Genomic DNA, 101725 nt, shown 5'->3' on the forward strand with positions numbered 1-101725 from the left:
ATGAGGTGGGCGTGAGCGCGTGGGGCGCGCCACAGCATCCACATGGCGGCCAGTGCGCAGAACACGATCAGCACCAGCAGCATGAGCGAGGCTTTTTCGCCCAGTGACCAGGGGGTAGACATCGTATAGTTGTAGCCGGTCATGATCGCCCCGGTGTAGCGCACATAGTCGAATGCCCGGTAGGCTGGCGAGCTGATCTGGAACACAACCTCTAGGATGCCATTCAGGGTTAGAAAGCTGCCGAGGCACATGGCTAGGCTGCTGGCATACACCTGCCAATGGTGCAGGTGCTGCAAGATGCGGGCGCGCGGCAGCGCCGCCAGCACACTGAGCACCCCTAGCAACCCGCAGGCGGCCACGATCGTGTAGACCCCGATCTCGCTGGTCATCAGCTGGGCGATAAAGCAGCTGATACCGGCCAGCGCGCTCTGCCAGCGCCGCCGCGATGGGGGCGCATCTAGCGCCCGGATCAGCAGCGCCATGCTGAACAGCACCATAGCCTGGCGCATGTTCAGCACCCCATCCAGCAAGAAGCCCACGCAGAAGATCAGCGCCGCCCAGTGCCAGCGGATCTGCGACACGAGCATGATCGCGAGGCTGAACAGGAATACGCCGGTGATCTCGAACATGAGATAGCCGGTGCTAAAGCCGTTGATTACCGAGGAGTTCCCGCGCAGCAGCACGCCGAGCGACATGATCAGCTGCGAGAGCGGCCCATAGGTGAAATAGGTGTCGCGCCCCATGATATTGCCCTGCCGCAGCTGATTCTCAAGCTCCAGAAACCAGCTGGGGTCAAGCCCAAGATCTTGCGGTGTCAGCCTGGTGCGTATGCGTAGAAACAGCAGAAGGATTGCTACTGCGCTTAATAGGGCGAGGATGGCGAGCTTGGCGATAGCGTTATTCAAGAGAATATGGCTGATTTTGGCGCGGGCGTTGGTAACAAGTGCGCTGTCATGAGCTTGAGTGGTTTCCGTATTCAAGATATCACCTTTAGATTCGAGCACGTATGCTTGGTGCCGTAATGCGCCGCGCTATTGTATCGCATGCTGGTTTTGCCCATGCGAGGTTGCACATACGCGACAAAAAGATGATACCGCACCAACAAAAATCCCCGGAGCTGTGTTGGCTCCGGGGATCTGCGGCCTAGTGGGTGGGGGGTGGGGGTGGGCTAGTGCGATACGAGCACGGGGGTTGCGCTATAGCGGCCAACCGAATCGGTCCCATCGTTGGCCACGCCGTAGATGTAGTAGGTGCCTGCCGCTACCCCGCTGGTGTTCCAGGTGCAGGTATTGCCGCTGGGAGTCACAGGTGCGGGCACTTTGCCGATCGCAAGGGGTAGGTAGACCTTGTTATCTCCTGCGGCGGCAACCGTCGTGGTCTTGCAGGTGATGGCATTTGGCTGATTCGACCCAACAGGGCTCGCCACATAGTACCACTGGACCTGCGGCGTTGAGCCATCGGCGTCGCTCAGGGTATAGCGGATGTCATAGGAGGCGTTTGCCGTGCTATCGCCGGTGAGCATGATATAGTCGATGCCAAATGGCCGCGCCGATGAGAACTCATGGGGGTCAAAGCGGAACACCACAGGGTTACTTTGCGACCAAGCGATATTGCTGCCGTTGGTGCTTTCCGTCTTCAGTGCCCTCAGGTCGAATGAGACAGTGTGGTAGCCCTCGTAGACAACGATATCGGTGGATGTGGTGCTGTGCTCGGGGATATCGCTCCACCATATAAAGCGGGCAACCGAGCCATTGACGGTGTCGATATTGCCGGAGACCGAAAATCGGTATGTTAGGTACTTATATTTGCTTGGGTTGATTGGGCCAGCGAGGTGCAGATGCATGTGCGGGTCACCGGATGTGTTTGTCCCACTCAGCACGCCATTGTTGAATGATACGTTGGTGATATTGTCAAAGAAGCTAACATCAGCGCTGTCGTTCATGTCCCAAGGGTTGCCCAGCTCGGTTGCCGCATAGTCGGGGCCGCTGATATAGCTGGGCGCGGTGATGTTGAAGACCGGGATGTTGTTGTCGGGAGCGCTCGGGGCCTGGGTGGAGAGCCGGATATAGTCGATCTCGAAGGCCACCCCAGCGGAGGCATGCGGATCAAAGTACAGCCCCTGGACCGACCCCGTCCATTTACTGCTGGCTCCCAGGTCAAAGGTGATCACGCTTGTGCCCGCATTGAAGGTCTTGAAGCCTTGCCCCGAGGTCTCTACCCAGCCGTTGAACTCGGCGTTGGTTCCGATCTGCCAGTAGACATTCGCGTACGAGGTCGCGCTGACATTCATCTTGATAGTTAGGTAGCGGTATTTGCTGGTGTCAATCGGTCGGTAGCCGCCCTCTGGCCGCACGGGGTTGACATTGTTATGCGAGGGCACCAACAGCGTCACGCGGGCATCGCCGCCGGTTGTCCCCTTCAGTTTGCCATTTTCGAAGCGCAGGTTGCTGATCTGCCCGTTGTCGCGGGTGTACTCGTAGGCGATGTCAAGCGTGCTGTCCATGTCCCATGGGTTGCCTAGCTCGGTGGCGGCGTAGTCCTGGCCCTGGTTGGCCGAGATCGTGGCCGATGGTGTTTCCTGCTGGGCTTGGGCTGCTGCCTGGGGAAGCACAAGTACCATGGCCGCGAGCGCTGCAATGGCGAGATTGCGGTGGCTAGTTGGCAGTCTCACAGTTCATCCTTTCATGATATATGCTAGTTGGGCAGGGGCCATACTGTCTATGGCCCCTGTGTATGGCTACACTATTACTTCTTGCCGGTCAGCTCGCGCCCAAGCAGGCCAAGCAGCACGGCGTAGGGGGTGCCCTCGTTCTCGGGGTGGTACTCGAAGCGGGCGCGCTCGAAGTGCTGGGTCAGGTAGGTCTGCCCATCGGTGGGGCTCTGCTCCATCACCGCCTCGGAGAGCGGCATGCCGAACAGGGCCAGGCTCTCGTTGAAGCTTTTGCCGCCGCGCCCGTCGAACTCCAGCCCGTGGCTAGACCAGTAGGCCCAGAACTGCGGCGCGATGGCGTGGCCGGTGTCGGCGAAGTAGTGCGCGGCGCTCGGGTCGGCCTTGCCGAATTGCGTCCAGTCGCGGCCCTCGGCCCCAAGTTTGGCCGCGCCCAGCCGCCCCAGCAGCACATCGTAGGGGCGGGCGTTCTCGGGGTGCAGCTCCAGCCGGTTGCGCTCGAACCACTGCACCTGGGTGGCCTTGCCCTCAACGCTCTCCTCGTACTGGCCGGTGATCGGGTAGCCGAACACGGGCAGGCCGCCGTTCTGCTGCCAGTACTCTAGGATGCGCCCGCAGACGTTGAAGCCAGTCTCAGGGAAGCTGCGGCAGTTTTGGTTGGCGGGCTGCTGGGGCGCGGCGGTGGGCGCGGGGGCCTGGCCCACCTGGGAGCGGAACTTATCGCTCAGCTCTTTGGTGAGCCGTAGGTAGAGGTCGCCGTACTGCTCGGATGGCTCGATGTGCGATCCCTCGAAGAACTCGTTGAAGCTGGTCAGCACCACGGCGGCGGCGTTTTTGTCGATGGCGGTCTGCCAGGTGCCGCGGTAGTAGCTGCCGTTCTCACGGTCGCGCTGGTGGCCGTTACGCACCTTGATGTCGTTGTAGCCCGGCATCACAGTGGCGATGAACGGGCGGCTCTGGCCGTGGCTGCTGTTGTAGCTGGCCAGCCTGCCGCCGTACGAGTTCATGGCCGCGCCCGGCGAGCGCTCCCAGGTGATGTCGAAGTAGTAGACGGCGTCGAACGCATCGAGGTAGCTGAAGTTGTCGCTGCCGCCAAACCAGTACTGGCCGCGCCCGCTGTCGGCGCGGTCGCGCAGGGTCTTCCAGGTATCTGGCCCGCCCAGCGAGTTGAGCCCGAAGAAGAACAGCGCTGGCTTGCCCTGGAAGCTGAAGTAGCTCGGGCGGCTCATGAAGTCGCGCTGGACCACGCCGATGGCGCTGGTGAGCGCATCCACCGAGTTGAGCGAGGCCCACGCCGCCTGTTCGGGCATGATGATGACCTTGATGTCGCGCCCGCTCTCCTCGATCAGGTCCATCAGGCGGCGGCAGCGTTTGTTGATACGGTCTTCATCTGGCCCGAACCACGCGCAGATCAGCGCGTCGATCCCGGCGTCATCGGCCTGCTGGATGTGGCGGCGGATGGTCGCGTCGTCGCCGCCGCTGTACTTGGGCGCGGCCACGTCGCTCATGCGGTCGTAGCTCCAGTCGCTTGGCTCATACCATGGGTAGTAGAAGGCCATCACCGGCCGATCGGATGCGGCCTGGGCCTGGGGCACCTGCGCGGGCGCGGCGGCCCCGATCAGAAGTATCAGGGCGCTGATCGACATCAGCCAGCGGCGTAGCGTTGCTGCTTGCATATGGGTCAGTCCTTTAGTTTATTCCAAAACGGGAGTGCGTGGTTTCGGGCAGAAGCGGGCGATCTGCGGTTGTTCATATCATAGGGGATGGTATCAGCCCGATCTGCTTTCAACAATAGCTCTGCGGTACCACCATATGCTAGGTGTTGAGCGGCGTGGTAGGTGGACGGGCCGGATGGAGGGGGATGCGGGGAGAAACATGCTATACTCTTCGGCACCGTCGGTATTGTACACGAAAAAGTACGGATGTGCGGATCGATCTTTTTTCAATTGGCCACTCAAATGGCGATCTGGGGCAGCTTGTGGCCCTGCTCGATATGCACCAGATCGCGACGGTATGCGACGTGCGCAGCGTGCCCTATAGCAAGTACACCCCGCAGTTCAACCGCGAGGCGCTGGCCGAGGCGCTGCCCGCGCTGGGTATCTCGTACCACTGGCTGGGGGCGGCGCTGGGCGGCATGCCGCAGGACGCTGGGCTTCGCCTGCCCGATGGCAGCGCCGACTACGAGAAGATCCTGGCGTTGCCTGGGTTTGATCGTGCGCTGGGGCAGCTGATGGCCTTCGGTCGGCGCGCGCCGACCGCGTTCATGTGTGGCGAGGCCGACTACCGCGGCTGCCACCGCCACAAGCTGCTGACGCCCGCGCTTATCCGCCAGGGCTGCGCGGTCGCGCATATCATGGCCGATGGCCGCCTGGAGCCTGGCCAGATCATGCCGCAGCAGATGAGCATGTTCTGATCACTGCTGGGCTTTTTGAACCACTGGTGAGGCTTCGATGAGGTTTTCGCTCTATCGTCTGTGCTGCCTGCTGGCGCTGTGTGCGCTGCTGGGATCGTGCGCCGCCGCGCCCGAGGAGAATACCCACACCTTCGGCGGCGGCGTGAACCCTGAGGGGGTGACGGAGAATTTTTTTGAGGATTTTGACAAGACTCTGAAAGATCCCGATATCCAGAATAAAGAGGTTCGCTCGCGCTGGGTGGCCATCCTATCTGACTACTTCGCGCCAGCAGAGCGTGAGGATCAGCGGATCGCGCTTTCCACCATGCTGGCCACCTATGCCCGCCAGATGCAGGAGGAGGTCGGGCCAGGCGAGGAGTTCAAGATCGAGATCCGCTATGGCGCGTTTCGCCAACTGTCGAACACCGGCGACTACGCGCTGGTGCAGGTGGAGAAGGGCAGCATCTACTGGCAGGTGCTGCGCAACGGCTACCTGATCGATGAGCAGGAGACCCCGCTCAGCAGGATTATCGGGCGGGATGATAATACGGTCCCCACCATCCGCGTGGGCGACAACTGGTTTCTGACCGAGAACTACGAGCCGCCATCGTAACGCGGCGCACGCATGTTCGGTATAACGCCCAGATACGAGCGTGAGCCGAGGGACGAGTATGACATCATCGCCTGACCCCCTGACCGCCATCCCCAATCATGTCCTAGCGCAGATCACCGGCGCGCGGCGCAAGGCCCTGATCGAGCATCTGGTGCGCTGGGATGCGCCCCAGGCCGCGCTGGCTGCGGTGGACTACTGGCGCACCACCCAGCCCGATCTGGCCACGCTGCGCGAGCTGCGGGCCGCGCTGCTGACCCAGCTGGGCCGTGCGGCGGATGCGCTGCCGCTGCTGGAAGCGCTGGACGCCGAGCGCGGCCCCACCCAGAGCCGCCGCGCCGCCCGTGTGCGCGCGCTGGCCGCGCTGGGCGAGTACGCCCAGGCCCACGCGCTGCTGCCCGAGGGCGCAGATGACCCGCAGGTCTGGCGGCAGCGCGCCGAGCTGCACTGGGCCGAGGGCCGCTTCGCCGAGGCCGAGGCGGCCCTGGGCCGCATGGCCGCGCTGCTGCCCGAGGGCGTGCTGCCCACCCGCTCGCTGGCCGAGCTGGCCCTGGCGCGCGGCGATGCCGCCGAGGCGCGGCGGCTGCTGGCCGCCCGCGTGGCTCGCCTGGCCGATGAGCCGCCCGCCGTGCGCGACCTGCAGCTGCTGCGGCAGGCCGCCCATGCGCTGGGCGATGCCCATGCTACCGCCGAGCTGGACGCCCAGCTGGCGCGGCGGCGCGAGGCCGAGGAGCGCAAGCTGCGCGCCGAGCTGGGCCTGGATGCGCCGCCCGCCGAGCAGCCAGCGCCCCAGGTGGAGCTGCTGGCCCACCACGCCGAGGCCAGCGTGGACGAGGCCGCGCTGGCCTCGCTGCGCGAGCACTTTGGCTTCGGTTCGCTGCGCCCCGGCCAGTCCACGGTTATCCGGCGGGTGCTGGCGGGCGAGCACGTGCTGGGCATCCTGCCCACCGGCGCGGGCAAGTCGCTCACCTACCAGCTGCCCGCGCTGATGATGGACGGCGCGACCCTGGTGATCTCGCCGCTGATCGCGCTGATGAAGGACCAGATCGACAATCTGCCGCCCGCCCTGGCCGAGCACGCCACCACGATCAACAGCTCGCTTGAGGGCGGCGAGGTGGCCGCGCGGCTGCGCGGCATCGCCGAGGGCCGCTACAAGCTGATCTTTGTCGCGCCCGAGCGGCTGCGCCAGCAGACCTTTGTCGAGGCGCTGCGCCGCGTGGGGCTGGCCCGTGTGGTGGTGGATGAGGCCCACTGCGTGTCGCTGTGGGGCATGAGCTTCCGGCCAGACTACCTGTTTATCCGCCGCGCGCTGGTGGCGCTGGGCGGCCCGCCGGTGCTGGCCCTGACGGCCACGGCCACCCCCGAGACCGAGGACGAGATCAAGGGCCAGCTAGGCGACCTGGCCACCGTGCGCACCTCGGTGTTTCGCCCGAACCTGCGCTTCGAGGTGGTGCAGGTGGCCAACAAGAGCGAGAAGCTGGCGGCTACGCTCGACCTGTGCCGCGCCATCGCGGGGCCGGTGGTGGTGTACGTGCGCTCGCGCGAGGGCTGCGAGGAGGTGGCACACTACCTGCGGCAGAAGGGCGAGTCGGCGGCACACTACCACGCGCAGATCGCCGACCGCTCCGCCGTGCAGGATCAGTTCATGAGCGGCGAGGTGCGCATCCTGGTGGCCACGGTGGCCTTCGGCATGGGCGTGGACAAGGCCGACGTGCGGGCGATTATCCACTACAACCTGCCGCAGAGCATCGAGGCCTACTACCAAGAGGCTGGCCGCGCCGGTCGCGATGGCCAGCCCGCGCGCTGCGTGCTGCTCTACGCCCCCACCGACAAGGGCCAGCTGACCGGCTGGCTGCGCGAGGATGCGCTGACCAAGGAGTACCTGCGCGAGATCTACCGCTGGCTGCGCCGCGCGGTCGGCGGGCTGTGGGGCGTGGTCTCGCTCGATGAGCTGCGCCGCGACCTGCGCGAGCAAGACGAGACGCGCATGCGCGTGGCCCTGGGTATGCTGGAGCGCGTGGGCCTGCTGGTGCGCCACTTCGACCTGCCGCGCTCGGTCACGATCACGCTGCGCGATCAGCTGCTGGATGATGCCCAGCTGCGCGATTTTGCCGATGTGGCTGGATTGGACTATCTCGCCCAGACGGGCGTGGACCTGATCGGCTGCGCCGAGGCCATGGGACTGGCCCCCGACGCGCTGGAGCGCATGGTGATCGGCTGGCACAGCCAGGGGCTGCTGCGCTACGCCGCATCCGCCCGCGATGTGCTGCTGGAGATGCGCCGCGCTGGGCCGGATGTGGGCGCGGATCTGGATGCGCTGCTCCAGGAGTACGCGGCCCGACAGAACGAGCGGATCGAGGCGATCGCCAGCTACGCCCGCTCGGCGCGCTGCCGCCATCGGCTGCTGGCCGAGCACTTCGGCGAGCAGCTCGATGCCTGTGGCTCCTCGTGCGACATGTGCGCGCCCGATGGTGCGGCCCGCCCGGCCTCGGCAGCGCCGCGCCGCGCCCCAGCGCTGTCGCTGGCCCCGGCGACCATGGCCCAGGCGCTGCTTGCGGCGGTGGCCGAGCTGCCCGGCCAGCTGGGCGAGAAGGAGCTGGTGTGCGTGGCGCTGGGCGTGCCGGGCTACCCGCCCTGCGCGGCCTACGGCCAGCTGGCCGGGGCCGACTTCGCCGCCGTGCGCGGGGCGGTGGCGGCGCTGCTGGCATCGGGGCGGCTGGCCTACCGCAGCCGCACCCTAGTGGTGGCCGATGGCCCGCCCCGGCCCGCCGGGCCAGATTTTGCCCAAAATACGATCATCCGCTGTCTGAGCCATATGCCCTTCGCGGTGGGGAAATCGGGCCTGGCCAAGGTGCTGAAGGGCGCGGCGGGCAGCCCGATCGGCCCCGAGCGCTGCGCCGAGTATGCGGCGCTGGGCCACATGACCGGGGCCGCGATCGAGGCCGAGATCGAGCGCATGATCGGGGCTGGCCTGCTGCTGCGCAGCGAGGGGCCGCGCCCGCTGCTGCGCCTGGCCGATCACGCCGAGCTGGTGGATTGATCCAGCGGCGCTGCCGAGCGGGCTGCTGCGCACCGGCGCGGCGGCCCGCTTTTTTCATGGCGCGGCGTACGGCTGTGCTATACTGGCGGCGCGATACCAAACCTTCTCATGGAACGAACCTTGGACCACTCACCCCGAAAACGCTACCACGCCCGCCGCCGGGCCGTCGAGGCGCGCCGCCGCTCGTTTGCCATCCTGCTCTCTGTGGTCGTCGGCGTGCCCCTGTTGGGCTGGCTGCTCTGGCCTAGGCCCAGCGCCCAGCAGCCGCTGGCCGCCGATCTGCCGCAGGCGGTCGACCAGGCCGGCACGCCCATCGCGGTGGTGCAGGCGGCCCCCATCCACGGCCCCGCGCGCTACTTTCACGACCAGCGGCTCACCTACGAGCCGGGCTTCTACGCGCCGCAGATCCAGGCCTTTTTGGACAGCCAGCCCGGCACCCTGGCCTCGTTTGAGGCCCCGGTGGGCGGGCGCGATCACACATTTGCCGAGATCGTGCTAGGCCAGAGCCTATACTACAGCGTGAACCCCAAGGTGGTGCTGGCGCTGCTGGAGAGCCAGGGCCAGCTGCTGACCCGGCCCAAGCCCAGCGCCGAGCAGCTGGCCTGGGCCATGGGCTACCGCACCCCCGACACCAAGCCCAACGAGGATAAGCTGCGCGGCCTGCAGGCTCAGATCCGCTACGCCGTGCGCCAGCTGCTCTACGCGCGGCGCGACTACGCCGACCCGCCGTCGCTGACCTTCGCCGACAAGAAGACCGCGCCCGCCGACCCCGGCTGGGAGCTGGGCGAGTACGCGCTGGCCCGCGCGCTGGCTCCCGCCACCACCAGCGCGAAGCTGGCCGAGCGCATGCAGGCCTTCGAGTCGACCTACACCGCTCTGTTCGGCGACCCGCGCCCCGCCCCCGAGGGCTGGCCCGGGCCTGCCGAGCCGTTCCTGGCCTGGCCGCTACAGGGGCCGGAGCGCGTGACCTCGTTTTTCGACCACGATGGCCCCTTCCTGAGCACAAACGGCGGCACCTTCAGCTACTGGGGCGAGAACGAGCCGACGCTCTCCTACGACGGCCACGACGGCTGGGACTACGCCGCCCGCCCGCCCGACCCCGCGCTGGCCGCCGCCGATGGCACCGTGGTGTTCGCGGGCAATGCCGACGACAACTGCGCCACCACGGCGGCAGTGATCGACCACGGCAATGGCTACCGCACGCTCTACTGGCACCTCAGCGAGGTGGATGTGGCTATCGGCCAAGCGGTGAAGGCTGGCCAGCCCATCGGCGTGATCGGCGCGAGCGGCTGCGCGCAGGGGCCGCATCTGCACTTCGGCGTGCAGTACCTGGGCCGCAACACCGACCCCTACGGCTACTGCGGCAAGCTGGCCGACCCATGGTCCATCAATGTTGGCGGAATCCTCAGCACGTGGCTGTGGAAGGATTTCCCCTCGCCGTGCGGCCCTCCGCCCGCTGGCGCGCTGGTGGTGGACACCGACTCGGCGGGCTTCGCCAAGAGCGGGGCCTGGGCGTCGGTGCCGATCGGCTACGGCGGCTCGGCGCTATATGCCCGCTCGCTCGGCCCGCCGCCCACCAGCCCGGCCCTGCCCAGCGCCGCCCCCGAGGCCACGCAGGCCATCACCGCCACGCGCGTGCTCACCGCCACCGCCACGGCGCTGCCCAGCGCCACCGCAAGCTACCGCCCCGAGATCCCCGCCGCCGGGCGCTACCGCGTGCTGGCCTACATCCCCTATGCGCTCAACGGGCTGGATGACGGCGTGGGCGTCACCTACCGCATCCGCTCAAGCGCGGGCGAGGCGCAGGTGGCGGTGGACATGGGCCTTGAGGCCAACGCCTGGGTGGATCTGGGCACCTACGCCTTCGCTCCTGGCGCTGCCGAGGTGGTGCTGGAGAACCGCTCGGCGGCGGGCGGGCAGAGCGTGTGGGCCGATGCCGTGATCTGGCTGCCCCAGCCCTAGCAGAAGCTCAGCAGGGCAGATGGTATAATTCCTTCTATAGCGAACGACGACCGTTCTGAAATGCTGATGGGGCGCTATGTTTAAAGCCCAGACAACGATATTGACCATGCTGATCGAGGAGCTGCGCAACTCCTCGCCCGAGCTTGGCGAGCTGATCGATCAGGTGGTGCAGTCGCACCCTATCGAGTACCGGCGCGCGCGCCTGCGCACGATCGGCGCGTACTGGTATCGGCAGGGTGGCGAGCCAGAGGTGCTGGCCGAGCTCGGATTGGCGCTGGCCGAGCGATCCAGCATCGAGCCAGGCATCGTGCTGGCCGAGCTGCTGATGGCCTACGGCGCGGCCCGCGACGAGCAGCACACCCGCCAGTGGGAAAACGACCTGATGCGGCGCATGGCCGAGCTGCGCGGCCTGCACCGCGTGATCTCGGCGGCCAACTCGACCCTGGACCTCGACACATCGATGCAGACCGTGGTGGAGACGGTGGCCGAGGTGATGGGCGTAGAGATCTGTTCGGTCTACCTGTTCGACAAGAACAGCTACGACCTCACCCTGCGTGCCACCAAGGGCCTCAGCAACGCCGCCATCGGCCACATCCGCGTGTCCATGGGCGAGGGCATCACCGGCTGGGCCGCCAAGGAGGGCCGCCCGGTCTCGGTGGCCGACGTGCGCCGCGAGCTGCGCTTCCAGCAGGAGCCAGCCCTGGGCGACCACGAGTACCGCGCCATGCTGGCCGTGCCCATCGTGCTGTTCTCCGCCGAGCGCTTCCATATCGACTCCGACAAGCTCCAGGGCGTGATCAGCATCCAGACCCACGGCCCCCGCGAGTTCACCGCCGAGGAGATCAACTTTGTCGAGACGGTGGCGGGCGAGCTGGCCTTCTTCATCGTGAACGCCCAGCTCTACCAGCAGACTGGCGACCAGCTGACCCAGAAGCTGCGCGAGCTGACCACGCTCCAGCAGGTCTCCAAGCGCATCGCCGAGCAGCTCAACCTCGAAGAGGTGCTGAAGCTGATCGTGGCCAAGGCCGTGGATCTGGCCCACGTCGATCGCGCCGACATCTTCCGCACCGGCGACCAGGATGGCAAGCTGGAGCTGGCCGCGACCTACGGCGGCAACAAGCGCGACGGCGTGCTGCAGTTCATCGTCCACGCCGTGCGCGAGGGCAGGCCGCTGGCGGTGCTGAATGCCTATAGCGACTCGCGCTTCCCCGACCTGGCCCACGTGGCGGCGGAGGAGGGCTTCTACTCGCTGTTCTGCATGCCGCTGCACACGCGCGGCCACACCATCGGCGCGATCTGCCTCTACACCCGCGAGGCCCGCCACTTCGACTACGAGCAGGTTCGGCTGCTGGCCACCTTCGCCGACGAGGCCGCCATCGCCATCGAGAACGCCCGCCTCTACGATGAGAGCCAGCGCGCCCTGGCCGTGAAGTCGGCCATGCTTCAGGAGATGCACCACCGCGTGCGCAACAACCTGCAGACCATCTCGGCGCTGCTGATGATGCAGCTGCGGCGCATCGGCTCGGACGAGAAGTCGGCGGCGGCGCTGCGCGACAGCATCGCCCGCATCCAGGCCATCGCCGCCGTGCACAACCTGCTGTGCCGCGAGGACGTGGGCATCACCACCGTCGAGGCGGTGGCCTGGCAGATCGTCGAGAGCGCCCAGGCCAGCCTGGTCAGCCCCGAGCGCCCCATCCGCTTCGACGTGCAGGGCAAGGGCGTCTCCATCGGCTCGCGCGACGCCACGGTGCTGGCGATCGTGATCAACGAGCTGATGGGCAACGCGCTCTCGCACGGCCTCTCGGTCGAGGGCGGGCAGGTGATCATCGTTACCGACGAGAGCCTAGCCACCACCACGGTGGAGGTGCGCGACGACGGCCCCTCGCACGCCGAGCCGACCGAGTCGAGCAGCGGCAGCGGCTTTGGGCTTCAGATCATCCGCACCCTGGTGATCGACGACCTGGAGGGCCACTTCGAGCTGCGCGAGGTCGATGGCTGGATGCACGCCATCGTGACCTTCCCGAAGCGCATGTGGCAAGAGTAGGTGTCCCCAAGGGGCGGCCCAGCCGCCCCTGAATCTATACAGAAAGAATCCCCTATGAGCACGCGATTGGAAACGCTCGGCGCGGCGCTTGGCCGCTCTGGGCTGGATGCGGTGGCGGTGGTGGCGGGCGGCAACCTGCGCTACCTGACAGGGCTTGATCTGCACGGCGGCATGCGCGTGATGGTGGCCTTCTTCCCGGCCAAGGGCGAGCCTGCCTTTGTGCTGCCCGCGCTGGAGGCCCCGCGCGCCAAGGCGATCGTGCCCTTCCCGATGCGCTACTACACCTGGACAGATGACGAGGGCCCGGCCCGCGCCCTGGCCGAGTGCGCCCGCGACCTCGGCCTGCCCGGCGCGCGGCTGGGCGTCGAGTACGTGGGCATGCGCGTGTTCGAGCTGCGCGGCATCGAGCAGGCCGCGCCCGGCGTGCAGATCGAGGATGCCACCGCCCTGTTCGCCTCCCTGCGCATGACCAAGTCGGCGGAGGAGCTGACGGCCATGCGCACGGCGGTCGAGATCATCGAGACCTCGCTGCGCACGGCCATCGGCCAGATCCGTGTGGGCATGACCGAGATCGAGCTGGCCGAGATCTGGGAGGCGGCGATGCGCCAACAGGGCAGCGCGCCCTCGTTCGAGACGATCATCGCCAGCGGCCCCAACGCGGCCAACCCCCACCACACCAACAGCCACCGCCAGTTTCAGCAGGGCGACCTGATCATCATGGACGGCGGCGCGCTGTTCGGCGGCTATGCGTCCGACATCACCCGCACCGTGGCCCTGGGCGAGCCAGCCCCCGAGCTGCGCCGGATCTACGATCTGGTGCTGGGTGCCAACACCGCAGGCCGCGAGGCGGTGGCCCCCGGCGCGGCCCCGCAGGATGTCGACCGCGCCGCACGCGGCGTGATCACGGCGGGCGGCTATGGCCCGCAGTTCCTGCACCGCACTGGCCACGGCCTGGGGCTGGAGGTGCACGAGCCGCCCTACATCCTGGAGGGCAACGCCGACCCGCTGCCGGTGGGTGCGACCTTCACGATCGAGCCGGGCATCTATGTTCAGGGCCTGGGCGGCGTGCGGATCGAGGATGATGTGGTGGTGACGGAGGACGGCGGCGAGAGCCTGACCACCTTCGAGCGCGAGCTGATTGTGCTGTAGCGCGTATGGAAGAGCACCAGCCACAGCTGATCGACATGCCCGCCCCGCCCAAGCCCACCGTGGCCCAGCTGGTGGAGGCCCTGCTGTTCGTGTCCGGCGAGCCGCTGACGGTGGCCCAGCTGGCCAAGGCCGTCGAGGCCACACCCGACGCGGTCGAGGCCGCCCTGGCCGAGCTGGCCAGCCAGCCCGGGCGCGGTATCCGCGTCCAGCGCATGGACGACAGGCTCCAGCTGGTCTCGGCCCCCGAGGCCGGGCAGGCCATCGAGCGCCTGCTGGGCGTGCAGACCAGCGCGCGGCTCTCGGCGGCGGCGCTGGAGACGCTGGCGATTATCGCGTACCGCCAGCCGATCACGCGCGCCCAGGTTGACGAGGTGCGCGGTGTGGACAGCAGCGGCGTGGTGCGCGCCCTACTGGCCCGCGACCTGATCGCCGAGTCGGGCCGCCTAGAGACGGTGGGCCGCCCCATCCTCTACGCCGTCACCGAGCTGTTCCTGCGCCAGTTTGGCCTGAGCAGCCTAGGCGACCTGCCGCCGCTCGACATACCCCAGCCCACCCGCGAGGCCTAGCCCCGATCTGCCTTGCCGAGCCGCCTGCGCCGCTGTGCGTGGGCGGCTTTGTTGTCTGGCACGGGCGGCGTTTGGTCGCGCCAGAACATGACCAGAACATTGCAAAAAAATTTATAGTGCGTGCCAATCTGCACGATCTCGCCTATGTGGGATTGTCCACATGCTTACCCTGTTATCCACAGTGCTGTGGATAATTCTTGACAGACATACACCTCAATTTTATAGCATCTGTATGCTGTAAAATTGAGATGTATGTATAGGAAAAAGAAGGTTATCCACATGTTAAGAGGCTCTGGATTGACATATGTCGGGCGAAAATCCCCAGTTTCCCCCATCACTACCCGTATACGAATGCCTAGGAGTATAAGGAATTGTAATAGAGATGCTGGGGTTTTCAGCTTGAAAAGGATAGCTCCATACGGTATGATCTAGCCCATTGACGCAGAAATAGTTCTTCACCGTCTACCCCTGTATACCTGCTCCTGTCAGCGATTGACGTAACGCAGGCTCCGCCCCAAAGGGCTGAGCAGATCTAGACGTGTGTCTCTTTTTTGGGAGGTTGACAGTGAATCTGGCCAAGATCTGGTCCACGGCCCTTGGCACGATGCAGGTTCAGACATCGCGGCAAGAATTTAACACATGGCTGCGTGTAGCCTCCCTGCTCTCCATCGAAAATGGAACGGCCACCATCGGTGTGCCGAGCACATTCTATAAAGAGGGTTTGGAGAATCGCTACATGGGGCCGCTGCGCGAGCTGCTGAGCGATCTGGTCGGCTTCCCCGTGCAGCTGCGTGTGGTGATCGCCCCGACCCAGATCGCCCGGCCTGACGCGCGGGTGCCTGCGCGTGAGCAAGGGCAGGATCGCGATGCCATGGAATCGCCCGACGAACCCAGCCCCACATGGCAGCCGCCGCAGCAGGCGGGCTACCACGCCGGGGGCGGCAGCTGGTACGGCGGCCCGAATGGCGGCGTAAACCCTGGCGCGATGCCGCCCCAGCCCCCCGCCGAGCGCGGCGGCTATGGCGGCGGCCAGCTCTACGGCAGCGACGGCGGCTACGCCCAGCCGCCCACGGCCTCCAACTCCTACGATCGGCGCACGCCGGTGCAGCAGCTCGACCTGACCACCGCGATGCGCTCGGGGATGCTGAACGCCCGCTATACCTTCGACCGCTTCATCGTGGGGCCGTCGAACCGGCTGGCCTCGGCGGCCTGCATGGCGGTGTCCGAGCACCCGGCGCAGGCCTACAACCCGCTGTTCCTCTACGGCGGCGTGGGCCTGGGCAAGACCCACCTGCTGCATGCCATCGGCAACTATGCGCTGGACCGCGACCCCGAGATCAACGTGCTGTACGTCTCGTCCGAGAAGTTCACCAACGATCTGATCAACGCCATCCGCCGCCAGCAGACTGAGGAGTTCCGCATCCGCTATCGGAACATCGACGTGCTGCTGATCGACGACATCCAGTTCATCGCTGGCAAGGAGTCGACGCAGGAGGAGTTCTTCCACACGTTCAACACCCTGCACTCGGCTGGCAAGCAGATCGTGATCTCGTCCGACCGCCCGCCCAAGGCCATCCTCACGCTGGAGGAGCGGCTGCGCTCGCGCTTCGAGTGGGGCCTGATCGTGGATGTGCAGACCCCCGACCTGGAGACGCGCACGGCCATCCTGCGCACCAAGGCCGAGACGATGTCGACCCACATCCCCGCCGAGGTGATCGACTTTCTGGCCCACCGCATCCAGTCGAACATCCGCGAGCTTGAGGGCTGCCTGAACCGCGTGGTGGCCTACGCGCAGATGACCAACAGCACGATCTCGATCGAGTCGGCCACCTCGGCGCTCACCGAGCTGCTCGACACCTCGCGTCGTAAGCGCATCACATCCGACGCCATTCTCAAAGAGGTTGCCGATTTCTACGGCGTGGATGTGCGGGCGCTCCAGGGCCGTGGTCGCAGCCGCAATATCGTGGTGCCGCGCCAGGTGGTGATGTACCTGCTGCGCGAGGAGACCGAGTCCAGCCTGATGGACATTGGCCGATTCCTCGGCGGGCGCGACCACACCACCGTGATCTATGGCTGCGAGAAGATCTCGACCGAGATCACCACGGATTCGCGGCTGCGCCAGGAGATCATGACCATCCGCGATCGGCTCTACCAGGGCAGCCCAGCCTAGCCGCGGCCCCGCCGCAAGGCCCACACAGACGCTTTACACCAAGCGTCTGTGTGGGCCTTTTTGCGTGCGTTGGAAATGGCTGAAATTCAGAGATGCAAAAAGTTAAAATCTGGTATAATCTCCCACATTGTTATTCCCCAATGGGTGTAAAGAAAATAACAGGGTTCTAGAAGGTTCAGCATGTTGCCAATGCTTAACCTGCATACTATCAGTTGTTGATAGAATCTTTAACGATATTTCAACAATTGCCACTATGCTTGCGGCAGTTCGCTACGCGATCCTGTATACGCGTGGGAAATAGAGCTGAGGAAACCCATGAAGGCGCGGACGACTGCTTTCCTGTTGGTGATCATCGGGCTGCTGTTCGGCACGGGCACCCCCGCCCAGGCTTCCACCACCGCATCCAACCAGATGCTGCTTGGCAACCCTAGCGGCGCGACGACAAGCACGGCGAACTACGCCAACTACCTCATCCAGCGCGGCGAGTACGCGCTCTCGTACAATCGCGACGCGGGCATCCCCAACTGGGTGAGCTGGCACCTAGACAGCACCGACATCGGCAGCGCCGATCGCTGCGACTGCTTCTCGCCCGATACCAGCCTGCCCAGCGGCTGGTACCGCGTGACCACCAGCAACTACACCGGCAGCGGCTACGACCGTGGCCACATGGCCCCCTCGGGCGACCGCACCTCGTCCGATGCCCATAACCAGGCGACCTTTGTGATGACCAATATCATCCCGCAGCACGCCGATAACAACCAAGGCCCGTGGGCCAGCCTAGAGAACTATGCCCGCAGCCTGGCCACGGCGGGCAACGAGCTGTACATCATCAGCGGCGGCACTGGCTCGAAGGGCACCATCGCCAGCGGCAAGGTGAAGATCCCCGCGTACACCTGGAAGGTGATAGTGGTGCTGACCAAGGGCAGCAACGATCTGTCGCGCGTCACCACCTCCACCCGCGTGATCGCGGTGCTGATGCCGAACAGCTCGGGCATTCGCTCGAACACATGGCAGAGCTACCGCACCACCGTGGACAAGATCGAGTCGATGACGGGCTACGATTTCCTCTCGAATGTCTCGACCAGCATCCAGAGCGTGATCGAGGCCAAGACCGACGCGCTGTAGCTTCTGGCGCATACAAAAGCCCCGCTCTGGTGTCATTGCCAGAGCGGGACTTTTGTGTGCCCTTGTTAGGTCTGCACCACCTGGGTCTGCAAGCCCACAAGCGCAGCATCATCGGCCTTGCCGAGGATAAAGATGTCGATTGTGCCGCTCTCGCCCACGCGGTAGACGGTGGCGTCGGGCAGGGTGGCCCGGATGGTCTCCAGCAGGTGCTGGAACTGCCGCAGTGTGCGCCGCTCCTCTGGCCCGTGCCAATCGCGCGGGGTGACGGCGGGCCGAAAGAAGGCGTCGAGCGCCTGGGTGGTCTGCGGCTCGCCAGGGTGGCCAGCGGCCTGGGCTAGGGCGCTGGGGATGTCGGCCCCAGGCGGCAGCGCGAACGGCGCGAATGGCGCGTCGGTCTCGCTGGGGAAGAGCAGCCCAGCGCTGGCCTCGGCTAGCTGGGCGAGGATGGCATCCTTCTGCATAGGTGGCCTTTTCTGCTGTGCTTGCCATCTTCATAGCACAGCGGCCCGCGTGGGGTGTCGCACCCATGCGCGGGCCGCTGCTGGGGCTGTGCGCCCTACTGCCCCTGGTTGACGACCACGGGCCACTGGGCGGTGCCAAACGGCTGGTTCTTCAGCGTGATCAGCAGGGTGGCGCTGTTGGCGCTCAGCGGGCGGTCGATCACCGCCACGCCCTTGGCCTGCATGTTCGGCTCGGCGCGGATCTCGGCGGGCTTGGAGAGCGCGTCGTTGATGGTGTAGACCGTGCCGTCCTCGTCGCTGATCGTGATGTTGTCGGACGTGAGCGGCAGGCTGGCCGACTCGCTGGCCATGTTATTCTGCAGGCTCCATGTGATCGCGATCTTGCCGTCGCAGAACGAGACATCCTCCAGCGTCACCACCACATCCGGCGAGAGCGCCGGGGCCGCGCCCACCACGCCCACGTTCTGCCAGCTGTCGTTGCTGCGGTCGCGCTTGCGCCCGATCCACTCGAATACCGAGCTGGTGCAGCTGTTCTGCCCCGCCGCACCGGTGAACTGGTCGAGCGTGCCGCCGATCGGGCCGGATGTGCCCACCAGCAGCGTGCTGGGCTGGTCGGCGCGGGGCGCAGCTAGGGGCGGGCGGAACACATAGCCGCTGGCTAGGGCCAGGGCCAGCACGGCGAACCCCGCCGCCGCCTTGCCCGTCCATGTGCCCAGCGCGGCGCGCGCCAGCTGGGGCAGGCTGGGCCGCGCTGCGGGCGCGGCTGGGGCATCGGTGGCTGGCGCTGGCTCGGCTGCCTTGGTCGGCATCTCGTCGCCCACCTCCTCCCAGCGCGGGATGACGCCCTCGATCAGGGTGTTCACCTCGCCCCAGCGGGTCAGGTGCAGCAGCTCGGGGATGGCCTGCATCTCCTCGGGGCTCAGGTCGATCTCCGACGAGCGCTCGGTGACAAGGTAGGTCGGCAGTTCGTCCAGGCCCTTCATATCGACCTTCCAGTCGATGTCGACGTGGGAGCCTTCCTGGACGGTGGGCGCGATCACGATCAGGCGCTTGCAGGTGCGGAAGTCGATCGAGGAGGACTTGTTGGGCGAGAGGAACTCGCCGCGCTTCTCATTGAGGAAGTTGATCAGGCTGTAGTAGTACGAGATAACCTGATTGTAGGGGTTTTTGCGCCCTGGGTTGAGCCGCTTGCGCACGCCATTGCTGCTTTCGGCGAACCAGGGGCCGTTCACATCGCCAAAAACCTTGCCATCGCACTGCTTCAGCTCGATGATAAAGATGGCGTCCTGCTTTATGATCACTAGGTCGACGGCGCGGCCGCCGACACTGAAGTTGGCCAGGATAAGGTACAGACCTTCGAGGCGCTCAAGGCCGTTGGCCAGCGCCACAATCGCCCGCCGCTCATTTGGGTGCTCGGGCTTTTCGCCTATCCATACTTGAACTGCCACTGCGGACCTCCCCTCCGCAGCTCAACATCCCTGGGTGAGCTTTGCCAGAACCATTGGTCATAACGTCTTTCTGCCCCCTTCATACTGGAGACAACGGCCGCGTGGCCGATCGCTCGCCAGCGTTCGTGGGTGGCGGCACAACGTGCAGCAGGAAACGGCCCTGCTGCCTGTATTATGCACTACGAGGTGGGGTTGTGCAACAGCCGTTATGAATGAGAAGTTGATGAATGGCGGCAACCCGATGGTATGTCGTGGGGAGATCGCGCCAGGGAGCCATCGCGGCCCCCTGGCGCGGCGGGCCGCTAGGCGGTAGCGTCTTCCAGCGCCAGCGTGCGGCGCAGCTCGATCACCTGGTCGCGCAGGGCGGCGGCCTTCTCGAACTCCAGATCTTTGGCGGCCTGCTTCATCTGCTTCTCCAGATCCTTGATCAGCTTGACCAGCTCGTCCTTGGGGATGGGCAGCTCGTCGGATGGCGTGCCGGTGCTGTAGGTCTCGCGCTGCTCGGCGGCCTTGCGCACGCGCTCGGTCAGGTCGCGCACAGCCTTGGAGATACCCACCGGCGTGATGCCGTGCTCGCGGTTGTACTGCTCCTGGATGGCTCGGCGGCGGTAGGTCTCCTTGATCGCGGCGTCCATCGACTTGGTGACAGTGTCGGCGTACATGATCACGGTGCCCTCCACATGGCGGGCGGCGCGGCCAATGATCTGGATGAGCGAGGAGGCGCTGCGCAGGTAGCCCTCTTTGTCGGCATCCAGGATGGCCACCAGCGACACCTCGGGCAGGTCGAGGCCCTCGCGCAGCAGGTTGATGCCCACCACCACATCGTACACGCCCAGCCGCAGGTCGCGCAGGATCTCCACGCGCTCCATCACCTCGATGTCGGCGTGCAGGTACTGGGTGCGCACGCCCATCTCCTTCAGGTAGTCGGTCAGCTCCTCGGCCAGCCGCTTGGTGAGCGTGGTCACGAGGGCGCGCTGGCCCTTGCCCACGCGGGCCTTGATCTCGCCCAGCAGGTTGTCGATCTGGCCCTTGGAAGAGCGCACATCGATGTTGGGGTCGAGCAGGCCGGTGGGGCGGATGATCTGCTCGGCGATCTGCTGCGAGTGCTCAAGCTCGTATGGCCCCGGTGTGGCCGAGACGTAGATGGCCTGGTGGATGTGCTGCTCGAACTCCTCGAAGCGCAGCGGGCGGTTGTCGAGCGCGGAGGGCAGCCGGAAGCCGTAGTCGACCAGGGTGTCCTTGCGCGAGCGGTCGCCGTTGTACATGCCGCGGATCTGCGGCAGCGAGATGTGCGACTCGTCGACGAACAGGATGAAATCGTCGGGGAAGTAGTCGAGCAGTGTCCATGGCGTCTGCCCGGCCTGGCGGCGGTCCATATGGCGCGAGTAGTTCTCGATGCCCGAGCAGTAGCCCATCTCGGACAGCATCTCCAGATCCTGCAGGGTGCGCTGCTGGATGCGGGCCGACTCGAGCACCTTGCCCTGGGCGTCCAGCACCTTCACGCGCTCGGCCAGCTCGTCCTGGATGTCGGTGATAGCCAGCTTGAGCTTGTCGGCGGTGGTGACAAAGTGCTTGGCCGGGTAGATGTCCACGGCGGTGCGGTTGATCAGCACCTCGCCGGTGAGCGGGTCGAACTCGGTGATCTTCTCGATCTCGTCGCCCCAGAACTCCACGCGCTCGGCCACCTCGGCGTTGGCCGGGAAGATGTCGAGCGTGTCGCCGCGCACGCGGAAGGTGCCGCGGTGGAAGTCCATGTCGTTGCGCTCGAACTGCAGGTCGATCAGCTGGCGCATGAGCTTGTCGCGGTTGCGCACCTCGCCCACGCGGATGGGGATAACCACCTGCCCGTAGTCCTGCGGCGAGCCGAGGCCGTAGATCGCCGAGACCGAGGCGACGATCAGCACGTCGCGCCGCGTCAGCAGGGCCTGGGTGGCGGCGTGGCGCAGGCGGTCGATCTCCTCGTTGATCTGGGCCTCCTTCTCGATGTACAGATCCTTGCTAGGCACATAGGCCTCGGGGGTGTAGACATCGTAGTAGGAGATGAACAGCTCGACGGCAGCGTCGGGCAGCAGCTCGCGGAACTCGGCGTAGAGCTGGCTCACCAGGGTCTTGTTATGCGCCATCACTAGCGCCGGGCGCTCCAGGCGGCTGAAGATCTGCGACATCACGAAGGTCTTGCCGGTGCCAGTTGCGCCCAGCAGCGTCTGATGCTTGTAGCCCTTGCCCACGCCCTCGGCCAGCTGCTCGATGGCGCGCGGCTGGTCGCCAGAGGGCTGGTAGGGTGACTCAATGCGAAACGACATGCGCTCTTCCCTCGATTGGATGCGGTTTTGCGGCAGACCTATATTATACAGCAGCACAAGTGTTTTGGGCTGGGTCTTTTGGGGGAGAAGAGCCGATTCACCACCAAGACACCAAGGGGTCAAAGAGACCGTTTTCACCACGAAGACGCGAAGGCACGAAGGGAACAAGGAAAACCGATTTACCACCAAGACACCAAGGCACCAAGGGGGATGGATGGGGGAAATTGCGGCCTGCTTTGCTCATCTAGCGAAGGTGTGCGCGTGAGCCGCTGGCCATGATCCTCACCGTAGCGACGAGGCTGGCATGGGCGAGGATGACTGATTTCTCCCTTTGTGATGCCTTCTATTGCCTCTAGCGCGATAGTTTGTGTGTAGGACAATGGGTACTTGACAAGCCGGGATAGTTCCATTATCATCTCACTCAACAATTTCATACGCGCAAACTCTTATCCAGAGAGGCGGAGGGACCGGCCCTACGAAGCCTCGGCAACCTCCCCTATGTGAACCACAGCAGCAGTGCGGTGCGGAACGTAGCGGGAACGGTGCCAAATCCGGCAGCGCAAGACTGGAAGATGGGAGGCGTACGTGAGACGTAGGCCCCTTCTGCTATCGGCAGCAAGGGGTTTTGTGTCCAACAGTACCGTAGGCTCTCATCATCACGATGAGGGCTTTTTTGATGCCTTCCAGCGCGGCACGTTGCTACCGAGCAGCTCGCTCGGTATGAAGAAGAGGAAAGTTGAGGCGACTTCCATGGCAGAAGACGTGACGTTCACTGGCTTTGAGACGCTGGCCCTGCACGCGGGCCAGGTGGCCGACCCTACCACTGGCGCGCGGGCGGTGCCGATCTACCAGACCACCTCGTACCAGTTCCAAGATACCGAGCACGCCGCGCGGCTGTTTGGCCTGCAGGAGTTCGGCAACATCTACACCCGCATCATGAACCCGACCAACGACGTGCTTGAGCAACGCATCGCCGCGCTTGAGGGCGGCGTGGGCGCGCTGAGCGTCGGCTCGGGGCAGGCGGCATCCACCTTCGCCATCCTGAATATCGCCGAGGCGGGCGACAATGTCATCTCGTCCTCGGATCTCTACGGCGGCACCTACAACCTGTTCCGCCATACCCTGCCCAAGCTGGGCATCAACACGCGCTTTGTCGACGCGCGCGACTTCGAGGGCTTCCGCAGCGCGATCGACGACAAGACCAAGGCGATCTATCTGGAGCTAGTGGGCAACCCCAAGCTGGATATTGTAGATCTGGAGCAGATCGCAGCGATCGCGCACGAGAAGGGCGTGCCGGTGATCGTCGACTCGACCACGGCCACGCCGTACCTGTGCCGCCCGTTCGAGTGGGGCGCGGACATCGTGGTGCACTCGGCCACCAAGTACCTGGGCGGGCACGGCACCTCGATCGGCGGCCTGATCGTGGACAGCGGCAAGTTCGACTGGTCGAATGGCCGCTTCCCCGGCCTGGACACGCCCGACCCCTCGTACCACGGGCTGGTCTACACCCAGGCGTTTGGCAACCTGGCCTACATCCTGAAGGCCCGCGTGCAGCTGCTGCGCGACATCGGCGCGGCGCTCAGCCCGTTCAACGCCTTCCTGCTGCTGCAGGGCATCGAGACGCTGCCGCTGCGCATCGAGCGCCATAGCCAGAACGCCCTGGCGGTGGCCAGCTACCTCAAGGAGCACAGCAAGGTGGCCTGGGTGAACTACCCCGGCCTGCCCGAGCACCCCAGCTACGAGCTGGCGCAGAAGTACTTCCCCAAGGGCCAGTCGGGCATCCTCGGCTTCGGCATCAAGGGCGGGCGCGAGGCGGGCAAGAAGTTCATCGAGAACCTCAAGCTGTTCTCGCACCTGGCGAACATCGGCGACGCCAAGAGCCTAGCCATCCACCCGGCCACCACCACCCACAGCCAGCTGACCCCCGAGGAGCAGGGCCTGACCGGCGTGACCGACGACTACGTGCGCCTGTCGATCGGCCTGGAGACCATCGGCGACATCCTGGCCGATCTGGATCAGGCGCTGGCGGCGGTGTAGGGCGGCGACGCTGGGCGAAGGAACCAAACGATTAGCCGGGCGAGCGAGCCGCGCATGGGCGATGGCTCGCTTTCCCACGTGATGCATATGACCGCAACTGCAGCCGCCCAGCGCCACGAGGGCGTCGGGCTTGTCGAGCGAAAATACGCCACCTGGACCGAGCCGCTGGCCCTAGAGTGCGGGGCCGAGCTTAGCCCGCTGACGCTGGCCTACGAGACCTACGGCACGCTCAGCCCGCAGCGCGACAACGCCATCCTGCTGCTGCACGCGCTCTCGGGCGATGCGCACGCGGCGGGGCGGCACAGCGCCGCCGACCGCAAGCCGGGCTGGTGGGACAGCATGGTGGGGCCGGGGCGCCCATTCGATACCGACAAGTACTATGTGATCTGCTCGAATGTGCTGGGCGGCTGCCAGGGCAGCACCGGGCCATCCAGCATCAACCCGGCCACAGGGCGGCCCTACGGCGCGGCCTTCCCGGTCATTACCATCGGCGACATGGTGCGCGCGCAGGAGCGCCTGGTGGATCTGCTGGGCGTTGAGCGGCTGCTGGCGGTGGCCGGTGGCTCCATGGGCGGCTTCCAGGCGCTGGAGTGGGCCACGGCGCTGCCGCACCGCGTGCGCAGCGTGATCGCGATCGCCACCACCGCGCGCTCGTCGCCGCAGGCCATCGCCTGGAACAGCATCGGGCGGCGGGCGATCATGAGCGACCTGCGCTGGCGGAATGGCAGCTACTATGGGCACGAGGGGCCGGTGGATGGTCTGGCGGTGGCGCGCATGCTGGGGCATGTGACCTACCTCTCCGACCAGGCGTTCGAGGCGAAGTTTGGGCGCGAGTATCAGGATGGCTTTGGGCCGCGCTTCTCGCTCGAGTCGGAGTTTGCGGTGGAGAGCTACCTGGAGTACCAGGGGGCGATGTTCAACACGCGGTTCGATGCGAACTCGTATCTCTACATAACGAAGGCGATCGACTACTGGGATCTGCCCGAGCGGCACGGCTCGCTGGAACACGCGCTGCGGCTGGGGGATGCGCCGCTGCTGCTGATCTCGTTCACGAGCGACTGGCTCTACCCGCCGAGCGACTCGCACGCGATCGCGCACGCCGCCCGCGCTGCTGGTAGGGCGGTCGAGCACCACGTGATTGAGTCGCGCGCGGGGCATGATTCGTTTCTGATCGATGAGGAAGAGCAGCGCCCGCTGATCACGCGGTTTCTGGCGCGGGCGGCGGCAAAAGAATAGCGCGTGCCCTGGCGCAGGTACCACTCTGCGCCCCAGGCACGCGCCCCGGATAAGAGCCCCCAGCGTTGTTCGTCTTGTCCACGCATCCGCAGCAAGGCTACATCTAGGCTTCCTGCGTGGAGGCCCGGCTTCCAGCGCTGATGTTGCCGCCGTGCCAGCTTTTCCACCCAGGCATCGCTCGCAGAAGCACCGAGGCGCAATATGATGCATGCCGTGACGGTGGGAGCTTTGCCTAGCATGCTCATGTTCAGACAGCACAGCATCCAGCTGGTCCCGCACCAGCCCGGCGCTTGCGTATCGGTCTCCTCGCGGCGGGGCCGCCCCGCGACGTTTCACCCGATTTATGGTCGGCTTCTTCTCCTCTAAGATACGCCGCCACTCACCTACTTGTGAGCTATTGCCTTGTTGTGTATGTGCTTCCCAAGATCGGTTGCTTGGGGGCTATGCGCTGATAATAGCACTGCAGCTTGGCGGTATCAACCTCTCTATCGATATTTAACGATTGAAGAGCGATTCTGCGGCGCTGGTTAGAGATCGCGCAGCACGCGGCTGGCCACCGCACGCCCTGAGAGCAGCACCAGCGGGATGCCGCCGCCTGGGTGGGTGCCGCCGCCCACGAAGTAGAGGCCGCCCAGGCCCCTGGCGCGCAGCGGCGGGCGCAGGAACGCGCTAAACGGCGAGTTGGATGCCAGGCCGTAGATGCTGCCGCCCGGCGCATTGTAGCGCGCGGCGAAGTCGTCGGGGGTGAGGATCTGCTCGTAGGCGATGTGCGCACCCAGATCATCCAGCCCCATGCGCTCCAGCTTGGCGATGATGGTATCGCGGTAGCCCTGGGCCTCGCGCAGCCAGCGGGTGCGGCCCGAGGATGGGGCATTGACCAGCACGAACATGTTGGTGTGGCCAGCGGGCGCGTGGGATGGGTCGGCCAGGGCGGTGGCGCAGATGTAGATGGTGGGGTCGGGCGCGGGGACGCGGTGGCGGAACAGCGCCTGGAACTCGGCGGGGTAGTCGGCGGAGAAGAAGATGTTGTGGTGGCGCAGCTGGGGGTAGCGGCGGTCGACGCCCAGCAGCAGCACGAAGCCGCTGGTGGCCAGTTCGTGGCGGGCCAGCCGGGCCGCTGTGCCCGCGCCACCGGGGATGAGCCGCTCGTAGGCGTAGCGCGGGTCGGCGTTCACCACCACCGCGCGCGCGGGGATGCGCTGGCCCATGGCCCGCACGCCCACGGCGCGTCCACCGCGCAGCAGCACCTCATCCACTGGCGCACTGGTGTGGATCTCCACCCCCAGCTCGCGGGCCAGCGCGGCGATGGCCTGCACCAGGGCGTACATGCCGCCGCGCACATACCAGCCGCCCTCGGCTAGCTCGATGTAGGCGATCAGGTTGAAGGTGGCCGGGGCCAGGTAGGGCGAGGATCCGTTGTAGGTGGCGTAGCGGTTGAAGACCTGGCGCAGGTGGGGGCTGGCGAAGAACGAGCGCACCGCCTGATCGACGGTGCGCATGGGGTCGATCTTCCACGTATCGCGCAGCAGCTCGGGGCGCACGAGGTCGCGCAGGCCGTCGAAGGGGTTGAGCAGGAATGGCTCGGCCACGGCGCTATAGATCCGCTCGCCGTAGCGCATGAAGCGCAGCAGCGCCGCGACGTCGCGCGGCTCTAGTCGGCGGATCTCGTCTAGCAGCAGCGGCAGCGACTGGTGCGCGTCAAACTGCGTGCCGTCGGGCCAGCGGTAGCGGCAGGTGATCTCCAGCGGCTCAAGGGTGATATAATCGTCCAGCCGCCTGCCCGCCGCCGCGAAGAGCTGGCGCGCAACCCATGGCATGGTCATCAGCGAGGGGCCGATATCGAAGGTGTAGCCCTCGGCCTGCACCGCGCTGGCCTTGCCGCCGAGCGTGGCATTTTTCTCGAACAGGCGCACATGCCGCCCCGCCAGGGCTAGGTGGATGGCCGCCGCGAGGCCGCCCAGCCCCCCGCCCACAATAATCGTTGGCTCGCTCATCGTGTTCTTTCTTTTTTCAAGCACAGGCTGGTACGAACTATGCACCTTCTTCGACAGCGCGACTTCCAGCTGCGATTGCTGATTGGCATTTTGGTGCTCGCTGGGGCGCTCTACTGCACAAGCTTTTTTCCCTACACGGATGCCATGCAGGACTACGCTGCCGCGTGGGGGCATTGGCACGGCTACTCCTCTAACGATAGCACACCCAAGCTGATGGCACTGTGTTGCTCTGACTTCTATCCCCCCGACCGTATCCCGCAGACCGCCCATCCTCCGCTGGCGACAGTGCTTTTTCTGCCGCTCGCATTGCTTTCGTGGAAGCAGGCCCAGCTGGTATGGCTGCTGCTGAGTTGGCTGATCATGATCTGGGGCTGGCAGGCACTGAAGATACCTCCGCTGTCATGCCTGCTGACCGCGACCTTCTGGCTGGTGGTACTCATCCTTGGCGGGCTTGAGGCGGCGATGTTCGGCCTGGTCGCCTTGTCTCTGCTGTGGAAGGATCGCTCTGAGCTTGGATCAGGGGTGGCAATTGGGCTGGCGGCGGCGCTCAAGCTCTACCCTGTGCTGTTCATCTTTGGGATGTGGGTAGCGGGGCGGCGCAGGGCGGCGGTGGCCGCTGCCGCAGCTGGGGCGCTGGCCACCATGCTCTCCGAGCTGGTGTTGGGTTTGGGCACCACCGCAGGCTGGCTGGCCTACACCCCGCAGAACACGCTGGTGCAGGTGCGCGACATCCGTAACCTCTCGGTGGTGCGCATCCTGTGGACTGTGCTGCCGAGCCTCTCGCCGATGCTTACCTCGCTGGCGGTGATCACGATCTTTATTGCGCTGACGTATGGGGCGATCCGGCGCAGCGAGGGGGTGAGGCCGCTGATCCCCACGATGCTGGCGGGCGCGTCGATCTGCTGGGAGCAGTATCTAGTGCTGCTGGCGCTGAATCCGATAGGGAAAATCGAGCAGATCTGCCTGGCTATCTCGAGCATCATTATCTCACTTGTATGGCTACAGGTCATTCCCAGCGACAATCTTGCCCCAATCGGCTACGGGCCGCTCTTCCTTGTGCTGCTGCTCTCGTGGTATCGTCAGCGCCAGGCCAGCATGGCGGGCGCTGTTGTTGCATCAAAGCTATGATTACTACGCTCTTGCGCCAACCCAGGCGGCTGAATCTGCTGTGCTGCCTGCTTGCTGCGCTGTGGCTCGCCCTGCTCGCGTCGGTCCTGACGTATGATGTCGATGACTTTAAGCAACTGCGCCGAGGCGCGGTTGACCTGATTGAGCAAGGCAACCCCTACGCCAACCGTGAGCTGCTGGTGGAGACCTCGAAGCCTGGGCAGTCGGATGATGGCAATGAGCAGGGCTTCAAGTATACGCCGGTCTTTGCCTACCTGTTCCGCCCGTTTGGCATGGTGAGCCACGCGCTGGGCCAGCGGATCTGGTTTGGGGTGAACCTGCTGGCGCTGGCCGGGCTGATCGCGGCGTGCCTGCAGCTGGCCCCCGCGCAGCTGGCGCGGCGCTACTGGGGCGTGCTGGCGCTGCTGGTGGCGCTGGCCCCGCCCACGCGGCTGAGCCTGCAGCTTGGGCAGACCAGCATCGTGATGGCGCTGCTGCTGGTGGCGGCCTATCTGTTCTGGAATACGCGCTCAGCCTTGAGCGGGATCTTTCTCGCATTGGCTACCATCGTGAAGCTCTACCCCGGGCTGATGGGCGTGTACGCGCTGGTGCGCGGGCCGCGCCGCGTGGCCTGGTGGGCTGTGGCGGCGGGACTGCTGCTGCTGGCGATCTTCCTGCCATTCTACGGCATCGATCACTACCGGATCTTTGCGTCCACGGTGATTACCAGCAGTAATCACCCCTATGGTGCCGAGTTCAACCTCTCGTTTCATGGCTTCTGGACGCGCCTGCTGGTGGCGAACCCCTACTCGCGGCCGCTTTTCGACGCACCTCTGCTGGCTCGCGCGCTGACGATCGTGTGCTCGGGCGGGCTGCTGGCGCTGTGCGCCGATGCCGTGCGCCGCGTGGATGACGAGCGTAAGCGGCTGCCGGAGTACTGCTTGTGGCTGTGTGCCATGCTGCTGCTCTCACCGATCAACGGGTCGTATAACTCGGTGCTGCTGCTGCTGCCGGGGTTGGTGCTGCTGCGCTATGTGGAGCAGACGCGCGACCGCAGCATCCGAGCGTGGCTGGTACTGGGCAGCGCGCTGGCGGTATGGCCTGCGGGTTGGACTGATGGCATGCCACTGCTGTATAACGGGCTGCATATCGGCCTAGGCGTACTGCTGCTCACACCTGGGATCTATGGTATTGTGATCTACTGCGGTGTGCTCTACGCTGTGATCCGCAGGCCGTGGCCAGCTGCCCCCGCCGCCTAGGCATCGGCTGGCTCGAAGGCCAGGTAGACCCGGCTCTCGGTGCTGCCGCGCAGCTTGGCGAATACGTCGAAGAGGCGCTTCTGCCAGCCGTATTTTTTGTCCAGCGCCTGGCTGGCCTGCGCGGCCTCGGCGGCACCCAGGATGCGGCCCTGGGCGGGCACCGGCTGGCCCAGCGGCTCGCCTCGGCGGGTGGCCGGGGCCAGCTGCGCCATGGGGTTGGCCCGCAGCCGCTTGACCTTGCCCGAGCCATCCTGGGTGACGACATAGAGCGTGGCGCCGACCTGGGCGAACCAGACCGGCGTGACCACCGCCGCGCCGCTTTTGCGGTAGGTGGTGAGGTTTACAAACTCGTGGCCCTGAAGGGTGGGGAAAGCCTCGGCCCTGGCTGTCATGGTCGTATCCTCCGACAAACGCAGAAAGCGGCGGCTGGCACACTGCGCAGCCGCCGCTTTCTGTACGCTGTGGGGCGCTATTCGGTTTGCAGCATGTAGCCCATGCTGCGGATGCTCACCAGCATCACGCCGGTGGCCCCGGTGGACTCCAGCTTGTGGCGCAGCCGGGCGATGTGGGGGCGCAGCAGGGCGCGGGCCTCGTCCTCGGGCTGGGCGCGGCCATAGACCGCCTCGGAGAGCACCGAGTAGCTGAGGGCGGTGTCGGGCTGCTGCGAGAGCGCGGTGAGCAGCGAGAACTCGGTGCGGGTGAGCGAGAGGCTATGCCCGCCCAGCGTCACGCCGTGGCGGCGCAGGTCGAGCACCAGCGGCCCCACCTCGATCCGATCCGAGCTGCCGCCAGCGGGCTGCAGATCCAGGCCGCCGCCGCTCTCGATGATCCCGAGCGCGCGGGCGCTCTCGCTGATGCGCTGCAGCAGGTCGGTGCGCTGGATGGATGCGCGGCGGCGGGTCAGGCCGCGCTCAACCCGCTCGCGGATGTCGTGTACCTGGGCGGGCTTGAGCAGGTAGTCGTAGGCACCGTGGCGTAGCGCGGCGATGGCGCTGTTGATCGAGCCGTGGGCGGTGAGCAGGATGACCTCGGTGGCGGGCCAGCGCTGCTTGATCTCTTGCAGCAGCTCGATGCCATCGATGTCGCCGAGCCGCAGGTCGAGCAGCACCATGTCGAACTCCACATCGATAATGTGCTCGCGCGCCTCGGCCCCCGACCCGACCGACTGCACACGGTACCCGCTGGAACGCAACGCGGCCTCTAGCATCATTCGCACTGAGGGTTCATCATCGACTATCAGAATACGAACCGGCTGAGTCATAGACGTACGCTCCTTATGCTTCTACAGGCAGAGTGATCGTGAAGGTGGTTCCCTCTCCCACAGTGCTGGTGACTGAGATCCGCCCCATATGACGCTCGATAATTGCCTTGCTGGTGTAGAGGCCAAGTCCCATCCCGCGCTCTTTGGTGGTGTTGAGCCCATCGAACAGGTGCGGGAGCTGATCGGCGGCGATGCCCACGCCGGTGTCGGCCACGACGATATCGATCACGCTGCCAAGGTTGGCCTCGTCGCGCGTGCGCGTGCTGACCCGCAGCTCGCCGCCGCCCTTCATGGCGTCGATGGCGTTGAGCACCAGGTTGAGCAGCACCTGCTTGATCTGGTCGGCTACGCAGGCGACCTGGGGCAGCGACGGGTCGAGGCTGCGCGCTGCCCGCACGTGGTAGCGCTCCATCTGCTTGCCGGTGAGGAGGAGTACGTTTTCGATCAGTTCGTTGATGTCGACCGGGGCAACCACATCGGCGCGCGGGCGGTAGAGGTCGCGCAGGCGGGCGATCACCTGCACGATCCGCTCGATCTCATCCTCGGCGAGCTGCAGGAACTGGAGGTTGGGCAGGCTTTCGTCGCACTGCTCGAGGAAGAGCGAGAGGAAGCCCTGGATGGCCTGCAGCGGGTTGCCGACCTCGTGGGCGATGCTGGCGGCCAGCTGGCCGATGGCGGCTAGGCGCTCGGCGCGCACCAGCTGGGTCTGCAGCGACACGCGCTCGGTGATGTCCTCCCAGACCTCGACCGCCTGCACGGGGCGCTCGTCGGCGTCGAAGAGCGGGAATCCGCTGACCTCAAGCAGGGTCTGCCCGCCGTCGGCGCGCTGCACCATGCGCCGCGTGTGGGCGGCCTGGCCGCTGAATAGTGTCTTGCTGGCGGGCGAGTCGGGCCAGGCCCCGATGGCGGCGCTGTAGTGCATGCCCACCAGCGCGGCGGGGTCTAGCCCCACCCGATCCGAGATCGCGCGGTTGGCGGCCAGCACGGTGCCGTCGGCATCCAGCAGCACCAGGCCCATGGGGATGCTGTCGATCACGCCCCGTATCAGGTTGCGGCTCACCTGGATCTCGCGCACCCTGGCGCGCTCGGCGATCTCCTCGGCCTGCAGCTGGGCGGCGGCCAGCCGCCGCGCGGCATCCAGCGCCTCGGCGGCCAGCTGGGCGGCGGCCAGCACCTGCTGCGGATCGAATGGGGACTCGGCGGCGAACACGAGGATGGCCGAGCCGAGGTGGCGGCTGCCGTTCATCAGTGGGATGGCCAGGGCGGGCAGGCCATCGACCTGCACCTGCACCGGCTCGGCGCTCGCCCGCGTGCGGCGCAGCAGCGGCGAGATGTCCTTCGAGCGGGCTGGCGGCAGATCGCTCGCGCCGACGGCCAGCAGCAGGCGCGGGCTGCGCCCGGCATTGCCCACCAGCGATATATAGCATGCCTGCCCCCCAACTGCGCGCACAAGCCGCGAGGCTATTTGCTCGGCGCTTGTGTAAAGCGATGTTGTTTCTGGGAGCGGGATGGCGGATTGAGGCGATGTACGCTGTCTCACGGTGATACCTAATAATGCACATCCACTACAGCAGCGTGGTATGATGCCGGTGTTTTTATTGTTGCATTTTGTATACATCTTGTCAAGAGATTGTGCCCGATGTTTGGTCGTACCTATGCAGAAACTATGATCGCGTCTCGGCAATCTTCTTTGCGCTACGAACTATTGGGATTCAGCTGCTCGCCTCCCACCTCACTGGGGTGCGGCGATTTTTATACCGTGTGTAAGGTATATCTGCTCGCTGGCCAAACGGCGTTTGGTGCGTCAAACTATTTGCAGGAGAAAAGACCATGACAGAGGCTACGATTGGGGTGATTGGCGGCAGCGGGCTGTACGCTATGCCGGGGCTGGCCGATGTGGAGCAGGTGGCGCTGCAGACGCCCTTCGGGTCGCCGAGCGACACCTATGTGGTGGGCACGCTGGGCGGGCAGCGCGTGGCCTTCCTGCCGCGCCACGGCTTGGGCCACCGCCTCACGCCCAGCGAGGTGCCCAGCCGCGCCAACATTTTTGGGTTCAAGCAGCTGGGAGTAAAGGCGCTGATCGCGGTGAGCGCGGTGGGCAGCCTGCGCGAGGACTACGCCCCAGGGCAGCTGGTGGTGCCCACCCAGCTCTTCGACCGCACCAAGGGCATCCGCCCGGCCAGCTTCTTTGGCGAGGGCATCGTGGCCCACGTGCCCTTCGACAAGCCCTTCGACCCCGCGCTCTCGGCCATCCTGTTCGAGGCGGCGCAGCGGGCCGGGGCGGCGGTGCACTTCGGCGGCACCTACACCTGCATGGAAGGGCCGCAGTTCTCGACCTTGGCCGAGAGCGAGGAGAACCGCCGCGCTGGGTTCGACCTGGTGGGCATGACGGCCCTGCCCGAGGCCAAGCTGGCCCGCGAGGCCGAGATTCCCTACGCCATGTTTGCCATGGTCACCGACTACGACTGCTGGCACCCCTCGCACGACGCGGTGACGGTGGAGATGGTGGTGGCGACCATGCACAAGAACACCGCCGCCGCCCAGCAGAGCATCGCCCAGGCCATCCCCGCCATTGCGGCTGGCTTCGACAGCCCGGCCTACCACGCCCTGGCCGGGGCGATCATGACTGCGCCCGAGGCCATTCCGGCGGAGCGCAGGCAGGCGCTGGCGCTGCTGGTGGGCAAGTACCTGGGCTAGGCCGCCCTGGCCAGCAGCGTCCGCCGTGGTGCTGCTGGCCTACGCCTCGGGCCGCTCGGCCTGGGGCTGCAGCGGCTCGGGCGCGGTGAACACAGTGGCGTAGTGCAGCAGCCAGTAGATCGCGGCGGGCAGCACCCCGCCCAGCAGTGCGGCCAGCATCCACCAGCGCGGCCCGACCATGTGCGTGGCCAGGCCGCGCTGCTCGCGGGCCGATGCGTCGCGCGACACGCCTGCGGCGAAGGCGATATGCAGCAGGATGGTGGCCACTCCCCAGATGAGTATGATCAGCAGCGTGATGCTATTTGACATGATGGTCCTCGCTCAATCCAGAATCCATAGTAAGGTACGATGTACGAATCGCTCGGTTTCACCCCTGCCCGTCCCAATGCGCCGCGCGCCTGCAATCAGCTGCCAGCGCCCGCCATGAATGATGGTATAATGCCCGCCAGATATGGATAGATGGAGAGCGGCGAATGCCCACGCTGGCAATAGTCATCGTTAACTACAACACCCGCGATCTGCTGCGCGACTGCCTGCGCTCGCTGGATGCCCACCCCATGGCCACGCAGGTGACCACCTGGGTGGTGGATAACGCATCCGCCGATGGCAGCCCCGCCATGGTGGCCTCCGAGTTCCCGCACGTGCGCCTGATCGCCAGCCCCACCAACGGCGGCTACGCCTACGCCAACAACTTGGCCCTGAGCGAGGCCCTGGCCGACCAGGCCAGCCAGCCTGACTATGTGATGCTGCTGAACAGCGACACCGTGGTGCCCGAGGGCGCGGTCGACGCGCTGGTGGGCTATATGCAGCAGCACCCCGCCGTGGGCGCGTGCGGCCCCAAGCTGCTGCTGGCCAGCGGCAAGCTTGATCTGGCCTGCCGCCGCTCGTTCCCATCGCCAGCGGCCTTCGTGTACCACGCGGTTGGCCTCTCGAAGCTCTTCCCCTCCAGCCCGCGCTTTGGGGCCTACAACATGACCTACGCCGACATCGACCAGGAGCTAGAGGTGGATGCGGTGGTGGGCGCGTGCATGCTGGTGCGCACCGCCGCTGTGCGCGATGCCGGGCTGCTGGATGAGGCGTTCTTCATGTACGGTGAGGATCTGGACTGGGCCTACCGCATCAAGCAGTACGGCTGGAAGATCATGTATGTGCCTGCGGCGGTGGTGCACCACTACAAGCGGGCGTCGAGCAGCCAACGCCCCATCCCATCCATCCGCGCCTTCTACGATGCGATGCGTATTTTTCACCGCAAGCACTATGCGGCCACCACGCCCGCGCCGGTCAACTGGATTATTGAAGCTGGCATCACACTGAAGGAGGCGTGGAGCCTTGGCAGTAACCTCCTCCGCCCCGCCGCAGCCCGCCGTGTCGGCTAGGCGGGTGCCGCTCTGGGTGCGGCGTATGGCGCTGCTGGCTGCGGCTGTGGGCTGCGACACGCTGGCGGTAAATGCGGCCCTGATCGGTGCCTACAGCTGGCGCTACAGTGTGGGCGATCTGAACGATCTCACCTTCCCAGATGACCCGCTGACCATCCCGCTGTTCCTGGTGCTGATCAATGTGGTGTTCATGGCCACCTTCATCGGCACCGGGCTGTATGTGCTGCGGCGCGGCGTCTCGCGCGTGGATGAGATGTTTAAGGTGGTGGTGGCGCTGTCGCTGGGCATGTTTGGCGCGCTGGTGGTCAACTCGTTCCTCACCGCGCCAGTGCCGCTCACCCCGGCGCTGATCGCGATCTGCTGGGGCAGCGCGGTGCTGGCCACGGTGCTGCTGCGGCTGTTCTACCGCACCCTGCTCTACGCCCTGCGGCGGCGCGGCTTCGACTCGCGGCGCGTGGTGATCGTGGGCGCGCGCGAGCCTGGCCAGGTGATCGCCGAGACGATCGCCCGCTCGCCCGAGCTGGGCTACCACGTGCAGGGCTTTGTCTCCAACAGCGCCGAGGTCGGCTCGCTGGTGCACGGCATCCCCGTGCTGGGCCGCCCCGATGTGCTGGGCGAGGTCATCCGCGACGCCCAGGCTGACGAAGTGATTATCGCGCTGTCGGGCCGCTCATCCGCCGAGGTGATGGATATTGTGGCGCTAGCCGAGGACGAGGCGGTGGAGATCAAGATCTACCCCGACGCCTTCCAGCTGATCATCAACCCCGAGGTGACGGTGGGCGACCTGAGCGGCCTGCCGCTGCTGCCGGTGAAGAACGTGGCGCTCGACAACCCGATCAACCGGGCTATGAAGCGCGCGCTCGACATCGTGTTCTCCAGCGTGGTGCTGCTGCTGCTCTCGCCGGTGATGGTGCTGATCGCGCTGCTGGTGCGGCTGGAGTCGCGCGGGCCGGTGTTTTTCATCCAGGAGCGCGTGGGGCTGGATGGCAAACCCTTCCCGACCATCAAGTTCCGCACCATGCGCTCCGATGCGCCGCAGATCAGCAACTGGACGGTGGAGAACGACCCGCGCATCACCACCATCGGGCGCTTCCTGCGCCGCTACTCGCTGGATGAGCTGCCGCAGTTCATCAACGTGCTGCGCGGCGAGATGAGCGTGGTGGGGCCGCGCCCCGAGCAGCCGCGCTGGGTCGAGGAGTTCAGCCGCAGCATCCCGCGCTATGTGCGCCGCCACCGCCAGAAGGCCGGCATCACCGGCTGGGCCCAGGTGAACGGCCTGCGCGGCGACACCAGCATCGAGGAGCGCACGCGCTACGACCTCTACTATGTGGAGAACTGGTCGCTGCTGTTTGACATCAAGATTATCATAAAGACGGCGGTGGGCGTCTTTACCGGAAAAGTCAGCGGGTACTGATCGCTTCCCAATGCGGGTTTGAATAGAGTGCGAGGAGCACGCATGGCAGAACTATATCATCTGACGATCGCCGAGGCGCGAACGCTGCTGGATACGGGCAAGGTCTCCTCCGAGGAGCTGACGACGGCATTTCTGTCGCGCATCGAGGCGGTGGAGCCGAGCATCCGCGCCTTCCTCCAGGTCACAGGCGATCAGGCGCTGGCCCAGGCCAAAGCCGCCGACGCCGAGCGCATGGCGGGCGCGGCGGTCGCGCCGCTGCACGGCATCCCCCTGGGCATCAAGGATGTGATCTCGACCAAGGGCGTCACCACCACCTGCGGCTCGAAGATCCTGGAGAACTATGTGCCGCCCTTCAACGCCACCGTGATGGAGCGGCTGAATGCGGCGGGCGCGGTGATGCTGGGCAAGCTGAACTGCGACGAGTTCGCGATGGGCTCCTCGACCGAGAACAGCGCCTTCGGCGTGACGCGCAACCCCTGGGACACCGAGCGCGTGCCCGGCGGCTCGTCGGGCGGCTCGGCGGCGGCGCTGGCGGCGGGCGAGGCCATGGGCACCCTGGGCACCGACACCGGCGGCAGCGTGCGCCAGCCCGCCGCGCTGTGCGGCATCACCGGCCTGAAGCCCACCTATGGCCGCGTCTCGCGCTTCGGCCTGGTGGCCTACGGCTCCTCGCTCGATCAGATCGGCCCTATGGCCCAGACCGCCCGCGACTGCGCCATCCTGCTGCAGGCCACGGCGGGCCACGACGAGCGCGACGCCACCACCGCCCAGGTGGCCGTGCCCGACTACCTGGCGGGCCTGACAGGTGATGTGCGGGGCCTGCGCATCGGTGTGCCCAAGGAGTACTTTGTCGAGGGCATGCAGCCGGGGGTGGAGTCCACCGTGCGCGCCGCGATCGAGGCGCTGCGCGAGCGCGGTGCCGAGGTGGTGGAGGTCTCGCTGCCGCACACATCCTACGCGTTGCCGGTCTACTACATCATCGCGCCAGCCGAGGCCAGCGCCAACCTGGCCCGCTTCGATGCCGTGCGCTACGGCCTGCACGAGGAGGGCGCGGACTACTGGCAGACCCTGGCGCAGTCGCGCGGCGCGGGCTTCGGGCCCGAGGTGCGGCGGCGCATCATGCTGGGTACCTACGCGCTCTCGGCGGGCTATTACGATGCCTACTACAAGCGTGCCCAGCAGGTGCGCACGCTCATCCGCCGCGATTTCATGCAGGCCTTCGAGCAGGTGGATGTGATCGCCACGCCCACCTCGCCCTCGGTGGCTTTCAAGATCGGCGAGAACACCGACGACCCGCTGGCGATGTACCTGGAGGATGTCTGCACGCTGCCGGTGAGCCTGGCTGGCCTGCCCGGCCTGGCGGTGCCCTGCGGCTTCTCCGACGGGCTGCCGGTGGGCATCCAGCTGGTCGGCAAGCCCTTCGACGAGGCCACGCTGTTCCGCGTGGGCGACGCCTACCAGCAGATCACCGACTGGCACACCCGCCGCCCGCAGCTCTAAGGTGCGGCGCGCGGCCCAGACAAGCGGCGCGGGGAGCGAATCCCCCGCGCCGCTTGTTGCGCCTACCCTTCGGCGGCGAGCTGCTGCACGATCGCCAGCGCCTCATCCACGTGCTTGCCGAAGTTGAACATCGAGTTGAAGATGTGCCGCACCACGCCCCGGCGGTCGATCACATACGTCACCCGCCCCGGCATCACCCCGAACAGCGCGGGCACACCGTAGAGCCTGCGCACCGCGCCGCCTGCATCGCTCAGCAGCACAAAGGGCAGCCGGTGCTTGTCGGCAAAGGCCTGGTGCGAGTCGCTGGTGTCGGTGCTGATGCCCACCACCTCGGCCCCGGCATCCTGGAACACCGCGTAGCTGTCGCGGAAGGCGCAGGCCTCGGCGGTGCAGCCCGAGGTGTTGTCCTTCGGGTAGAAGTACAGCACCACCACGCGCTGCCCCAGCAGCGCGCTCAGCGCCACCGGCTCGCCCGACTGATTGGGCAGCGTAAAATCTGGTGCGCGGTCGCCAACCTTCACTGGCCCCTCGGCCACCTTCCCGATGATCTCGTTCGCAGACATAGCTCCCCCAGCCGATTTCAAAGGGTTCTCTACGCTCGTTGCGCTTTAAGCTCACCATTATACTCCGCTTTGCGGCGGCGCTTTTTTACCACGGGGCTTCTTTACCACGAAGACGCGAAGGTGCGAAGATTTTTTACCACCAAGACACCAAGACACCAAGATTCGGCAGAATGGTTTTGCAATAAAACCATGCTAGCTACGAGCTAGCGAGGGGTTCACCGAGGAAAGAGGGGGCCGTGCTCCGCCCGGAGCACGGCCCTGCCGCCAGCTAGCCTAGCCGCGCGCGCAGCCAGCCCACCACCGCATCCAGGCTGGCCGCGCTCACCTCGTGGCCCATGGGGAACTCGTGGTAGGCCAGGTCGACCGGCAGCGCCGCGAACACCTCGCGGCTCTGGCGACCGTGGCGGATGGGCAGCACATCGTCGTACACACCGTGCACGATCAGCACCGGCCTGTGGGCCAGCGCCGCCGGGTCGGCGGGGGCCATGTCGGGGGTGGCGCTGCCGCTCATCAGCGCCGCCCCGGCTAGCATGTCGGGGCGGGCCAGCAGCGTGGCCGCGCTCATGATCGCGCCCTGGCTGAAGCCCAGCAGGTACACCGGCCCGCCCTGGGGCTGGTAGGCGGCCTGGGCCTCGGCCACCAGCTGGATGACCCGCTGGCGCGCGGCCTGCACATCCTCGGCGCTGAAGCGCACGCCGTCCTCGCGCCAGTCGAGCGGGAACCAGGCGTAGGCACCCTGCCCCAGCGCGATCGGGGCGCGCACCGATACCACGGTGTAGCGCGGGTCGATGTAGGGCGCGAGGCCGAACAGGTCGCGCTCGTTGGAGCCGTAGCCGTGCAGCAGGATGAGCAGCGGCGCGGCCTGGCTGGGCTGGGCCGCGCGGGCGAGGTGAAAGAGCGAGAGCTGTGGCTGTGTCATGGGTTCTCTTCTATTGCTAGGGTTACTCCAGCGGCAGCCGCAGCGCCACGGCGTAGTCGCCGTAGCCGCAGCGGCGGTAGAGCGCCTGGGCGTCGTCGTTGTCGTCGCCGGTGAGGATCACCACCTCGGCTGCGCCGCGCTGGCGGGCCAGGGCGTGGGCGGCCCGCAGCAGCGCCGTGCCCACGCCCCGGCGGCGCTGGCTCGGTTCCACAAACAGGTCGCTCACCTCGGCGTAGGGCGTATCGTCGGACATAAACGGCACCACGCGCAGGCACACGAAGCCCGCAGGCTGGCCGTCGTGCTCGGCCAGCAGCGTGGTCTCCACGCCCGCGCAGGCCCGCAGCCGCGCCGCCATCTGCTCGGGCGCGATGGTGATGGCGCGGTAGTCGGCGTTGAACACCTCGAACATGCGGGCCAGCGTGGCGCTGTCGGCCTCGGTGGCCTCGCGTATCGCGATCTCGCTCATTGTGTGCGCTCCTCTCGCAGCACCGCGCCCTCGCGGGCGGGCAGATCGAGCCGCACCAGCGTGCCCGCCACCTCCGCGCTCGCCGCGCCGTAGAGCGGCGCGAGCGCCGCGCCCTCGGCCAGCAGCCCGAGGGTGGGGATGGCCACGTTGCGTGGCTCCTCGGCGGCGTTCACCGCCACCAGCACGCGCTCTGCGCCATCCTCGCGCAGGAAGGCGTAGACCGCATCGTCGGCGTAGAGCTGGTGGTAGCGGCCCGTGCGCAGCGCCGGGTGGGCGTGGCGCATGGCGATCAGGTGCTGGTGGAAGGCCAGCATGTCGCCATCCCAGGCATCAGGTTCATCCCAGGGCATGGTGCGGCGCGAGTCGGGGTCGAGATCGCCAGCTAGGCCGATCTCGTCGCCGTAGAAGATCGAGGGCGCGCCGGGGTAGGTCAGCAGCAGCAGCGTGGCCAGGCGCACCGTGGCCCTGTCGCCCCCGGCGATGTTCAGCAGGCGCGCGGTGTCGTGGCTGTCCAGCAGGTTCAGCTGGGTCTGCTGGATCTCCCAGTCGTAGAGGCCGAGCAGCCAGGCGATATGCTCGGCGTATTGCGCGGCAGATTTGGGCGGCATGGTCTCGTAGCTCCGGCCCTCCACATTGGCGGGCACCACGCGCGGCCCAGCGGTGTAGGCGATAGTCGCGCCGGTGAACAGGTAGTTCATCACGCCGTCGAACTGGTCGCCCTGGAGCCACTGGCGCGAGACGCCCCAGACCTCGCCCACGATGTAGGCCTCGGGGTTCAGCCGCTTCACGCGCTGGCGGAACTCCTGCCAGAAGCCCGGTGTGCTGATCTCGAAGGGCACATCCAGCCGCCAGCCGTCGATGCCGAACGCGATCCAGTACTCGGCCACCTGCATGATGAACTCGCGCACCTGGGGGTTGTCGGTGTTGAACTTGGGCAGGGCGCGGTTGCCCACCCAGCCCACATAGTTGGCTGGCTGCGCCCCATCGTAGGCGCTCAGCGGCCAGCCCTCGACAAAGAACCAGTCGAGGTAGGGCGAGTGCGGGCCGTGCTCTAGGATGTCGTTAAACTGAAAGAAGCCCCGGCTGGCGTGGTTGAACACCCCATCCAGCACCACGCGGATGCCGCGCTGGTGGCATTCATCCAGCAGGATGCGCAGGGCCTCGTTCCCGCCCAGCAGCGGGTCGATCTTGTAGTAGTCGTGGGTGTGGTAGCGGTGGTTGGATGCCGACTGGAACACCGGCGTGAAGTAGATGGCGTCGCAGCCCAGGGCCTGGATGTGATCGAGGTGCTCGACTACGCCCAGCAGGTCGCCGCCCTTGTAGCCCTCGTTGGTGGGCAGGCTCTCCCAGGGCTGCAGGTTGTTCGGCTTGGGCACCCGCTCGCTCATCGCAAAGCGGTCGGGGAAGATCTGGTAGAACACGGCGTGCTTCACCCAGTCGGGGGTGTGAATGTTCTGCTCGCTGCTCATCTGGCTGCCTCGCTCCTCTGTGTCTCGCGCGAATGCTGCCCCAGGCCTAGCAAGAACAGCGCCAGCTAGCGCCCGCCCAGCCAGGCCTGCTCAAAATCGTTGCCCACCAGCAGTACGATGTCCACGCCCTCGGCCTCGGGCGGGTCGCCGGGGCCGGGGGTGTCGACCACGGCGCTGGCAGGCAGCCCCAGCGCGGCGGCCAGCCGCTGGGCCACCTCGGGCCGCCCGGCGAAGTCGATCAGGCGCGAGGTGTCGCTGGTGGTGATGGCGTTGTCGGGGTTCAGCATCTGGAAGCCCTGGGCGCGCAGGCTCTCGGTGATCTTGGTGGCCACGCCGTCGGTGTTGCTGGCGTTCAGCACCTGGATGCGGGCCGCCGCGCCGCCCGCCGCGCCCGCCGCGCCCTGCCAGCGGGCCACCAGCGCCTCGACATCGGCCTGGTTCCAGTAGAGATCCGAGCCGTCCATGGTCAGCTGGGCGTCGTCGGGGTTCAGGCTGAGCTGCACGATGTGGTCGGGGCTGATCTCGCGGGCCAGCGCGGCCAGCGACGTGAGCGTGGCCGGGTCGCTCAGGGGCAGGGTGGTGCGCACGTTGGCGCTCAGCACATCCAGCCACTTGCTGATCGCGCTGGCGTTCTCGACCAGGCCGCGCGCCTTGATCTGCTGGAGGATGGCGCGCAGCACCATCTGCTGGCGCTTGGCGCGGCCAAAGTCGTCGCTGGAGTGGCGCGAGCGGGCGAAGGTCAGCGCGGTCGCGCCATCCATCACCTGCAGACCGGCGGGCATATAGATGCGCTGCACGCCGTAGTCGTCGGTGGGGTACTCGGCATCCAGCAGGGGCTGCTGAAGGTCGATCGGCACGCCGCCGATCGCATCCACCAGCTGCGCGAACCCGCTGAAGTCGACCTGGGCCACATAGTCGATCTTCACGCCCAGGAACTGCTCCACCGTCTCGGCGGCCAGTGCGCCGCCGCCAGCGTCGGGCGCGGTGCCGCGCCCGTAGATCTGCTCGGCGTTGTTGTAGCCGGTGGCGAAGGCCGTGTTGATCTTGGCCTGGCCCACGTTGGGCACCTGCACAATCGTGTCGCGCGGGATGGAGAGCATGGCGGCGGTCTTCTGCTGCGGGTCCACGTGCACCGCGATCAGCGTGTCGCTGCGCACGCCCTCCTCGGGGTTGGTGCGCCGATCGACGCCCACCAGCAGGATGTTGAAGGGCGCGCCGAGCGAGCCTGCGGCGGGGGCGGCAGCGCCGGGCACGGCGGGCACCGCGCTCAGGCCGGATGGGGCCACGGTGGCGCGGCGCGGGTCATCCTGCTGGATGCGGCCCATGGCGGCGTTGATGCCCGCGATGATGCTGACCATCAGCACGATGGCCACGATCCCCACCACGCCCACCGCAAGCCCGATGGGAAAGACCCGCTTTTTGGCTGCGCGTTTGGCGGCGATCCGCGCGCGGGCGGTGTCCTCGCGCGGCTGGGGCTGGCGGCGGCGTGGTGCTGTTGGCAAGGCGGGCCTCTCACTCTGCTTGAACGGCGGCTGGGCTAGGGGCGATTATACCAGCGGCGGCCATGCCTATCAAGGCTACGCCCGGCCTGAGCTTTCCTGAACCATCCTGAGCAAAATACGACTTTCGGCGTAGCCAAGGGGGTTGACATAGAGCCGGGTACCATGATAGAGTAACCAGCGGATAGAAAGCCGATTGGAGTGAGCAGAACGATGATCTACGCGATATGCAGCACAGCACAAGATTGGGCGCGGGCCGGCAGCCACAGCTTGCCGCAGCTCAGCCTCGGCCTGCCTGCATACGCGAAGCCAACATGACTCGGACCGCACTGCGATGCGTTTTGCCGCTGCGCCGAGCTGGGGTTGCCCCGATCGACGCAGCGGTTTTTTGTTGCCGCGCGCCCAGCCCCAGCCCCTGGCACCTGAAAAGCTCTGAGGGGTGACATCGTGACAGAAGTCCTCGTGCTCAACGCCAGCTACGAGCCGCTGCGGCTCATTCCGGTTCGCCGCGCTATCCTGCTGCTGCTGCAGCAAAAGGCCGAGCTGATCGAGGCCGCCGAGCAGCGCCTGCGATCGCAGGGGGCCAGCTTCGCGCTGCCGGTGGTGGTGCGCCTGCTGCGCTACATCGCGCTGCCCCGCATCCAGAAGCTGGCCTGCACCCGCCGCGCTGTGCTGGCCCGCGACCGCGAGACCTGCCAGTACTGCGGCGCGCAGCCGGGCCGCGCCCAGCTGACCATCGACCACGTGGTGCCGCGCGCGCAGGGCGGGGCCACCACATGGGAGAACGTGGTGACGGCCTGCTCGGCCTGCAACCACCGCAAGGCCAACCGCACGCCCGATCAGGCCAGCATGGCCCTGCGCAGCCTGCCGCGCGAGCCGCGCTACGCCGCCTTTGCCCTGCTGGGCACGATCGAGCAGCACAGCACCTGGCGGAAGTACACCTATGGCCTGTAGCCCCATGCGCTAGCCCCTCTTCTGGCCGGTGGCGCAATGGTGAGCGCAGGTGTCTTATACACACCCGGCTGCGGGTTCGAGTCCCGCCCGGCCAACTACCCACCCTGTCGGTACAACCTACGGCGGCAGCCTGGGGTCACGCGCCCCTGGCTGGCCGCGCTATGCCAAACGCTACCTGGGCGTCGTGCAGCGGTAGTACGCCGCGCCTTGCCGCGCGGGGCTGGTTCAAGCCCAGCCGCCCAGACCAATAGATAGCTCACTACCAGCGCAGAGCGCCACCGAGCCATTGGGTGTCGGTGCCCGCATGCCACAGTGCCCTTTTGCTTTCTCCATCACGCCTGGAAAGGAGGCCGACCTTGGATATGCTCACCCGTATCAGAGCGAACACCGATCTCGTGATCGCGCAGCTTGGGCCGCAGAGCGGAATCCCAGGGTTTGGCCGCAACCGCGAGTCGCTTGCGTTCGTCGAGCAGTTCATCGAGCGCACGCGCTCGTGTGGGCTGGGCAGCGTGGCCCGCGAGAACATGGCTGCGGTGTTCGGCTGCTTCCTCGGCGAGTGCGTGATCGCGGCCTACGGCGGCGAGTGGGAGGAGTACGAGGGCACGTGGTGTGTGCGGTTCGCCAATGGCACCATGGCCTTCCCGTTCGCCAAGGTCTGCAAGCTGGTTGAAAATGGCCTAGAGGGAGGCGATAGCATTGTCTCGTTCTACCGTGTCGTGCCGTTCATCCTCACCCGGTAGCCCTGCTGGAGCGCGCCCGGCGGCCCATGGTCGCCGGGCGCATCGTGCAAAAAGCCTGCCTTCTTCCCTTCGTGCCTTCGCGTCTTCGCGGTATTCGTTCGCTTTTGTCCGCTTGGGGTTTGGTGGGAAAAGAAGCTCCTGGCAAGATCCGCACAAACTTGCGGGATGCCGCGCTCCGTGGTATCATCCCACACGCCCTACGCTGAACGTGGGCGGGCTGTTGTTTCGAGCCAACAGTGTTTCGAAGGGAGCTCTGCTCCAATACAGGATATGCGGCGGGCCGCAGATGCCTGTGGGCGGGCACCCACCTGCTTCTGCAGGTTCGAAACAAACCCGTTCACGGCAGTGTTAGGGTATTTCTTTTTCTTCTACCCGTAGCGCCGCCTATGATCACGCTTCTCCATGGCCCCGACGAGCTGAGCCGCAGCGAGGCGCTCGCCGCCATCAAGGCGCAGTTCCCCGCCGACCTAGCCGACCTCAACACCACCACGCTCGAAGGCAAGAAGCTGAAGAGCGAGTCGCTGATCGCCGCCTGCGAGGCCTACCCCTTCCTGGCCGAGAAACGCCTGGTGATCGTGAACGACCTGCTGAAGAATCAGAAGGCAGGTTCGGAGCGCGATCAGACCAAGGCGTTCTTTGAGCGCTTCCCCGCCACCTGCGACCTGGTGCTGGTGGAGAGCGACGATGTGGACAAGCGCAACGCGCTGTTCACCTGGCTGAAGAAGCAGGCCGAGAAGCGCGCCGCCCACGTGCGCGAGTTCCCGCTGCGCGAGGGTGCCGAGCTGCAGCGCTGGGTGGCCGAGCGCGCCCAGGCGCTGGGCGTGCAGATCGAGCCGCGCGCGGTGGCCAAGCTGATCGAGTACATCGGCGGCGAGAGCAGGCCGCTGGCCAACGAGCTGGCCAAGCTGGCCGCCTATGTGGGCGGCGGCGGCAGGATCGGCGCTGCCGAGGTGGAGCGCATGGTGGCCGATGGGCAGGAGCAGAACCTGTTCGCCTTTGTGGACGAGCTGAGCTTCCGCCGCCGCAGCGCCCTGGCCAGCCTGCGCCACCTGCTGAACGACGGGCAGGCCGCGCAGTACATCCTGTTCATGGTGGCGCGGCAGGTGCGCATCCTGGTGAACGTGAAGGACGCCGCCAACCGCCGCATGCGCCCCGACGAGGTCGCCTCGCAGCTGAAGATGCAGCCCTTTGTGGTGCGCAAGGCTATGGACCAGGTGCGTGGCTTCACCGACGCCGAGCTGCGCGCCCTGCACGACCGCGTGCTGGAGCTGGACCAGGCCACTAAGACCGGGCGCATGGAGGCCGAGACTGGGCTAGAGCTGCTGGTGGCCGAGATCTGCCGCTAGGTTTTTGGGCAAACAAAAAAGGCCGCTTGACGGCCTTCTTGTCCATCGTATAGGGCTGGGCCTACGCCGCGTTGGCGGTGTTGGCCTTCACCTGCTTGGCGACCAGCCGCGACTTGCGGCGGGCGGCGTTGTTGCGGTGGATGATACCCTTCGTCGCGGCCTTGTCCAGCAGGCTGATGGCGGCGCGGACCGCGTCATCGTTGGCCTTGCCAGAGAAGATCAGGGTCTCGGCCTTCTTGATAGCCGTCTTGACCTGCGAGCGATAGGCCAGGTTGCGAACGCGCTTGCGCTCATCCGAGCGAATGCGCTTCTGGGCTGATTTGGTGTTCGCCAAAGTGACGATCCTCCCCTATAATGAGCGCCATTACAAATAGTTTTCTAAAACCAAAGAGCGGCGCTATGCGCCGATGTGTGATTATAGCAGAAAGCATATAGCTGCGCAAATGGCCCCTTCACCTTCCTCCTCGGCGGCATCCGCCGCAGCCCGCGCAACCATGCTGAACACGCTGATTGTTGCTGCTGGCTACTTTCTCAGCCGTGTGCTCGGCATTATCCGCGATATTATTATCAACGCGCAGTTTGGCACGATCTGGCAGATGGACGCCTACCAGGCCGCCTTTCAGATCCCCGATCTGCTCTATATTGTGATCATGGGCGGCGCGCTCGGCTCGTCGTTCATCCCGGTGTTTAGCGGCTTCTTGGGCGGCGAGCGCAGCGACGACGCCTGGCGGCTGGCCAACGGCGTGCTGAATGTGGCGCTGGTGGTGATGGTGGGCATCGCCGCGCTGGTGGCCTGGCAGTCCGAATGGTGCATCCGCCTGATCTACCACGGCTTCTCGCCCGAGAAGTACGCGCTGGCCGCGTCGCTGCTGCGCCTGCTGCTCATCCAGCCGGTGCTGCTAGGCATCGGCGGGCTGGCCAAGGCCACGCTGGAGTCCTTCGACCGCTTCTCGGTGCCCGCGCTCGGCTCGAACCTGTACAACGTGGGCATCATCCTGGGGGCGCTGCTGTTCGCGCCATTCTGGGGCGTCTACGGCCTGGCGGCGGGCGTGATCGTGGGCGCGGTGCTGTTTCTGGCCGTGCAGGTGCCCTCGCTGGTGCGGCTGGGCTACCGCTACGCGCCCAACTTCGATCTGCGCACCCCCGGCCTGCTGCGGATCGGCGCGCTGATGGGGCCTCGGCTGTTCGGCCAGTCGGCGTGGCAGGTGGGCCTGATCATCTCGTCGGGCATTGCCGGGTCGCTGGGTGATGGGGCGGTGCGCGCCAACGCCATCGCGCTGCAGCTGATGATGCTGCCCCACGGCCTGCTGGCGCTGAGCCTGGGCACTGTGATCTTCCCGCGCATGGCCCGCGCCCACTCGGCGGGCGACAGCGCCGCGCTGCGCCGCGAGTCGGTGGGGGCTATGCGCAGCGTGCTCTTCCCGGTGCTGCCCACGGCGATCATCTTGGGTGTGCTGGCGGTGCCGGTTATCCGCCTGCTGTTCGAGCGGCTGCGCTTCGACGCCGCATCCACCGCGCTGACCGCGCAGGCGCTGCAGTGCTACGCGGTGGGGCTGGCCGCCTTCGCCGTGGCCGAGATCGTGGTGCGCACCTACTACGCCATGCAGGACACGCTGACGCCGGTGCTGGTGGGCATCGCCACCGTGGCGCTGAATGTGGCGCTGGCCTGGCTGCTTGTGGGGCGAGGCATGGGCATCGCGGGCGTAGGGCTGGCCTTTAGCATCGCGTCGATCGCCGAGGCGCTGCTGCTGCTGGTCATCCTCTGGCGGCGCTGGGGCACGCTGGATGGCCTCTGGCAGGCCCTAGGAGCGATGCTGCTGCTCAGCGCGGTGTTTGGGGCGGTGCTGCTGGGGCTGCGCTGGCTGTCGGCCCCGCTGCTGCCCTCCATACTGTTGGGCGGCGCGTACCAGTGGCCCTGGGGCTTTGTGCCGCTGGCTGCGTGGTCGGCGCTGGCGGCGGTGCTGGCGGGCGCGTGCTACATGGGGCTGGCGCTGCTGCTGCGGCTGCCCGAGGCGGGCGCGCTGCTGGCCCGCGTGCGGCGGCTGGTGCGCCGCTAGTCCGGGCGAAAAGCAAGGCCGCCGCATCCCAGCGATGCGGCGGCCTTTATGTTGCCGCTAGGCGATCCGCGCGATGGCCTCGGCCACCACCACACAGTCGCGGCCCTGCGCCTTGGCGGTGTACAGCGCGTCGTCGGTGGCCTGCAGCAGCTGCTCCACCGCGCTGGCGTGCTCGGGGTAGGCCGCGATGCCGATCGAGACGGTGACCTTGCCCAGCGGGTAGCCGCCGTGCGACACATGCAGATCGTGCATGCCTCGGCGGATGTCCTCGGCGCGGCGGCGCAGGTCGTCGGCGCTGGCGTTGGGGATGATCAGCAGGAACTCCTCGCCGCCGTAGCGGCAGGCGATATCCTCGGCGCGGATGCTGTGCAGGATGTACTCGCCCACCTCGCGCAGCAGCGTGTCGCCTGCGGCGTGGCCGAAGGTGTCGTTGACGCGCTTGAAGTAGTCGATATCGACCATCATCAGGCCCAGCATACCGCGGGTGCGCTCGGCCCTGCGCAGCTCGCGCTCAAGCGACTCGACCATATGGCGACGGTTGAACAGGCCGGTGAGCGAGTCGCGCACGGCGTCGGCGCGCAGCTCCTCGTTCAGCATCTGGTTGGCGATCGCCAGGGCCAGGTGCTCGCCCACGGTGATGGCCAGCTGCTGCTGGGGGGCAGAGAGCGCGGCGTGCCCGCCGTCGCGCGTGCTGGGCGCGCTCAGCTCCAGCAGGCCGATGACATGCCCCTGGTTGAGCAGCGGCACGCAGATGGTGCTGTTGGGCGTGTGGGTGGCGCAGCTAGCGCAGGCCAGATCGGCGCTGTAGACCTGCGGGCGCTTGCGCTCGATGGCCTTGCAGCCGCTGCAGGGCTGGCGCTGCGCGGGCGTGCTGCCGCCCCATAGCATCATCAGGCCGAGCGAGGAAGATTGGCCATGGCAGAGGTAGAGGGCCCCCGAGGAGCCAGGGAACAGCTGCTCGGCGAAGCGCGCCGCCACGTGGCACGACTCCACCACATTCTGGCTCGACTGGAGCATCTCGCTCATCTGGCTGAGCGTGGTCAGCTCGCCGGTGCGCTGCTCCAGATCGCGCACCGAGCGGGCCAGCTTGGCGTTGGCGGTGTAGAGCGCCTGCTCGATGTGCTTCTGGTGGGTCACATCGGTGATTACGCCGTCGTACCAGCAGATCTGGCCGCTGGCGTCGAAGGCGGGGCGATTCTGATCGCAGATCCAGCGGATGGAGCCGTCGGCGTGGAAGATGCGGTACTCCAGCGAGAGCGGCAGCGCGCCGCTGCGCTGGGCCGAGAGCGCCGCGCTGACAAAGGCGCGGTCCTCGGGGTGGATGAGGTCGAAGAGCTCGCGGCCCTCTTTCACGAACTCCTGCGCCGAGTAGCCGGTGATCCCCTCCACCGCCGCGCTGATGAACATCTCCGACCAGTTGCTGGCCCGCGCGCGGTAGATCGCGCTGGGCACATTGGCCACCAGCGAGCGGAATCGGGCCTCGGATCGCGTGGTCTCCTCGATCAGGCGGGCGTTGGCGATGCCTAGCGAGGCGCAGCTGAGCAGCAGCTGCACCAGCTCAAACTCGATCTCGGTGAACACTCGGGTGTTTAGCCGGGTGACAAAGAACACGCCGAGCGTCAGATCGCGGGCGCGCACGGGGCATGCGATCATGTGCTCGATCGCGGGGCGCTCGCCGGGGGCGTAGAGGCTGCGCGGGTCGTGCTGGGCGTGGTTGACCAGCTGGCTGTGGCCGCTGGCCACGGCGTGGCCGATGATGCCCTTGCCCAGCGGGATGTTCCAAGTGTTGGTGGCGGGGTGCGGCAGGTCTTGGCCCGCCATGGCGTATGGCTCCAGCACGCCAGCCTCGCTGTTCAGCCAGTAGAGGCCAAAGGCGTCGATGGGCACCAGGCTGCGCAGGGCATACTCGGCCTGCTGGAACACAGCGTCGATGGTGGTCGGCTCAAGCATGGCCTGCGAGAGCTGCCAGATCTCGAAGCGCTCGCGCGAGCGCTGGAAGCTGGCCAGCTCGTCTTGGCGCATCAGTTCGTCGTGCGACTGCTGGAGGGCGTGGTAGCGGCGCTCGATCTGGGCGAGCTGGTGCTGATTATAGCGGTGCTGCATCCAGATCATGCTCAGCATGACGGATGATATGACCAGCACCCCGGCGCTGTTGAACAGGCCCACCGCCGTGGGGATGGCCCACTCTTGCAGCGCGATCCAGATCACGAGGGCGATCTGGGCGACTGGCAGCGCTAGCATGCCACGCCCGAAGACTGGGGCCAGCACGGGGATGGCGGTGACCGCCCCCAGCACACTGGTGAGCACAAAGAAGGTTAGCGCCTGCGGCAGCACCCCCACGCCGATCGGGCCGATCGCCATCAGCCCAGCGCTGATCGCCAGACGCGCCGCCGTGAGCAGGCCCTGGCCAAGCAAGATGGTGGCGATCAGCAGGATGCATGCATAGACGAGGATGCCCGATAGCCCGATAACCTCAAGCACGCGCCAGCGCGCATCCCCCAGCGCGATGATCGATGCGCCGATCGCTAGCGCACCCCAAACCTGCCACATGATGAATCGAAGAAAGCTGTGGCGCTCATGGGTGGATTCAAGCGGCGGTTGGGTTGGTGCGAGCATAGCTCTCTTGGTTGAACACACGCTGGTGGCGCGTTGGGCTGCAGCACAGGGCTACCCGCAGGGAGATGCCGAACTCGTTACAGCACGAGGAGAGAGGTGCACCATTGCATCGCAGAAGGTTGTGGACCTGCGCCCTGGCCGAGCCATAACGAAAAGATTACAGGTTTTTAACCATAGTTACATGATTATTTCCTATTATACATCGTAGGTCGGAGGATGTGAACATCCAGATTCGCCCTACGAGCTGCGCAGCGCCCGCAGCTGCTGGAACAGCTCCTTCTCTTTCTCGCTCAGGTTGGTGGGCAGCTGGGCCTCCACCACCACGTACAGGTCGCCGCGGGTCTCGGGGGTGCGCAGCTGGGGCATGCCCTGGCCGCTGACCCGGATCTTGCGCCCGCTCTGGGTGCCTGCGGGGATGGTGAGCCGCACGGTGCCACCGCTGAGCAGGGGCACGCGGGCCTCGCCGCCCAGCAGCAGGGTGTAGATGTCCACCGGGGCGCGGTAGGTCAGGTCGCTGCCGCTGCGCTCGTAGCGCTCGTGCGGGGCGATGCTGACGGTGACGTAGAAGTCGCCGCGCCGCCCACCGCCTGCGCCGGGCATGCCCTCGCCGGCCACGCGCACGCGGGTGCCGCTCTCGGCCCCGGCAGGGATCTTGACCTCGATCCGGCGCTGCTGGCCGCCCACCTGCATGCTGAAGACGCGCACGGTGCCGTGGTAGGCCTCATCCAGCGTGATCTCGGCGGCCTGCTCGACATCCTGGCCATCGATCTTGTAGCCCACGTGGGTGGATGTGGTGGTGCGCCTGCCGCCAGCCGGGCCGCCGCCGCCGCCGAATAGCGTCTCGAAGATGTCGGAGATGTCGACGCCGCCGGGCGCGCCACCGCCGCCGAAGCCACCCGCGCCGCCCACCTGCCCGAAGCGGTCGTACTGCTCGCGCTTCTGCGGGTCGGAGAGCACGTCGTTGGCCTCGTTGATCTCTTTGAACTTGCGCTCGACCTCTTTGTCGCCAGGGTTGATGTCCGGGTGGTACTTGCGGGCCAGCGCGCGGTAGGCCTTTTTGATCTCGCTCTCGCTGGCGGTGCGGCTCACGCCAAGGACTTCGTAGTAGTCGCGTGCCATTGTGCTTGCTCCCTGTGAGCCTATGCAAAAACCCTGCGTGGGCCGGGTCTTTTCGGAAGGATCGTGTACCCGCTATTATACGGAAGCTGCAAAATCTGTGTCAATCTCCAGCGGGTGGGCGGGCGCATGCGATCATTGATGGAGCGGCGGGTCTTGTGCCTGCCCGCGCCGCGTACATCGAGTTGGATTTCGATGCGGGCGGCGCATGGCGATGGGGCGGACACGAGGTCCGCCCCTACACCCGCTGGAAATCATTGCGGGCACCGGGCCGGGGACGATGGCGGCAATGCGTGATGCTTGTCGCCCCCACCCGGCCCATACGGCGAAGGTGCCGCTGGTGTTTTGATGGCCATATGCACCAATACCAGCCGCCAGGGAAGCGCATACGAATGCCTCAAATTGGGGGTTTCGAAGGGGGTGACGCCCCCTCGCGGGGTTCCTAGGGGCAGGCCCCTAGGCGCTGCCCGCGCAGGGCATCCACCAACCAACCAGGAGGAGCCACCATACCGAAAGCGTACCCAAGCCGAATCAACGACAACGCATACTTTTACCAGAAACACCTCGGAAGCCTGTAGAACGTGACACCTCGCGAGGGCGTAGCCCCTTCGCCGCATGGGAAGGGCCTGTGCGAGTTGGGGAAGGGCCTGTGCGAGTTGGGGAAGGGCCTGTGCGAGTTGGGGAAGGGCCTGTGCGAGTTGGGGAAGGGCCTGTGCGAGTTGGGGAAGGGCCTGTGCGAGTTGGGGAAGGGCCTGTGTAAGTTGGGGAAGAGCCTGTGTAAGTCGGGGAAGGGCCTGTGCGAGTTGGGGAAGGGCCTGTGCGGCCTGGCCCATCCGGCGAAGGTGTGAGAAAACGATGGCTGGCCATGATCCAGCCCGCAGCGGTGAGGCTTTGGATGGAAGATGGCCAGCTTTTTCTCAACCTGTGCGGCGCGGCCTGGGGGCTACTCCACCGTCACCGGGCAGAGGAAGACCTTCTCGGCGCGCGGGATGGCGCGGGATGCGCCGGTGATGGTGAAGGCCGACTCGGCGCGGATGTCCTGCGAGGAGCTGCCGACCAGCACGGCGATCTCGCCCGGCTCGACGGCGAACTCCATCTTGCTGTCGTAGAAGCCCAGCTGGCGCACATCCAGGTGGAAGGTCAGGGTCTTGGTCTGGCCTGGCTCCAGGGCCACGCGGGCGAAGCCCTTCAGCTCCAGCACGGGGCGGGTGACGCTGGCGTGGCGCTGGCGGATGTAGAGCTGGGCCACCTCGTCGCCCGCGCGCGCGCCGGTGTTGGTGATGTCCACGCTCACGGCCACGCTGTCGCCCACGGCGGCCTGCTGGCGATCCAGCCGGGCCTCGCTATAGGCGAAGGTGGTGTAGCTGAGGCCGAAGCCAAAGGGGTAGAGCGGCTTGGTGCTCATCTCCACGTAGTCGCCCTTCCAGTGCGAGCGCCCGCCCGAGGGCTTGTGGTTGTAGTAGACGGGCACCTGGCCCACGCCGCGCGGGAAGCTGATCGGCAGCCGCCCGCCGGGGTTGACATCGCCGAACAGCACGTCGGCCACGGCGTTGCCGCCCTCCTCGCCGGGCAGCCAGACCTCCAGGATGGCCGGGACGTTCTCGGCGATCCAGGGGATGGAGAGCGGGCGACCGTTCATCAGCAGCACCACGGTGGGCGTGCCGGTGGCCACGATGGCGCGCACCAGCTCCTCCTGCACGCCGGGCAGGCCCAGCTCGGCGCGGTCGCGCGACTCGCCGCTGGAGCAGCTGTCGGTGAGGCCGGCCTTGTCGCCCACCACCACCACGGCCAGCTCGGCGGCCTGTGCGGCGGCGACGGCCTCGGCGAAGCCCTGGCGGGACTCGTCGCGCACCTCGCAGCCCTTGGCGTAGCGCACGGTGGTCTGCGGGCTGATCTTGGCGCGGATGCCATCGAGCACGCTGACCATAGCCACGCCGCTCTCGGCCAGCTCGACTTTGTCGGGCAGGGTCTGGGGCAGCTGGCCGGGCTGCTCAAGCATCTCCAGCAGCGTCTCGATGTGGGCGGGGTAGGAGTAGTCGCCCATCTGGTGGCGCACGTTGTCGGCGTTGGGGCCGATCACGGCGATCGAGCCGATGGCGGGGCTGATCGGCAGCAGGCCGCCCTCGTTGCGCAGCAGCACCACCGACTTCTGGCCGATCTCGCGGGCCAGGGCGCGCTGGGCGGGGGTGTCGAAGTGGGCCGCGCAGGCGTCGGCATCCACAAACGGGTTCTCGAACAGGCCCAGGCGGAACTTCATGGCCAGCACGCGGGAGACCACCGCATCCAGCAGGCGCTCGCTGACCGCGCCCGCCTCGATGGCCTGGTTCAGCGGCTCGCCGTAGCAGTCGGTGCCGGGCAGCTCGATGTCGATGCCGGCCTCAAGCGCCAGGCGGGCGGCCTCGGCCTTGGTGGGGGCCATGCGGTGGTACTCGTGGATCATCTGCACCGCGAAGTAGTCGGAGACGACCAGGCCGTCGAAGCCCAGCTCGTCGCGCAGCAGCTCGGTGAGCAGCCAGCGCGATGCGGCGCAGGGCACACCGTCCAGCTCGTGGTAGGCGTTCATCACCGAGGCCAGCCCGGCCTCTTTGATCGCGGCCTCGAAGGGCATCAGGAAGACCTCCAGCAGCTCGCGCTGGGGCACGTGGGCGGGCGCCCAGTTCATGCCGCCCTCGGAGACGCCGTAGGCGATGAAGTGCTTGGCGGTGGCCACGATGCCCTCGCGCACATTGTCGGTCTGCAGGCCGCGCACGAAGGCGGTGCCCATGCGCGTCACCAGGTAGGGGTCCTCGCCGAAGGTCTCCTCGACGCGGCCCCAGCGGGCCTCGCGGGTGACATCGAGCACGGGGGCCAGGGCCTGGTGGCCGCCGACCGAGCGCATCTGGGTGCGGATGACCTCGCCCATGGCCTCGACCAGCTCGGGCTGCCAGGTGCTGGCCGCGCCGATGATCTGGGGGAAGCAGGTGCCGCCACGGGCCATGTAGCCGCTGCAGGTCTCCTCGTGGACCATGGCGGGGATGCCCAGGCGGGTGTGCTCGCGCAGGAAGGTCTGGATGGCGTTGGCCAGCTGGGCCGATTCCTCGGGGCGCACGCTGCTGGCCCCGCCGATGCGGGTGATCTGACCGATGCCGTGGGACATAAGGGCCTGGCCTTTGTCGGCGCGGAACTTCGCGCCGTCGGCCAGCTCGTAGACCCAGGCGCTGCCCAGCTGGGCGATCTTCTCCTCGCGGGTCATCTGGGCCAGCAGGTCGCGCACGCGGGCCTCGACGGGCTGGGCGGGGTCGCGGTACAGGGCGGATGTGGTCGTCGTCATTGTCGAATCCCTTCTAGTGGGGCCAGCTCGCCAATGGGCTGGCATGTGGAACGGGTAACGATGCGGGTTGGCACGCTGGCCAGCGCCGGGTCGGGCTGCTCGTCCTGCAGCATCTGGAGCAGCATGATGGTGGCGTTGAAGCCGAGCTGCTGGATGGACTGGTCGACGGTGGTGAGCGGCGGGGTGGCCATGGCCGCCTCGGGGATGTTGTCGAAGCCCATGATCGAGAGATCGTGGGGGATGCGCAGGCCGAGGGCGCGGGCCGCGTCCATCGCGCCCAGCGCGGCGGCATCGCAGGTGGCGAAGATGGCGGTGGGCGGCTGGGGCAGGGCCAGCAGCGCGACGGTGGCGGCGTAGCCGGACTCGCGGGTGTAGTCGCCGGGCTGGGTGAGGCTGGGGTCCACATCCAGGCCGCGCTGGGCCAGGGCGGCGCGGTAGCCCTCCAGGCGGTCGGCGGCGCTCTGGGCGTCCTCGCGCCCGCCGATGAAGCCGATGCGGCGGTGGCCTAGCCCCAGCAGGTGGGCCACGGCATCCTGCGCGCCCTGGCGGTTGGTGGCCACCACCGAGGGCAGGTCGGTGCCGCCGCCGTGGGGGTCGATCACCACGATCTTGGCGCCCTGCTCGAAGCGCGGGGCCGAGGGGGTGACGACGATCACGCCGTCGGCTAGGCCGCCGCTGAGCAGGGCCAGGTGCTCTTGCTCCCAGGCGGGGCGGCTGCGCAGCGGCAGCTTGCCCTTGGTGTAGATCACCAGATCGTAGCTGGATTCCTGGATGGCCTCGCCCACGCCCTTCACCACCTCCAGGTTGAACGGTGCGGTCAGCTCGGGCACCACCAGGCCGATGATGTTGGTGGCCTGGATGCGCATGCTGCGGGCCGCGAGGCTGGCGGTGTAGCCTAGCTCCTCCATCGCCTGGCGCACGCGGGCCGAGGTCTCGGGGGCAACCTCGGCGCGGTTGTTCATCACGCGCGAGGCGGTGGCGATCGAGACCCCGGCGGCGCGGGCGACATCGCGGATGGTGGGGCCAAGCTGTTTCGTGGGCATGGGCGGTTCCTTTTCTAACCGATTATAGCGATGCCGGAAACGTTTTCATCGTACCGTGTTTTTGAATTCTGTCAAGGGGGAAGAAGACCGATTTACCACCAAGACACCAAAGGAGAACCGATTTACCACCAAGGCGCGAAGGGAAGAGGAGAAATGGTAGCGAGTTCGGTCTTGAGCTATCCCAATGAGGTATCTTGGGCAGATGGCCAGCATGGGGCGAGGGCGAAAAAAGCTGGTCCCTCGCCATCTTCTCATATGGTTTGCTCCCTTAGAGTCTTGGTGGTAAAGAACTTGGCGGTATACGTCACCTTTTTGCTTCCTTGGCGTCTTGGAGCCTTGGTGGTAAAAATCTCGTGCCTTCGTGTCTTCGTGGTATTCGTTCTCCCGCGCTTGACCCTATCTGTGTCAGCGCGTACAATCCCCTATGTTATGAACATTGTGCATATCGTCCAGCTCTACCACCCTGTCGCCACTGGATCTGCGCGCTACTTTATCGAGATCAGCGCCCGCCTCGCCGCCGAGGGCCACCGCGTGACCGTGGTGGCCACGGATGCGTATGACCTTGAGCACTTCTGGATGGCGGGCAAGCGCCGCGCCGAGCCGCCCGAGGAGCTGCACCGGGGCGTGCGGATCGTGCGGCTGCCGGTGCGGCGTGCGCCGGGGCCGCCCATCCTCTACCCCGTGCTGCGCCGCCTGATGGTCGAGCTTGGCCGCGTGCCCGGCAGCGCGCCGCTGCTGCGGCGCATGGCCACGATCACCCCGCGCCTGCCCGGGCTGCCCGCGCAGCTGGCGGGCGGGCCGGTGGATCTGATCCACACCACCAACATCACGCTGGATTTTGCGATTGTACCAGCCTGGCGCATGGCGCGCCAGCGCGGCATAGCGTTCTTCTGCACCCCGCTGATGCACCTGGGCGAGCCGGGCGACCAGTCGCTGGCGCGCTACTACAGCATGCCCCACCAGATCGATATGCTGCGCACCAGCGACCGCGTGCTGACCATGACCGACATCGAGCGCGGCTACCTGGCCGGGCGCGGCGTGCCCGCCGAGCGCCTGCGGCGGGTGGGCGTGGGCGTCTCGCCCGACGAGGTGGCGGGCGGCGATGGCCAGCGTTTCCGCGCCGAGCACGGTATCGTTGGGCAAATGGTGCTGGCCATCGGCGCGATGGCGCGCGACAAGGGCACGCCCCACGTGGTGGAGGCGATGCAGCGCCTGTGGGATGCCGGGTCGGATGCCACGCTGGTGCTGATCGGCGCGCCGCTGGAGCACTTCACCGCCTTCTACCAGCAGCTGCCGCCGCAGCACAAGGCCAAGATCGTGCTGCTGCCCTACGCCCCCGAGCAGACCAAGCGCGACGCGCTGGCCGCCGCCACGCTGCTGGCCCTGCCCTCGCGCACCGACTCGTTCGGGATCGTGTTCCTGGAGGCCTGGCTCTACGGCCTGCCGGTGATCGGCGCGCGCGCCGGGGGCATCCCCGACGTGGTGGCCGAGGGCCAGGATGGCCTGCTGGTGCCCTTCGCTGCGCCCGATGAGCTGGCCAGCGCCATCGGCGCACTGCTGGCCGACCCGGCGCGGGCCAGCGCCATGGGCGCGGCGGGCCGGGCCAAGGTGCTGCGCGAGTACACCTGGGACAGCGTCTATGCGCGCGTGCGGGCCGCCTACGATGAGGTGCTCGGCTCGTAGCGCCATGGAGCGATGATGGAGATCAGCTTTCGCCCGGTGGAGCATCGAGATTTCCCACTGCTGCTGGCCTGGCTGGCCAGACCCCACGTGAGGGAGTGGTGGGATAACGGCGACGATACGCTTGAGAAGGTGGCCGCGCACTACGGCAGCCCTAGCGCGGCGCGCTTTATCGCGCTGCAGGGCGAAGGGCGGCCCATCGGCTATATCCAGTACTACCGCGCGGATGCGGATGAGGTCGGCGTCGACATGTTTCTCGGCGAGCCAGAGCTGGTCGGGCGCGGGGTGGGAACGGCCACCCTGCGCGCCTTCCTCGGCCTGGTGGCGCAGCGCGAGCACCCCCGCACGGTGATCGTCGACCCCGACCCGCGCAACGGGCGGGCCATCCGCTGCTACACCAAGGTCGGCTTTCAGCCCGTGGCCACCATCACCAACGATGATGGCCACCCCGCGCTGATCATGCGCCTTGATCTGCGCACGCCGACACCAGATAAGGAAGGGACGACGTGACCAATTTCTACCTCATCCGCCATGGCGAGACCGACTGGAACATCACTGGGCGCTGGCAGGGCCACGCCGACATACCCCTGAACGCAGCTGGGCGCGCCCAGGCCGAGCGCGTGGCCCAGCGCCTTGAGGAGGAGGCCATCCCCTTCGCGGCGCTCTACAGCAGCGATCTGCTGCGCGCCTGGGACACCGCCCGCGCGATCGGCGACATGATCTCGATCGACCCGGTGCCCGTGCCCGATCTGCGCGAGATCGACATCGGCTGGTGGAGCGGCCTGACCCGCGCCGAGATCGCCGTGCGCGATCTGGCCGCGCTTGAGCAGCTCGACGGCGGCGCGGATCTGCCGCGCGGCAACGCCGAGAGCATGACCGATCTCTACCATCGCGCCAGCGCCGCGCTCGATCAGATCGCCGCGCGCCACGCCAAGGGCAACGTGCTGATCGTCGCGCACGGCGGCACCATCCGCGCCCTGATCGAGCACGCCCGCACCGATGGCGAGGCCACCTGGCCCTGGCCCTTCACGCTGGTGGGCAACACCTCGATCTCGATCATCTCGCAGCGCAAGGGGCACTGGCAGCTCCACTCGGTCAACGACACCGCCCATGTCGCACACGACTCGCCAGGGGTGAACTTCCTGCCCCCGGCGCAGGATGATGTGCAGCAGGTATAATATGCCGCGCAGCGCAGATCGCGCGGGCGCGTAGAGCCAGGGGTCTCGATAGATGTACGACACCTATACGGTAGACACGCCGGAAAATATCGAGTTCAGCTACGACGTGGCTGGCATCGGGTCGCGCTTTCTGGCTGCGGTGGTCGACTCGCTGCTGATCGCGCTGGCCATGGCGGTGGTGCTGTTCGGCGCTGGGCTGCTGCGCGACTCGATCGGCGTGCTGGATGGCGCGTCCGAGAGCGTGATCGCGGCCCTGATCATCCTGCTGGTGATGGTAATCCTGTGGGGCTACTACATTATCTTCGAGCTGGTGTGGAGCGGCCAGACCCCCGGCAAGCGCCTGGTGGGCCTGCGGGTGGTGCGCGACGGCGGCCAGCCCGTGACCTTCCTGAGCGTGGCCATCCGCAATTTCATCCGGCTGGTCGACTTCCTGCCGGCGTTTTACGGCATCGGCGTGATCACGATGTTTATCGACACCCGCTCGCGCCGCCTGGGCGACTTCGCGGCGGGCACGCTGGTGGTGCGCGAGCGCCAGGATGTGACCCTGGCCAGCCTGAGCGCCCCCGCCCCGGCCCGCCCCGCGCCGACACCCACCGCGCCCCAGGGCGCGCCGCTGCCCCAGGCCAACCTGATCAGCGAGCAGGACTATACGCTGGTGCAGGAGTTCCTGCGCCGCCGTGGCGAGCTGGGCCGCGAGGCCTGCCAGCGCCTGGGCGTGCAGCTGGCCAGCGGCCTGCAGCAGAAGCTGGCCCTGCCGCAGGGCGGCGACGCCGAGCGCTTCCTAGAGTACGCGGTGGCCGAGTTCCAGCGCCTCCGCGCCGAGCCTGCCGATCTGCCCCCGTCTATCCCCGTGCTTGAGCCGCAGCCCACACCCGAGCCGCCGCCCGCGCCGCCCGCCGAGGGCGATCAGTCCGAGCGCGGCGCGTAGCCGAGCAAAGGGGCCTGCGCGGCAACGCCGCGCAGGCCCCTTTGCTATGCCGCCAGCAGCCCCAGCGCCGCGCCCAGCAGGTCGGGTGTGTCGGCGGGCAGCTGGGCCAGCCCCGGCAGGCGGCGGAACCACGCGGGCTGCTTGCGGGCGAAGCCGTGGGTGTTGAACTTCAGCCGCTCCACGCACTCGGCCAGTGCGTCGCCGCCCTCGATGTAGGGCTGGAACTCGCGGTAGCCCAGGCTCGACATGGCGGGCAGATCCCAGCCGTAGCCCTGCGCCACCAGGCCGCGCACCTCATCCACCAGCCCCGCCGCCACCATGGCATCCACGCGGGCGTCGATCCGCGCGTAGAGCGGCTCGGCGGGCAGCTGCAGCCACAGCGTGCGGATGCGGTAGGGCGGCGGCACCTTGCCCTGCTGCGCCGAGATCGGCTGGCCGCTCAGCTCGTACACCTCCAGCGCGCGGATGACGCGGCGGGTGTTGCTGGCCAGGATGCCTGCGGCGGCCTGCGGGTCCACGGCGGCCAGCCGCGCGTGCAGCGCATCCGCTCCCAGCTCTGCCGCCTCGGCCTCCAGCCTGGCCCGCAGCGCCGGGTCGGGCGCGACGCGCGGGATCTGCCAGCCCTCCAGCACGGCGGCTAGGTACTGCCCGGTGCCGCCCACCAGCATGGGCAGCCTGCCGCGCCCGGCCACCTCGGCGATGGCGGCGCTGGCCAGATCTTGGTAGCGCGCCAGCGAGAAATCCTCATCCGGCTCGGCGATATCGATCAGGTGGTGCGGCGCTGCGGCCAGCTCGCCCGCCGTGGGCTTGGCGGTGCCGATGTCCATCCGCCGGTAGATCTGGCGCGAGTCCGCCGATATGATCTCGCCGCCCAGCCGCTGGGCCAGCGCGATCGCCAGCGCGGTCTTGCCCACCGCCGTCGGCCCGACGATGGCAAGGATCGGTTGTTGTTGTGTGTCCATGGCCGTATGATACCGCATCTGCAGGCCATGCCTGGGCGAAACGGCGCAGCCTGCGCAGCCAAGATACCAAGGGAACCCGCTTCAACGCGAGGACTCGAAGGCGCGAAGGTCAGAAAAGCGCAGGGGAAATCGGCCTGCCAGCGACCCGCCCAGCCTTCCCGCTGCGGTGAAGAGTATGGCCAGCCGCCACACGCACATGCCTTCGTCGGATGGGCCGGGCCGCGCTGCTGCAATCTGGCTCCGGGGTGACGCAAACGGCTTTCGGTGTGACACAAACGGCTTCCGGGGTGACGCAAACGGCTTCCGGGGTGACACAAACGGCTTCCGGAGTGACGCAAACGGCTTCCGGAGTGACGCAAACGGCTTCCGGGGTGACGCAATTGGCTTCCGGGGTGACGCAATTGGCTTCCGCGATATTCCAAACCTTACCCACCCGGCCCATGCGGCGAAGGTGCCGCTCGCGCACACTGGCCATATGCACAAACACCAGCAGCCAGGGAACAGCACAGGAACGCCCAAAATTGGGGGATCGAAGGGGGCATCGCCCCCTCGCGGGGTTGCTAGGGGCAGGCCCCTAGCCGCCGCCCGCGCAGGGCACACACCCACCAAACACGAGGAACCATCCTCATCGAAGCCGCAGCCGGGCGGGCCGACCGAGCCGCCGCCCGCGCAGGGCACACACCCACCAAACACGAGGAACCATCCTCATCGAAGCCGCAGCCGGGCGGGCCGACCGAGCCGCCGCCCGCGCAGGGTACACACCCACCAAACGCGAGGAACCATCCTCATCGAAGCCGCAGCCGGTCGGCCCGACCTGGGCCAGCGCGGTCTTGCCCACCGCCGTCGGCCCGACGATGGCAAGGATCGGTTGTTGTTGTGTGTCCATGGCCGTCCGATACCGCATTTGCAGGCCATGCTCGGGCGAAAAAGCCCGGGTGGCGAGATATGATCTGTCGGTTGACAAGCGTATACTTTTGTGCTATCGTCACCACTGCATCAGTCAGTACCAAAAGGGTTAGCTTTTCGTGAACGCAGCTCGCAACAACTCGTTTTACTTTTATTACTTCTACGCCAGCCTAAAACGAGCCTGGTTGCTTCGCGTTGACTGAAATTTCCCAAGAACGACTTTCAGAGGCGTGGAGCAACGAGGCTCCACGCCTCTTCTGTTTTTAACCGAGGGCAGCGTAGCCCACCGTAGGCGACAGAGCGACAATCAACCGATGCATCGCATCCACACTGCAAGGAGAGCGACCGTGACCATCTACTGCCGAGGCATCCGCGGGGCGACCACATGCGAGGCCAACACCCGCGAGGAGATTCTTGAGGCGACCCGCGATATGCTTGAGCGCATCATCCGCAGCAACGACCTGCGCCCCGAGGATATCGCCAGCGCTATCTTCAGCACCACGCCCGATCTCAACGCGGAATTCCCTGCGGTGGCCGCGCGCCAGCTCGGCTGGCTCGACACGGCGCTCATGTGCACGCACGAGATGGCGGTGCCCGGCAGTCTCCAGCGCTGCATCCGCGTGCTGGTGCATTGGAACACCACGCGCCAGGCCGATGAGGTGGTGCACGTCTACATCCGAGGCGCGGTGAACCTGCGCCCCGAGCGCGCCCAGCTCACATCGGCCAGCGCCCAGCGGCAGAGTAGCCCCACCTCGGTGGAGTAGCACGGCGGTGCCAGCGTGGCCCGCCGTTTTTTTACGCCCATGGAGCCACGCCAATGACCGCGCTTTCGTACGAGATCGAGCTGCCGCCAGCCGCCGCGCTGGCAGCACACCATGACATAGAGCGACTGCTACCACTCATTCAGAAGGAGCCGACCATGATCATCGTGATGCGTAACAACGCCACCCAGGAAAACATCGACCGCGTGCTGGGCCGCCTGGCCGAGCACAAGCTGCAGGGCCACCTCTCGCAGGGTGCCGAGCGCACCATCATCGGCGTCGTCGGCGCGAGCATCCCGCCCACCCTGCGCGAGGAGGTCGAGCACTTCGAGGGCGTGGAGGAGGCCGTGCGGATCACGCGGCCCTACAAGCTGGCCGCCCGCGAGTTCCACCCGCAGGACACCGTGGTGAACGTGCGCGGGATCGAGATCGGCGGCGGCGGCTGCGTGGTGATCGCCGGGCCGTGCGCGGTGGAGAACGAGGAGATGATCATCGAGAGCGCCAAGCAGGTGAAGGCCGCCGGGGCGACCATGCTGCGCGGCGGCGCGTTCAAGCCGCGCTCCTCGCCCTACACCTTCCGCGGCCACGGCGAGGCGGCCCTGAAGATGATGGCCAAGGCCCGCGACATCACCGGCCTGGCGATCGTCACCGAGGTGATGACGCCCACCGACGTGGATCTGGTCGCCAGCTACGCCGACATTCTGCAGATCGGCGCGCGCAACATGCAGAACTACCAGCTGCTGGAGGAGGCGGGCCGCAGCGGCAAGGCTGTGATGCTCAAGCGCGGCCTCTCGGCCACGATCGAGGAGTGGCTGCTCTCCGCCGAGTACATCCTGGCCACTGGCAACCCCAACGTCATCCTGTGCGAGCGCGGCATCCGCACCTTCGAGACCGCCACCCGCAACACCATGGATCTGAACGCGGTGGCCCTGGCCAAGCGCCGCTCGCACCTGCCGATCATCGCCGACCCCTCGCACGCCACCGGCAAGTGGTACCTGGTGCCGCCGCTGGCCCTGGCCTCGGTGGCCGCCGGTGCCGACGGCATCATCGTCGAGGTCCACCCCGACCCCGACCGCGCCCAGTCGGACGGCGGCCAGTCGCTCACGTTCCAGAACTTCGCCACCATGGTGCCGCAGCTTCAGGCCGTGGCCCAGGCCGTCGGTCGCCACATCATCCTCCCCGAGGAGGCGCTGGCCTAGCGCTGTGCTGTGAGGGAATAGAGGGTAGGGAATAGGGAGAGGCGCAGAGTTCATGCGCCTCTCCTTTTTGATGGACTGCGAGTGTAACACGGCGGCCCGCGAATGTAAACCAGCTGGCCTCGCCCATCCAGCGAAGGTGCGCCCCTATGCCTGCTGGCCATAATCCTCGCCGCAGCGGGAAGGCCTCGCCCAGCGCAGGTAGATCGCTTTTTCTTGGAGCCTTGGCGTCTTGGTGGTAAAAGAACTTCGCGCCTTCGCGTCTTCGTGGTAAACGGTTCCCGTTTGCTTCTTGGCGCCTTGGTGGTAAACCAGAACGCAGCGGCCCGCGCAGCCGTGCTACAATTTCCCCAGGCCACCCACACAACAGCGAGAAGAACGCCATGAACAATGTGTACGACACCATCGTCGTCGGCTTGGGCGCGATGGGTAGCGCCGCCGCCTATCACCTGGCCCAGCGCGGCCAGCGCGTGCTCGGGCTAGAGCAGTTTACCCCCACCCACAGCAACGGCTCCAGCCATGGCCGCTCGCGGATCGTGCGGCAGGCCTACTTCGAGGGCGCGGCCTACGTGCCGCTGCTGCTGCGCGCCTACGAGCTGTGGCGGCAGCTTGAGCGCGACTCGGGCGAGCGACTGCTGACCCTGAGCGGCGGCCTGATGATCGGCCCGCCCGACAGCGCCACCGTGGCCGGGGCCTTGCACAGCGCCCGCGAGCACGGCCTAGCCCACGAGCTGCTGGACGCCGCCGAGATCCAGCGGCGCTACCCCATGATGCGGCCCTCCCCCGGCACCGTGGCGCTCTACGAGCCAAACGCGGGTGTGGTTATCCCCGAGCTGGCCAACCTGGCCCACCAGCGGCTGGCCGCCGCGCGCGGTGCCGAGCTGCACTTCGAGGAGCCGGTGCTGGGCTGGCAGGCCGATGGCGAGGGCGTGCGCGTCACCACGGCCAGCGGCAGCTACCGCGCCGCGCGGCTGGTGCTCTCGCCGGGGGCCTGGGCACCCCGCCTGATGGCCGACCTGGCGCTGCCGCTGCTGGTCGAGCGCCAGGTGCTCTACTGGTTCGCCCCCAAGAGCGGCTTCGCGGCCTACCAGCCGGAGCGCTTCCCGATCTTCATCTGGCAGCTGGAGGATGGCCTGCAGTTCTACGGCTTCCCCGCCGAGCCGAGCGAGCCGCTGGGCGTGAAGGCGGCCTACTTCCGCAAGGGCGCGGCCTGCGAGCCCGATGCGGTGGACCGCGCCGTCCACCCCGAGGAGGTGGCCCACATCCGCGCCACCATCGATCGGCTGATGCCCGACCTGGGCGGCGAGCTGGTGGACGCCAAGACATGCCTCTACACCACCACCCCCGACGAGGATTTCATCATCGCGGCCCACCCGCAGCACCCCAACGTCATCCTGGCCTCGCCCTGCTCGGGGCACGGCTTCAAGTTCGCCAGCGTGGTGGGCGAGGTGCTGGCCGACCTAGCGGCGGATGGTGCGACGGCGCACCCGATCGCCATGTTCCACCCAGGGCGCTTTGTATAGGCCTGGGCATCGGTCCTTCTTCTGATCATAGGGCGGCAGAAAATCCGCCGAGCGATGGAGCGCGCGCGGCGGCTCTGCGCTGCCGCCTATGCTATACTTCCCGCGTCCCACCTACAGGATACAGAACGCCGTCGCCCGCGCCCGTGTGCTGCGGCAGCCACACCACGCTGCCCGCCTGTGGCCGTGCGCTCGCTCGGCGTGCGTTCAGAAGAGAGGGAGCGATGCAGTACGTCAATCTGGGGAAAACTGGCCTCAAGGTCTCGCGGATCTGCCTGGGCACCATGACCTACGGGACGCCGGAGTGGCGGCCCTGGGCGCTTGATGAGGAGAGCAGCCGCCCGCTGATCAAGCGCGCGGTGGAGCTGGGCATCAACTTCTTCGACACCGCCGACTTCTACTCGCTGGGCGTCAGCGAGCAGATCCTGGGGCGGGCGCTGAAGGAGTACGCGCGGCGCGACCAGGTGGTGGTGGCCACCAAGGTCTGCCTGCCCGTGGGCGACGGCCCGAACGACACCGGCCTCTCGCGCAAGCACATCATGGACTCGATCGACGCCTCGCTGCGGCGGCTGCAGACCGACTATGTGGATCTCTACCAGATCCACCGCTTCGACCCCGACACGCCCATGGAGGAGACCATGGAGGCGCTGAACGACCTGGTGCGGGCGGGCAAGGTGCGCTACCTCGGCGCGTCGAGCATGTACGCATGGCAGTTCGCCTCGCTGCAGTTCACCGCCGAGAAGCACGGCTGGAGCAAGTTTGTGAGCATGCAGAACCACTACAACCTGGTCTACCGCGAGGAGGAGCGCGAGATGAACCCGTTCTGCCGCGCCACCGGTGTGGGCCTCATCCCGTGGAGCCCGCTGGCGCGCGGGTTTCTGGCCGGAGGGCGCGGCCAGGGCGGCGAGACCCAGCGCGCCAAGACCGACCAGGGCATCGCCGCGCTCTACCACAGCGAGAGCGACGCCGCCATCGTCGGGCGCGTCAGCGAGCTGGCCCAGCAGCGCGGCGTGAGCAACACCCAGGTCGCGCTGGCCTGGCTGCTGCACCAGCCCGGGGTCAGCGCGCCGATCGTCGGCTCGACCAAGGCGCACCACCTCGATCAGGCAGTCGCGTCCGCCGCGCTCACCCTTGCCCCCGACGAGCTGACCTTCCTTCAGGAGCTGTACCAGCCCCACGTCATCCTGGGCCACTAGCAAACAGCGGCCATCTGCATCGCGCAGGTGGCCGCTGTTTCCCTACCCTCAAACCTTCGCAGTACGCATCCTCTTCTATCTCTTGGATCCTTGGGGTCTTGGTGGTAAAAGCCCTTTTTCAAATCTTCGCGTCTTCGCGTCTTCGTGGTTACTGCTCGCCCAGCGGCGAGCTGTCGAGCCGGGCCAGCAGGTCCGCCGGGTCTTGGTACACCGCCGCAGCCCCGCGCAGCTGGTTGTCGCCCCAGCCGCCGCAGCGCAGCGCGATGCTGGCCACGCCCGCCCGCGCGGCGGCCTCCACGTCGTAGGGTGTGTCGCCCAGCATCAGTGTGCGCTCGGGTGCACTGCCCAGCCTTTCCAGCGCCGCCTGCACGATGTCCGGGTCGGGCTTCGAGCGCTCGGCATCATCCGAAGATGTTTCGCGCTCGATCAGGTCGTCGACCCCTGCGATCTTCAGCAGCGCGCCCAGCTCATCGGCCTGGGCCGAGCTGGCCACCGCCAGACGCAGCCCACGCCCCCGCAGCGCCTCGGCCAGCGCGCGGGCGGCGGGGAAGGCCCGCAGCTGCGGCAGGTAGCGCTCGCGGAAGATCTGGCCGCGCCGCTCGCTGACGCGCCTGCCCTCGGGTGAGTCCTTCCCGGCCCCGCATACCTCGGGGATGAGGTGATCGCTGCCCTTGCCGATCAGGCTGCGCACCTGGGCCATATCGGCGTCGATGCCAAGCTCGCCGAAGGCCTCCACCCAGGCGCGGGCGTGGGCGTCGTTGCTGTCCACCAGCGTCCCATCCACATCTAGGATCACGCTCTCAAATTGGGCCATGGCTGTTTCCTTCCACAGAACCGTGCCTGCCGATGCCCTGCAGAGAGTATGCCATTGGATGGGCCAGAACGGGCTACATCCCCGCGCCGATGCCCAGCCCGAGGATGAGGGTCAGCGCCACCGCCAGCAGCGCCAGCAGCGACCCGACCACCGCCACCGCCACCTGCGGCCCCACGCGGCGCACGGCGGGCAGGTTCACCTCCAGCCCCAGCGCGGCCATGGCCACCACGGTGAGAATGCGGCTCAGGTTGCCCACCGCGTCGCTCAGACTCGCCGGGAACAGACCCACGCTGCGCACGGCGGCCATGATAAGAAAGCCCACGATGAACCACGGCACCAGCCTGCTGATCGCGATCTTCTGGCCCGGCGCGCGCCGCCGCAGCGAGAAGAACAGCACCACCGGCCCCAGCATCAGCACGCGCACCAGCTTCACCAGCGTGCCGATCTCGCCGCTCACCTGGCTCACCGGGAAGGTGGCGGCCAGCACCTGCGGCACAGCGTACACCGTCATTCCGGCCAGCACGCCGTACTGGTAGAAGCTGAGGTGCAGCAGCGGGATGAGCAGCGGCAGCAGCAGGATGACCGCCACGCCCAGGATTGCGGTCAGCGCGATCGAGCTGGCCACATCGTCCGGCTCGGCGTCGATCACCGGGGCCACGGCGGCGATCGCCGAGTTGCCGCAGATCGAGTTGCCCACCGCCACCAGGGTGGCCAGCTTGGGGCGCAGGCCCACCGCCCGCCCGATCAGCGCGCTGAAGCTGATGCCCAGCACCACCACCGCCACGATCGCGCCCAGCAGCACTGGCCCGGCCTTCAGCACCATGGGCACGTTGATCGTCGCGCCCAGCATCAGCACCGCGAACTCCAGCAGCTGCTTGCCCGCGAAGGCCACGCCGGGCCGCGCCGCCTCGTGCAGGCCGCGCGCCGCCCGCCACGCGATCCCCAGCAGCAGCGCGATCACCAGCGCCTCGATGGCGGCGTGCCCAAACACGCGCTCCTCGGCTAGCTGCAGCAGCCAGGCGAACAGGGCTATCGCGCCAGCCAGCCACAGCCCAGGGAGGTAGCGCTGCATGCTTGGCAGCCGGTAGTGGCTGGCGTCGCGGTCAAAAAAACGTCGCATCACACATCCTCGCAGTATGCGCCTCGGCGGGCGTCTTGGCCCGTCCAGACGCGCAGAAAAGCTACCTGTGCAGCGTAGCGGAAAGCTGGCTATAATTCCAATACATATTCCTTCTCTTTCTATAACAAGAAGTTATCGCATGAACTTGCACCTCGTCCGTCTCTTCGCCGCCGTGGCCGCCGAGCAGAGCTTCAGCCGCGCCGCCGAGCGGCTCTATATCAGTCAGCCCGCCATCTCCAAGGGCATCCAGGAGCTGGAGCGCCAGCTTGACGCCAAGCTGATCGACCGCAGCGCTAGCCCGATCGGCCTGACCGAGGCGGGGCGGCTGCTGCAGCGCTACGCCGCGCAGATCTTCGCCGCCGAGCGCGGGGCCGAGCGCGCCCTGGCCCAACTGCACAACCTGGAGCGCGGCCACCTGACCATCGGAGCCAGCAGCACGATCGGCATCTATATGCTGCCCGCGCTGCTGGGCACCTACCACCAGCGCCACCCCGGCGTCGAGCTAGTGCTCGACATCGGCAACACCCAGCAGATCCTCGACCGCCTCACTAGCATGCCGCTGGACATGGCCTTTGTCGAGGGGCCGGTCGATGCCGAGGGCGTGGCCACGCGGCCCTGGCGCAGCGATACGCTGGTGGCGATCGCCGCGCCCGCGCACCCACTGGCCGTCCTGCCTAGGGTCACACTGGCGCAGATCCAGGGCGCCCCGTTCATCGTGCGCGAGCATGGCTCGGGCACCCGCGAGGTGACCGAGGCCGCGCTGCGCGAGCACCACGTGGAGATCCAGATCGCCATGGAGCTGGGCAGCACCGAGGCGATCAAGCAGGCGGTGATGGCCCGCCTGGGCATTGCTATCGTCTCCGAGGCCACCGTGAGCGCCGAGCTAGAGAGCGGGCGGCTGGTGGTGCTGGATGTGGAGGGCCTGCGCATCCAGCGCATGCTCAGCACGTTGCATGTGGCCGGTCGGCCCGCCAGCCGTGCGCTGGAGGCATTCGAATTGCTTCTGGATGAGGTGTAGATGCGGAGAACTAGGGGAGCGCAGCGTGTAGAAACGTGCAATTTCGCAAATATGTGCTTGTGAAAACGGTACATCTGTGCTATAATTACGGCTACATCCCCTGGGCTTGCGGCACTCGCCGCCAACGCGACAGCAGGGAAGAGCATCTACTGGTAAACACGAGTAACCGTCGCCTGGCCCGCTCCCACAGCAGCCAGACAGGAGGAACACCACCATGGCAACTACCCGCAAAGCAAGTGAAGACCGCAGCGTCGCCCGCACCTACCGCGCCGCCGTGCGCATCGGCGAGGACTACATCACCATCGAGGAGACCGTCACCCTGCCGGTGGACGCCACCGACGAGGATGTGACCAAGGCGGTCGACCTCGGCATGCGCATCTACCAGGCCCAGCGCGAGGCCGTGGAGGCGCAGATCAGCGCCATCCGCGAGGCTGGCGGTGCCCCCGCGCCCTTCACCGTGCGCGACCCTGATTCGCCTGCCAGCGACAAGCAGCGCAACTACATCGCCGCCCTTCAGGAAGACCTGGCGTGGAGCGCCGAGCAGCTCTCGGCCTACGCCGGCGAGCAAGAGGTCGACCTGGTGACAATGACGAAGGGCCAGGCCAGCACCTTTATCGATGGCCTGAAGAAGCTGGCCGAGGAGCGCCCTGCCTACCGTGGCGCTGCCGCCAGCAGCCAGCCCGCGCCGCGCCCTGCCGCCCCTTCTGGCCAGCCCGCCGATGAGCGCCAGCTCCAGGCCCTGGAGAAGCTGGCTCGCACCCACAGCATCTCGCTGGAGGATGCGGCCCAGGATCGCTACGGCGTCGCCTCGGCCCAGCTCACCTACGATCAGGCCGCCACGCTGCTGCGTGAGTTCCAGAAGAACGGCCAGCAGCGCCGCGTTGTCGCATCCTAAATCGCGCTCGAAATCAGGCGATATCTGCGTAACTCCCCTCGCCCAACGGCGGTATATAGCCAAAGACCAGCCGCTTGTTGCTGGCACCTAAACAAGAGTATCTACGAAAGGGAAGAGCAATGAACACCATCAAGGGCACGACAAACCGGGTTGAGCTGATCGGTTGGCTGGGGATGGACCCCGAGCAGCGGTTCCTGCCATCGGGCGTTGCGGTCTGCAACTTCCGAGTCGCAACCAAGCGCTACGCCGGGCGCATGGAGTCTGGTGAGCGGATCGTGGAGACGGATTGGTTGCCGGTCGAGGTTTGGGAGCGTCAGGCAGAGCTGTGTGGCCAGTTTTTGCACAAGGGCAGCCGCGTCCGGGTGGTCGGGCATCTTGAGACGCAGTCGTGGGAAGACAAGAAGACCGGCGAGCGGCGCTTTAAGCTGTTGGTCCGCGCCGAAGACGTGCTCTTCCTCGATGCGAAGCCGGAGGCACAGCAGGCCGCCGAGGCGGCGGAGGATCTTTCCCAGGACTCGGTCGAGGATCTTCCGTTCTAGCACCCCGCCGCCAAGGCACACCAGGGCCGGGCAACCGCACAGGTTGCCCGGCCCTGGTGCGTGCTGGCCCCAAAGTTGCTTGCCCTATGCGAAGAAAACCTCTGCGCCGCTCGCTGCGTATAGATGCTAGGCATAGCAACAGGAGGAATATCGACCATGAGTCTCATTTCCATAAAACGAAGCGCCGCAAAACGAAGCGCCCCGAAGCGCCAGCCCAAGCTCGCCACGGCGCTGGGCGGCGGGGCGCTGGCCACGCTGCTGGGCGGCATCGCCTACAGCGCGTGGGTGGTGCCGCACGAGCTGCCGCTTCCCAACGCCGTCTCGGGCGAACGCCGCGAGCTGAGCAGCGCCACGGCGGGCCAGCTAAGCTACTACACGGCGGGCGAGGGCGAGCCGCTGCTGCTCATCCACAGCATCAACGCCGCCGCCTCATCCTACGAGGTCCGCCCGATTTACGAGCACTATGCGCCTAACCGCAAGGTCTACGCGCTTGACCTGCCGGGCTTCGGCTTCTCCGAGCGCTCCGACCGCAGCTACACGCCGCGCCTGTTCACGGATGCCGTTCTGGCCATGGTCGAGGAGATCCAGCGTGAGACCGGCGCGGAGCAGATCGACGCGCTGGCGCTCTCGCTCAGCAGCGAGTTCCTGGCCCGCGCGGCCAGCGAGCGCCCCGAGGCCTTCCGCAGCCTCGCGCTGGTCTCGCCCACAGCGTTCAGCGCGGGCGACCGCTACTATGAGGAGCCGGGCAGCACGCGGGGAATCCCCGCGCTGCAGTCGGTGTACAAGGTGCCGCTGTGGAGCCAGGCCTTCTTCGATGGCCTGAACAGCCGCGCCAGCCAGCGCTACTACCTGGGCAAGACGTTTGGCTCGGAGCATATCGACAAGGGCCTGCTGGAGTACTCGTATCAGACGGCGCACCAGCCGGGGGCGCGCTTCGCCCCGCTGACGTTTATCTCGGGCACGCTGTTCAGCGCCGACATCGACCGCGTGTACGACCAGCTTGATATGCCGGTGTGGCTGGCCCACGGCACCCACGGCGACTTCCAGGACTACACGGGCGTGGGCAAGGTGCAGAACCGGCCCAACTGGAAGGTGCGCGAGTTCCCAACCGGCGCGCTGCCGCACTTCGAGCTGCTGGATGTGTTCACATCCGACTACGATGCCTTTCTGAACAGCTAGATCGTCGTTTTATGTGGCCGTGCGCTGGGAAACTGGCGCACGGCTTTTGCATTCATCGATGTGTTATGATGGCGTCATCGCGGCCTCACGCGCTATTCATTCGCCTCGTGCCTTACTTCATCTATGGTAGACACGGTTAGGACACTGTAGCAATGGAGGAAAATCGATGAGCGCATCACTTGTTGTCAATGTCATTGTGGTGCTGCTGCTTGGCGCGGCGGCGCTACGTGCTGGCCGCAGGCCAGAGCGCGCACCCTGGCTGGGATGGCTGCTGGTGATTTTGTATCTTGCCGCCTGCGCGGCTGCCTTTTTGGTGTGGGGGCGCGATGGCGAGGGCATGGCGCTCGCTGGGCTGCTGGTGGGTATGCCATGGTCGTTTGGCATAGCGCTGCTGCTCAGCCCAGTGATCACGATTGACGCGCTGATCGCTTGGCCGGGCGGCGCAGCGGTAGCGACCTGCGCGCTGCTGCTGATCATGACGCTGAACGCGCGACTGCTGTTCTTGGTGGGTAGTCGGCTGCCTGCGCTGTGGGGAGGGCGGGCGGCATCCCCACAGCCATAGCTGGCTAGGGCTGGAGCGCCTTCATTGATCCTGTAGAATCTTGGTGCCTTGGAGTCTTGGTGGTAAAGGATCTGCTTTCTGTTGAGAACGCATAGACCACTCCGGTGTAGATCAGGCCCGATCATGTGGCGCGGGTACGCCTCGTGCTATAATGCGAACACATATGTTACGGGGCCAGTCGTCAGCGACTTGGCCCTCTTTCGACTGCACAAAAGCCCTGTGTCGATGGGGTCTGAGAAATACCTAGGGACGAATGGAACTACACCAACTTCTCACCGAGCTGGCCGACAGCCAGCAGGTGACGGCGATCATGGCCAGCCTGCGCGAGCGGGAGGCGGCGCGGCTGCGCGTGGCCCCGGCGCTGGGCGCGGCGCGGCCCGCCCTGGTGGCCGCGCTCGCGGCCCGCTGGGATGCCCCGGTGCTGTATGTGACAACCAACGACGACCTAGCCCAGCGCGCCCACGCCGACCTCTGCGAGTGGCTGGGCGACGGCGTGGCCATCCACTTCCCCGCCAGCGATGCGCTGCCCTACGAGCAGATGTCGCCCGGCCCCGGCGTGCTGGCCGGGCGGCTGCGGGTGCTGGCCCGGCTGGCCGCGCCCCAGCCGCCGCTGGTGGTGGTGGCCTCGGCCAAGGCGCTGATGCAGATCACGCTCACGCCCGAGCAGTGGCGCTCCGCCGCGATCACGCTGCGGCAGGGCGAGGAGCGCAGCCCCGATGGGCTGGTGCAGCGCTGGGTCGACCTGGGCTACCGCACCACGCCCACCGTGGAGGAGCCGGGCGAGCTGAACCGGCGCGGCGGCATCCTGGATATCTGGCCGCCGGGCGATGACCTGCCGCTGCGGATCGAGTTTTTCGGCGACGAGGTGGACAGCCTGCGCCGCTTCGACCCGGTGAGCCAGCGCAGCGAGCGCCGCGAGCGCGAGGTGGTGGTCGGCCCGCCGACCGATATACCGCTGTGGAATGCGGCCAGCGCCGCCGCGCGGCTGCGGGCCATGCCGATCGACTCGCTGCGGATCGAGGCCCGCGAGGAGTGGAACGCGGCGATCGAGCGGATCGCCAGCGGCGAGCGCTTCGAGGCGCGCGGCTTCTACGCGCCGTTCTTCCGCGCCGAGGGCGAGCGGGCCTCGCTGCTGAGCCACCTGCCCGAGCAGGCGCTAGTGCTGCTGGGCGACACCGTGCTGCTGGAGCAGCACGCCTGGGAGGTCGACCAGCAGGCCGAGGAGCGCCGCGCCACCCATATCGAGTCGGGCGAGCTGCCGCGCAGCTTCCCCAAGCCCTACCTGGCCTGGGCCGAGCTGCTGGGCCACGCCGAAGATCTGGCGCAGGCCGACCTTTCCAACAACGACCTGCCCAGCCAGCGCGGCGAGCTGGTGCTGGCCCCGCCCGAGCTGCTGCCCGCCGACCTGTTTGGCGGCCAGCTCAAGGGCCTCATCCACGACATCGTGGAGCGCACCCAGCGCGGCGAGCGCGTGATCGCGATCACCCCGCAGGCGGCGCGCATCCAGGAGCTGGTGGCCGAGGCCCAGGCCGAGCAGGGCGGCGACCCCGAGCTGTTCACCGCGCTGCACGGCGCGCTCGACCAGGGCTGGCGCGCGCCGTGCATCCCCGCCACGCTCTACACCGACAGCGAGATCTTCGGCTGGCGGCAGCGGCGCGTGGTGGGCGAGCGCAAGGGCCGCGACCGCGACGCCGACGCGCGGGCCAGCTTCCTGCGCGGGCTGAAGCCGGGCGACTACGTGGTGCATATCGAGCACGGCATCGCCCAGTACGATGGCGTGATACGCCGCACCGTGGGCAAGATCGAGCGCGACTACCTGGTGCTGAAGTACGCCGAGGGCGACAAGCTGTATGTGCCGGTCGACCAGATCGACCGCGTGTCGCGCTACATCGGCTCGGGCGACGCCACGCCGCAGCTGACGCGGCTGGGCACCCAGGAGTGGGAGCGCGCCAAGCGCAAGGCCCGCGCCGCCGTGGAGGATCTGGCCGACGACCTGCTGGAGCTGTATGCGGCGCGGCAGGCCAGCGAGGGCTTCGCCTTCTCGCCCGATAACGAGTGGCAGCGCGAGATGGAGGACGCCTTCCCCTACATCGAGACCGCCGACCAGATCCGCGCGATCGAGGCCACCAAGCAGGACATGGAGCACTCGCTGCCCATGGACCGGCTGGTGATCGGCGACGTGGGCTTTGGCAAGACCGAGGTGGCGCTGCGGGCGGCCTTCAAGGCTATTCAGGATGGCAAGCAGGTGGCCGTGCTGGTGCCCACCACCGTGCTGGCCCAGCAGCACTACGACACCTTCAAGCGGCGGCTGGCCACCTTCCCCGTGAAGATCGAGATGCTCTCGCGGCTGCGCTCTGCCATGCAGCAGACCGAGATCCTGGGCGAGCTGCTGCGCGGCGAGGTCGACATCCTGGTGGGCACCCACCGGCTGCTCTCGCAGGATGTGGTGTTCAAAGATCTGGGGCTGCTGGTGGTAGATGAGGAGCAGCGCTTTGGGGTGCGCCACAAGGAGCGAATCAAGCAGATCCGCGCCAATATTGACGTGCTGACCCTGACCGCGACGCCCATTCCGCGCACGCTGCACATGGCCATGGCCGGTATCCGCGACATGAGCGTGATCGACACGCCGCCCGAGGACCGCATCCCGATCAAGACCTATGTGATGCCGCACGACGACAAGCTGGTGCGCGAGGCTATCCTGCGCGAGATCGAGCGCGGCGGGCAGGTGTTCTACATCCACAACCGCGTGCAGAGCATCTACTACATGGCCGACCGCCTGAAGCACCTGGTGCCCGAGGCCCGCTACATCGTTGGGCACGGCCAGCTGGGCGAGAAGCAGCTTGAGAAGGTGATGCTGGACTTCTTCAGCGGCAAGGCCGATGTGCTGGTGAGCACCACCATCGTGGAGAGCGGGCTGGATGTGCCAAACGCCAACACCATCATCATCGACGACGCGGTGAACTACGGTCTGGCCCAGCTCTACCAGCTGCGCGGGCGGGTGGGCCGCAGCACCCAGCGGGCCTACGCCTACCTGTTCTACGCTGCCGACCGCCGGATCTCCGACGAGGCCCACGAGCGGCTCCAGGCCATCCAGGAGGCCACCGAGCTAGGCGCGGGCCTGCGTATCGCCATGCGCGACCTGGAGATACGCGGCGCGGGCAACCTGCTGGGGGCCGAGCAGAGCGGCCACATCGCCGCCGTGGGCTTCGACCTCTACACGCGGCTGCTGGAGCAGGCGGTGAGCACGCTCAAGCAGCAGTTCAACGCGGGCGTGCCGGTCAAGCCCAAGAAGCAGGCCGCGCCCAAGGGTGCCGCGCCCGCCGCACCGGACGCGCCCGCCGCACCCAAGGCCGCGCCCAAGAAGCCGACCATCAAGGTCGACGAGAAGGTGCTGGTCGGCCCGCTGGTGACGCTGGATCTGCCGCTGGATGCCTACATCCCCGCCGACTACATCCCCGACGACCGCGTGCGGCTGGAGGTTTACCAGCGCCTGGCCGAGGCCCAGACGCCCCAGCGCGTGCGCGAGCTGCGCACCGAGCTGCGCGACCGCTTCGGCGAGCCGCCCGAGCCGGTGGAGAGCCTGCTCACCTGGCTGATGATCAAGGCGCTCTCGCTGCGCGCCGGGGTCGGGTCGATCGTCACCACCGACGAGGAGTTTATCATCCGCCTGCCCGAGGCGGGCGTGGCCGAGCGCGAGCGGCTACGCCAGAGCCTCAAGCACGATGGCGCGGTCAAGATCGGGCCGCAGTTCGCGCGGCTGGATCGGCGCACGGTGCGCGACGAGTGGGTGCCCGCGCTCTCGGGCATCCTGGAGACAGTGGCCCGCCAGCGTGCCGAGCGGCTGCCTACTGGCGCGCAAAAATATACATAAGGTAGGCCCCGGCCTCGCGCAGCACGTGCCCGGCCTCCTCGGCGGAGAGCCCGGAGGATGCCGACTGGATGGGCGCGGGCGCGGCGTCTAGCCCCAGGTCGTGGGCGATCTTCAGCGAGCGCAGCATGTGGTAGCCGTCGCTCACCAGCAGCACGGATGGCATGCCCTGCTCGCGGATGATCTGCGCGGCGTTGGTCAGGCTCTCCAGTGTGGTGGTGCCGGTCTCCTCGGCGAACAGCGCCCCCGGCTCGACCCCGCGCGAGAGCAGGTACTCGCGGCCCGCCGCCGCCTCGCTGGTGGTGTCGCCCTTGCCCACGCCGCCGGTGAGGATGATGGCGCTCACGGTGCGGCGCTGGTACAGGTCCAGCGCGCGGTCGAGCCTGGCCCGCAGCACAGGCGAGGGCGAGCCGTTCCACTGGGCCGCGCCCAGCACCACGGCCACGTTGGCCTGGTGGGCCTCGTCGCGCCCGGCCTGGGCCACGATCAGGCCGCAGACCAGCAGCAGCAGGGCCACGGCCCCGGCGGCGATCAGGCCCAGCCCGCGCAGGGCGCGCAGCAGCAGTCGGCGCTGCTGGGTGAAGGTTCGTATGGATGTGATCATGCCGCCATTATCGCCACAGCGGCGGAGTTGCGCAAGTTGACGCCCTGCGAGCGTATCAAGGATATGTACCACCAAGACTCCAAGAGATGCAAATGTGTGGCCTGCTGCGAAGATATGGGATATCCCATGTTTTGGCGGTAAACGGTTTTCCTCTTCGCTTCTCCGTAGTATTCGTCCCCTTCGTGCCTTTGCGTCTTCGTGGTATTTATTCCCTTGTGTCTTGGTGGTAAACGGTTCATCCCCCTTGCTGCAACCGCCCACGACGAGATCTCGTATAATTGCCACATCTGAAAGAAAGGGCGGGGCGCGATGCATAGATTCGACTGGCGCTGGGTGGGCGTGGTGGCGCTGATCATCTTCATTACCCAGATCCGCTATATGCCGCCGGTGTTTGCGGCGGTGTTCCTAGCGGCTGGCGGCGGCTACTTTATTTACGTGGGCTGGCAGCAGTGGCGGCGCGGCGGCGGCACCGGCCTTGCGCCCACATCCAGCAAGAAGGTGACCTACTGGCGCGGCCAGCGGATCGAGCTGGCCCCCGAGCGGCGCGGCCCGCGCGCGCCCTCGCTGCGCAGCGCGGCTCCGGCGGTGCTGTTCATGCTGCTGGGCGCGGCGCTGGTGCTGATCGCGCTCTTCAGCGGCGTGGGGGCGCTGGGCGTGCTGTAGCGCTGCACTTTGTGGGTGTTGGGCGGTGCCCCGCTGGGGTGCCGCCTTTTCTTTTGACGGTACAATGGCCTGCACGCCGATAGCCCCAAGGAGCTTTGTATGGAACCACAGCCGATCACCCTGCGCCCTGTGCGCGCCGACGACCTGCCGACCCTTGAGCAGTGGCAGAACGATTTCGAGATGCTGAGCGCCTACAACATGTTTGGCCTGAAGCCGACCAATCGCATGGCGCGGGCCTTTGAGGAGGATGGCTTTCTGACCCAGCAGCATGGGCGGCTGCTGATCGAGGAGCGCGGCGGGCTGCTGGTGGGCGACATGGACTACCGCCAGGTGCACTATGGGCCGGGCTGGGGGAATGTGGCCTACGCCATCGGGATCAGCCTGGTGGTGGCGGCGCGTGGCAAGGGCTACGGCACGCTGGCGCAGCGCCTGTGCGCGGAGTACCTGTTTGCGACCTACCCGATCATGCGGGTGGAGGCCAGCACCGATATCAGCAACACCCGTGAGCAGCGCTCGCTGGAGAAGGCGGGTTTCACCCGCGAGGGCCTGGCGCGCAAGGCCCAGTGGCGCGGCGGCGAGTGGCACGACCTGGTGCTCTATAGCAAGCTGCGCGGCGAGTAGCGGCGGCCAGGGCGGGGCGTGCGCCGTGTGGCGCATCCCCCGCCCTGGGGGGCATGTCAGTGCTCATCGATCTCCCGCAGGGTCTCGCGGGCGGTGTAGATCAGGTCGTTCAGCCACCCGCGCAGATCCTCGCGGCTCAGCGGCGTCGCCTCGTCGATCTGGCCGTTCGAGGCGTAGTCGTGCAGCAGGTCGAGCCGCAGAAACAGCTCCTCCATCCCCTCGGCGGTGTAGTCGCGGCGGATGCGCTCGCGCAGGATGCGATCCAGCATGCCCATGGCGTGTGTCCTTTCTTGCTGGTCTGGCTGGGTGACGGAAAAGAAAAAGGTGCGAGGCTGGTTAGGCCTCACACCTTGGGTGAAGATCTCGCGCTGTGCCGCTGGCTCACATGCGCGCCCCCCCTGATGCTTGGCGCTTCCCACCTGCTGATATGCGTGCATAGCCTCGCATGGCGTCGCTTGGCTTGAACGGCGCGCACAGGCTCTGTTGCGGCAGATTCTCCAGGTGGAATTTGGGGGCGCGTAAGCTGATCACGGGTTGACCTCGATCTTGGTGGTGTCGAGCATCTTTAGGATGCTGGACCCCTTGATAAAGACACGGCGGATGCTTTCAGGTCGGCTGGCCTCAAGCTGGCCTGCGGCGATCAGGCGCTTGATGGTGCTGAGGCTGACGCCGAGCACGTCGGCGGCTTCCTCGCGGGAGTAGATCGCCTCGGGATTGACCGGCTCTCGTTTCGTCATGGGCAGTCCTCCAGAATCCAGATGAATGTAGCATAGCTCAAGAGGGGCGTCAATGGGTCAAAAGTCGGAGGGGACTGGGCTGAAAGGATGATTTGTTAGGCGTCGCGCCATGCGCCGGGGGCTAGGTCGCCCAGGCGGTAGGGGCCGACGGCCACGCGGATGAGGCGCAGCGTGGGGAAGCCGACCGCCGCTGTCATGCGGCGCACCTGGCGGTTGCGGCCCTCGCGGATGGTGAGCGCCAGCCAGGATGTGGGCACACTCTTGCGCTCGCGGATGGGCGGGGTGCGCGGCCACACCTCGGGCGGCGCGATCAGCTGGGCCTGGGCGGGGCGGGTGGGGCCGTCGTTCAGCTGCACGCCCTGGCGCAGCGCGGCCAGCGCCTGCTCGCTGGGCAGGCCCTCCACCTGCGCCCAGTAGGTCTTGGGCATCTTGTGGCGCGGGTCGGCGATCTGCTGCTGGGCCTTGCCGTCGTCGGTGAGCACCAGCAGGCCCTCGCTGTCGTGGTCGAGCCGGCCTGCGGCGTACACGCCCGGCACGGGGATGTAGTTGGCCAGGGTCGGCCTGCCATCGGGGTCGGTGAACTGGCAGAGCACGAGGTAGGGCTTGTTGAAAAGGATGATGCGTGACATTGGGCTATTGTAGCATAGCGCTGCCCCGCGTCTGTTTTTGGCAGGCCCGGCGGCCCGCTCCATGGCGTCGCGCCAAACGCGGCTGCTATAATACCCCTATGAACGAGCAGCTAGCGCCACCGCCTATCTCGGCCAGCGTGCATATCTACCGCGGCCTGATGGACCGCGCCGTCTCGTGGCGGCAGCGGATCGACTCCCCCACCAACTGGGCGATCACCACCAGCGGCACTGTGGCCAGCTTTGTGCTGAGCGACGCGGGGCACCCGCATGTGGTGCTGCTGCTGATGATGGTGCTGATGTATGCGTTTCTGATCATCGAGGCGCGGCGGATGCGCTACTACGAGCTGTGGGCCAGCTGGGTGCGCCTGCTGGAGACCGACTACTTCGCGTCGATTCTGCGCGATGGCCAGGCGGGCATCGGCCAGCCCTGGCAGCAGCTGATCGTGCACGACTTTGCAAACCCGCACTTTAAGACCCCGATCGTGCATCTGGTGGCCCGCCGTCTGCGGGATAACTACCTGCTGCTGCTGCTGTTTCTGCTGGCCTGCTGGCTGGTGAAGCTGGTCATTCACCCGTCGGGCGGTGCGGCGGGCCTGGTCGAGCGGGCCTCCATCGGGGTTATCCCAGGCGCGGCGGTGTTTGCGGCGGTGCTCGGCTCGTATGTGCTGCTGGTGCTGTTCACCGCGCTGTATGGCCGCCGCGTGCCAAACGCCGAGCTGCTGCCCCGCGAGCTGCTGGCCGAGCGCATGCTGGCTGTGCCCGAGCGGCTGGGCAGCTACCAGCTGCGCGCCGCCCTGCGCGAGCGCTTCCTGAGCAGCGAGGACGACCTGCCGCTGCGGCGCGATGACTGGGACTGAGCACTATTGAGCTTGGTGCGAGGCAGGAACCTAGCTGCTGCCGCGCCGTTCTTCTGCTAGAATACGACGCTTTTCGAGCGCCGATGTTTCCCGACCTAGGCTGGGGCGCGGCCATGCCCGCCCTGCATTGTTGACATAGAAGGAAATCGACCGATGAACACAGGCAGCGCCGCCCTGATCCTCACCGCACACGCGCCCTACCTGCGCTCCGCCGGGCGCGAGCCGGTGGGCGAAGACCGCCTGCACGAGCTGACGGCCAGCGCCCTCATCCCTGCCCTGAACACACTCTACGACCTGTGCGAGCGCGACCTGCGGCCCCGGCTGGGTCTGGCGCTCTCGCCGCTGCTGCTGGAGCAGCTGGGCGACCCGGTGGTGCAGAAGCACTTCTACTTCTGGATCGAGCGCCGGATCGCCCAGGCCCAAGATGCGCTGGCCAGCGCGGCGGGCGACCAGGGCCGGGCCTACCTGGCCCAGTTCTACATCGACTGGGCCGAGGGCATCCGCACCAGCTTCGACGTGCGCTTTGGCCGCAACCTGGTGGCGGCGCTGCGCCCGCTGGTGGATGCGCAGATCGTCGAGCCGCTGGCCAGTGCGGCCAGCTACCCTCGGCTGGCCAGCATCGGCAGGGCCACCACGCTGCGCGCCCAGATCGACCTGGGCGTGATGGCTGCCGCCCAGGCCTATGGCTGCCGCCCGCGCGGCTTCTGGCCGCCCTCGGGGGCCTACCGCGCCGCCGCCGGCCCCATGCTGGCCGATAACGAGGTGGCCTATGTGCTGCTCGACCCCGCCGATGTGCAGGACCGCTCGACCGCGCCCGGCTGGGTGGTGCAGCGTAGCCTAATGGGCATCCCGGTCGACCGCGCCTTCGACGCCTATGTCAGCGCCCCCGACCTTGACTACAGCGGCGACCCGCTCTACCGCGCGCCCGTGGCCGATGCCGACGGCTTCGCCTGGCACCGCAACGGCATGGGCGGCCAGCCTGAGCTATACGACCCCTACGACGCCTACCAGCGCGCCCAGGAGCACGCCGCCCACTTCCTAGAGGTGATGGCGGCACGCGGGCGCGAGTCGCAGCGCGAGCTGAGCGTGATCGTGCTGGATGCCGCCGTGGTGGGCGGGCGCTGGTTCGAGGGGGCCTCGTGGTTTCGCGCCCTGCTCACCGAGCTGGCCGAGCGCGAGGATCAGGCGCTCACCACGCCGGGGGCGTATATGGATGCGGTGCTCATCCGCCGCACCCTGGCGCTGCGGCCCGAGCCGCTGGCCGAGGGCGGCGTGTACGGTGGCCAGCACCTGTTCTCGCTGCAGCAGTCGCTGCGCGCCGCCGAGGCCCGCCTAGGCGCGCTGGCCAAGCGCCACCCCACCGCCGCCGCCGAGCGCGAGCGCGTGCTGCAGCAGGCCGCCCGCGAGCTGCTGCTGGCCCAGTCGCACGATCTGGCCGCCCGCGAGGAGGCCCACAGCGCGCCCCGCCAGATGATGCGCCACCTGACGCGCTGCATCCAGCTGTGCGACCTGGCCGAGCGCCCCGAGCTGTCCGAGGATGATCTGGTGCTGCTGGAGACGCTGGAGGAGGAGGATAACCCCTTCGCGCATGTCAACTATCGCATTTTTGCCGATCTGTAGCGGGCCGCGAGAAGCCCCTGCCCTCACGTGGCGTCGCCGCAATTGAGATGCAGCACAGGCACATCGGAAGATTGGATTGAGCCGTGCTATGCGCATCGTCTGGCGCGCGAGATGGTGTCGCCCCCGGTGTGTGGATGAGCAGCGTACATAACGTGAGATCTTTTGAGGGCGGGCCACCAACATATGGTGGCCCGCGTTTTCTTTGAGCGGCGAGGAAACGCGCGCGAGAGGTAGGTGAACGCTCGACGAAGGCAGGTGAACGCTCGACGAAGGCAGGTGAACGCTCGACGAAGGCAGGTGAACGCTCGACGAAGGCAGGTGAACGGACGAATGAGGCAGGTGAATGCTCGACGAAGGCTCGCCCCACCTGGCCCATGCGGCGAAGGTGCCGCTAGGGTTTTGATGGCCATATGCACGAACACCAGATGCCTGACTTCGGCATAGGAATGCTACAAATTGGGGGTTTCGAAGGGGGCGTAGCCCCATGGCGGGGTTGCTAGGGGCAGGCCCCTAGCCGCCGCCCGCGCAGGGCACGCACCAACCGAACAAGAACTCCCATCCTCATCGAAGCCGCAGGCGGTCGGGCCGCCCGCGCAGGGCACGCACCAACCGAACAAGAACCACCATCCTCATCGAAGCCGCAGGCGGTCGGGCCGCCCGCGCAACGCAGCAAGCATTGCCTACGGTCGGGTCGCCCGCAAAAACGAGGCATCACCTCAAGGTTGGGCAGCACCGCCGCCCGCGCAGGGCACACATCAACCGAACAAAAACCACCATCCTCATCGAAGCCGCAGGTGGTCGGGCCGACTACTGCACCGAGAAGCAGCCACCCTGCGGCCCAGCCGCGCGTTTTGTCTGACGTTGAGGCTAGCTGCTCAGCGTGCGTGCTGCCCGCTCGATCTGGCGGATGTGGGGTCGCTCGTGGTTGATCAGCCGCAGTGCGTAGTCGCGTACGGTGCGCCGCAGTGGGCGGCCCGCGCCCGTGACAGTGGCGGCCAGGCTCCAGCCCTCGGGCGGCAGCGCCCGCAGCGTGGCCAGCAGCGCCTCGCGCTGCGCCGCGAAGGCCTGGAGCGAGGGCAGGAAGTCCAGCTGGGGGTAGTCGGTCTGCCTGATCCAGGTGGTGGGGTTGATAGCCCGGATGGTCGCGCCGGGCTGGGCGATGATCGTGGCGATGGCCTCGCCCCACACATCGGCGCAGGATCGCAGGTGGGCCAACACCTCGCTGGCCGACCACTCGCCGGGCGCGGGTGGCGCGCGCAGCAGGGCGGGCGGCACGCCCTGGGCGGCGGCGGCCAGCCGGGGCGGCGCGCTGGCCAGCAGCTCGATCAGCTCGTGGGGGGGACGCTCGTGGTCAGCCATGGGTCTCCTCCTTTTTGCTACAGCACGTGCGCCGGGTCGATATCCACCACCCAGCCGGGCGGCGGGCGCAGCACCGCCAGCAGCGGCGCAGGGTCGTCGCAGCGCAGCAGCAGGTGCCAGCGGAAGCGATTGCGCTGGCGGTGGAAAAAGGCGGGGGCTGGCCCGATGATTGCCCAGCCGCGCATGCCCAGCGCCGTGGCCTGCTGCTCGACCTCGATCGCCAGCGCCTGGGCGGCGGCGCGGCTGCGGGTGTCGCTCGCGCCGCTGTAGATGAAGCGCACCAGTCGGCTAAACGGCGGATAGCGCGTCTGTTTGCGGTAGGCGATCTCCTGGGTGAAGAAGGCCTGGTAGTCGTGCTCCTGCGCGGCCTGCAGCGCGTAGTGCTCGGGGTCATAGGTCTGGATGACCACCTGCGCGTCGGCCTGCCTGCGGCCGGCGCGGCCCGCCACCTGGGTGAGCAGCTGGAAGCTGCGCTCGCCCGCGCGGAAGTCGGGCAGGTGCAGCCCGGTGTCGGCGGCCACCACCCCCACCAGCGACACCAGCGGCAGATCTAGCCCCTTGGCGATCATCTGGGTGCCCACCAGCACATCGGCGCGGTGCTCTAGGAAGGCGTCGAGCAGCCGCTCGTGGTCGCCCTTCTTGGTTACGGTGTCGCGGTCCCAGCGCAGCGGGCGGGCCTGCGGGAACAGCGCCGCCACCTCTTCCACCACGCGCTGTGTGCCCACCCCGAACGACTTGATGCGCGTGCTGAAGCACTCGGGGCAGAATGGCGGCGTGGTGGCGCGGTGGTTGCAGCCGTGGCACACCAGGATGGATGACGACAGCTCGTCGCCCGCCAGCCGCTGGATGCCGCCCTGGCTCGGCTCCTCGTGGTGCAGGGTGAGCGGCGACGAGCAGTTGGGGCAGCTGATCACGTGGCCGCAGTCGCGGCACATCACGAACGAGGCCGCGCCGCGCCGGTTGATGAACAGGATGGCCTGCTGCCCGCGCTCTAGGGTGCGCAGCAGCCCCTGCTGAAGCGCGCGGCTGAAGATCGAGCGGTTGCCCTTCTCCAGCTCGCGGCGCATGTCCACCAGCTGCACGGGCGGCAGCGGCAGCGCCACCGAGCGCGGCAGGCCGAGGGCGTCGCGCCCGCTGCCCACGCGCTCGGCCAGGCGCAGCAGGGTGTAGCGGCCATCCAGCGCGGCCTGGTAGCTCTCGACCGAGGGCGTGGCGCTGCCCAATATCAGCACGCTGTCGGTGAGCCGCGCCAGGGTGCGCGCCGCCTCGCGGGCGTGGTAGCGCGGGCTGCTGTCGTGCTTGAAGGTCGGCTCGTGCTCCTCATCCACGATGATCAGGCCCAGCTCGGGCAGCGGCGCGAACACCGCCGAGCGCGAGCCGATGGCCAGCCGGGCCTCGCCCCGCCGCAGCCGCCGCCACTCGTCGTAGCGCTCGCCCATGCCCAGGCCCGAGTGTAGCACGGCCAGCTGGCCGGGGAAGCGCGCCGCGAACCGCCGCACCAGCTGGGTGGTGAGCGCGATCTCGGGCACCAGCACTAGGGCCTGCCTGCCGCGCCGCATGGCCCGCGCGATCGCCCGCAGGTAGATCTCGGTCTTGCCGCTGCCGGTCACACCGTGCAGCAGGAAGGTGCGGTCGCCCCGCTCGTCGGCCTGCTCCAGCGCCTGCGCGATCGGTCTCCAGACGGCCTCCTGGGCCACGGTGAGCGCCGGGGGCATGTCGGGCGGGGTGGCGTCGCCCGCCAGCGGGTCGCGGCGCACCTCCAGCTCGCTCAGCTCGACCAGGCCGCGCTGCTCAAGCGCGCGCAGCGCCGTCAGGTTTGCGCCGGTCTGGGCGTAGAGCTGCGTGGTGGGGTAGATCTGGCCATCGGCGGCCTGCTCGGCCAGGTGGCGCAGCGCGGCCTGCTGGCGCGGGGCGCGCTGCAGTTCGGCCAGCGCGGCCTCGCGCTGGGCCGGGTCGGCCAGCAGCCGCACCATGCGCTCGATGCGCGGGCGGGCCTTGGCGCGGGTGGTGGCGCTCTCGCGGGCGATCAGGCCGCGCTCGGCCAGGGCGCGGTAGATCTCGCGCAGCTCGCCGTCGCCGCCGCGCAGCCGCTGGCGCAGCTCGGCCTCGCGGGTGGGGCCGAGCTGGCGCAGCAGGTAGAGCACTGCCCGCTCGGCCTCGGGCAGGCCGCCCAGGTCGCTGGCCAGCCCGGCGGCGCTGGCGCGGTAGACCGGCTCGGACTCCTGGCTGACGCCGGGGGGCAGCATCAGCGCCAGCGCCTCGTAGGTGGGCACGCTGTAGTAGGCGGCCAGCCAGCGGGCCAGCGCGATCTGCGGCTCGGTGAGCGCGGCCTCGGGGTCGGCCAGATCGTCGATCTCGCGGTACGCCGCGCCGCCGCCCTCGTCGTTGGGGTAGGTATCCAGCACCACGCCCTGCACGCGCTTGCGCCGCAGCGGCACCCACACCAGCCGCCCTGGCCGGATGTGCTGGCGCAGCCGCGCGGGCGCGCGGTAGGTGAAGATCGGGTCGGCGTCGGGGATGCTGACGTGCACCGCGACATCGGCGAGCAGCTCTGGTGGCATGGTGTGTTGGCCTATAGATCAGGGAAGGGTCCGGGGCGTAGTGTAGCGGAATCGCGGCGGCGGGGCAAGTGCTGGCCAGCCGCCGCGCGGGAGATTTTTCACCACGAAGACACGAAGGCGCGAAGGGCAGCCATTTTACCACCAAGACACCAAGGCACAAGGGGACAAAAGAGAACGAATACCACGAAGACACGAAGGCACGAAGGGCAGCCGTTTTACCATCAAGATACCAAGGCACCAAGGGATCAAGAGGAAATAAATATTGGCGAGATGCTAGCCCTACCCACCTGGCCCATGCGGCGAAGGTGTCGCTGATGTTTTGATGGCCATATGCACGAACATCAGCGACCAAGAGACGGCATTGGATAGGCATTGGGGGCGATGCACGCGTAGGGGCGGATCTCGTGTCCGCCCCTACGCCAATGATCCTATCGCTTGCGTGGCAGCCTAGCTGGCCACGGCCAGATCGCGCTGGATGGCCTCCAGCAGGCCGCGCCCGCCCGCCTCGACCATGTGGTAGACCGCCTCGAAGTTGCCCGTGTAGTAGGGGTCGGGCACATCCTTGGCGGCGCCCTCGGGGATGAAGTCGGAGAGCAGGGCCACCTTCGCACCGGCCCGCTGCCCGATCGCCCGCAGGTCGCTCAGGTTGGTGCGGTCCATGGCGATCAGGTAGTCGAACTGCTCGAAGTCCTCCACGCCCACCTGGCGGGCGGCGTGGGCGTAGCTGATGCCGCGCTGCTGCAGCAGGGCGCGCGTGCCTTGGTGGGGCTGCTCGCCCAGGTGATAGTCGCCGGTGCCCGCCGAGTCGGCCTCGACGATGTCCTGCATCCCGGCCTGCTTCACAAGGTCGCGGAATACGGCCTCGGCCATGGGCGAGCGGCAGATGTTGCCGAGGCAGACGAAGAGCACGCGGACTTTGGGTGCTGTGTTTGTCATAACGCTCCTGAGACGTATGAGGGCGACGGAACCGAAGGTTGCCGCTAGGGCACAGGGTCGTGGCCGCCGTGGGCGAAGGGGTGGCAGCGCAGGATGCGCTTGGCCCCCAGCCAGCCGCCCCTCAGCACGCCGTACCTGCTGATCGCCTCGTAGGTGTAGGCCGAGCAGGTGGGCGTGTAGATGCAGCTTGGCGGCAGCGCGGGCGAGATAAACTTCTGGTAGAAGCGGATGAGCTTCAGTGCGATCCAGCGCATAGGTGTGTGGGCGCAGGGCGGCGTGGCCTCCGCTGCGCGCTAGGGCTATTTCTGCCGAAAGATCTCCCAGACCATGTGGCGCAGCTCGGGCAGGATGAGCTTTTCCATGCCCAGCCGCACCGCGCCGGTCGAGCCGGGCAGGCAGAAGATCAGCGTGTCGCCGTACAGCCCGGCGGTGGCCCGCGAGAGCATGGCCGCCGCGCCGATCTCGTGGTACGACAGCATGCGGAACAGCTCGCCGAAGCCCGGGATGCGCTTGTGCAGCAGCCCGTCGATGGCCTCGTAGGTGGCGTCGCGCGCGGCGATGCCGGTGCCGCCGTTGGTGATAATCACCTGGCAGCCCTGGGCGGCTAGGCCCTGGATGCGGGCCACGATCTGCCCTGGGTCGTCGGGCACGATCACCACCGGGGCGACGCTATGCCCCGCCGCCTCCAGCCCCGCGCGGATGGCCGCGCCGCTGGTGTCGCTCTCCGCCGTGCGGGTGTCGCTGATGGTGATCACGCCGCAGCGGATGCTGTGCTGCGCGGCGCTGGCCTGCTGCTCGTGGTCGATATGGCTCATGGTCTTCTCCTTGCCCATCATGCTACCACAAACTGCGCCTGCGGAAGAGCGCCGTTTTACCACCAAGACGCCAAGGCACCAAGGAATAAAAGGGACGAATACCACGAAGACGCGAGGGCGCGAAGGGACGAAAACTATTTACCACTACTCCTAAGGGAGCACAAGCGGACGAATACGACGAAGGCGTGAGGATACGGAGGGAGCGAGCGCACCGTTTTACTGCCAAGAAACCAAGGGAAGAAAAAATGAAGGCGCGATCGTTTTTGGATTGAGATCTCTAAGCCCTTTGTGTCTTCGTACCTTCGTGGTAAAAGCAAACCGGCGAGGGGTATTTCCCCTCGCCGGTGGCCGCTGGTGCTGGCGGCTGCGCTAGTTCTTGGGAAGCTCGCGGGCGTAGCGCCACAGGTAGTAGTGCCGCCCAACATTGCCCATCTCCACCTGCCAGTTGGCCGGGTTCGACGGGTCGTAGGTGAGCACGCGGCGCTGGAACGGCTGCATCAGCACCTGGCGCGACTGCCCGCCCACCTTCACCGTCACCCAGTAGGGGTCGCTCAGCGGGTAGCCCATGGTGAACACCCAGTCCATCAGCGCGCCGGTGCGGTAGCTGCCGCGCTCGTAGACGGTGCTGTTGCTGTTCATGTAGGCCCAGAACGCCTGCGGGATGCTGTAGCCCGTCTCGGGCACATAGTGGGCCAGCTTGGCGGCGTCCAGGCGCGGCCCGCTGTAGTCGCCCACCGCGCCCGACTTGGCCAGCGTCTCGGCCACGTACTGGCCGGTGCGGTCGTGGCTCTTCTTGCCCACCACGCTGGCCAGCGAGGCGTAGGTCGGCGCGCTGGCGTCATCCTGGTCGCCCGCCACCGGGATCTGGGCTGGCTTGCGGTTCAGGAAGCTCTGGTCGCCGGTCTGGATGCGGCCCTGCACCAGCTCGCTCACCAGTAGGCCGTTGGTCACAAACCAGGCGCTCGACTGGCTGGCCTTGGGGTTGGTGATCTCCATGCGGGCCTTGTCGTAGTACTCGACCATGCGCTCGGTGCCGGGCGCCTCGGCGTAGCGCTCGGTGGTGCGCAGCAGCGCCTTCGGCCCCCACAGCCAGGTGCGCGTGATCTTGCCCGCGCTGATCGGCTGGTCGGCGCGGTTCCACACCCGCGAGAAGGCCAGGAAGGCCGGGGTGGTGGTGGGCGAGGTCTGGGTGGTGGGCGTGGCCACGCCGCCCTCGGGCGTGGGCGTCACCACGGTGAAGGCCTGGGTGGGCGTGGGGATGACGAAGGGCGTCTGCACCGGCACGCTGCCCGCCGCCGGGGTGGGCTGGCGGCCGCACATGGTGTCGCCCTGCACGCACAGCTTCAGCGCCAGGTCGTAGCGGATGAACTGGTTGCCCAGGTCGCCGCGGTTCTTCACCTGCACGAAGTAGAAACCATCGACCGGCGGCACGAACTGGATCTCCGAGTCGAGCGAGCTGGGGATGTCGTCGCTCACCGAGATAATGCCGACGCCGTCGCGGTCGAACAGCGTCATGATCGTGTCGGCGCCCGCCTCGGTGTCGCGGTTGAGCGTGGACTGGTAGGGCCGCGTGTCGGTGTAGATGTAGTAGTTCTTGCCCGCCGCGCCGAAGAACTTCACCCAGTCGGCGTCGCCCACCGGGCAGAGCACGTGCTGGGGCTGCAGCTCGTTGGGGTGGATGAGCGTGGCGGTCTCGGGCAGTCCGTCCTGCTCGTACAGGTCGTTGCACAGCTCGGCGATCTGGGTGGGCGTGGGGCCGAAGCTCTCGCCCTGCACCAGGATGGTGTAGGTGCGGTCGCCGCCGCCCGAGTTCACCTTGTCGCGCACCACGAAGTAGAACTTGCCGTCGTACGGTGCGCGCCACGACTGGATGCGGGGCCGCAGGTCGCTGGTGTTGGCGGTGGTGTCGTGGCGGTAGTAGTCGTCGTTGCCCGCCATGTAGACGCCATTCTCGTCGAACAGCTCGATCACCAGATCCAGGCCGTTGGCCATCTGGGTCACGTCGATGGTGTAGACCTTGCCCGCGCCAGCCCCAAAGTAGAACCAGTCCTCGTCGTTCAGCGGCTTGTTGTCGTCGCCGCACAGGCCGTGGATCTCCGGCTCGTTCACGCGGATGAGGTTGGCGGTGCTGATGTCGTCGCCGGGGTCGTTGGCCTCGCGCCCGTTCTGACACACCGGCTCGGGCGTGGGCGTGGGCGTGACAGTGGTGGTGACGGTAGGCGTCTGCGTCTGCGTGGGGGTGGATGTGGGCGCGGTGCCGGTGGTGGTCAGCTTGACGATGAGGCTAGCGCTGGCCGAGCCTGCGGATGAGTCCGATGAGGTGGCGGTGATGGTGACGGTGCCAAGCTGTGTGCCGGTGGGCGCGCTGCTGCTAAAGACGTATGAGACCTGGAAGGTCGCGACGCTGCCATTTGCCGAGACGGTCACCGGGCTGCTGAGCGGGTTGGCCGAGGCGCTGCCCGATGGGGTGACGCTCACATTCGTGCTGATCGCAAAGTTGCGGTTCACGATTGTGTTGTTCTGGATCTGGTAGGTACGGGTGACGATATCGCCGGGGGCGGCGCTGATATCTGTCCCATCGGCATCAAGCGCGGTGATCACTACTGCGCTCTGGGCCTGCAGGATCGGCAGCTGGTAGGCGCAGAAAAACAGCGATAGGGTGATCAAGCAGGCCAGAAGGAAGTTCAGCAGCGTGGTCGAACGACGCATTGCAGCCTCATCAAGTGTTCATGAATAGCACCAGCGGACGCGCCGATTATAGCATGTCAGTGCGGTATGTCAATGCTGGGCACGATCCTCGGTCGCAAATCAAATCCTTATCTGGTTTTCATCAAAAATTGAGGTGTTGGCTCGTATGCTGCAGTGAGCAGTGCGCTGCACACATCGAGGCGTTGCTGCAGCTGGCTGCTAGCGCTGGAAAAAGGCGTGTGAGCGCTGAAAATACGATCGATTTTCTACAATATCGGCTAAAAGAACACACTAGAGGAACCCAACTATGCTGCATACTATTCGAACCCCGCTGATCGCCGCAGGCGGCGCGCTGGCCCTGGCGCTCACGCTCAGCGCCTGCGATGTGACCACATCGGCGGGCCGCGCCACCCAGGTGCCTGCGGCGGCGCAGCCCAGCGCCGCGCCCGCCGTGGCCACCGTGCTGGTGGTGGCCACGCCCACGCCCACCCCCGCCGACACGCTGGCGGGCGAGGTGCAGGCCCAGCCCGTGGCCCAGCTCTCCACCGCCACGCCGCCCAGCGCCCAGGCCGTGCTGGATGCCGAGGAGCAGATCGTGGCCGACATCGCCGACCGCGCCGGGCCTGCCGTGGTGCGGATCGACGTGCAGACCCAGCAGGGCTCGGGCCTCGGCTCGGGCTGGCTGGCCGAGTTCGATGGCCAGCCCTACATCATCACCAACAACCACGTGGTCGCGGGCAGCGGCGGGCGCGTGCTGGTGTCATTCACCGGCCTGTTCCAGACCATCGGGCAGGTGGTGGGCACCGACCCCGACAGCGACATCGCCGTGGTGAAGGTCGAGCAGATCCCCGACGATGTGCACCCGCTGTCGCTGGGCGACTCCTCCACCGTGCGTGTGGGCCAGCGCACCGTGGCCATCGGCAACCCGCTGGGCCAGAACCGCACGGTGACGGTGGGCATCATCAGCGCGCTGGGCCGCACCATCGAGGAGAGCGAGAGCCGCTCGACCTACTCGATCGGCGGGGCCATCCAGACCGACGCGGCGATCAACCCCGGCAACTCCGGCGGGCCGCTGTTCGACTCGCGCGGCTATGTGATCGGCATGAACACCGCCATCCTCTCGCAGTCGGGCACCAGCTCGGGCATCGGCTTCGCCGTGCCGGTCGATCTGGTGAAGAAGGTCGCGCCCGCGCTCATCCGCGATGGCCAGTACGAGCACCCCTACATGGGCGTGCTGTTCAACACCGGCAATGGCTCGGACATCACCACGCTGGTGGCGCAGCAGAACAGCCTGCCCAGCAGCGGCCTGCTGGTGGCGGCGGCGCGCGGCGGCCCGCTGGCCCAGGCGGGCATCGGCGACCGCGCGATCCTCACCGCGATCAATGGCGTGCAGATGACCTCCACCGACGATCTAGTCTCGTACCTGGAGCTGAACACTGTGCCTGGCGACACGGTGACAGTGAGCTACTATGAGCTGCAGGGCGGCGAGCAGCGCGAGGCCCAGGTGACGCTTTCGTCGCGCACGCAGTCGCAGCTCCAGCAGTAGCCGTAGCGCGCTGGGATGGGCCATGTGGTATTACTATGTGGCCCTTTTTTGCGCCAAAATTGCCGCCGCATGGCTGGATCGAAATCGCCCCGCCCATCGTCCTAGCAGCAGCGATAGTTTCCAGACACGAGGTGGAGCAGATGAAACGAGTGCTTCTCGTCGGCGCGCTGCTGCTGGCCAGCGCAGCCCCAGCGGCGGCCCAGGGCCAGCAGCCCGAGGCGCGGGTGACGCAGGTGGACACGGCATCCTACCCCGATATCACGCTGTATGTGAGCGTGACCGGCGCTGGCGGCGCGCCTGTGGGCGGGCTGACCGCCAGCGATTTTCGGATCACCGAGGATGGCCAGCCGGTGACGATCGGCGATTTCGCTGGCGGTGGCGAGCCGTTCACCGCCGTGCTGGCCATCGACCGCTCGGGCAGCATGGCGCAGGCGGGCAAGATGGATGGCGCGAAGGAGGCGGCGCTGGCCTTCGTGGGCCAGATGCGCCAGGGCGATATGGCGGGCGTGGTGGCCTTTGACGACGCGCCCAGGCTGCTGGCCAGCCCCACCCGCTCGGTCGCCACGCTGCGCAGCAGCATCGAGGGTCTGGAGGCCCAGGGCTCTACCGCGCTGTACGACAGCATCGTGGTGGGCGTGCAGCAGCTGGCCTCGGTCAGCGGCAGGCGCGCGCTCATCCTGCTGACCGATGGGCGCGACCAGATCAACATGGGCGACCCGACCCCGATCAGCGAGCACACGCTGGCCCAGGCCATCCAGGTGGCCCAGCAGGCCGGGGTCGCCATCCAGGTGATCGGCCTGGGCGACCGCAGCTCCGACGACGATGTGACCGGCATCGACGAGGGCGTGCTGCAGCAGATCGCCTCGGCGACGGGCGGGCAGTACATCTACGCGCCCTCGGCGGGCGAGCTGGCCACGCTCTACCGCTCGCTGGCGGCCAGCATGCAGGCCGAGTACCGCATCACCTACCGCAGCCCGCGCCCCACCTTCGACGGCACGCGGCGCGACATCCGGGTGCAGGCCGCTGGCTCGGGCGCGGCAGGCGGCAGCTACCTTGAGCAGCACCTCATCCACGTGCGCTCCAGCCCCGCGCTGGCGCTGCTGCTGCTGCTGCCCATCCTGGGGCTGCTGGTGGCCCCCCGTCTCGTGCGCGGGCGTGTGCGGCGCAAGGAGCAGCCCGCGCCCGCCGCACCCCAGCTGGCCCCGCCCGACCCGCCGCGCTTCTGCGACCAGTGCGGCAAGCCGCTGCGCCCTGGCGTGAAATTCTGCGCGGGCTGCGGCTCGCGCGTGCCGACGGAGGCGCTGCGATGAGCAAGGTGCTGCAGATCTACTACACCGCCGTGCTGGGCGCGCTGGGCGGCCTGCTGGGCTGGTGGCTGATGGGTAGCCTGCCCACCGACGCGCTGGGCATCTGGGTGGCCTACCCACTGGTGGGGGCTGGGCTAGGCGCGGCCATCGCAGGCTGCGTGGCCGCCACCGAGGGCGCGCTGGTCAAGCGCCGCGCCCGGCGGGCCGTGGCCGACATGCTGCGCGGCGCGCTCTCCGGCGCGGCGCTGGGCCTGCTGGGCCTGGTGCTGGCCGAGCTGGGCTTTCTAGCCATCGGCGGCGGCTTCGTGGGCCGCACCCTGGGCTGGATGCTGCTGGGCTTGGCCATCGGCCTGGGCGAGCCGCTGCTCTCGCGGCGGCTGCGGCGGGCCGCCCACGGCGCGGCGGGCGGCGCGGCGGGCGGCGCCGTGGGCGGCGCTCTCTACGAGGCGCTCACGCTGCTGTTCTTGGGCCAGGGCGAGCAGGTGCAGATGCTGGCGGGCGGCGTGGGCCTCATGCTGCTGGGCGCGTGCATCGGCGCGTGCATCCCGCTGGCCCGCTACGCCTTGGCCGGTGCCGAGCTGCGCGTGCTCAGCGGGGCGCAGGCCGGGCTGGTGCGCGAGGTGACGGACACCGCCTCGATCGGGCGCAGCGACGGCTGCGACCTCTACCTGCCCGACCGCCGCGCGGCCTGGAACCACGCCCGCGTGCGCCGCACCGAGCGCGGCTTCAGCCTGGAGGTGCTGCCCGAGGCCGAGGGCGGCGCGCGGCTGGGCGGCCAGGTGATCTACCCCGGCTCCTCTGCCCCGCTCGCCGATGGCGCGCAGATTATCATCGGCGAGACTACCATCCTGTTCGCTGGGCGGTAGCTAGGCACTACCAAGGCGCGAAGGAGGACGGACACCACGACGACTTGAAGGCACGAAGCCGGGGAGAGGAAATGTGGTGAAGGGGCGGGGGAGATACCCGCGCCTTCGCATCGCTGTGCATCAGGCGGGGCGATGCGAAGGCGCGTGGCGGTGAGGGCGGACACAAGATCCGCCCCTACGCCGCTTGGGTGCGTGGCCTGCATCGCGCCTTCGTGGTAAAACGGCTCCCCCCGTGTTGACGGCGGCGCGGGGCCGTGCTACGATGCGCGCGGTCCCGCACACACAGACGCCGACCACATGTCACACCGATGCACCCAACCGATCTGGCCGCGCCTTGGCCGCTGGCTGATCTGCGCCGTGGCCCTGCTGGCCATGGCCGCGCCCGCCCGCGCCCAGGAGCCGCCGCCGCCCATCCCCCCCGAGAACCAGGTGCAGGCCTGGCTCGACGCCCAGCCCGGCCCGCTGAAGGGCTACAGCGAGGGCGGGGCCAGCGCCGCCGAGATGATCGAGGGCGCGGGCAGCTACTACGGCGTGAGCGTGCGCCTGGTGCTGGCCCTGTTGGAGGCCTGCAGCGGCCTTGTCAGCTCGCCCGCGCCTAGCGCCGCCGCCCTGCGCCAGCCCTTCGGCAGCGGCGGGCCAGAAGGCTTTGCGGCCCAGATCGACTGGGCGGGCGCAGAGCTGCGCGCTGGGTACGGCCCCTATGACGTCCCGCCCACCCTGCGCTTCACTGATGGCACCACGCTCACGCTCACGCTCGACCAGGCCATGGAGGGTGTGGCGGTGCAGCGCTTCCTGGCCCAGGGGCGCAGCCAGACCGAGTGGCGGGCCGCCTACGAGCGCTTCGCCCAGGCGTTTGGCCGCTACTTCAACAACCAGCTGCCCGCCGCACGCGCCGCCGAGCCAGTTGCCGCCAGCGGCTTCCTGCAGCGCCCCTGGCAGGCGGGCACCAAGGTCAAGCACCTGGCCTACTTCGACCATATGTTCCCCACCGTGGACACCAAGTCGGGCGATAATGGCTATGTGGTCAACTACATGGGGCGCGGCGGCGTGCAGTACGATGGCCACGACGGCCACGACTTCTACTTCCCCGACCAGCCGATCGGCACGCTGATCGTGGCCGCCGCCGACGGCGTGGCCTACGCCCGCACCCACCGTGGCTTCGGCGTGGTGATCGTGCACCCCGGCGGCTACGAGACCGTCTACTGGCACCTGGATAAGTTCTCGCGGCGCTTCATGGGCCGGGTGGATACCGACAAGGGCGTGGCCGTGAAGGCCGGGGATGTGATCGGCAGCAGCGGCAAAACGGGCTTTGTGAAGGGTACCCCGCACCTGCATTTCGAGGTTCGCCACAACGGCAAAGAGGTCGACCCCTACGGTTGGTACGGCTCGGGCGGCGACCCGTGCGCGGCCTACGCCGCCTGTGAGGCCAGCCCATGGCTGTGGTCGAGCGATCTGGCGGGTGAGTTCGACTTCACCCCGCCCGGCGCGGCGGCGGCCAGCGACACCACACCGCCTACCGCCACCATCGCCGCCGCCCCGCCCGAGGATGTACTGCTGCTGGCCCGCCCCGCCGAGCAGGATCTGCTGCTGCTAGGCTTTGGTCAGCCCGTGCGCGAGGGTGACGCAGTCAGCCTGCCCGCCGCCAGCAACATCCTCAGCGGCACCGGCAGCGTGGCCATGCTGGCCACATTGCCCGATCGCTACGGCGGCACCAGCAGCGGCCACGCCTACCTGCTCTCCACCAGCGCCAGCCCCGATTCAAAGCCGGCCTACACCAACACCCTGGCCCTGCGCCGCGATGAGCTGGGCGATGGCCGCGCCGTCTGGAACTTCTGGACCACGCCTGCCAGCGGCGATGCGGCCCGCAACGATCTGACTGTGGCCGATGGGCTTGCGCCCGGCCCGCACCGCTTTGTGCTCACCTGGGATGCGGCGACGAGAGCCAAGGCGCTGTACATCGACGGCAGCCTCGCCTCGGCGATCTGCGGCCCGGAGCTGCCCGCCGACCTAGGCGCGACAATCGAGCTTGGCCGCTTCGCCCAGGGCGCTGCCGCCAGCGGCGTGCGCGTGGACGAGCTGGCGATCTACCGCCGCGCGCTGGCCGCCGACGAGGTGGCGGCGCTGGGCCAGCACAGCGTGCTGCCGCCCGCCGCCACCAGCCAGGCCAGCTTCCCCCTGGTGGCCCACGCCGCCGACGATGCGGGCGGGATCGTGAGCGTGCAGCTGGGCGTGAACGGCGTGTTTGGCGACCCCCAGCCCTACCGCGAGCGGTACGATCTGCTGCTGCCCGCCTCGGGCACCTACACCATTACGGCGCGCTTCCTCGACCGGGCGGGAAACAGCGCCAGCGCCGAGACCCAGATCACGTACACGCCGCCCAAGGTCTACCTTCCCCTCGTGATGCAACACCCATAACTCCTCCCCCGGTCGCGGTTGTGTTTGCCCCAGTCGATACACTAGGCCGAGCGCTCTATAAAGATCGGTGTCAGGCGCACCGATATGCGCTACCACAGCGATCATGGCATGGCAGCGCGAGGCACCTTCTATAGTGAGGAAGCGGGCGCCCTAGATCTTCTGCGGCCCGTGGGCTTTCACGCCTAAAGGCAAGCATCAGTCATTGTCCGTACCAAGCGCGGCTGTGCTACAATACCCGCCATGAACCTACAGCATACCAACGCATCAAAAGCGCTCGCCGCCATCGGCAGCGCCGCCGCGCTTGCGGCCCTGGGCGCCACTGGCCTGGTGTTTGGCGCGGCCATCTACGCCCTTGAGCGCATGAACCGCCGCCCCACGCCTGCCTGGCTTTCGGAATATACCTTCACGCCATTCGAGACCCAGATCGCGGGCTTCGAGGAGCTGACGCTCACCGCCGAGGATGGCGTGCGCCTGAGCGCCTGGTGGCTGCCCTGCCCCGGCTCGCAGCGCGTGGTGATCGGCCTAGGTGGCCACCACAGCTCCAAGCCCGACATGCTGGGCATCGGCAGCGCCCTGTGCCGCGCGGGCAACAACGTGCTGCTGTTCGACTGGCGCTCGCGCGGCGCGAGCCAGGTGGCCCAGCACTCGCTGGCCTACTACGAGCTGCGCGATGCCGAGGCCGCCCTGGCCTACGCCAAGCAGCGCGTGCCGGATGCCAGCCTCGGACTGGTGGGCTTCTCCATGGGCGCGTCGATCGCGCTGCTGCTGGCCGCCAAGCACCCCGAGGTGCGGGCGGTGGTGGCCGACAGCCCCTTCACCGGCATCCACGAGGTGGTGGCGCACGGCGTGGCCCGCTACCGCCTGCCCGCCAGCGTGGTGCTGCCCGTGGCCGATGCCATGAGCCACCTGCGCTACGGCTACCGCTTCGGCGCGGTGCGCCCGATCGACGTGGTCGGCAGCATCAGCCCCAGGCCGCTGTTGCTGGTGCACGGCAGCGCCGACGACCTCATCCCGGTGCAGCAGGCCCACGCCCTGCTCGCCGCCGCCCGCGAGCCGAAGCAGCTGTGGGTCTACGAGGGCGTCGATCACTGCGGGGCCTACTTCGCCGACCGCCCCGGCTACTGCCAGCGCGTTTCGGCCTTCTTCGACCAGTACCTGGGCAGCGTGGAGGCCGAATAGCCATGCGCTTCGACATCCTGACGCTCTTCCCCGAGATGTTCGCGGGGCCGCTGACCGAGAGCATCATCAAGCGGGCCATCCAGGCGGGCCATATCGACGTGGCGCTGCACAACATCCGCGACTGGGCCACCGATAAGCACAAGTCGGTGGATGACACACCCTACGGCGGCGGAGCGGGCATGGTGATGAAGCCAGCGCCGCTGGCCGCCGCCATCCGCGCCGCCAGGGGCCAGGGCGGCGAGCGCACGCTCACCCTGCTGATGGCCCCCGACGGCGTGCCCTTCACCCAGCGTGTGGCCGAGGATCTGGCGGGCTACGACCGGCTGGTGCTGCTGTGCGGGCGCTACGAGGGTGTAGATGAGCGCATCCGCGAGACCCTGATCGACCGCGAGGTCTCGGTGGGCGATTTTGTGCTCACTGGCGGCGAGCTGGCGGCCATGATCGTGCTGGATGTGGTGTCGCGCCTAGTGCCGGGCGTGCTGGATGCGGCCTCGCCGGTCGAGGAGTCGTTTGGCGGCGGCCTGCTGGAGTACCCGCAGTACACCCGCCCGCTGGAGTGGGAGGGCCGCAGCGTGCCCGACATGCTGCGCTCGGGCAACCACGCCGCGATCGCCACATGGCGGCACCAGCACCGCCTGGCGCGCACCCTGCGCAAGCGCCCCGACCTGCTGGAGATAGCCCCGCTGGCCCCCGCCGACATCGCCTACCTGCGCTCGCTGGGCTGGCAGGGCGGCCCCAAAAAGCGCTAGCCGGTGCTACAACACCCGATCATTTTGACTATATATTTGATCAAAGGCCCTAAGTTCTGTATAATTGCCCCGCCTCAGCTACCTTGTCGAGGCCCGCAGGATGTGCGCCGCTGTCGTTTTGCCCTTCCCCACGCGCACGCTGCAAATGACCTATGCCTCTCTAGGAGGCAAAACAGGAGGACCGATGTTCGGCAATAATAAGAAGGTTCAGGCGGCACCGCAACCGGCGCTTAATGGCAAACCTGAGACCATCGTTGGTGCGAACACCACCTTTGTCGGCACCATCAAGACCGACGGGAACGTGCGCATTGATGGGAGCATCGAGGGCGACATCGAGATCCTCGGCAATCTGATTATTGGCGAAACAGGCCGCGTGATCGCCACCATCAAAGCCCAGAACGTCCACGTTTCGGGCGCGGTGAAGGGTGAGATCACCGCAGTGGATCAGCTTGAGATCTCGCCCACCGGCAAGGTCTGGGGCGACATCACCACCGCCGCGCTGCACATCGAGCCGGGCGGGCTGTTCCGCGGCCAGAGCGCGATGATCTCGAATATCGACGAGCCGCTGCTGCTTGAGGCCCCGCGCACCCGCGAGTAGGCCGCCTGTGGCATCCTATAGAGCTGCTTCTCCTGCGCAGACAGCTGGCATCCCCACCCCATGGGGCGCTAGCGATCTGCGCGGTTTTATTCCTATCGGGGGTCGTAGAAACCATGGCACGTAAGCGTCCGCGCACACTCACTTCCTCGCCCTGGCACCACCGCCTGGCGCGCTTCGGCAGCCCCGGCGTGCTGATCGCCACCGCCGCGCTGGTCATGCTCTCGCTGTGGCTGCTGGTGGGCCTAGTCGAGCAGGTGCTCACCGGCGCGCGCCAGGATGCGCTGCTGGTCCAGCGCCGCGACGAGATCGCCACCATCGAGGCCCAGAACAGCCTGCTGGCCACCCAGGTGGCCGTGGCCACCTCGCCCGCCTACGCCGCGCAGGTGGCGCGCGAGCAGCTGGGCTACGCCGCCGAGGGCGACACGGTTATCCTGCCCAGCTTCCCGCAGGTCACGCCCATCGCCAGCGATCCCACGCCTGCGCCCATCCCCGCGCCCTCGCCGCAGGCCAACTGGCGCGGCTGGGCCAGCGCCTTCTTCCCCCCCGCGCCGACATCGACCCCCATCCCATAGACATAAAAAGGCGGCTGGGTTAACCCCAGCCGCCAGTATCGCCACGCCGCAGCTGCTAGAGCCGCGTGGTCTCGCCGGTGCTCGGCACCTCGCTGCCGCTCTCGGCGGTGATCGGCACGTGCTGCGCAGGCCGCACAGGGGCAGAGCCTACCTTGGGGGCCTTGACCATGGCGATCAGACCCTGCACTTGGTCGTCGACCGCCTGCTCGCGCCCGCGCATCAGGATGCTCGCGCCGGCCAGCAGCAGCACGCCTGGGAACACCAGGTGCACCAAGAAGAGCAGCCCCAGGCCGCAGAGCCACAGGCCAGCCTGCACGGCCTGCGCCGTCTGGCCCTGGCTGCGCTGCCGCAGGTAGGCGTACACGCCAGCCGCCACCAGCGCGGCGGGCAGCACCAGCCAGCCCAGGTTCAGCCACCACACAAGCCCAACGCCGATCAGAACAGAACCAACGACAACTTGCTGTCGATTCATCGCTTGTCTCCTTATCTTGCTCCCTATGCGGGGAGCGCCGCTGGTCATACTACGACCGCGCGCCCGCCAGTGTTGCAGCGCGGCGGAGATGCTACAATAGGCCTATGCAATCACCTACCACACTCTCGGTCATTATCGTCACGTGGAATGGCCTGGCGCATCTGCCGCGCTGCCTGGCCTGCCTGTGCCCCCAGCTGCCGCCCGATGCCGAGGTCATATTGGTCGATAATGCCTCGACCGATGGCACCGCGCCCTGGGTGCGCGAGCACTACCCACATGTGCGGCTGCTGGCGCTGGGGCGCAACACCGGGTTCTCGGGCGGGGTGGATGCCGGGCTGCGCGTGGCGCGCGGCCAGCTCATCCTGCTGATCAACGACGACGCCTTCGCCGAGCCGGGCTGTGTGGATGCCCTGCTCGAACCCATGCGGTGCGACCCCGCGCTTGGCTCGGCCTCGGCCACGCTGCTCTTCGCCCACCGCCCCGATCTGGTGGCCTCGGCGGGCATCACCATGCGCCGCGACGGCGTGGCGCTCGACCTGTGGGCCGGGCGCGCGGTGGCCGAGCTGCCCGACGCGCCATGCCCCATCCTGGGGCCGAGCGGCGGCGCGGCGATCTACCGCCGCGCCGCGCTGGACGATGCGGGGGGCATACCGCCCGAGTTCTTCGCCTACCTGGAGGATGCCGATCTGGCGCTGCGCATGCGGCTGCGCGGCTGGCCGAGCGTGGCGGTGCCCCAGGCCCGCATCCTGCACATCTACTCGGCCACGGCTGGCCAAGGCTCGCCGCTCAAGCAGCGGCTGCTGGGCCGCAACCGCATCCGCATGCTGGTGCGCTGCCTGCCTACCGCGCTGCTGGCGCGCTGCCTGCCGCACATCCTGCTGTACGACGCGCTGGCGTGCGCCTATGCCTTGCTACGCGGCCAGCGCGCCATGCTCGCCGGGCGGCTCATGGCGCTGGCCGAACTCCCCGCGCTGGTCCGGCAGCGCCGCGCCATCCAGGCCCGCGCCACGGCCCCAAAAACCCTGATTAATTGGCTTCAGCCGCCGCCGCCGCCCTGGCAGAACCTGCGCGACGCAAAGCATCTGGATGCAATACTCGCCGGGCGTCAGGCCTGATTTGACAAAAGCCAGAACCTGCACTATAATGCGCCCCGTCGCTGAGAAGTAAGTGACGCGGGTCGGTACCGAAGTGGCCAACCGGGGCAGACTGTAAATCTGCTGGCTAACGCCTTCGCTGGTTCGAATCCAGCCCGGCCCACCAACTTGAGAAGCGCGGCTATGAAGCCAAGGAGCTAGATCTCTTCTTAGAATCTGGCCGCGCCTCTCGCAATATGCCCAAGTAGCTCAGTTGGCAGAGCACGTCTTTGGTAAAGACGAGGTCACGGGTTCAAGTCCCGTCTTGGGCTCCAGAATTTAATTTTGGTCCGATTTCCAACGGATCAGCCTGACGCGCCGGCTTAGCCCGGCGTTGTGCGTGAGGAGGACGGAAACGTCATGGCAAAGCAGAAATTCGAGCGGACGAAACCGCACGTCAACATTGGTACTATCGGCCACGTCGACCACGGCAAGACCACGCTGACCGCTGCCATCACCAAGGTGCTGGCGCTGCGCGGCGCGGCGAAGTTCACGAGCTACGACCAGATCGACAACGCTCCTGAGGAGCGCGCTCGTGGTATCACGATCGCCATCCGCC

At 67.3% G+C, this 101725-nt stretch carries 82 protein-coding genes, 4 tRNA genes, 1 other RNA gene, 2 pseudogenes and 1 riboswitch (1 of these 90 cut by a window edge); of the genes and pseudogenes, 54 read left to right on the forward strand and 35 right to left on the reverse strand.

Annotation, left to right across the window (positions count from 1 at the left end):
* The 3 genes from F8S13_14115 to F8S13_14125 form a co-directional block, all read right to left on the reverse strand.
* Positions 1-743 carry the 5' end (the start) of a hypothetical protein gene (locus tag F8S13_14115; protein KAB8142686.1) on the reverse strand. Its footprint begins 1060 nt before the window's first position, so the window shows 743 of its 1803 coding nt (coding positions 1-743); its start codon is at positions 741-743; its stop codon lies beyond the left edge, outside the window.
* A gap of 425 nt (positions 744-1168) precedes the next feature.
* The gene (locus F8S13_14120) at positions 1169-2671 is read right to left on the reverse strand and encodes a hypothetical protein (protein KAB8142687.1); all 1503 of its coding nucleotides are present in this window, start codon (positions 2669-2671) and stop codon (positions 1169-1171) included.
* A gap of 74 nt (positions 2672-2745) precedes the next feature.
* The gene (locus F8S13_14125) at positions 2746-4344 is read right to left on the reverse strand and encodes a hypothetical protein (protein KAB8142688.1); all 1599 of its coding nucleotides are present in this window, start codon (positions 4342-4344) and stop codon (positions 2746-2748) included.
* Between the two features lie 185 nt (positions 4345-4529).
* Between F8S13_14125 and F8S13_14130 the strand changes: the two genes are divergently transcribed.
* The 9 genes and pseudogenes from F8S13_14130 (at position 4530) to F8S13_14170 (ending at position 17726) form a co-directional block, all read left to right on the forward strand.
* Positions 4530-5081: a DUF488 domain-containing protein gene (locus F8S13_14130; protein KAB8142689.1), complete on the forward strand. Its 552-nt coding sequence runs from the start codon at positions 4530-4532 to the stop codon at positions 5079-5081.
* A 37-nt stretch (positions 5082-5118) separates the two neighbouring features.
* Positions 5119-5673 carry a hypothetical protein gene (locus F8S13_14135; GenBank protein ID KAB8142690.1) on the forward strand — a complete coding sequence of 185 codons (555 nt, stop codon included), beginning with the start codon at positions 5119-5121 and terminating at the stop codon, positions 5671-5673.
* A 490-nt stretch (positions 5674-6163) separates the two neighbouring features.
* A pseudogene (locus F8S13_14140) lies at positions 6164-8134 on the forward strand (RecQ family ATP-dependent DNA helicase).
* 684 nt (positions 8135-8818) lie between these two features.
* On the forward strand, positions 8819-10672 hold the full coding sequence (locus F8S13_14145) for a peptidoglycan DD-metalloendopeptidase family protein (protein KAB8142691.1): 1854 nt from the start codon (positions 8819-8821) through the stop codon (positions 10670-10672).
* A 76-nt stretch (positions 10673-10748) separates the two neighbouring features.
* A complete protein-coding gene (locus F8S13_14150) occupies positions 10749-12716 on the forward strand; it encodes a GAF domain-containing protein (protein ID KAB8142692.1) in 1968 nt (655 codons plus the stop codon).
* A 54-nt stretch (positions 12717-12770) separates the two neighbouring features.
* Positions 12771-13865 (forward strand): aminopeptidase P family protein, encoded by a 1095-nt coding sequence (locus F8S13_14155; GenBank protein KAB8142693.1) that lies wholly within the window; start codon positions 12771-12773, stop codon positions 13863-13865.
* A gap of 35 nt (positions 13866-13900) precedes the next feature.
* Complete coding sequence (gene scpB, locus F8S13_14160) at positions 13901-14431, forward strand: SMC-Scp complex subunit ScpB (GenBank protein ID KAB8142769.1); 531 nt, start codon at positions 13901-13903, stop codon at positions 14429-14431.
* A 565-nt stretch (positions 14432-14996) separates the two neighbouring features.
* Positions 14997-16601, forward strand: a complete 1605-nt coding sequence (gene dnaA, locus F8S13_14165) for a chromosomal replication initiator protein DnaA (GenBank protein ID KAB8142694.1) — start codon at positions 14997-14999, stop codon at positions 16599-16601.
* A gap of 315 nt (positions 16602-16916) precedes the next feature.
* Positions 16917-17726, forward strand: coding sequence for a DNA/RNA non-specific endonuclease (locus F8S13_14170; protein ID KAB8142695.1), 810 nt, complete (start codon positions 16917-16919; stop codon positions 17724-17726).
* Positions 17727-17791: 65 nt separating this feature from the next.
* Here the strand turns inward: F8S13_14170 and F8S13_14175 are convergent, their stop codons facing one another.
* From F8S13_14175 to uvrB, 3 genes are all read right to left on the reverse strand, one after another.
* A complete protein-coding gene (locus F8S13_14175; protein KAB8142696.1) occupies positions 17792-18187 on the reverse strand; it encodes a nuclease in 396 nt (131 codons plus the stop codon).
* A 95-nt stretch (positions 18188-18282) separates the two neighbouring features.
* Complete coding sequence (locus tag F8S13_14180) at positions 18283-19635, reverse strand: NERD domain-containing protein (GenBank protein ID KAB8142697.1); 1353 nt, start codon at positions 19633-19635, stop codon at positions 18283-18285.
* A 302-nt stretch (positions 19636-19937) separates the two neighbouring features.
* Entirely contained in the window at positions 19938-21938 is a 2001-nt protein-coding gene (gene uvrB, locus F8S13_14185) for an excinuclease ABC subunit UvrB (protein ID KAB8142698.1), read from the reverse strand.
* Positions 21939-22381: 443 nt separating this feature from the next.
* A riboswitch (SAM riboswitch) is annotated at positions 22382-22517 on the forward strand.
* A gap of 171 nt (positions 22518-22688) precedes the next feature.
* On the opposite strand from uvrB, the gene F8S13_14190 reads away from it, so the two are divergent.
* Together F8S13_14190 and F8S13_14195 are read left to right on the forward strand one after the other, a co-directional pair.
* A complete protein-coding gene (locus F8S13_14190) occupies positions 22689-23975 on the forward strand; it encodes a homocysteine synthase (GenBank protein ID KAB8142699.1) in 1287 nt (428 codons plus the stop codon).
* A gap of 87 nt (positions 23976-24062) precedes the next feature.
* Positions 24063-25211 carry a homoserine O-acetyltransferase gene (locus F8S13_14195; GenBank protein KAB8142700.1) on the forward strand — a complete coding sequence of 383 codons (1149 nt, stop codon included), beginning with the start codon at positions 24063-24065 and terminating at the stop codon, positions 25209-25211.
* 527 nt (positions 25212-25738) lie between these two features.
* Here F8S13_14195 and crtI read toward each other — a convergent pair.
* Positions 25739-27205 (reverse strand): phytoene desaturase, encoded by a 1467-nt coding sequence (gene crtI / locus F8S13_14200; GenBank protein ID KAB8142701.1) that lies wholly within the window; start codon positions 27203-27205, stop codon positions 25739-25741.
* A 39-nt stretch (positions 27206-27244) separates the two neighbouring features.
* On the opposite strand from crtI, the gene F8S13_14205 reads away from it, so the two are divergent.
* Both F8S13_14205 and F8S13_14210 read left to right on the forward strand, forming a co-directional pair.
* Positions 27245-28333, forward strand: a complete 1089-nt coding sequence (locus F8S13_14205) for a DUF2029 domain-containing protein (GenBank protein ID KAB8142702.1) — start codon at positions 27245-27247, stop codon at positions 28331-28333.
* A complete protein-coding gene (locus F8S13_14210) occupies positions 28201-29571 on the forward strand; it encodes a DUF2029 domain-containing protein (GenBank protein ID KAB8142703.1) in 1371 nt (456 codons plus the stop codon). The genes F8S13_14205 and F8S13_14210 overlap by 133 nt, the downstream gene beginning before the upstream one ends.
* Here the strand turns inward: F8S13_14210 and F8S13_14215 are convergent.
* The 3 genes from F8S13_14215 to F8S13_14225 all read right to left on the reverse strand — a co-directional run bounded on the left by F8S13_14215 (position 29568) and on the right by F8S13_14225 (position 32450).
* Positions 29568-29963: a PPOX class F420-dependent oxidoreductase gene (locus tag F8S13_14215; protein KAB8142704.1), complete on the reverse strand. Its 396-nt coding sequence runs from the start codon at positions 29961-29963 to the stop codon at positions 29568-29570. The genes F8S13_14210 and F8S13_14215 overlap by 4 nt on opposite strands.
* A 77-nt stretch (positions 29964-30040) precedes the next feature.
* On the reverse strand, positions 30041-30832 hold the full coding sequence (locus F8S13_14220; GenBank protein KAB8142705.1) for a response regulator transcription factor: 792 nt from the start codon (positions 30830-30832) through the stop codon (positions 30041-30043).
* A 13-nt stretch (positions 30833-30845) separates the two neighbouring features.
* The gene (locus tag F8S13_14225; protein ID KAB8142706.1) at positions 30846-32450 is read right to left on the reverse strand and encodes a PAS domain-containing protein; all 1605 of its coding nucleotides are present in this window, start codon (positions 32448-32450) and stop codon (positions 30846-30848) included.
* Positions 32451-32662: 212 nt separating this feature from the next.
* Between F8S13_14225 and mtnP the strand changes: the two genes are divergently transcribed.
* Positions 32663-33529, forward strand: coding sequence for an S-methyl-5'-thioadenosine phosphorylase (gene mtnP / locus F8S13_14230; GenBank protein ID KAB8142707.1), 867 nt, complete (start codon positions 32663-32665; stop codon positions 33527-33529).
* 39 nt (positions 33530-33568) lie between these two features.
* Here mtnP and F8S13_14235 read toward each other — a convergent pair whose 3' ends face one another.
* A complete protein-coding gene (locus F8S13_14235; protein ID KAB8142708.1) occupies positions 33569-33838 on the reverse strand; it encodes a hypothetical protein in 270 nt (89 codons plus the stop codon).
* 164 nt (positions 33839-34002) lie between these two features.
* Here F8S13_14235 and F8S13_14240 point away from each other — a divergent pair, with 164 nt between their 5' ends.
* Genes F8S13_14240 through gatA form a run of 3 tightly spaced genes read left to right on the forward strand, consistent with a single transcriptional unit; the run spans position 34003 to position 37819 of the window.
* Positions 34003-34905: a glycosyltransferase family 2 protein gene (locus F8S13_14240; GenBank protein KAB8142709.1), complete on the forward strand. Its 903-nt coding sequence runs from the start codon at positions 34003-34005 to the stop codon at positions 34903-34905.
* A 25-nt stretch (positions 34906-34930) separates the two neighbouring features.
* Complete coding sequence (locus F8S13_14245) at positions 34931-36319, forward strand: undecaprenyl-phosphate glucose phosphotransferase (GenBank protein KAB8142770.1); 1389 nt, start codon at positions 34931-34933, stop codon at positions 36317-36319.
* 42 nt (positions 36320-36361) lie between these two features.
* Positions 36362-37819, forward strand: coding sequence for an Asp-tRNA(Asn)/Glu-tRNA(Gln) amidotransferase subunit GatA (gene gatA / locus F8S13_14250; protein KAB8142710.1), 1458 nt, complete (start codon positions 36362-36364; stop codon positions 37817-37819).
* A gap of 62 nt (positions 37820-37881) precedes the next feature.
* Here the strand turns inward: gatA and F8S13_14255 are convergent, their stop codons facing one another.
* The 5 genes from F8S13_14255 to F8S13_14275 all read right to left on the reverse strand — a co-directional run bounded on the left by F8S13_14255 (position 37882) and on the right by F8S13_14275 (position 42678).
* A complete protein-coding gene (locus F8S13_14255) occupies positions 37882-38382 on the reverse strand; it encodes a peroxiredoxin (protein ID KAB8142711.1) in 501 nt (166 codons plus the stop codon).
* A gap of 268 nt (positions 38383-38650) precedes the next feature.
* The gene (locus tag F8S13_14260; protein KAB8142712.1) at positions 38651-39301 is read right to left on the reverse strand and encodes an alpha/beta hydrolase; all 651 of its coding nucleotides are present in this window, start codon (positions 39299-39301) and stop codon (positions 38651-38653) included.
* Positions 39302-39323: 22 nt separating this feature from the next.
* The gene (locus F8S13_14265; GenBank protein ID KAB8142713.1) at positions 39324-39767 is read right to left on the reverse strand and encodes a GNAT family N-acetyltransferase; all 444 of its coding nucleotides are present in this window, start codon (positions 39765-39767) and stop codon (positions 39324-39326) included.
* Positions 39764-41236, reverse strand: a complete 1473-nt coding sequence (locus F8S13_14270; GenBank protein KAB8142714.1) for a DUF3459 domain-containing protein — start codon at positions 41234-41236, stop codon at positions 39764-39766. The genes F8S13_14265 and F8S13_14270 overlap by 4 nt, the downstream gene beginning before the upstream one ends.
* Before the next feature lie 65 nt (positions 41237-41301).
* Positions 41302-42678 (reverse strand): LytR family transcriptional regulator, encoded by a 1377-nt coding sequence (locus F8S13_14275; GenBank protein KAB8142771.1) that lies wholly within the window; start codon positions 42676-42678, stop codon positions 41302-41304.
* A 501-nt stretch (positions 42679-43179) separates the two neighbouring features.
* Between F8S13_14275 and F8S13_14280 the strand changes: the two genes are divergently transcribed.
* The 6 genes from F8S13_14280 to holA all read left to right on the forward strand — a co-directional run bounded on the left by F8S13_14280 (position 43180) and on the right by holA (position 45775).
* Complete coding sequence (locus F8S13_14280; protein ID KAB8142715.1) at positions 43180-43689, forward strand: HNH endonuclease; 510 nt, start codon at positions 43180-43182, stop codon at positions 43687-43689.
* Positions 43690-43711: 22 nt separating this feature from the next.
* A tRNA-Ile gene (locus F8S13_14285) sits at positions 43712-43784 on the forward strand.
* An 80-nt stretch (positions 43785-43864) separates the two neighbouring features.
* Positions 43865-43936: transfer RNA gene (locus F8S13_14290), tRNA-OTHER, on the forward strand.
* Between the two features lie 115 nt (positions 43937-44051).
* Positions 44052-44429: a hypothetical protein gene (locus F8S13_14295; protein ID KAB8142716.1), complete on the forward strand. Its 378-nt coding sequence runs from the start codon at positions 44052-44054 to the stop codon at positions 44427-44429.
* A 191-nt stretch (positions 44430-44620) separates the two neighbouring features.
* Positions 44621-44788, forward strand: a non-coding RNA gene (gene ssrS, locus F8S13_14300) — 6S RNA.
* A 27-nt stretch (positions 44789-44815) separates the two neighbouring features.
* Positions 44816-45775 carry a DNA polymerase III subunit delta gene (gene holA, locus F8S13_14305; GenBank protein ID KAB8142717.1) on the forward strand — a complete coding sequence of 320 codons (960 nt, stop codon included), beginning with the start codon at positions 44816-44818 and terminating at the stop codon, positions 45773-45775.
* Positions 45776-45836: 61 nt separating this feature from the next.
* On the opposite strand, the gene F8S13_14310 is transcribed toward holA, so the two are convergent.
* Entirely contained in the window at positions 45837-46109 is a 273-nt protein-coding gene (locus tag F8S13_14310) for a 30S ribosomal protein S20 (GenBank protein KAB8142718.1), read from the reverse strand.
* Positions 46110-46269: 160 nt separating this feature from the next.
* Between F8S13_14310 and murJ the strand changes: the two genes are divergently transcribed.
* Positions 46270-47832 carry a murein biosynthesis integral membrane protein MurJ gene (gene murJ, locus F8S13_14315; protein KAB8142772.1) on the forward strand — a complete coding sequence of 521 codons (1563 nt, stop codon included), beginning with the start codon at positions 46270-46272 and terminating at the stop codon, positions 47830-47832.
* 57 nt (positions 47833-47889) lie between these two features.
* Here the strand turns inward: murJ and F8S13_14320 are convergent, their stop codons facing one another.
* From F8S13_14320 to F8S13_14335, 4 genes are all read right to left on the reverse strand, one after another.
* Positions 47890-50448, reverse strand: a complete 2559-nt coding sequence (locus F8S13_14320) for a diguanylate cyclase (protein ID KAB8142719.1) — start codon at positions 50446-50448, stop codon at positions 47890-47892.
* Positions 50449-50685: 237 nt separating this feature from the next.
* Positions 50686-51567, reverse strand: coding sequence for a J domain-containing protein (locus tag F8S13_14325; GenBank protein ID KAB8142720.1), 882 nt, complete (start codon positions 51565-51567; stop codon positions 50686-50688).
* Positions 51568-52507: 940 nt separating this feature from the next.
* A complete protein-coding gene (locus F8S13_14330) occupies positions 52508-54874 on the reverse strand; it encodes a beta-glucosidase (protein ID KAB8142721.1) in 2367 nt (788 codons plus the stop codon).
* The gene (locus F8S13_14335) at positions 54871-55917 is read right to left on the reverse strand and encodes a LacI family transcriptional regulator (protein ID KAB8142722.1); all 1047 of its coding nucleotides are present in this window, start codon (positions 55915-55917) and stop codon (positions 54871-54873) included. Before F8S13_14335 ends, F8S13_14330 begins: the two co-directional genes overlap by 4 nt.
* A 429-nt stretch (positions 55918-56346) precedes the next feature.
* On the opposite strand from F8S13_14335, the gene F8S13_14340 reads away from it, so the two are divergent.
* The 4 genes from F8S13_14340 to F8S13_14355 are packed head-to-tail and all read left to right on the forward strand — an operon-like array spanning position 56347 to position 59703.
* On the forward strand, positions 56347-57600 hold the full coding sequence (locus F8S13_14340) for a glycosyltransferase family 4 protein (GenBank protein KAB8142723.1): 1254 nt from the start codon (positions 56347-56349) through the stop codon (positions 57598-57600).
* Positions 57601-57612: 12 nt separating this feature from the next.
* Positions 57613-58107, forward strand: a complete 495-nt coding sequence (locus F8S13_14345; GenBank protein KAB8142724.1) for an acetyltransferase — start codon at positions 57613-57615, stop codon at positions 58105-58107.
* Entirely contained in the window at positions 58104-58775 is a 672-nt protein-coding gene (locus F8S13_14350; protein KAB8142725.1) for a histidine phosphatase family protein, read from the forward strand. The genes F8S13_14345 and F8S13_14350 overlap by 4 nt, the downstream gene beginning before the upstream one ends.
* A 52-nt stretch (positions 58776-58827) precedes the next feature.
* Positions 58828-59703 carry an RDD family protein gene (locus tag F8S13_14355; protein KAB8142726.1) on the forward strand — a complete coding sequence of 292 codons (876 nt, stop codon included), beginning with the start codon at positions 58828-58830 and terminating at the stop codon, positions 59701-59703.
* 44 nt (positions 59704-59747) lie between these two features.
* On the opposite strand, the gene miaA is transcribed toward F8S13_14355, so the two are convergent.
* Positions 59748-60665 (reverse strand): tRNA (adenosine(37)-N6)-dimethylallyltransferase MiaA, encoded by a 918-nt coding sequence (miaA, locus tag F8S13_14360; protein KAB8142727.1) that lies wholly within the window; start codon positions 60663-60665, stop codon positions 59748-59750.
* Positions 60666-61918: 1253 nt separating this feature from the next.
* Between miaA and aroH the strand changes: the two genes are divergently transcribed.
* The 4 genes from aroH to F8S13_14380 all read left to right on the forward strand — a co-directional run bounded on the left by aroH (position 61919) and on the right by F8S13_14380 (position 66244).
* Complete coding sequence (aroH, locus tag F8S13_14365; protein KAB8142728.1) at positions 61919-62335, forward strand: chorismate mutase; 417 nt, start codon at positions 61919-61921, stop codon at positions 62333-62335.
* Positions 62336-62490: 155 nt separating this feature from the next.
* A complete protein-coding gene (gene aroF / locus F8S13_14370) occupies positions 62491-63531 on the forward strand; it encodes a 3-deoxy-7-phosphoheptulonate synthase (GenBank protein ID KAB8142773.1) in 1041 nt (346 codons plus the stop codon).
* 380 nt (positions 63532-63911) lie between these two features.
* On the forward strand, positions 63912-65051 hold the full coding sequence (solA, locus tag F8S13_14375) for an N-methyl-L-tryptophan oxidase (GenBank protein KAB8142729.1): 1140 nt from the start codon (positions 63912-63914) through the stop codon (positions 65049-65051).
* A gap of 221 nt (positions 65052-65272) precedes the next feature.
* Positions 65273-66244, forward strand: a complete 972-nt coding sequence (locus F8S13_14380) for an aldo/keto reductase (protein KAB8142730.1) — start codon at positions 65273-65275, stop codon at positions 66242-66244.
* 148 nt (positions 66245-66392) lie between these two features.
* Here F8S13_14380 and F8S13_14385 read toward each other — a convergent pair whose 3' ends face one another.
* A complete protein-coding gene (locus F8S13_14385) occupies positions 66393-67058 on the reverse strand; it encodes an HAD family hydrolase (GenBank protein KAB8142731.1) in 666 nt (221 codons plus the stop codon).
* A 73-nt stretch (positions 67059-67131) separates the two neighbouring features.
* Complete coding sequence (locus F8S13_14390; GenBank protein ID KAB8142774.1) at positions 67132-68130, reverse strand: putative sulfate exporter family transporter; 999 nt, start codon at positions 68128-68130, stop codon at positions 67132-67134.
* Between the two features lie 187 nt (positions 68131-68317).
* Between F8S13_14390 and F8S13_14395 the strand changes: the two genes are divergently transcribed.
* From F8S13_14395 to mfd, 6 genes are all read left to right on the forward strand, one after another.
* Positions 68318-69196: a LysR family transcriptional regulator gene (locus F8S13_14395; GenBank protein KAB8142732.1), complete on the forward strand. Its 879-nt coding sequence runs from the start codon at positions 68318-68320 to the stop codon at positions 69194-69196.
* A gap of 214 nt (positions 69197-69410) precedes the next feature.
* Positions 69411-70091, forward strand: coding sequence for a hypothetical protein (locus F8S13_14400; GenBank protein ID KAB8142733.1), 681 nt, complete (start codon positions 69411-69413; stop codon positions 70089-70091).
* A 119-nt stretch (positions 70092-70210) separates the two neighbouring features.
* Positions 70211-70630, forward strand: a complete 420-nt coding sequence (locus F8S13_14405) for a single-stranded DNA-binding protein (GenBank protein ID KAB8142734.1) — start codon at positions 70211-70213, stop codon at positions 70628-70630.
* 156 nt (positions 70631-70786) lie between these two features.
* Positions 70787-71809, forward strand: a complete 1023-nt coding sequence (locus F8S13_14410) for an alpha/beta hydrolase (protein KAB8142735.1) — start codon at positions 70787-70789, stop codon at positions 71807-71809.
* A 166-nt stretch (positions 71810-71975) separates the two neighbouring features.
* Positions 71976-72371 carry a hypothetical protein gene (locus F8S13_14415; GenBank protein KAB8142736.1) on the forward strand — a complete coding sequence of 132 codons (396 nt, stop codon included), beginning with the start codon at positions 71976-71978 and terminating at the stop codon, positions 72369-72371.
* A gap of 253 nt (positions 72372-72624) precedes the next feature.
* Complete coding sequence (gene mfd, locus F8S13_14420) at positions 72625-76242, forward strand: transcription-repair coupling factor (GenBank protein KAB8142737.1); 3618 nt, start codon at positions 72625-72627, stop codon at positions 76240-76242.
* Here the strand turns inward: mfd and F8S13_14425 are convergent.
* Positions 76217-76843, reverse strand: coding sequence for a YdcF family protein (locus tag F8S13_14425; GenBank protein KAB8142738.1), 627 nt, complete (start codon positions 76841-76843; stop codon positions 76217-76219). The genes mfd and F8S13_14425 overlap by 26 nt on opposite strands.
* A 309-nt stretch (positions 76844-77152) precedes the next feature.
* Here F8S13_14425 and F8S13_14430 point away from each other — a divergent pair, with 309 nt between their 5' ends.
* On the forward strand, positions 77153-77506 hold the full coding sequence (locus tag F8S13_14430; protein KAB8142739.1) for a hypothetical protein: 354 nt from the start codon (positions 77153-77155) through the stop codon (positions 77504-77506).
* A gap of 99 nt (positions 77507-77605) precedes the next feature.
* Positions 77606-78127 carry a GNAT family N-acetyltransferase gene (locus F8S13_14435; protein KAB8142740.1) on the forward strand — a complete coding sequence of 174 codons (522 nt, stop codon included), beginning with the start codon at positions 77606-77608 and terminating at the stop codon, positions 78125-78127.
* A 56-nt stretch (positions 78128-78183) separates the two neighbouring features.
* Here F8S13_14435 and F8S13_14440 read toward each other — a convergent pair whose 3' ends face one another.
* The 3 genes from F8S13_14440 to F8S13_14450 form a co-directional block, all read right to left on the reverse strand.
* Positions 78184-78402, reverse strand: a complete 219-nt coding sequence (locus F8S13_14440) for a hypothetical protein (protein ID KAB8142741.1) — start codon at positions 78400-78402, stop codon at positions 78184-78186.
* A gap of 252 nt (positions 78403-78654) precedes the next feature.
* Positions 78655-78864 carry a helix-turn-helix domain-containing protein gene (locus tag F8S13_14445; protein KAB8142742.1) on the reverse strand — a complete coding sequence of 70 codons (210 nt, stop codon included), beginning with the start codon at positions 78862-78864 and terminating at the stop codon, positions 78655-78657.
* Between the two features lie 95 nt (positions 78865-78959).
* Entirely contained in the window at positions 78960-79493 is a 534-nt protein-coding gene (locus F8S13_14450) for a pseudouridine synthase (protein ID KAB8142743.1), read from the reverse strand.
* Positions 79494-79591: 98 nt separating this feature from the next.
* Here F8S13_14450 and F8S13_14455 point away from each other — a divergent pair, with 98 nt between their 5' ends.
* Positions 79592-80350 (forward strand): DUF2270 domain-containing protein, encoded by a 759-nt coding sequence (locus tag F8S13_14455; GenBank protein KAB8142744.1) that lies wholly within the window; start codon positions 79592-79594, stop codon positions 80348-80350.
* A gap of 153 nt (positions 80351-80503) precedes the next feature.
* On the forward strand, positions 80504-81970 hold the full coding sequence (locus F8S13_14460; protein ID KAB8142745.1) for a DUF1957 domain-containing protein: 1467 nt from the start codon (positions 80504-80506) through the stop codon (positions 81968-81970).
* Between the two features lie 867 nt (positions 81971-82837).
* Here F8S13_14460 and F8S13_14465 read toward each other — a convergent pair.
* The 6 genes and pseudogenes from F8S13_14465 to F8S13_14490 all read right to left on the reverse strand — a co-directional run bounded on the left by F8S13_14465 (position 82838) and on the right by F8S13_14490 (position 88897).
* Positions 82838-83329 carry a DinB family protein gene (locus tag F8S13_14465; GenBank protein KAB8142746.1) on the reverse strand — a complete coding sequence of 164 codons (492 nt, stop codon included), beginning with the start codon at positions 83327-83329 and terminating at the stop codon, positions 82838-82840.
* 17 nt (positions 83330-83346) lie between these two features.
* The gene (gene priA / locus F8S13_14470) at positions 83347-85890 is read right to left on the reverse strand and encodes a primosomal protein N' (protein KAB8142747.1); all 2544 of its coding nucleotides are present in this window, start codon (positions 85888-85890) and stop codon (positions 83347-83349) included.
* Between the two features lie 447 nt (positions 85891-86337).
* Positions 86338-86826: a low molecular weight phosphotyrosine protein phosphatase gene (locus F8S13_14475; GenBank protein KAB8142748.1), complete on the reverse strand. Its 489-nt coding sequence runs from the start codon at positions 86824-86826 to the stop codon at positions 86338-86340.
* 44 nt (positions 86827-86870) lie between these two features.
* Positions 86871-87080, reverse strand: a complete 210-nt coding sequence (yidD, locus tag F8S13_14480) for a membrane protein insertion efficiency factor YidD (protein ID KAB8142749.1) — start codon at positions 87078-87080, stop codon at positions 86871-86873.
* A gap of 45 nt (positions 87081-87125) precedes the next feature.
* The gene (locus F8S13_14485) at positions 87126-87641 is read right to left on the reverse strand and encodes a molybdenum cofactor biosynthesis protein MoaB (GenBank protein KAB8142750.1); all 516 of its coding nucleotides are present in this window, start codon (positions 87639-87641) and stop codon (positions 87126-87128) included.
* A 1160-nt stretch (positions 87642-88801) separates the two neighbouring features.
* Positions 88802-88897, reverse strand: a pseudogene (locus tag F8S13_14490) (energy transducer TonB).
* 1739 nt (positions 88898-90636) lie between these two features.
* On the opposite strand from F8S13_14490, the gene F8S13_14495 reads away from it, so the two are divergent.
* The 8 genes from F8S13_14495 (at position 90637) to F8S13_14530 (ending at position 99561) form a co-directional block, all read left to right on the forward strand.
* On the forward strand, positions 90637-91875 hold the full coding sequence (locus F8S13_14495; GenBank protein KAB8142751.1) for a trypsin-like serine protease: 1239 nt from the start codon (positions 90637-90639) through the stop codon (positions 91873-91875).
* A 35-nt stretch (positions 91876-91910) separates the two neighbouring features.
* Positions 91911-93185 (forward strand): VWA domain-containing protein, encoded by a 1275-nt coding sequence (locus tag F8S13_14500; GenBank protein ID KAB8142752.1) that lies wholly within the window; start codon positions 91911-91913, stop codon positions 93183-93185.
* Positions 93182-94048, forward strand: coding sequence for an FHA domain-containing protein (locus tag F8S13_14505; GenBank protein KAB8142753.1), 867 nt, complete (start codon positions 93182-93184; stop codon positions 94046-94048). The genes F8S13_14500 and F8S13_14505 overlap by 4 nt, the downstream gene beginning before the upstream one ends.
* Before the next feature lie 297 nt (positions 94049-94345).
* On the forward strand, positions 94346-96463 hold the full coding sequence (locus tag F8S13_14510) for a peptidoglycan DD-metalloendopeptidase family protein (GenBank protein ID KAB8142754.1): 2118 nt from the start codon (positions 94346-94348) through the stop codon (positions 96461-96463).
* 240 nt (positions 96464-96703) lie between these two features.
* Positions 96704-97642 carry an alpha/beta fold hydrolase gene (locus tag F8S13_14515; protein ID KAB8142755.1) on the forward strand — a complete coding sequence of 313 codons (939 nt, stop codon included), beginning with the start codon at positions 96704-96706 and terminating at the stop codon, positions 97640-97642.
* Between the two features lie 2 nt (positions 97643-97644).
* Positions 97645-98391 (forward strand): tRNA (guanosine(37)-N1)-methyltransferase TrmD, encoded by a 747-nt coding sequence (gene trmD, locus F8S13_14520; protein ID KAB8142756.1) that lies wholly within the window; start codon positions 97645-97647, stop codon positions 98389-98391.
* Positions 98392-98575: 184 nt separating this feature from the next.
* Positions 98576-98989, forward strand: a complete 414-nt coding sequence (locus tag F8S13_14525) for a polymer-forming cytoskeletal protein (GenBank protein ID KAB8142757.1) — start codon at positions 98576-98578, stop codon at positions 98987-98989.
* A gap of 113 nt (positions 98990-99102) precedes the next feature.
* On the forward strand, positions 99103-99561 hold the full coding sequence (locus F8S13_14530; protein ID KAB8142758.1) for a septum formation initiator family protein: 459 nt from the start codon (positions 99103-99105) through the stop codon (positions 99559-99561).
* A gap of 55 nt (positions 99562-99616) precedes the next feature.
* On the opposite strand, the gene F8S13_14535 is transcribed toward F8S13_14530, so the two are convergent.
* Positions 99617-100033 carry a hypothetical protein gene (locus F8S13_14535; protein KAB8142759.1) on the reverse strand — a complete coding sequence of 139 codons (417 nt, stop codon included), beginning with the start codon at positions 100031-100033 and terminating at the stop codon, positions 99617-99619.
* 104 nt (positions 100034-100137) lie between these two features.
* Between F8S13_14535 and F8S13_14540 the strand changes: the two genes are divergently transcribed.
* The 4 genes from F8S13_14540 to tuf all read left to right on the forward strand — a co-directional run.
* The gene (locus F8S13_14540) at positions 100138-101148 is read left to right on the forward strand and encodes a glycosyltransferase family 2 protein (GenBank protein ID KAB8142760.1); all 1011 of its coding nucleotides are present in this window, start codon (positions 100138-100140) and stop codon (positions 101146-101148) included.
* A gap of 59 nt (positions 101149-101207) precedes the next feature.
* Positions 101208-101293: transfer RNA gene (locus F8S13_14545), tRNA-Tyr, on the forward strand.
* Between the two features lie 72 nt (positions 101294-101365).
* Positions 101366-101441, forward strand: a tRNA-Thr gene (locus F8S13_14550).
* 85 nt (positions 101442-101526) lie between these two features.
* On the forward strand, positions 101527-101725 hold a 199-nt coding region (tuf, locus tag F8S13_14555), incomplete at its 3' end, for an elongation factor Tu (protein KAB8142761.1).

It is taken from the genome of Chloroflexia bacterium SDU3-3, assembly GCA_009268125.1.
In the GTDB taxonomy this organism is placed as follows: domain Bacteria; phylum Chloroflexota; class Chloroflexia; order Chloroflexales; family Roseiflexaceae; genus SDU3-3.

Coding starts and splice junctions, on each gene's coding strand:
- F8S13_14125 (KAB8142688.1), bottom strand. CDS start 4,344: ATGCAAGCAGCAACGCTACGCCGCTGGCTGATGTCGATCAGCGCCCTG.
- F8S13_14245 (KAB8142770.1), top strand. CDS start 34,931: ATGGCGCTGCTGGCTGCGGCTGTGGGCTGCGACACGCTGGCGGTAAAT.
- F8S13_14460 (KAB8142745.1), top strand. CDS start 80,504: ATGAACACAGGCAGCGCCGCCCTGATCCTCACCGCACACGCGCCCTAC.
- crtI (KAB8142701.1), bottom strand. CDS start 27,205: ATGAGCGAGCCAACGATTATTGTGGGCGGGGGGCTGGGCGGCCTCGCG.
- F8S13_14270 (KAB8142714.1), bottom strand. CDS start 41,236: ATGAGCAGCGAGCAGAACATTCACACCCCCGACTGGGTGAAGCACGCC.
- aroF (KAB8142773.1), top strand. CDS start 62,491: ATGATCATCGTGATGCGTAACAACGCCACCCAGGAAAACATCGACCGC.
- F8S13_14240 (KAB8142709.1), top strand. CDS start 34,003: ATGCCCACGCTGGCAATAGTCATCGTTAACTACAACACCCGCGATCTG.
- uvrB (KAB8142698.1), bottom strand. CDS start 21,938: ATGTCGTTTCGCATTGAGTCACCCTACCAGCCCTCTGGCGACCAGCCG.
- F8S13_14265 (KAB8142713.1), bottom strand. CDS start 39,767: ATGAGCGAGATCGCGATACGCGAGGCCACCGAGGCCGACAGCGCCACG.
- F8S13_14475 (KAB8142748.1), bottom strand. CDS start 86,826: ATGACAAACACAGCACCCAAAGTCCGCGTGCTCTTCGTCTGCCTCGGC.
- yidD (KAB8142749.1), bottom strand. CDS start 87,080: ATGCGCTGGATCGCACTGAAGCTCATCCGCTTCTACCAGAAGTTTATC.
- F8S13_14130 (KAB8142689.1), top strand. CDS start 4,530: ATGCGGGGAGAAACATGCTATACTCTTCGGCACCGTCGGTATTGTACA.
- F8S13_14345 (KAB8142724.1), top strand. CDS start 57,613: ATGATGGAGATCAGCTTTCGCCCGGTGGAGCATCGAGATTTCCCACTG.
- F8S13_14445 (KAB8142742.1), bottom strand. CDS start 78,864: ATGACGAAACGAGAGCCGGTCAATCCCGAGGCGATCTACTCCCGCGAG.
- F8S13_14330 (KAB8142721.1), bottom strand. CDS start 54,874: ATGACGACGACCACATCCGCCCTGTACCGCGACCCCGCCCAGCCCGTC.
- F8S13_14495 (KAB8142751.1), top strand. CDS start 90,637: ATGCTGCATACTATTCGAACCCCGCTGATCGCCGCAGGCGGCGCGCTG.
- F8S13_14235 (KAB8142708.1), bottom strand. CDS start 33,838: ATGTCAAATAGCATCACGCTGCTGATCATACTCATCTGGGGAGTGGCC.
- F8S13_14390 (KAB8142774.1), bottom strand. CDS start 68,130: ATGCAGCGCTACCTCCCTGGGCTGTGGCTGGCTGGCGCGATAGCCCTG.
- F8S13_14410 (KAB8142735.1), top strand. CDS start 70,787: ATGAGTCTCATTTCCATAAAACGAAGCGCCGCAAAACGAAGCGCCCCG.
- F8S13_14135 (KAB8142690.1), top strand. CDS start 5,119: ATGAGGTTTTCGCTCTATCGTCTGTGCTGCCTGCTGGCGCTGTGTGCG.
- F8S13_14530 (KAB8142758.1), top strand. CDS start 99,103: ATGGCACGTAAGCGTCCGCGCACACTCACTTCCTCGCCCTGGCACCAC.
- F8S13_14145 (KAB8142691.1), top strand. CDS start 8,819: ATGGAACGAACCTTGGACCACTCACCCCGAAAACGCTACCACGCCCGC.
- priA (KAB8142747.1), bottom strand. CDS start 85,890: ATGCCACCAGAGCTGCTCGCCGATGTCGCGGTGCACGTCAGCATCCCC.
- F8S13_14510 (KAB8142754.1), top strand. CDS start 94,346: ATGTCACACCGATGCACCCAACCGATCTGGCCGCGCCTTGGCCGCTGG.
- F8S13_14170 (KAB8142695.1), top strand. CDS start 16,917: ATGAAGGCGCGGACGACTGCTTTCCTGTTGGTGATCATCGGGCTGCTG.
- F8S13_14380 (KAB8142730.1), top strand. CDS start 65,273: ATGCAGTACGTCAATCTGGGGAAAACTGGCCTCAAGGTCTCGCGGATC.
- F8S13_14395 (KAB8142732.1), top strand. CDS start 68,318: ATGAACTTGCACCTCGTCCGTCTCTTCGCCGCCGTGGCCGCCGAGCAG.
- F8S13_14400 (KAB8142733.1), top strand. CDS start 69,411: ATGGCAACTACCCGCAAAGCAAGTGAAGACCGCAGCGTCGCCCGCACC.
- F8S13_14540 (KAB8142760.1), top strand. CDS start 100,138: ATGCAATCACCTACCACACTCTCGGTCATTATCGTCACGTGGAATGGC.
- trmD (KAB8142756.1), top strand. CDS start 97,645: ATGCGCTTCGACATCCTGACGCTCTTCCCCGAGATGTTCGCGGGGCCG.
- F8S13_14255 (KAB8142711.1), bottom strand. CDS start 38,382: ATGTCTGCGAACGAGATCATCGGGAAGGTGGCCGAGGGGCCAGTGAAG.
- F8S13_14485 (KAB8142750.1), bottom strand. CDS start 87,641: ATGAGCCATATCGACCACGAGCAGCAGGCCAGCGCCGCGCAGCACAGC.
- F8S13_14225 (KAB8142706.1), bottom strand. CDS start 32,450: ATGTATACAAAATGCAACAATAAAAACACCGGCATCATACCACGCTGC.
- F8S13_14415 (KAB8142736.1), top strand. CDS start 71,976: ATGAGCGCATCACTTGTTGTCAATGTCATTGTGGTGCTGCTGCTTGGC.
- F8S13_14535 (KAB8142759.1), bottom strand. CDS start 100,033: ATGAATCGACAGCAAGTTGTCGTTGGTTCTGTTCTGATCGGCGTTGGG.
- F8S13_14205 (KAB8142702.1), top strand. CDS start 27,245: ATGCACCTTCTTCGACAGCGCGACTTCCAGCTGCGATTGCTGATTGGC.
- F8S13_14435 (KAB8142740.1), top strand. CDS start 77,606: ATGGAACCACAGCCGATCACCCTGCGCCCTGTGCGCGCCGACGACCTG.
- F8S13_14150 (KAB8142692.1), top strand. CDS start 10,749: ATGTTTAAAGCCCAGACAACGATATTGACCATGCTGATCGAGGAGCTG.
- F8S13_14525 (KAB8142757.1), top strand. CDS start 98,576: ATGTTCGGCAATAATAAGAAGGTTCAGGCGGCACCGCAACCGGCGCTT.
- solA (KAB8142729.1), top strand. CDS start 63,912: ATGAACAATGTGTACGACACCATCGTCGTCGGCTTGGGCGCGATGGGT.
- miaA (KAB8142727.1), bottom strand. CDS start 60,665: ATGGACACACAACAACAACCGATCCTTGCCATCGTCGGGCCGACGGCG.
- F8S13_14500 (KAB8142752.1), top strand. CDS start 91,911: ATGTGGCCCTTTTTTGCGCCAAAATTGCCGCCGCATGGCTGGATCGAA.
- mtnP (KAB8142707.1), top strand. CDS start 32,663: ATGACAGAGGCTACGATTGGGGTGATTGGCGGCAGCGGGCTGTACGCT.
- F8S13_14260 (KAB8142712.1), bottom strand. CDS start 39,301: ATGACACAGCCACAGCTCTCGCTCTTTCACCTCGCCCGCGCGGCCCAG.
- murJ (KAB8142772.1), top strand. CDS start 46,270: ATGCTGAACACGCTGATTGTTGCTGCTGGCTACTTTCTCAGCCGTGTG.
- F8S13_14340 (KAB8142723.1), top strand. CDS start 56,347: ATGAACATTGTGCATATCGTCCAGCTCTACCACCCTGTCGCCACTGGA.
- F8S13_14465 (KAB8142746.1), bottom strand. CDS start 83,329: ATGGCTGACCACGAGCGTCCCCCCCACGAGCTGATCGAGCTGCTGGCC.
- F8S13_14405 (KAB8142734.1), top strand. CDS start 70,211: ATGAACACCATCAAGGGCACGACAAACCGGGTTGAGCTGATCGGTTGG.
- holA (KAB8142717.1), top strand. CDS start 44,816: ATGATCACGCTTCTCCATGGCCCCGACGAGCTGAGCCGCAGCGAGGCG.
- F8S13_14505 (KAB8142753.1), top strand. CDS start 93,182: ATGAGCAAGGTGCTGCAGATCTACTACACCGCCGTGCTGGGCGCGCTG.
- F8S13_14450 (KAB8142743.1), bottom strand. CDS start 79,493: ATGTCACGCATCATCCTTTTCAACAAGCCCTACCTCGTGCTCTGCCAG.
- F8S13_14515 (KAB8142755.1), top strand. CDS start 96,704: ATGAACCTACAGCATACCAACGCATCAAAAGCGCTCGCCGCCATCGGC.
- F8S13_14440 (KAB8142741.1), bottom strand. CDS start 78,402: ATGGGCATGCTGGATCGCATCCTGCGCGAGCGCATCCGCCGCGACTAC.
- F8S13_14195 (KAB8142700.1), top strand. CDS start 24,063: ATGACCGCAACTGCAGCCGCCCAGCGCCACGAGGGCGTCGGGCTTGTC.
- F8S13_14335 (KAB8142722.1), bottom strand. CDS start 55,917: ATGCCCACGAAACAGCTTGGCCCCACCATCCGCGATGTCGCCCGCGCC.
- F8S13_14215 (KAB8142704.1), bottom strand. CDS start 29,963: ATGACAGCCAGGGCCGAGGCTTTCCCCACCCTTCAGGGCCACGAGTTT.
- F8S13_14320 (KAB8142719.1), bottom strand. CDS start 50,448: ATGCTCGCACCAACCCAACCGCCGCTTGAATCCACCCATGAGCGCCAC.
- gatA (KAB8142710.1), top strand. CDS start 36,362: ATGGCAGAACTATATCATCTGACGATCGCCGAGGCGCGAACGCTGCTG.
- mfd (KAB8142737.1), top strand. CDS start 72,625: ATGGAACTACACCAACTTCTCACCGAGCTGGCCGACAGCCAGCAGGTG.
- F8S13_14210 (KAB8142703.1), top strand. CDS start 28,201: ATGGCTACAGGTCATTCCCAGCGACAATCTTGCCCCAATCGGCTACGG.
- F8S13_14455 (KAB8142744.1), top strand. CDS start 79,592: ATGAACGAGCAGCTAGCGCCACCGCCTATCTCGGCCAGCGTGCATATC.
- F8S13_14325 (KAB8142720.1), bottom strand. CDS start 51,567: ATGGCACGCGACTACTACGAAGTCCTTGGCGTGAGCCGCACCGCCAGC.
- F8S13_14425 (KAB8142738.1), bottom strand. CDS start 76,843: ATGATCACATCCATACGAACCTTCACCCAGCAGCGCCGACTGCTGCTG.
- F8S13_14430 (KAB8142739.1), top strand. CDS start 77,153: ATGCATAGATTCGACTGGCGCTGGGTGGGCGTGGTGGCGCTGATCATC.
- F8S13_14190 (KAB8142699.1), top strand. CDS start 22,689: ATGGCAGAAGACGTGACGTTCACTGGCTTTGAGACGCTGGCCCTGCAC.
- F8S13_14155 (KAB8142693.1), top strand. CDS start 12,771: ATGAGCACGCGATTGGAAACGCTCGGCGCGGCGCTTGGCCGCTCTGGG.
- F8S13_14385 (KAB8142731.1), bottom strand. CDS start 67,058: ATGGCCCAATTTGAGAGCGTGATCCTAGATGTGGATGGGACGCTGGTG.
- F8S13_14220 (KAB8142705.1), bottom strand. CDS start 30,832: ATGACTCAGCCGGTTCGTATTCTGATAGTCGATGATGAACCCTCAGTG.
- F8S13_14295 (KAB8142716.1), top strand. CDS start 44,052: ATGCTCACCCGTATCAGAGCGAACACCGATCTCGTGATCGCGCAGCTT.
- F8S13_14355 (KAB8142726.1), top strand. CDS start 58,828: ATGTACGACACCTATACGGTAGACACGCCGGAAAATATCGAGTTCAGC.
- F8S13_14175 (KAB8142696.1), bottom strand. CDS start 18,187: ATGCAGAAGGATGCCATCCTCGCCCAGCTAGCCGAGGCCAGCGCTGGG.
- scpB (KAB8142769.1), top strand. CDS start 13,901: ATGCCCGCCCCGCCCAAGCCCACCGTGGCCCAGCTGGTGGAGGCCCTG.